Consider the following 113,121-nt stretch of genomic DNA (forward strand, 5'->3'; position numbering starts at 1 on the left):
CGCGACCACGCCGCCGCCGAGGCGGCCACCGGCTGACCCGGCAGGGATGCCGGGTCGACTCGGCTGACCCGAACGACGGCGAGCTTCCGCCGTTCGGGGCCGGCCGCCCCGGCGTGGCCCTTCGACCCCGCACGCACCCGAGCGCGGGACACGGCCGTAGGTGTTCGCCGACGCGGTGCTACCGGCGTACGGTCTTGGGTATGACCAGCGCGATGCGGAAGCTGTCCATCTCCGTCCCACCCGACGTGGCGGAGCGCCTGGAGCACGAGTCCAACGCCAGCGCGTACATCACCCAGGCCGTCCGGGACCGGATGCGTCTGGACGCCCTGGACGCGGAGCTGGCCCACCAGGGCATCCAGATCACCGAGCAGGGTGTGGCCGAGGCGCGCGCCCGTCGTGCCGCCGTTGAGGCCGACTGGTCGCCGGAGCGCCGGAATGCGCTGCGTGAGCGGGCACGCCAACACCTGCTGGACACCACCGACCAGCCGGCCGCGTGAGCGCCGCGGACGACCGGCCGGTTCGGCTCGTGCTGGATCGGTCAGCGCTGCTGGCTTATCTGGCGGGGTCGGTGCATGTCGGGGAGCCGCTGCACGAGGTCATCCAGGACCGCAACAGGTTCGGTGTCACCGCCGTGACCGCGGCGGAGGCCCTGGCGATCGTCAGCGACCCGAAGGAACGGGCGACCCTGCACCGGCTGCTGACCCTGGACGCCTGTGCGGTGCTCTCCACCGAGGGGCGCTCCTGGCACGAGCTCAGCTACTGGCGGACGGTGACGGGTCGCGCCGATCTCGCCACCACGTGCTGGCCGTACTCGACCATGACGCCTCGATCCTGACCGGGGAGGACCGGTACGGCGACGGCGAGCTGCCGGTCATCCACATCCCGACCTGACGGTTTCCGCGGGCGCGGCTCAGGTCGGCAGGGCCAGGTCCAGGACCGCGCCGAGGCCGTTCTCCCGGCCCGGGTCGGCGGCCGGGAGCACCAGCGCCGCGCAGCCGGCGGCGACGGCGCCCGCGTCCGCCGGACTGTCGCCGACCATCAGCGTCTGCTCGGGGTCGACGCCGAGCATCCCGCACGCCCGCCAGAAGATCGCCGGGTCGGGCTTGCAGCGCCCCACCTCGTACGACAGCACGAACGCGTCGACGAGGTCGGTCAACCCCCAGGCGTCGAAGTGCGGCCGCAGGTCGAAGCCGATGTTGCTGACCACCGCCACCCGCACACCGGCGTCGCGCAGCGCGGCCAGCGTGGGAGCGGTGTCCGGGTACGGCAGCCAGCCCTCGGCGACGAGCAACCGCTCGTAGAGCGCGTCGGCGAAACCCTCGATGCCCGCGTCCACGGTTTCGGCAAGCCCCGTGTACGCACCCCGGTGCGCGTGCGCGTAGAGGTCCCGGTCGGCCCACAGCTCGGCCAGCCGGGGCGGCACCCGGGCCGGCAGGGGGCCGCCCGCGCGGCCGGCGGTGAGCAGCCGGTCGGCCAGCGAGGTGGCGCGAACCCGGTCCAGGGTGACCCCGCACGCGGCGGCGGCTTCGATGACCCACTGTCGGGGCTCCTCCACCTGGGCCAGGGTGCCGTGGAAGTCGAAGAGCACCGCCTTGACGGGCCGTCGGGACGCCCGGGGGGCGCTGGCGTCCGCGACGCTGTCCGGCGGACTGGTCTGGGGCGGTTCGGCATGGTCCGGCACGCCGTGCACCCTACCGACCCCCGCCGACGGCCCCTCGGGACGGCCTTGTGGGGTGCACTGTCCCGGCACGCACTAATCTTGGTGCCATGTCGAGCCCCGCCGAGCGGTACGCAGCGGCGCGCCGCCGGGCCGCGCAGACCGCGCAGTTCCCGGCACTGGACGAGTTCGCCCTGGACCTGGGGTTCGATCTCGACGACTTCCAGCGCGAGGCGTGTCAGTCGTTGGAGCGGGGCAGCGGCGTGCTGGTCTGTGCCCCCACCGGCGCGGGTAAGACCGTGGTCGGCGAGTTCGCCGTACACCTGGCGCTGCGCGGGCGGCCCGACGACCCGGCGGCGGCCGACGACGCCGCGACGCCACCGACCCGGCGCAAGTGCTTCTACACCACGCCGATCAAGGCGCTGTCCAACCAGAAGTACCACGATCTGGTCGCCCGGTACGGCGCCGAGCAGGTCGGCCTGCTCACCGGCGACAACGCGATCAACGGCGACGCGCCCGTGGTGGTGATGACCACCGAGGTGCTGCGCAACATGCTCTACGCGGGGTCCAGCACCCTGCAGGGGCTGGCGTACGTGGTGATGGACGAGGTGCACTACCTCGCCGACCGGTTCCGCGGCGGCGTGTGGGAAGAGGTGATCATCCACCTGCCCGCCTCGGTCACCCTGGTCTCGCTGTCGGCGACCGTGTCCAACGCCGAGGAGTTCGCCGACTGGTTGGTCACCGTGCGCGGCGAGACCGCCGTGGTGGTCAGCGAGCACCGGCCGGTGCCGCTGTGGCAGCACATGCTGGTCGGCAAGCGGATGTTCGACCTGTTCCACGACGCCGACGCCGCCCGCAAGCACGACGTGCACCCGGAGTTGCTGCGCTACACACGCGACCAGATGCGCCGCCTGGAGCTGGGGGAGGGGCGCAGCGCCGGGCCGGGCGCCGGTCGGCGCGGCCCCCGCTGGCGGGGGCCGATGCGCCCGGACATCGTCGACCGGCTGGACCGCGAAGGGCTGCTGCCGGCGATCCTGTTCATCTTCAGCCGGGCCGGCTGCGCCGCCGCCGTGCAGCAGTGCCTGGCCGCCGGGCTGCGGCTCACCTCGCCCGAGGAGCGGGCCGAGATCCGCCGGCTGGTCGAGTCCCGGGTCACCGCCATCCCCGGCGAGGACCTGACGGTGCTGGGCTACTGGGAGTGGCTCGACGGGTTGGAGCGTGGCCTCGCGGCCCACCACGCCGGCATGCTGCCGGTGTTCAAGGAGATCGTCGAGGAGCTGTTCGTCCGGGGTCTGGTCAAGGCGGTCTTCGCCACCGAGACCCTGGCGTTGGGCATCAACATGCCGGCCCGCTGCGTGGTCCTGGAACGGCTGGTCAAGTACAACGGCGAGGCGCACGTCGACCTGACCCCGGGGGAGTACACCCAGCTCACCGGCCGTGCCGGTCGGCGTGGCATCGACGTCGAGGGGCACGCCGTCGTGGTGTGGTCCCCGGAGACCGACCCACGGCACGTGGCCGGGCTCGCCTCCACCCGCACCTATCCGCTGCGCTCCAGCTTCCGGCCCTCGTACAACATGGCGGTGAACCTGGTCGGCACGGTCGGCGCGGAGCCCGCCCGGGCGCTGCTGGAGTCCTCGTTCGCCCAGTTCCAGGCCGACCGGTCGGTGGTCGGCCTGGCTCGGCAGGTGCAGCGCAACACCGAGACCATCGAGGCGTACGGCGTGGAGGCCGCCTGCCATCACGGCGACTTCGACGAGTACTTCGCGCTGCGGGTGGCGATCGCCGACCGGGAGAAGGCCATCGCCCGGCAGGGGCAGACTCAGCGCAAGGCCGCCGCCGTGGCGTCGCTGGAGCGCCTGCGGGTCGGCGACGTGATCCGCGTGCCGTCGGGCCGGCGGGCCGGCCTGGCCGTCGTGCTGGACCCGGCGACCGGTGGTTTCGGCGAGCCTCGTCCGCTGGTGCTCACCCAGGACCGCTGGGCGGGGCGGGTCAGCCCCGGCGACTTCACCACTCCGGCCGAGGTGCTGGCCCGCATCCGGGTGCCCAAGCACTTCAACCACCGCTCGCCGGGTGCCCGGCGGGACCTGGCCGCCGAGGTCAGCGGCACCGGCCTGGACCGGCACGGCGGTCGCCGCGGTGGCCGCTCCCGGCAGGCGCCCGGCGAGGACCACCGGCTCACCCAACTCCGCACCGAGCTGCGTAACCATCCCTGCCACGCCTGCCCGGAGCGCGAGGAGCACGCCCGCTGGGCGGAGCGGCGCCGTCGGCTGGAGCGGGACACCGAGGAGCTGCGCGAGCGGGTGTCCGGGCGCACCGGGTCCCTCGCGCGGACCTTCGACCGGATCGTCGCGCTGCTGACCGACCGTGGTTACCTCGCCCGCGACGGCGTGGTCACCGACGCCGGTCGGATGCTCGGGCGGATCTGGACGGAAGCGGATCTGCTGGTCGCCGAGTGTCTGCGCCGACGGGTGTGGGACGGGCTCTCCCCGGCCGAGCTGGCCGCCGCGGTGTCCGTGGTGGTCTTCGAGGCGCGTCGCGACGTCGACGAGCGGGCGTCGCTGCCGCGCGGCCCGGTGGCCGACGCCGTCGACGAGACGCTGAAGCTGTGGGGTGAGATCGAAGCCGACGAGGCGGCGCGCGGTCTGGCCGCGACCCGGGAGCCGGACCTCGGCTTCGCCTGGCCGGTCTACCGGTGGGCGCGGGGCGAGGCGCTGGCCAAGGTGCTCGGCAGCGGGCACGAGATTGACGGGGAGATGCCGGCCGGTGACTTCGTCCGGTGGGCCCGGCAGGTGGTCGACCTGCTCGGTCAACTTGCCGACTCCGGCGGCGCCTCGCCGGAGCTGCGCTCCACCGCCCGACAGGCGATAGCGGCCATCAACCGGGGCGTGCTGGCGTACCACACCTCCGCCTGATCATCATTTTCGGTCAGCGTCGCCCGCGAACCGACGCATCGGACGGTCACCGCGACGGCACCCCCCGAACAGCCCGGGGGGCGCTGTTGCGCCTGGTCGGGGCACCCCTGATCATTGCCCGAGCGCCGTACTTACGCGCCGGTAACGAATGGGGGAGAGGACCGCCGTGGCGGACATCAATCACTTTGAGTACGGGTGGATCACACCCGCGCTGAGCTACGCGCTGTCCGTGCTCGGCTCGATCCTCGGGCTCGTCTGCGCCGGTCGCATCCGTACCGCCCGTACCGCCGGTCAGCGCGCCTGGTGGGGTCTGCTGGCCGCCTGGGCGCTCGGCGGCACCGCCATCTGGGCGATGCACTTCATGGCCATGCTCGGCTTCGCCGTCGGCGGCACCCGCATCCGGTACGACGTGCCCCTCACCGCCGCCAGCACCGCCATCGCGGTGGTCGCGGTCGGTATCGGCCTGGCCATCGTCGGCACCGGCCGGCTGAATCCGGTACGCCTCGTCGCCGGTGGCGTCTTCACCGGCGTCGGCGTCGCCGCCATGCACTACACCGGCATGGCGGCGATGCGCCTCAACGGCAGCCTCGGCTACGACAGCACCCGCGTCATCCTCTCGGTGGTCGTCGCGGTCGTCGCCGCCACCGTCGCGCTGTGGCTCGCGATGACCGTCCGTCGCCCACTGGCGATCTTCGCGTCCGCGCTGGTCATGGGCGTCGCCGTGAACGGCATGCACTTCACCGGCATGAGCGCGCTCTCGGTGCACCTGCACGAACGTGCGGACGGGGTGACCGGCACCAGGGTGAGCGCGTTGCTGGTGCCGATCATCGTGGCGGTGATCTTCGGGGTGGTCGGGCTGCTCTACGCCCTGCTCGCCGCGCCCACCGACGACGACCGGGCCGCCGCCGCGTACCTCGACGCGCGCCGGGGACCGGAGCCGGCCCCGGCTGCGCCGGTGGCCGCTCCGGACCCGGTCGGGCTGCGTGCGCGCTCCACCCTGGGGCACCCCGGCACCCCGTTCCCGTCGCGCCGGGACACCCCGCCGCGCTGACGTTCAGCACCCGGGGAGGGAGTGATCAGGCCACCGGGACCCGGTCCAGGAAGCCGAGCACCTGGCTGAGCTGCCCGTTGCCGTCCAGCACGGCGACGTCGAAGCCCACGACCGGCGCCTCGACCCCGTCGGGCCCCAACTCCCAGGTGAACCGGACCTGGTCGTGGTGGCCGTCGACCGGGCCGGCCAGCCGGAACGTCATGCCGGGAAACTGGCCCTGCACCGCCGCGATCGTCGCGTCGATCGCCTCCCGGCCCTCGGCGACGGTGAGCGGGTCGACGTAGCGGGCGTCGGGGGCCCACACGTCAGCGATCTGCGTGCGGCGACGGGCCAGGTCGGTCTCGTTCCAGATCGCGATGTACCGCTCGGCCAGCGCGTCGAAGCTCGTAGCCATGGCTCTCTCCTCATCGTCGGGTGACGAGCGGCGGTGGGCGCCGCTCTCGGGAGAGATGGTTGCGGCCCGCCCGGGGCGCTGTCGATTACGTCGGAGGTAATGGTCCGTGCGCCGGCGCGATCACTAGGGTCGGTCGCGTGACGACGACCAGGCCGGTACGACGGGTCGGCGAGCTGCTGCGCGACTGGCGCCAGAGCCGCCGGATGAGCCAACTCGACCTGTCGATCGAGACGGGGATCTCCGCTCGCCATCTGAGCTTCGTGGAGACCGGGCGGTCCCGGCCGAGCCCCGAGCTGATCCTGCGGCTCGCCGAGCAGCTCGACGTACCGCTGGCGGACCGCAACACCATCCTGCTCGCCGGCGGGTACGCGCCCGCCTACCCCCGCCACGAGCTGGACGACCCGGAGCTGGCCCCGGTGCGTGCCGCCGTACGGCGGATCCTCGACGGCCACGGCCCGTACCCGGCGGCGCTCATCGACCGGCACTGGCAACTCGTCGAGGCCAACCCCGCCGTGGCGTTGTTCACCGACGGCGCGGCGCCGCACCTGCTCGTCCCTCCGGTCAACGTCCTGCGGCTCAGCCTGCACCCCGACGGCATGGCCCCGCGGATCGGCAACCTGCCCGAGTGGCGTACGCACCTGCTCACCCGGCTGCGCCAGACGGCCGCCGCCACCGGCGACGCGGCCCTGCACGACCTGTACGAGGAGCTGCGCGGCTATCCCGGCGGCAACGGCCATTCGCAGGCTTTGGACGACCCGGTCTCGCGGGTCGCCGTCGGACTCCGGTACCGCCACCACGGCCGGGAACTGTCCTTCCTCAGCACCACCACCGTGTTCGGCACCCCGCTGGATGTCACCGTCGCCGGGCTGGCCGTCGAGTCGTTCTTCCCCGCCGACGCGGCGACGCTGCGCGCCCTCGGCGTACGGGCCGGCGACGAGGTCCCACCGAGCTGACCGAGGTGCTCCCGCTGTGCCGGTCGCGGGGCGTGTCGGTGTTGAATGCGGGGGTGTCCGCCACCCGCCGGTCAGCCCGGACACAGAGGAGAGTGAGATGAACTTCCAGCGCCTCGGCCCGAGCGGCCAGGAGATCCCGGTCGTCCAACGCGACGGTACGACCTTCGACCTGCGGCCGCTCACCGCAGACCTGGACGGGGCGTTCTGGGCGTCGGACGGGATCGCGCGGACGCGGGTCGCGCTCGACAGTGGCGAGCTGGCCGAGCTGCCCGACGCGGACAGCCTGCGGGTGGGTGCTCCCATCGCCCGACCTCACAAGATCGTCTGCATCGGACTCAACTACCGCGATCACGCGGCGGAGACGGGTGCGGCGCTGCCGGCCGAGCCGGTGGTCTTCATGAAGGACCCGATGACGATCGTCGGGCCGTACGACGACGTTCTCGTTCCGCGCGGCTCGACGAAGACCGACTGGGAGGTCGAACTCGCGGTCGTCGTCGGCACGACCATCCGCTACGCCGACTCCCCGCAGGAGGCCATGCGGCACATCGCGGGGTACGCGGCGTCGCACGACGTCTCCGAGCGGGCGTTCCAGTTGGAGCGCGGGGGCCAGTGGGACAAGGGCAAGAGCTGCGAGACCTTCAACCCGCTGGGGCCGAGCCTCGTGCCGGCCGACGAGGTCGATGACCCGCAGTCGCTGGCGCTGCGGTTGTGGGTCAACGGGGTTCTCCGCCAGGACGGGTCCACCAAGGACATGATCTTCCCGGTCGCGCACGTCGTCTGGTACCTCAGCCAGTTCATGGTCCTGTACCCCGGCGACGTCATCAACACGGGCACGCCCGCCGGGGTGGCGCTGGGCCTTCCGGACCACCCGTACCTGCGCGCCGGCGACGTGGTGGAGCTGGAGGTCGCCGGCCTGGGGCGGGCACGCCAGACGTTGGTGGCGGCATGAGCGCGGAGTTCGCCGGGCTGGCCGCGCTGGTCACGGGAGGCGCCTCCGGCATCGGCCGCGCCACCGCCGTGGAGCTGCGCGAGCGGGGGGCCCGGGTGGCCGTCCTCGACCTCGACCCGAGCGGCCTGCCGGAGGGCATCGCCGGCATCGCCGCCGACGTGTCGAGCCGCCCGTCGGTGCAACAGGCTGTCGCCGCGGCCGCCGACGCGCTCGGCGGCATCGACGTGGTGGTCAACAACGCCGGGATCGGCGCGACCGGGACCGTCGCCGACCAGACCGACGACGAGTGGCACCGCGTGCTCGACGTCAACGTGGTCGGCATGGCGCGCGTCGTCAGCGCGGCCCTGCCCTGGCTGCGCCGCTCGGAGCACGCGTCGGTCGTCAACCTCTCGTCCATCGCCGCGCTCAACGGACTGCCCGGCCGGGCGCTCTACTCGGCCAGCAAGGGCGCCGTGCTGTCGCTGACCCTCGCCATGGCCACCGACCACGTCCGCGAGGGCATCCGGTTCAACTGCGTCTGCCCCGGCACGGCCGACACGCCCTGGGTGGGACGACTGCTGGCGCAGGCGGACGACCCGGCCGCCGAGCGCCTGGCGTTGCAGGCCCGCCAGCCCATCGGACGACTGGTCACGCCGCAGGAGGTCGCGAACGCGATCGTCTACCTCGCGTCGCCGCTCTCGGCGTCGACCACGGGTACGGTGTTGGACGTCGACGGTGGCCTCACCCATCTGCGGGTCCGGCCGTGACGACGGGCGGGGGTGTGCGGTGCGGATCGCGCTGTTCGTGACCTGCCTGGCCGACACCATGTTCCCGCAGGCGGCCACCGCGACGGTGCGGCTGCTGGAGCGGCTCGGCCACGAGGTGGTCTTCCCGCCGGAGCAGACCTGCTGCGGGCAGATGCACGTCAACACCGGCTACCAGCGCGAGGCCGTTCCCCTGGTACGCCGGCACGTGCGGGTCTTCGACCCGTACGACGTGATCGTCGCGCCGTCGGGTTCCTGCGTCGGGTCGGTGCGCCACCAGCACACGATGGTGGCCCGGCGGGCCGGCGACGTACGGCTGGCCAGCCGGGCCGAGTCGGTGGCCGAGCGGACGTACGAGCTGTCGGAGCTGCTCGTCGACGTGCTCGGGGTGACCGACGTGGGCGCGTACTACCCGCACCGGGTCACCTACCATCCGACCTGCCACTCGCTGCGGATGCTGCGGGTGGGTGACCGGCCGCGACAGTTGCTGCGCGCGGTGCGCGGCCTCGACCTGGTCGAGTTGCCGGCGGCGGAGCAGTGCTGCGGGTTCGGCGGCACGTTCGCGGTGAAGAACCCGGAGACGTCCACGGCGATGCTGGCGGACAAGATGCGCCACGTGCTCGCCACCGGCGCCGACGTGTGCGCCGCCGGGGACGTCTCGTGTCTCATGCACATCGGCGGCGGCCTGTCGCGACTGCGGACCGGGGTGCGCACCGTGCACCTCGCCGAGATCCTGGCCTCGACCGAGCAGAGCGGCACGGTCAGCGCCCGGTCGGCGGTCCGGTCGTGACCCGCCGGACGTTCCTCGGCATGCCGGCGACCACCCCACCGGTGACCGCGCCGGCGGGCGTGGGGCACCTGCGCGGCGACGAGTCGTTCCCGAGCGCCGCGCGGCGCAGCCTGGCCGACCCGCAACTGCGGCGCAACCTCCGCCACGCCACGTCGACGATCCGGGCCAAGTCCGCGGGTGTGATCGCCGAGCAGGCGGACTGGGAGCAGTTGCGCGCGGCGGGCGCGGCCATCAAGGCCGACACCCTGCACCGCCTGCCCGACCTGCTGGAACAGCTCGAAGAGAAGGTCACCGAGGCCGGCGGCGTGGTGCACTGGGCGGCGGACGCGGTTGAGGCCAACCGGATCGTCACCGACCTCGTCCGCGCGGCCGGCGCGGACCGGGTCATCAAGGTCAAGTCCATGGCGACCCAGGAGATCGGCCTCAACGAGGCCCTCGAAGCGGCCGGGATCACCCCAATCGAGACGGACCTGGCGGAGCTGATCGTGCAGCTCGGCGACGACCGGCCGAGCCACATCCTGGTGCCCGCGATCCACCGCAACCGGGCCGAGATCCGGGAGATCTTCCTGCGGGAGATGCCCGGCGTCGACCCGGCGCTCACCGACGACCCGGCGGCCCTCGCGGCCGCCGCGCGCCGGTTCCTGCGCGAGACGTTCCTGAGTACGCCGGTGGCGGTGTCCGGCGCGAACTTCGCCGTCGCCGAGACGGGCACCCTGGCCGTGGTCGAGTCCGAGGGCAACGGGCGGATGTGCCTGACCCTGCCGGAAACCCTCATCACCGTCATGGGCGTGGAGAAGGTGGTGCCGACCTGGCGGGACCTGGAGGTCTTCCTCCAGCTGCTGCCGCGGGCGTCGACGGGGGAGCGGATGAACCCGTACACCTCGATGTGGACGGGCGTGACCCCGGGCGACGGGCCGCAGGCGTTCCACCTGGTCCTGCTCGACAACGGGCGTAGCGCGGTGCTCGCCGACGAGGTCGGCCGGCAGGCGCTGCGGTGCATCCGCTGCTCGGCGTGCCTCAACGTGTGCCCGGTCTACGAGCGTGCCGGCGGCCACGCCTACGGGTCGGTGTACCCGGGGCCCATCGGGGCGGTGCTGTCGCCCCAGCTCACCGGCATCGAGGACAACGCCTCCCTGCCGTACGCGTCGACGCTCTGCGGCGCCTGCTACGACGCCTGCCCCGTCAAAATCAACATCCCGGAGCTGCTGGTGCACCTGCGTGCCGAGGCCGTCGAGTCGCGACCGCGGCCCACCGCCGAGTCGATCGCGATGGCCGCCGCCGCGTACACGATGGACCGACCCCGGCTGTACGCGGCCGGGCAGCGCGCCGCGCGGCTGAGCCGGCTCGCCGGTCGGCGTGGCCGAGGGCTGCCCCCACCGCTGAACGGCTGGACCGCCAGCCGGGACCTGCCGGACCCGCCGGCCCAGACGTTCCGCGAATGGTGGGCCGGGCGGTGACCTCCCGGGACCTCGTCCTCGGCCGGCTGCGGGCCGCGCTCGCCACCGGCAGCCCCGCGCCGCCGCCGGCGCCCCGCGACTACCGGCAGGCCGACGCCGTCGACCTCGACCAGTTGGCGCAGCGGCTGACCGACTACCGGGCGCACGTGCACCGGGTCGCCGAGGCCGCCGTCGCCGACACGATCGCCGACCTCCTGCCGGCGGGGGGCACCGTCGTCGTACCGCCGGGTCTGCCGCCCGCCTGGCTGCCGCCGACGGTGACCACGCTGACCGACGACGGCCTCGACCACGCGCGGATCGGCGCCGCGGACGCCGTCGTCACCGCCGCCGCCGTCGCCATCGCCCAGACCGGAACGATCGTCCTCGACGGCTCGCCCGACCAGGGCCGCCGGGTGCTCAGCCTCCTACCGGACCGGCACGTGTGCGTCCTCCGCGCCGACCAGGTGGTGGCCACCGTGCCCGAGGCCCTGGCCCGACTGACGCCGCACCGCCCGCTGACCTGGATCAGTGGGCCGTCGGCCACCAGCGACATCGAGTTGATCCGGGTGGAGGGGGTGCACGGCCCGCGCCGTCTGCACGTCGTCCTGCTGCCCTGACCCCGGCCGGCCTGAGCTCATCCCTCGGCTACGTAGACACCTTTACCGGGATGTCCCTCGACCAACCTCGGTCGGCGTCAGCCGATCTCCGTGGGTCGCAGTTGGCTCAGCACGGTGGGGTCGGTGATCCGGTCGTCGGCGGCGAGCATGATCGCCTTGGACAGGATCGTGGACAGCATGGGGTCGTCGTCGAACGGCAGGTGCAGACGCCCGGTCTGTGCGCGCGCGGCGACGATGCACAGGTACGCGTCGTCGGGCTCCATCATGACGTTGCCCGACCCGAGGTGGATCCGGTACGCGCGCAGGGTCCCCCGGACCCGCAGATACCGGTCCGTGAGGTCCACCCGGTCGGCGATGGCCATCCGGGGCAGCAGCCGCGCGAGCGCGTCCCGGCGTACCTGCGCCGACGGGGTCAGCTCCGCGACCACCGTGCGCTGCCAGTAGGCGGAGAACCGTTCGTCGCCGCGATCGGCCCACTGCGGGTCGGTGGCGATCGAGGTGACGCCGACGAAGAGGTCCACGTCGCGCATGGCCTCGCTGAACACCAGCGGTGGCACGTCGATGACCGGGGCGGGCAGCCAGGTCGTCCCGTCGTGTCGGGCGAAGCGCACCTGGTCGGTGGAGCAGTACTCGACGTCGTAGTGGTGTGGATCCGGGTTGTCGACCAGCGCGTGGTGGAAGGACGCCCGCCACGCCCCGCCGCCGAAGGCCTTCGTGGCCTCGCTGTCGTACCCGCCGTCCCAGGTGCCGAGGTAGCCGGCCTGCCAGCCACGGGCGCGCAGCAGGGCGTTGGCCTGCCGGTAGCGCAGGATGTGCCCGGCGAACCGGTTGGAGTAGGTGTGCGTCTTCTCCTCGGCCGGCGTGCGCGGGTAGACCTCCCGGAAGACCTGCTTGAACGGCTGCGTCAGGCTGGCGGCGACCAGGTGCCCACGCCACGCCAGCACCTCGGCAGTGCTCGCGCGGACGGGATGCCACAGCCGGACCGACCCGTGCGTGAGGGACCGGCCGTCCCGGTCGACGATCGTCCACCCGTCGCCGTCCCGTCGGGGCAGGCCGGCCGTCCAGCGCTGGCCGTCGGTGCTGGTCTCCCACAGCAGGCGCCGCCCGTAGGTCGCCGTGACCGGGTGGTCGAGGAAGCGCGACGACCAGTCCGGGTACGACCAGGTGCGCTCCTCCGACAGCAGCCCCTCCACCCGCTGGCGCTCGCTGACCAGGGTCGCGCCGATCCGCTTGACGACGTCCCGCAGGTGCGTGAGCTCGTCGCCGTGCGCCTGCTTGACCTGGGCCGGGACGCCCTTGAGCGCGACGCCGTCGCGGGCGAAGACCAGGCGTGCCCGGTCGCCCACGATCTCGACCGTCGCCTCGTACGGGCCGACCGGTGTGCGCAGGCACCCGTCGGGCCCGAGCCCGTGGTCGTCGACGGTCAGCTCCATGACCTCGCTGAGCGTCCACCCGCGTCGCGCGCCGAGCTGGGTCAGCGCGGCCTGGACCCGGCTCCGCACGGCCTTGTTGCGCACCGTCACGGCCAGCCGGGCCAGCGTGCGCAGCGGCACGTCGCCGTCGCGGTCGGTCAGCAGTCGTACCGCCGCGATCGCCGTGCGCGGGGCGTACGGGAACCCGGCGGCCTGGCGCGGCGCTGCCGCCGCGCTGGCGGTGACCCGCGCCAGCAGGTCCGTCGCTCCTTCGTCGCGCTCGCGCGACAGCGCCCAGACCAGCCCGCGCAGGAGGCGGTCCGAGTCGTCGTGGACGGTCCGGCCGTGGGCGGTGAACGCGTCGAGCAGCCGGCGTACGACCTGCCGGCCGCCGTGCGCGGCCGCGAGTAGTTCGTCGAGGCGGCGCAGCCACTTCGCGGTCGCCGCCGGTTTGTCCAGCGCGGCGCAGTGCTCCAGCAATTCCGGCACCCCCGGCGCGACGAGGTCGGCGCCCAGGTCGGCGCGTACGGCTGGCCCGAAGGTGTCCCCGCCGTGCAACAGCGACGACGGCAGGCGACTGCCGGTGGCCCGGTCGATGGCCCGCCCGAGCAGCGTCACGGCACGTCGGCGGGGCCCCGCCGCGATGAAATAGTCGTCGACCAGCTCACTGACCAGGGCGGACAGCGCCGGCACCAGGTCGGCCAGCTCGGCGGCCGGCAGGCGCGGAGCGATCAGGGCGGGCAGCTCCAGGTCGGCGCCGTTGTCGAAGCCGGCGCCGCGAGCGAGGACGTCCAGGCACCACACCAGGTCCGCCCGCGTGAACGGGACGTCCTCGGCGGCGAGGCTGCGTACGACGTCGTTCAGCGCGGTGGGGATCGAGCCGCTCGCCGACTCCCGGTGCACGGCCAGGGCGGCGCGGCGACGCTCCTCGGCTGGCCACGACTCGACGGTGGCCCACTCCGGCACGCTTGTCACCGAGGAACCCCAGAAGTACGTGCTCGCGATCCTCAACACCGCCCGGATCCGTTCGTCGGCCTCGGCGACACCGGTCTCCACCTGTCGCCGGTCCGCATCGCTCAGGTGGGGCAGCAGCGCCGTCCAGTCGCCCATGTCAGCCACCCACCAACGCGACGAGCCGGACGAACGCCACGTCCGGGTCGGTACGCAGGTCGATCTCCTCGTCGAGGTCCTCGATCTGGCGGTCGCCGACCAACAGCAGGAAACCGTTACGGGCGAACGCGGCGCAGGCGCGATCCGCCTGCGCCACCCAGTCGAGTCGCCTGCCCGGGGTGACCCGGTAGCCGTTCAGCGTCGCCTCCGTGTCGGTCGGCTGGACCAGGCCCCGGAAGTGCCGCGGCTGCTGGGCGTTGAACCGCGCCACCTCCTCGCGCACCCGCAGCCGGACCAGTTCCCGCGCCGAGATGCGCTCCGGCAGGCCCGCCAACGGCCAGCTCTCGATGGCTCTGCCGGTCGCTGTCTCATCCCGAACGATCACCGTGACCATGCCCTGTGCTCCCTGCTCTGAGATGAGCCGCAGCATGGCACGACCCTCCGACGAGAAGCGCCGTAGGAACTGTTCTGCCGAGCGCACCCGCTGGCGGCTGTCGTCAGCGGCGGGTCGGCCGTGTGTCCTCGATGACGAGGGTGGCCAGCAGGGCGGGGTGGTCGGTCGCCCCGCCCATGCCCACCGACCGGGTGCAGCAGAGCACGATGTCGGTGCTCGCCAGGATGTGCTGCACCGCGCCGTCGCCGACGCGCAGGTAACCGGGCGGCGTGCAGGACCGTACGTCGGGGTCGTCGCCGAGGCGGAGGTTGAGGTCGCCGCTGAGCACGGTGGGCGCGTACCCGGTGCTCCGACGAATGGCGGGCAGGATCTCGTCGAGCAGGTGGCCGCACTGGGTGAGCGCGACGGCGCGGCTGGTCGCCGCCAGGTGGGTGGTGCAGGCGTTGAGGGCGCCGCCGACGTGGACGCAGAGCCAGGGTCGTTCCTCGGGGTCCGCGACGTCCTGTGTGGGGTGGATTCCACTGTGCACGGCGTACCGGCTGTCGGCCGCCGGCAGCCGGGTCAGCAACCCGATGCCGTACGCCTGGCCGTTGCGGCATCGGGTGTCGGCGCCGCTGGGGCGGTCGCCGGCGGCCTGGAAGGCGGACACGACCGCCGCGCCGCGGTGGGTGGCCGCGAACACCGCCTCCAGGGTGGGCACGTCGTCCCGGCAGATCTCGTTGAGGGTGACCAGGGCTGGTCGTTCGGCCCTGATCACCTCGGCGGCCCTGGTCAACGCCCGCCCGGTCCAGCAGCCGGCGCGACCGCTGTTGCAGAGGTTCATCTGCAGCACCCGGACCGTCGTGGGCGCGGGAGCCCCGGCCACCGGCGATTGGGCCGGCACCCCGGCGACGGCGATGAGGCAGCCGGCGGCGAGCGCTCGGCGGATCGCGCGATACGGGCCGGCGCCACGGCGGCCGAGGAGCGCGCCTCGGATTCGGGTGGTGTCGCCGGGCGGATCTGTCGACATGCGGGCTCCGGCAGGGCAGGCGACAGTCTTCGCCGAGGTGCCCGTGATCCTACTGCCGGCCGTCGCGCGGCAGGGCCCGGCGCGAGCCCTATGGTGGATCAATGATCACGTGCGTTGTGCACTACACCATCGACCCCGCGCAGATCGACGCGTTCGAACGGTTCGCCCGCGCATGGATGCGGCTCGTGGCCCGCCACGGCGGCGTGCACCACGGCTACTTCCTGCCCGCCGAGGGTGCCAGCGACCGGGCCGAGGCGTTGTTCAGCTTCGAGAGCCTGGCGGCGTACGAGCGGTACCGCGCACGGTTCGGCGACGACCCGGAGTTCGTCGCGGCCGACGCCATCCGCGACGAGTCGGGTTGTGTGGTGCGCTACGAGCGGACGTTCATGCGCCCGCTCCTGCCGGATGACGACCTGGCCGTGCCGCGCTGACACGGGCCGTGCGGGGAGGGTGGACCCCGCACGACCCGTGCCGGTTCAGCGGTGCGGCCTGGGCGCGATGCGCGGCAGGACGTACGGCGGGCCGGCGAAGATCAGGTCTGACTTCAGCTCCTGGTACGCCCGCTTGGGCTGGTAGTTCTCGTCGTAGATGGTGGCCAGACCCTCGGGCGGGTCGTTGAACCAGTCCGGCACCCACGAGTACTTGTCACTGAAACCCCAGACGGTGTACGACAGGCAGGTGCGTACGGCGAGGCACGCCTTCATCAGCACGCTGAAGTTGGCGGCCGACGCCTGCAACCGGGGGTTGATCTCGGCGGAGTTGCCGGCCCGGACCGCCTCGGTCATCTCGCTGCGGACGTCGACCTCGGTGAACGCGGTGGCCAGGCCGAGCGCGGCGAACCGCTTCAGGGCGGCGGTCACCTGCAGGGTGTCGTAGTTGCCGTACTGGGTGCCCAGGTGGCCCTGCGAGCCGACGCCGTCGATCGGGACGCCCTGCGCGCGCAGCCTCTTGGCCATGTCGTAGACGAACTGCGTCTTGTCGTCGGCGGGGTTGCCCGAGCCGAACGCCTCGATGTTGTAGTCGTTGTAGAACAGCAGCGCGTTGGGATCGGCGGCGCGGGCCCAGCGGAACGCGTCGGCGATGTAGTCGGGGCCGAGGTTCTGCGCCCAGAAGCCCTTGTAGTGCAACGTCGACGGGGTGTCCCAGGGGTCGCTGACCGCCTCGTTGACCACGTCCCACTGCCAGATCTTGCCCTTGTAGTGGTTGACGACCGTGGTGATGTGCTTGCGCAGCAGCTCACGCAGCTCCTGCTTGGAGATGCTGCCGTCGGCGACGCCGCTGGTCAGCCAGGCGGGCAGTTGGTTGTGCCAGACCAGCACGTGGCCGCGCACGGCCTGCCTGTTGCGCTTGGCGAACTCGACGAGCTGATCGGCGGCCGTCCAGTCGTAGGTGCCCCGGGTGGGCTCCAGGCTCTCCCACTTCATCGCGTTCTCGGCCGTGACCGAGGAGAACTCGGAGGCGGCCAGCCGGCGGTACTGCGGGTCGTTGGCGTCGTTGAGGGCTGTCGCGTTCACCGCGGTGCCGATCTTCAGGCCGTGACGTTGGCCGAGGGTCGCGAGGCTCTGCGTGGTCGGGTCGTACGGCCGGCTCGCGGTGGCCGGCATCGCGTTCAACGCCGCAGCGGTCGCGACGGCGACGAGGCCGGCGCTGATCCACCGTCTTGGCTTCATCTGCCTTCCTTTCGAGCATGATCGACAAACGTCGATCTTTGAAGGGAGGGTGCGGCCCGGGGATGAGTGGGCGGGGTGCGGTCTCGGGTTCGGTGGTGCTCTCCGAAGCACCGGAAACTCGTTCGAAACATTATGGCCGTCGATGGGGCTCGTCAACTCTGAAAACTTCCGGAAAAAACTCGGGTGAGCTGCGCGACTGTGGAGAGTCATCAGATGAAAGTTTCGACGGGTGCGCGGTGCGGCCGGCCTGCCAACGGCAGTGGGGACGGCACCGACCGGGATGGGTCGGCGCCGTCCCCACCATGCGGGATCGGCAGCTGATCAGCCGCGCAGACGCGCCTCGATGGCCTCGATGACGCGCGGACGCAGCTCGGCGGCGCGGATGACGGCGTCCACCGAGCCCACCTCGACGGCGCGTTGGATGTTGTGCACCCGGTCGAACTCCGTGGCCACCTCGCCGAGCTTCTCCGCCCGCACCGACGAGCGCAGCTCGTCGAGCTCGGCGGCCAGCGCGGCGCGCTCGGTGCCGGCCGCGGCGGCGACGCGGGCCTCCAGGGCTCGCACCCGCTCGTCGGCGGCCGTACGGGCGTTGACGTCGGCGGAGAACACCACCGCCGCGGCGGGAGCGCCGCCGAGCACCGAGGCGAACGACCCCTCCAGCGCGAGCACCGTCATGCTCGGGTTCAACGCCTTCGAGAACACCACGAACGCGCCGCCGTGGTAGCGCGAGATCACGCAGAAGACGATCGGGCCCTGGAAGTTCACGATCGCCCGGCCGATCTCGGCGCCGTACTCCAGTTGCAGCTTGCGCATCGACTCCGGCGAGCCGTCGAAGCCGGACAGGTTCGCCAGCACGACCAGGGGCCGGTTGCCGCTGGCGGCGTTGATGGCCCGCGCGGCCTTCTTCGACGAGCGGGGGAACAACGTGCCCGCCGTGTAGGTGTCCGGGCCGTCGGTGGGCGGGAACCCGCGCCGCGGCACCGACCGGGACTCGATGCCGAGCAGGCACACCGGGATGCCGCCGAGGTGGGCGTCCTGCACGACCGCGGTGTCGGCGTCGGCCATGCCCGCCCACCGCTCCAGCACCGGGTGGTCCTGGTCGGCGAGGGCCCGCAGCACCGTCCGGATGTCGAACGGCTTCTTGCGGTCCGGGTTGGCCTCGGCGGAGAAGATCTCACCGACCGTGCGGAAGGGGCTGCCCGCCACGTCGTGCGGGAACGTGGAGACGTCGCGGTCCACCGGGTCGGTGGTGCTCGCCCGCCGCGGCGCGTCCTCGCCGGGCGCGACGTACGTGTGCTCGTAGTGGGCCATCAGCACGTCCCGCGCGGCGGTCAGGTTCGGCGCCCAGTACTGCGCCTGCCCATTCGGCCCCATCACCCGGTCGTAGCCGCCGATGCCGAAGTTGTCCTCGGCGGACACCCCGCCGGAGAAGTCGAGCGACTGCTTGCCGGTGAGCACCATCGCCGAGTCCGGCGTCATCACCAGGACGCCCTTGGTGTGCATGAGCATCGTGGCCTCGGCGTTCCAGTACGGCTGCGCGCCGACGTTGATGCCCGCCACCACAATGTTGATCTCGCCACCGGCCTGGGTGAACTCGACGATCCGCTTGAGGGCGGCGGCCACCCAGTCCATGTTCTCCGTACCCGAGGTCATCGAGATCCGGGCGCCGGCGGACAGCGCCCACCACTCCAGCGGCACCCGCATCCGCTCCGCGAGGTCCAGCGCGGCGATCACCCGCCGGCACTCCGGCTCGGACAGGGCGCCCAACGACTTCGTCGGGTCGCCGAGCAGCACGACCCGGGTGACACCCTCCGGATGCAGCGTGGCCGGCGTGGTGACGACACCGGCGACGATCGCGGCGCGGTTGCGCCCCTTCGGCCGGTCCACCGGAATTAGCGCGTGCGCGTCGTCGAGGTCGTACTCGACGAAGTCACCGAGCCGGCTGGTCAACTCGTACGGGTACACCGTGTTGCGGCTGCTGGCCCGCAGCACCTTCAGCCGGTACTCATCGAGCGGCTCGACCGGCTCGACCGGGGGCGTGCCGACGGCCAGCTCCGCGCCGCCCGCGGCGTCGAACGAGATCCGTACCGCGATCTTGGTCAGCTCGCCGGTGCGACGGTCGCGCTGCCGCGCGATGAACAGGATCTCCTCCAGCCCGGCGCCCACTGTCGTCGGACGCACGCGCCCGGCGATCATCTCCATCTCCTCGCGGGTCAGCTCGCTCGGCGGCCAGACGTAGACGACGATCCGGTTGGTGGTGAAGCGCGTCTTCGACGGCCGCCGCGACTGGGCCCGGCGGATCGAGTCGAGGCAGGCCGCGATGGCGTCCTCGGTCGTCGGCAGCGCCACCAGCCGGCCGTCCTGCTCGCGCAGCTCGGTCAGGTCGCGCACCTGGGCGAACGCCACGAGACGCTCGTCCGCCGGGTTCTCCCGCGCCACGCACTGGAAGAGGTAGACCTCCTCGTCGGACGACGGCAGCCGGGTCAGGTCGAACTTGTGCAGCCGCTCCAGCTGCATCCGCTGCGCGATGTACGGGTGCAGACCGCGGATCAGCCGGTCCTCGACCATTCCGCCGTCCGACGGGCGGAAGGTGAAGTGGTGGTGCATGACCGCCCCGCCGCGACCCGCGACGGTGGCGGTGAGCCGGCGGACCTGCGCCGGAAGCGGATGTGCGGTGATCACCTGGAGCAGCGCGGCGGCCATCGCGTCGAAGTCCTCCGGCTGGTTCTCCCAGCCGAGGTAGATGTCGGCGTCGACGGAGTCCTCGTCGCCGGCCAGCTCGGCGAGCCCACGCAGCGCCCCGCCCAGCGCGTCGAAGCTTACCGCCGTGGAGACCACACTGGAGTCCGCGCGTTCGGCGACCACGAAGGCGCAGTCGGCGACCTCGCGGGTCCGCACCCGGGTGAGGGCCTTGTTGCCGTAGTAGCGGCGGGTGAGCACCTCCAGCATGATTGTGTTGTCCAGGTGGTCACGGACCAGGCGCTGGCCGAGCAGACGCACCAGCGGCTCGGTGCTGCGGACCATCTCGGCGATGCGCTCGGCGCGGTCGGGGGCGTCCGGGTGCGCGTCCAGGTGTCGCAGGTGCGCCCGGATCTGGGCGTAGACGCGGGCCCGGTTGCGGCGCAGCAGCGGCTGCGCGAACCAGGCGAACACCACGCCCCGGGCCAGGTCGGCGATGGCGGGGAAGCGGACCTGCGTCGCGGCGATCAGCCGCTCCAGCGCCAGACCGGCCGGCTCGCGCAGCGACTCGTCCGGCGGGGTCTCCCGCAGCCACTCGCGCAGCAGCGACGCCACGACTGTGGCGTCGGCGGACGCGCGCTGCTGGGCCAGGAAGATCCGGAACACGGCGGCTTCCAGGCCGGGGGAGCGCTCCAGGTCGGTGACGCCGTAGTGGCTCAGTGCCTTGGCGAGCCTGGCCTGGAAGGCGTCGGGCAGCCCGGCCCGCTCCACGTCGAGGCTCTGCAGGTAGGTGTGGAAGTACTCCCGGGCGCTGCGGACGTGGGCGCCGCCGTCCTCGCCGGTCGGCCGGTTCCGGCTCAGCTCGGCCAGGTCGGCGAACACGTCGACGAGGTCCACCTCGGCGGCCAGCGGTCGGTGCCCGTCCTCGGCGGCCAACCGTCGCACCACGAGGTAGTCGTCAAGCACCCTGCGGTCGTCGTGCGGGTCCACGTCGAAACCGAGCAGTAGGCCGCGCAGATCCTCCTGACCGCGCCGGCTGCGCTCGTACGCCCCCGCGTTGTCGTCGGCGGCGGGCAGGTCCAGCTCGACGCTGGCGACGCTCGGGCCGGCCGCGGTCTCGGTGGCCTCGTCGGCGAGCGGTTCCAGCCGCAGCAGCGGCGCGCCCGCCTCCACCTGGCTGCCCACCGAGACGGCGCACTCCTTGAGCCGGGCCTTGAACGGCGCGCGCAGCACCGTCTCCATCTTCATGGCCTCCAGCACCAGCACCGGCGCCCCCGCCTCGACCTCGGCGCCGACCTCCAGCGGAGTGGCGACGACAAGCGCGGGCATGGGGGAGCGCAGGACGCCGCCCTCGTCGCGGCTGACCCGGTGCGTCACACCGTCAACCTCGACGAGGTGGGTCGGCCCGTGCGTGCCGGTGAGCAGGCGGTACCGGATGCCGTTGACGACGATCTGGCCGGTGTGCCGGTCGAAGCGGTCCAGCTCGACGTCGGCGGTGCGCTCGGCGCCGCCCGCCTCGATGCCGACGCGGAACCGGTGCGCCCCGATCCGCGCCACCCGCATCCGGTAGGTGACCCCGCGCAGCTTGAGGTCCAGCGGCCGGCCGCTGGCGTGCTGCACCTGCGGGCGGCCACCGGCGGCGGTCGACAGCAGCCGCTGCCGCTCGGCGCGCTCCTCCTCCTCGTACGACTCGATGGCGGCGGCGGCCAGGGCGACCGCGGAGTGCCGGTGCGTCACGAGTCGGCCTTCGCCCCGGACCCGGTCGATCCAGCCGGTGTCGGCGCTGGCGTCGATGATCTCGGGCTGGTCGAGCAGGTCGAGCACGAAGCTCTTGTTAGTCGCGCCGCCCTCGATGATCACCGTGGTGTTGGCCATCGCCCGGCGCAGCTTGCCGAGCGCCTCGTCGCGGTCACGCCCGTACGCGATGATCTTCGCGATCATCGAGTCGAAGTCGGCCGGGATGGTGTCGCCCTCGCTCACGCCGGTGTCCACCCGGATACCCGGGCCGGCGGGCAGGTCCAGCCGCGCGATGCGCCCCGGTGACGGCGCGAAGTCCCGGTCGGGGTCCTCGGCGTTGAGCCGGGCCTCGATGGCGTGCCCCCGCTCGGCCGGCGGCTCGCCGACGAGCCGGCCGCCGGACGCGACGTGCAGCTGCGCCTTGACCAGGTCGAATCCGGTGGTCAGCTCGGTGATCGGGTGCTCGACCTGCAGGCGGGTGTTGACCTCCAGGAACGCGAACAGCCGGTCGCCGGGGTGGTAGAGGAACTCGACGGTCGCCGCGCCCCGGTAGCCGACCGCCACGGCGAGCCGCTCCGCCGAGGTCTTCAGCTCGGCCGCCTGGGACGCGTCGAGCACCGGCGAGGCCGACTCCTCGATGACCTTCTGGTTGCGCCGCTGCACCGAGCAGTCGCGCACGCCGAGCGCCCACGCGGTGCCCTGGCCGTCGGCGATCACCTGGACCTCGACGTGCCGGGCGCCGGTGACCAGACGCTCCAGGAACACGATGCCGCTGCCGAACGCCCGCGCCGCCTCCTGGCTGGTGCGCTCGTACGCGTCGGCGAGTTCGGTCTCGTTCGTGATCACGCGGATGCCGCGCCCGCCGCCGCCGGCCGTCGCCTTCAGCATGAGCGGGTAGCCGATCTCGGCCGCCGCCGCCCGGGCGGCGTCCAGGGTCTCGACGGCGCCGCGGCTCCACGGCGCGACCGGCACGCCGACCTCCTCGGCGAGCAGCTTCGCACCGATCTTGTCGCCGAGCTGGCGCATGGCCTCCGGGCTCGGCCCGACGAACGTGACCCCGATCTTCTCGCACAGCTCCGCGAACGCCGGATCCTCGGCAACGAAGCCCCAACCGACCCACGCGGCGTCGGCGCCGGTCTCGGTCAGGGCGCGCTCCAGCGTCGCCAGGTTCAGGTACGGGCGGGCGGACGCCGGACCAAGGTCGTACGCGATGTCCGCCTCGCGTACGAAGGTGGCCGTGCGGTCGACGTCGGTGTGGAGGGCGACCGTCTCGATCCGGCTGCCCGTCTCCGCGGCCAGCTCTCGGACCGCGTGGATGAGCCGCATGGCGGCTTCACCACGGTTGACGATGGCGACACGGTTGAACACCCGACTGACCCCTTTGGTAGACCATGATGTGCGTGCCGGACGTCGACGGCTCCCGGCAGTGGTCACTTTTCCGGCTCCGGACGGACAGCGCCATGGCGCAACCGCCGAACCAACCGTCGCTGTGTTGTAGGAACCCAACAAAACTTTTTGGCTGTCGAGCCGCGGGCGTCGATCTCCGCCCGATCCTCGGCGTGAATGCCCAGACGTCACCTTCGGGGTGTTTGCCACCTTTTCTCCATAGCCGCCGGGACGGCTCGGCTGGCCCGCATACGCCGTACCGCCCAGTCGTAGCGTGGAGGGGTGAGTCACCGGGATGACGTGCGAGAGTTCCTGCAGAGTCGTCGCGCACGGGCCGGCACGGAGCACATCGACCAGCGGGCGCGTGAGTCGCTCTCTGCCTAACCTCACCTGATCCGGACCGAGCCGAAGCGCTCAATTCGCGGCGACCCCGCCCTTACATGCCGGCCCCTCTGAACGAACGGATCATCATGCGCGTACTCGTCGTCGGTGGCAGCGGCCACATCGGTACCTTTCTCGTTCCCCGCCTCGTACGCGCCGGCCACGACGTGACCAGCATGAGCCGGGGAACCCGTAAGGCGTACTCCGACAGCCCCGAGTGGCAACAGGTCACGCAGGTCGTGGTCGACCGCGAGCAGCAGGACATCGATGGCACCTTCGGAGCCACCGTCCTGGCGCAGCACCCCGACGTCGTCATCGACCTGCTCAGCTTCACCATCGAGAGCACCACCGCCCTGGTCGAAACGATCCGCGGCCAGGTCGACCACCTCGTGCACTGCGGATCGCTGTGGCGGTACGGCCCCAGCATCAAGCTGCCCATCAGCGAAGGCGAAGGCACCCCCGCCATCGACGAGTACGGCACCCAGAAGGAAATGATCGCCCAGTACCTCAAACGGGAAACCGCGAGCGGCGGCCTGGTGACGACCTCCGTGCACCCGGGTCACATCGTCGGACCCGGATGGCACCCGACGGGTGTGCTCGGCAACACCAACCCCGAGACCTGGGCGGACATCTCCGCCGGTCGCACTCTGCGCATCCCCGGCAGCGGCGCCGAATCGATGCATCACGTGCACGCCGACGACGTCGCGCAGGTGTTCGAGCTCGCGGCCACCCACCGTGACGCCGCGGCAGGCGAAGACTTCCACGCCGTTGCCGCACACGCACTGAACGTGCGCGGTTACGCCACCATCGCGGCCGGCTGGTTCGGACAGCAGGCGACACTCGAATCAATCACCTGGGATGAGTTCCGCAGCATTACGACGCCCGAATTCGCCGAAGACAGCTGGGGCCACCTGCAGCGCAACCACGTGCTGTCCATCGAGAAATCCCGCACCCTCCTCGGCTACGCACCCGCCTGGGAACCGGAAGACGCGATCCTCGAGTCCGTGAGCTGGCTTATCGATCAGGGCGAACTGTCGGTGGAGAACCCGCTCACCGGCAAGCTGTAAAGACGTCATGAGTACCCGATCGCGCACCTGAACCCCGCCAACGACGCCGCAGATCTTTCCTAGGATGCTTTAGGGGGTGTGTGGCCCGCCACGCACACCGGCTGCGGGTCACACCGGTGACCTAACCGGCCCGACGGCCGCGCGTCGAGACGAAGTGGTACGACATGACGGCGAACGCGGGGTCGCGCGTCAGTCGACGGAAGGCGTTCAGCTGCTGGGGCGTCAGGCCGGCCGCCAGCAGGTCCGGCTCCAACTGACGGGAGTTCGTCTCGTAGAGCGACGTGCCGGTCGACCCGCCCGCCCAGCTCTGCGAGTGGGTGATGGTGTCGACGTCGGTGAGGCCGGCGAGCGTCATCTCGGTGTGCACGTCCTGCGCCCACCCCAGGTCGGCGCCGTGGTCCTGCAGCACACCCATCATGGTGTCCATCACCTGCGCGAACAGCTTCGCCGCGTCGTCGCTCGGCGCGTTCAGCACCCGCACCGGCGTGGTGCAGTCGAACTCCTCGACGACCAGCCAGCCGCCGGGCGTCAGCGCGCCGGCGAGGGTGCGCAGGACCCGTCGGCGCTCGGGCAGGTGCAGCAGCACCAGACGGGCGTGGATCAGGTCGAACGCGTCCCCGGGCGGGGCCTCGGTGCGCACGTCGTGCCGGCGTACGCTCAGGTTGCCCTCCGCCCGCAGGTGCGTGGGGTCGATGTCGGTGGCCAGCACGCGGCCGTCCGCGCCGACCGCGCGGGCGATCCGTCGGGCCATCGAGCCGCCACCGGCCCCGACCTCCCAGCAGGTCGACCCGAGGCGCAGGACCGGGCGGGCCAGGCGGCGCATCGTGATCGGGTCCAGGAAGGACTCCAGCGCCCGCATCTGCGGGACCGCGTCCGGTGCGCCGTTGTCGAAGGTGTACGCGGCATCGCCTGTGGGAGTCGCCATCGTCTTCTGCCTCTCCGAGAGGGATCGGGTGACCTACGGGGTGTCGGCCCAGAGCCGAGGGGTCGATCGGGTGGCCGGGGGCGGCCCGGTGGCGGCGATGCTGACCATCGCCTCCAGGGGGCCCGGGTCGCTGCGCGCCTCGGCGGTCGGCCGGTCGTAGACGACCCGGCCGTACTCCAGCACCGCGACCCGGTCGGCGATCTCCAGCGCGTGGCGGAGTTGCTGTTCGACGAGCAGCACGGTCAACCCGCCGGCGGCCAGGTGACCGATGAGGTCGCGGACCCGCGCGGCCAGGTCGGGGGCGAGCCCCTCACAGGGCTCGTCGAGCAGCAGCACCCGTGGTTGACCGAGCAGCGCGCGGGCGATGGCCAGCATCTGCTGCTCGCCGCCGGACAGTTCGCAGCCACGGTGGCGCAGCCGGACCGCCAGCCGGGGCAGCAGTTCGAGGATCCGGGGCACCGTCCAGCCCTCGCCGCCGGGTGTCGCGGCCCGCCACGGCGCCGCCGCCAGGACGAGGTGCTCGGCCACCGTCAACCGGGAGAAGACGCGCCGGCCCTGCGGGACGAGGCCGACGCCGGACTGGGCGACCCGGTGGGGTTGCCGCCCGGCCACGTGGACGCCGCCGATCTCGATGCGGCCGCTGGAGGCGCGCACCAGCCCGGCGATGGTGTGCACGAGGGTGCTCTTGCCGGCCCCGTTGCGGCCCACCACCGCCTGGATGCTGCCCGGCGGTACCCGCAGGGTCACCTCGTGCAGCACGATTCCCCCGGCGTAACCGGCGCAGAGCCGCTCCACGTACAGCATCAGGACACCCCGTCGGCGTAGGCCTGCCGCACCAGCGGCGAGGTACGGATCTCGTCCGGTGTGCCGGCGGCCAGTGTCCGGCCGTCGCGCAGCACGGTGACGGTGTCGCAGAGGGCGTACACCAGGTCGAGGTGGTGCTCGACCAGCAGCACGGCGACCTGCCGGGGCAGCGCCGCCAGCAGCTCGGCCAGCCGGCCGACCTCGGTGGCCGACAGCCCGGCCGCCGGTTCGTCGAGCAGCAGCAGGCGGGGACGGCCGGCGAGGGCCATCGCGATCTCCAACTGCCGACGTTGGCCGTGGGCGAGGTGACCGGCCGGCACCGTCGCGAGGTCGGACAGGCCCAGCTGGTCCAGCAACCCGGTGGCGCGCTGGCGGGCCGCGTCCCGAGTCCCACCGGGCCACCACCTGCGCCGCCGGATCGTTCGGGGCAGCGCGGCGACCTCGATGTTCTCGGTCGCGGTGAGCGTCGCGAAGACCGCGGGTCGTTGGTGGATCCGGTTGATGCCGCGGCGGGCCCGTGCCGCCGGCCCGAGCCGGCTGACGTCGCGGCCGGCGAAGCGCACCGTGCCGCGCTGTGGCCGCGTCGTGGCGCCGAGCACGTTGAGCAGGGTCGTCTTGCCGGCCCCGTTGGGCCCGATCAGGGCGTGTCGCTGACCGTCGTGCACGCACAGGTCGACGTCGGTGAGCGCGGCGAGTGAGCCGTACCGCACGCTGATCTTCTCGGCGCTGAGCAGGCAGTTCATACGCGCAGCTCCGACGTCGGGCCGCGGTCGGGGATGGGTGCCGCGTCCGGGTGGCCCGGCGCGGGGATCGGTCGTCGTGGGCTGCCGCGCGGTCGACGGACCCGGGTGACGCCGGTGGGCAGGAGGTAGACCGTCGCCACGAACAGGGCGCCCAGCACCAGCGGCGCGTGACCGGGCAGCACCCCGAACAACCAGTCGCGTACGGCGATGACGAGCGCCGCCCCGACCAGCGCGCCGCCGACCGAGGCGGTGCCGCCGATGACGACGCCGAGCAGGAGCAGCGCGGAGGTGTCGAAGCCGAAGTCGGCGGGGGAGATGTACTGCTGGGCGACGACGAGCAGGGAGCCCGCGGCGCCGGCGATCGCCCCGGCGGCGACGTGCGCGCCGGACAGGTACAGCCCCACGCGGTGCCCGCTGGCCCGCAGCCGCATCTCGTCGTCCCGGCCGGCGCGCAGCAGCAACCCGACCCGGGTCCGCAGCAGCAGGAGCACCGCGCCGACGAGCGCCGCCACGACGACCAGCGTGTAGAGATACCGGGCCTGGTCGGTGGCCAGGATCGGCAGGCCCCACAGTGGACGGATCGGATCGATGCCGGCCAGGCCGTCGGTGCCGCCGGTCACCGACCGCCAACGCCCGAGAACGGTCACGACGAGCTCACCGACGGCCAGGGTGATCATCAGCACGATGACGCCCCGGGCCGGGACGACAAGCGGCAGGGTCACGGCGGCCAGCGTCGCCCCGGCGAGCGCCGCCACGGCGACCTGCACGACGCCGACGTCGGAGACCTGGCTGCCGAGCACGGCGCTGGCGTACGCGCCTGCGGCGTACGGCGCGGTCTGGCCCAGGGTGGGCATGCCGGCGACACCGGTGAGCAGCGCCACGCTCACCCCGACCAGGCCCAGCGCCAGCGTCCGGGCGAGGATCGCCGCGGTGTAGTCGTCCACCACCCACGGCGCCACGACCAGGCCGGCCAGGACGACCGTCGCGACGGCGACGCGTACCCGGCGGATCACCTCGTCCCTCACGTCGCCGCCCACCGCAGGGCCAGGCCCCGTGCCCGCACGGCGAGTACGGCGGCCATGGCGGCGAACAGCAGGAACGGGGCGGCCGACGGCAGCAGCGCCACGCCCAGGGTCTGGATCTCCCCGATCGCCAGCGCCGCGAGCAGGGTGCCGACCATGGATCCGAGGCCGCCGAGGACGACGACCACCAGCGAGAGCAGCAGCACCGTGTCGGCGGTGTCCGCGCCGGGACCGATGATGGGGGCGCCCAGGACCCCGGCCGCGCCGGCCAGCGCGCCACCGGCGGCGAGCACACCCACCCTGATCCGCGCGGGGCTCACGCCCAGGCAGGCGACCATCTCCGCGTCGTCCACGGCGGCGCGGACCAGCATTCCGGCCCGGGTCCGCCGCACCGTCAGGTAGAGCCCGGCCGCGAGCGCCGCGGCCACCACGATGAACACCAGCCGGTACGCGGCGTAGCGGTGCCCGGCGACCGCCACCGACCCGTCGAGGGCGGCGGGCACCAGGACCTGCGGATCGTCGGGCCCGAAGCCGGCGACGAGCAGGCTGCCGCCGGCCAGCGCCACCCCGAAGGTCAGCAGCGCCTGGGTGAGGTGGTTGCCGGTGGCGACCGGTGTGAGCAGGCCGGCGAGCAGCACCCCCGTCGCGGCGGCGGCCAGCACGCCGACACCCAGCGCCAGGGCCAGACTCGCCCAGCCGCCGTCGAACAGCGCCGCGGCGGTGTAGCCGCCGATCGCGTAGAGCATGCCGTGCGCCAGGTTGAGGATGTTGGCGACGCCGAAACAGAAGACCAGGCCCGCCGCCGCCACGAAGACGAGCAGCCCGTAGGCGACACCGTCCAGCGCCGGGATGACGTACGGGTCGATCCGGTTCGGGCCGGCCGCCACCGTGATCACCGGCCGATGGTCGCGAGGTCACCCACGACGGTGTTGGACAGCGCCCGGCCGTCCTGGCGGACCTGACGCAGGTACCACTTCTGCACTGGCGAGTGCGTGACCGTGGAGAACTGCCAGGCGCCGCGCGGGCTGGCGACCTGCCCGAGTTTGCCGATCTGCGCGTTGATCGCCTCCGGGGTCGGGTCGCTCCCGGCGGCCCCGATGGCCCGGTCGAGCACCGCCGCCGCGTCGTACGACGCCAGGGCGTACGTCGTCGGCGACCCGTCGTGCTTGGCCTTCCACGCCGCGACGAAGCCACGGTTCTCGGCGTTGTCGAGGTCGGGGGAGTAGTTGAGCACCGAGAAGATGTCCCGGGCGGCTTCGCCCTGCGCGTTGAGCACGCCGCCCTCGGTGAGGAAACCCGCCGCGTACAGCGGAACGTCCTTGATCTCGGACTGCGCGTACTGCTTGACGAAGTCGACGGCGGCGCTGCCGGCGTAGAAGGTGTAGACCGCCTGCGCGCCGGAGGCCTTGATGCGGGCGAAGTACGGCGTGAAGTTGGTGGTGGCCGGGAACGGGGTGAAGGTGGTCTTGCCGTCGGGGTTGGCGAGCGTTCCGCCGGCCTTGGCGAACGCCTCGGTGAAGCCGCGCAGCTCGTCCCAGCCGCCCTGGTAGTCGGGGCCGATGGCGTACACCGAGCCCTTGACGTTGTCCCGGACGTGCTGGGCGATCGCGGCGCCCGGCTCGTCGGAGAGGTACGAGGTGTGCCAGACCCGGGTGACGTCCTTGATCTCCGGCCGGCCGTTGGAGCCGACGAGGGGGACCTTGGTCTCCTGCAGCAGCGGGTAGACGCCGGCGACCGAACCGCCGCCGACGATGCCGGTGAGCGCGGCCACGCGGTCCTGCTTGAGCAGCTTGGTCGCCGCCGGCACGGCGGTCGCGGCGCCGTTGCCCTCGTCGGCGACGACGAGGTCGACCTGCCGGCCGCCGAGCTTGCCGTCGTGCGTGTCCAGGTACAGCTCGAAGCCGTCGCGGATCTCCTTGCCGACGGACTGGTACGTCCCGGACAGCGAGGCGAGCAGACCGATCTTGATGGATCCGCCGCCGGTCGTGCCGGGCTCGTCGTCGGCGCAGGCTGTGCTGACGGTCAGCACGAGCGCGAGCAGCACGGCGGCGAGGGCACGGCTGCGCGCAGGGGTGGTGAGGGACATGTCGTCTCCAGGGGAAGGGGAGGGGTCTGTCGGTGGGGTCAGCGGCTGCGGGCGAGCGCCGCACGGGCCGCGGGGGTCAGCGCGTCGCCGATCCGGTTGGCCAGCTCCGTCATCTCGTAGGAGACCTTGCCCACGTCGCACTCGGGCGCGGCGAGCACCAGCAGCGACGCCCCGTCGTTGAAGGCCATCGAGAACATGAAGCCGCCTTCGAGCTGGGTGACGTTGGAGATCACCGCCCCGGCGTCGAAGAAGGCCGCCGCGCCGCGCAGCAGGCTGACCAGGCCGCTGCCCGTCGCGGCGAGCTGGTCGGCCCGGTCCGGGGGCAGGTCGCGGGTGGCGGCCACCATCAGGCCGTCACTGGAGATGGCGATCGCATGGCTGACCTCGGTCGCGCGCTCGGCGAAGCTGTCCAGCAGCCAGCCGAGGTCCTGGTGGTCGGTCACGTGCTCTCCCTGTCGGTCATGAGTTGCCGAGGTTGATCGGGGTGCGCCGGCGGGCCGCCACTCCGCGCGCGTACGCGGCCATCGCGCTGGCGACCTGGGCCGGGTCCCGGTATTCGGAGCGTTGCTGTTGCTGCCCCACGGTGACGCCGCCGGGCACCAGGTGCCGTTGCGGCTGTCGTTTGGGCAGGCCGGAGTTGGTGGTCGCGGCCACGTCGGGCGTGTGCGCCTGCGCGGCGGTACGCCAGGCGTCGTCGGCGGGGCTGGACCACTGCCGACCGTCGGAGGCGTCGACGACATCGGCGTGGAACCAGTGGTTGACCTGTTCGAAGATGAGCAGCTCCTCGGTCGGCGCGTCGCCGCGGTCCGCGCTGGGCGTCGGGCGGAACACGGGCGCCGCCGGCAGGGTCCGCGCCGCGGGGGCGTGCCCGGCGGTCGGCTCCGACCGCGGCCGGTACGGCGGGGGTGCGGAGGTGCGGGCTGCCCGCCGCGACAGCCGGCCCGGCGCGAGCAGGAACTCCTCCGGCGGCAACGACCGGATCATCGCCGCGGGCAGCGTCGCCTCGGCGAGGGTGCCGCGGCGGGGGCCGCGACGCAGTTGGACGCTGGCTCCCAGGCGGGCGGCGAGCTGACCCACGACGACCAGCCCCATGGCCCGCACGGCGGCGACGTCGATGGCGGGCGGTCGGGCCAGCAGCTCGTTGAGCTGCTGCAACCGCTGTGGGGGCAGGCCGACGCCCTCGTCGCTGATCTGGATGATGACCCGGTCGCCGAGGCTGCGGCCGCTCACCCAGGTCTCGCTGCCCGGCGGCGAGTAGGCGGTCGCGTTGTCCATGAGTTCGGCGAGCAGGTGCACGACCTCGTCGACGGACTTGGCGGCGACGGCGACGTCGCCGTCGACCATGCCGAGCCGGATGCGCGCGTAGTGCTCGATCTGGGACAGGGCCGCCTGGAGCACCTGTTGCAGCGGCACGTCGTGTTGGCGTACCCGGCCGACGCCGACGCCGCCGAGCACGAGCAGGCTGGCGTTGATGCGGCCCATCCGGGTCGCCAGGTTGTCCAGGGTGTAGAGCTGGTCCAGGCGGTCGGGGTCGGTCTCGTCCCGCTCGACCCGGTCGACCTGAGCCAGGACGGCGTCGACCAGCCGCTGTTCGCGCCGGCTCAGGTGGATGAAGATGTCGGCGGTGTTGGCGCGCATCACGGCCTGTTCGGCGGCGGTCCGCACGGCGGCCTGGTGCACCGCGCTGAACGCCTGACCCAGCTCGCCGATCTCGTCGTCGCTGGAGGGTTCGAGGGCCGCGGTGGACTGTTGACGGGCCAGCTCGTCGGGGTCGACGCTCGCGCTGTCGGGGCGTTGCAACCGGGCCACCACGGCGGGAAGTTGTTCGAACGCGACGGCGTTGGCCGCGTCGCGCAGCCGTCGCAGCCGGCGGGTGATCTGCCGGGCGACGGCCCAGGTCACGAGCGCGGTGAGCAGCAGCGCCAGCAGCACGCCGACCGCCTCGGCCACGGCCCTGCGACGCTGGTTGGCGTGGGCGGCCCGGACGTCGTCGAGCACCGCGACGTCGACGCGCCCCCGCAGGTCGGCGAGGCGGGCGGCGCGCTGCTGCGTCGTGGCCACCCAGTCGGCGGTCTCCAGGCGCAGTGGCGTGCCCGGCTGGGCGCGGGACACCTCGTCCTGCATCCGTTGCAGGGCGAGCGCCTCCTTGCCGGTGCCGGCCTGCTCCCACCAGATGCTCCACTCGGTCGGGGCGAGGGCCAGGAACGACAGGCTGGACTCGGTGTAGCTGGTGCGGGCGGCGGTGATGTCCTGCTGGGTGGCGGGGGTCAACTCGCCGGCCGCGACGGCGCGGAGCACGGCGACCTGCTGTTGGCCGATCGCCTCGGCGGTCTTCGACAGGGCGGCCGAGGCCCGGATCCCGTCGGCGAGCCCGGCGTTGACGACGCTGTGCGAGACGTTCTCCCGGAAGGTGATCAGGTCGGCGATCGCGATGCGGTAGCTGAAGGTCATCGCGGACACCGAGGCGTGCTCGGCCGTGCGGACCTGGGTGCGCAGCGGAGGCAGGCCGTCCAACGCCGCGTCGACGCGGCGCAGGAGCGCCGCGTTGGCGTCGGCGGGCACCTTGTCGCGCTGTCGGCGGTACCGCTCGACGGCGGCGTCGGTGGCGGCCAGCTCCACGCCGAAGGCGTCCTGCTGCTCCGCGTCGGGGTGGGTGAGCAGGTCGGCGGCGGCGGCCCGTTCGCGTTGCAGCCGGTACGCCAGGTCGCCGGCCTCGGCGCCGAGGCGTGCCACGACCTCCAGGTCGCTGGCGCGGGTCGTCTGGCGTGCGCTCTCGGTCAGCGCGAGGCCGGCGAACCCGATCACGGCCACCAGTGGCGCCGCCACGATGAGGCGCATCCGGCCGGCGATCTTCCAGGCGCGTCGTTTCCTCGGGTAGGGTCGGGCCGCGTGGGACCTCGTGCTCGACGCCAAGATTGACTCCCGCGACTCGTCGATGACGGTCTATCCGCACCTTGCCGAATGCAAGTCCCATTCCGCCGGAACCCGCGCTCGGAGGCCAGACCTGGCGGTGGTACAAACTGGCCGTACCAGCATCTGTACCCAGAGTCAGCGGCCGGTGGCGCACGGCGGTCGTTCGTGGGCGCCCGCGCTCAGCGCTGGTCGTCGAGGTGCTCGGGCGCGCGGCGCGGCCCGGGATCGTCCGCTTCCGGTTGGCTGCTGAGCACCTGGCCGATCAGCTCGCGCAGCTCGTCGATGGCGTCCACCACGGCGCCCGGGTCGCGCGCGTCGCGCCGACTCCGCTGGCGCGGTACGGGCGGATCGAGTCGCGCCTGCTCCGGGGATCGTGGGCCCCGTCGGCCGTCGGCCGCCAACTGCTCGGCCGCGACCTGCGGCCACAGGGACGCCAGCAGGCCGCCGGTGTCGAGCACGTCGTCGCAGCGCACCGCGAACTCGTGGCTGCCGAAGCGGCGGCCCGACTCCACCGCGGCGACCGTCTCCCGGCTGAACCGCACCAGGTCCGCCAGGGCCCGCTGGGTCAGTCCCCGTCGGACCCGGCAGCTGCGCAGCTCCCAGCGGAACTGTTGGCTGGCCGCGGAGTGAGCTGCGCTCGGCGGGGGCGTGTGCTCCATGCGCTCACCTTCGTGGCACCCGCGAATCAGCAGCAGGTGTCAGATCGAGATTGGCCGGCGGGCTGAACATTCATAGGGGGCAATTCTTAACCCTGAACGCGATGGGTGTGAAGACATGCGCCGAGATGGATCGCCGCGAAAAGCGCGCGAGGCCACGCGCCGCGCGGCCGGGGCGTGTCGTGTCGGTCCGATCCGGCCGCGTCGGTCGGCCCGCAGGTCACCGCCGCCGGTGTCCTCGTCGTCAGACGGCGTGTGCCTCGGTGGCGGTGGCCGGAGCTTCCGTCGGGTCGTCGGCAGGCGCCAGAATATCGATTGTCGCGACGAGTGTGTGGTGCGCGCGAAATGAAACATTGGGCTTGAACGACCGGCGGTGCTCGGGTGCCAGTCGGAGGCCGGGAATGGCAGCGGCGAGTCGGGTGAGAGTCACGCCGGCCTCCAGTCGCGCCAATGCGGCGCCGATGCAGAAATGCGGGCCGTGGCCGAACGACAGGTGGTCGGCGGCGTCGCGGCGGCGTGGGTCGAACCGGTCCGGGTGGGCGAAGACCGCGGGGTCCCGGTTCGCCGCCCCGATCATCAGCAGACAGCGCGCGCCCGCCGGAATGGTGACCCCGCCCAGGGTGACGTCGCGGCGCGTCACCCGCAGCCAACCGTCGATGGCGGGCGCGAACCGGAGGGTCTCGGTCAGGAAGTCGGGCACGGATCGCGGGTCGGCGACGAGCGCCTGCCATCGCTGCCGGTCGGACAGGGCCTCGTCGAGTGCGTGGGCGAGCAGGCCGGCGGTCGTCTCGTGCCCGGCGACCAGCAGGTTGAAGGCGAGGCTCGCCACCTCGGTCACCGTCAGCACCGCGTCGTCGTCGTCGCGGTAGGCCAGCGCCCGGCTGATGAAGTCGGCGCCGTCGTGTCCACTGTCGAGCCGCTGCCGGACCAGGTCCTGGCAGTAGTGCCAGAACTCCAGCAGACCCCGGGCCAGGCGTACCTGCTCCTGCGGGTCCGGCTGCCCCCAGATCAGGGCGAGCTGACCGTCCGCCCACCGCCGGATCTGGTCGACGTCGGCGTCCGGCACCCCGAGGATGTCCAGGATGACCAGCAGCGGAAGTTCGGTGGTGAACTCACCGACGAGATCCGCCCGCCGGCCCGCTCGGGCGACGAGCCGGGACACCAGGTCGTCGACGCGGCGACGGACGATCGCGCCGTACTCGGCCTCGGCCCGGTCCGCGGTGTTGGCGAAGGTGGCCCGCAGGGCGCGGCGGGTGCGGGGGTGCGTGGGCGGGTCGGCGGCGGCCGTCGTCGGTGGCGCGTCGATCTGCATGATGACGCTCATCGCCTCCGGGCAGACCTCGTAGATCGGGGCGAGGGTGAGGGCGTTGCCGAACGTCGCGGCGTCGGCGAGGGCGTGTCGGACGTCCGCGTGCCGGCTGATCAGCCACAGGTCCAGATCCTCGGCGTAGGGCACCCGGTCGGGATCGTCGAGAATGCGTCGCCAGGCGCTGGCGGGATCGGTGAGATAGACCCCGGAAAACGGATTCAACTGCATCGAACGCCTCCTGACGCGCCGCGCGAAACCAGCGGCGCTCGCATTCCGTACGTCGCCGAAGGCGGGCCGACAATGGTGCGCATCTGCCGCGCGCCCTTCACGGTGCGCCGGCTCGATGCACAAGTCAAGATTGGTCGCTATCTATTTGATGGCGTGACAATTGTTCCTCGCGGAACCGTTCCGGCCCTGGCCGGCTGCACCTTGCACCCCGGTGTTTGCCAGCTCCATCCTCGGCGGCAGGCCCGATCGCGTCTCGGCCGTCCACGGTGGTCGATGGGATTGCCGGATTGTGCAAATCCTCATTCCCGGCAACGATTCCGCCGGGACGAAGGTGACGCCCCGGCGACAGGCACAACCCGGGGAGGGCCCTCAGCCATCGGCGCGCTGAGCCGCCGGCTTGGTCAGGTGGGCCAGCCAACCGCCCAGGCGCCCCAGCGCGCCCGTCGATTCGAGCATCGAGATTCCGCCGCCCACCATCGCCACGCCCGCCGTGACGGCAATCATGCCGACCGGGTACTCCCGGGCGTGGAACGCCAGCAGGCCCAGCACGGTGACCGCCGCCCCGCTGAGCGCCAGCAGCGCCCCGGCGAGGGCGTCGCGCCGCTCGGCCAACACGAAGACGAGCGTCACGCCCAGCCAGCACAGGCCGGCCACCGCGACCAGGGCGGCGGTCACCAGGGATCCCTCGCGAGCCAGACTCACGCTGGCGGGAACGCTGAGCACGCCCAGCGCGCCGGCTCGGGACCACGACACGCGGGCCTCCCGCAGCACCGCGAGGCCGGGGCTGTCCGCGCCGAAGAGGTGCCGGCGGTCGTACAGGACGAGGAGGCCCAACACCACGGCGAAGGTCCCCAGGGTCACCCCGACGAACCGGGCGCCGGCCCGCTCGACGTGGACGGCGTCGGTGACGACGAACAGGCCCGCGGTGCAGACGCTGATCCCCGCCAGCGAGGTCAGGGCGGTCGCCCGGTCTCGGGCGACCAGCGCGGCGCAGGCGATCGCCACGACCGCCACCAGGGTGAGCGGCCCGGCCCACGACGACGGCGTCGTCACGGCCAGCGCGACACCGGCGACCGCGACGTAGAGCAGGATCCGGGGCAGCGCCTCGGCCAGCGGGGCGCGCTCGTCGAGTCGATTGTGGCCGTACACCACCGCCACCACCAGGATCACCGCGCCGACGGCGACCGGCGGGAGGACGGTGGCCAGCTGGTTCAGGGCCACGGCCGCACCCGCCGGGCCGAGCCACCCCACCAACCGCAGCCGCCACCGCGCGGTCCCGGCCCGCGGCGGGGAGGGCTGCGGTTCGCGTACGGACGACATGCCGCCAGCCTCGCACCCGGTCGCCAGTCGCCGCGAAGGCTCGCCGCCGGCCGAGGTGCGGCCGGCGGCGAGCGCGGGTGGACGGATCAGGAGTACGGAAGGCGCAGCACCGACTGGTTGCCGACGCCCAGCGAGGTGGGGTTGTTGCCGATGGCGGACCAGACCTCCACCCGTACCGTGCCGTTGCTCAACGTGCCCAACGTGCCGGTGGCCGAGGCCAGGCCGGCGTTCTGGGTGTAGTGCTCGTAGCCGGGGACCGGGTCGGTGGCGAAGTAGCGCCAGGTCTCCGTCCGGTCCCAGCTGCCGTTTCCGGTCAGGTCGTAGGAGACGCGCACCTGCACCCCGTTGCCGACGGCCGTGCCGGCGTCCAGGAACAGGTCGAACGTGGTCTGCGCCCCGGAGTAGGCGAGGTTGAGGCCGGTCGCCGTGAAGACCTGCGGGTTGGTCGGCGTACCGTCGTGGTTTCCGTTGGCGGCCGCGACCGTGGTCGTGCCCGCGCTGCCGGCGGCGCCCAGCCCGCCACCGGCGAGCAGGTACCGCGTGGGCGAGCCCGAGCTCGGTGGCGGCGTGGTCGGCGGCGCGGTGGTCGGCGGCGCGGTCGTCGGCGGCGCCGTGGTGGGCGGCGCGGTGGTCGGTGGGGTCGTGCTCGGCGGTACCCCGCCGGAGGCGTTGCCGCCGCTCCAGGTGTACGCCCCGGTGGTGGCCGTCCGACCGGCGGCCACGGTGAGCCGGGTGCCGGTGGAGAACGTGACGGTGATCGGGTTCGCCGTCGGGTTCGACGCCACGTAGGTGCGTGCCCCGTTGCGGGAGAAGACCGCGCTCAGCGGGTGGTTGGCGGTGACCGTCGTGTCGACGGTGCCCAGTGCCGCCAGGTTGCGGATCCAGTGGAAGGTGTGCGCCCGGCTCTCCCCCTCCTCGGGGGTGTAGCCCGGGTTGGCGCGCAGGTTCGCCAGGGCCGCGTCGGGGTCGCCGAGGGCCTGGAACTGCCAGAGGATGTCCTGCCACACCGTCGGCGGGCCGCCGTTGTTGCGGACCAGCTCGGCGTAGTTGGTGCGCACGTACGCCGGGTTGTTGCCGAGGTAGAGGTGCCCGCCGGTGACCGGCAGCAGGTTGATGCCCTGGATCATCTCCGGGTCGGCGCTGAACCAGGTGGCGTACGCGCCGCCGTCGCCCCAGACCATGCCGACCGTCGAGTGCCCGAAGGCGGCGGGGAAGTTCTGGTCGCTCGCGTCGAACCAGTACTCCTGGATGGCGGCGGCCTGCGTCGTGTAGAGGAAGATGCCGGCGTCACGCACGGCGGTGTCGCCGGTGACCTGACCCCACTGGATGAGGGCGTTGGCGAAGTTCATCCCTTCCGAGGACGACTCCTGGTTGTTGCCGGAGCCGAACGAGCCGTGCCCGGACGCCCAGTCGTGGCCGGCGTAGATGTCGAAGTCGCGCAGGTAGGGAAAACGGGTGTCGTCGCGGCGGTAGTTGTTGGCGTCGCGGATCAGCAGGTCCACCATGCCGCCGTAGCGGCTGGTCGCGGCCCAGGACGGGTCGAACTTGGCCAGTGTCGCGGCGGCGGCGATGAAGTAGCCGTAGTGGAAGTGGTGGTCGTTGAGTTCCTGGTCGGAGCCGTACGACGCCGGGTAGCCGATCAGGGTGCCCCAGTTGGCGTCGTAGTAGAAGAGCCGCTGGGTCTTGCCGCTGGACGCGGTGAACCAGTCGGTGAGGGTGCTGCGGATCGCGTTCAGCGCGCTGTCGCGGGTGGCCGTGTCGTTGACCAGGTCGGCGACCTCGGCGAGCCGGGCGGCCCGGCCGAGCCCCTTGCCGGTCCAGTACGTGTCGTTGCCCCGCTGGTCCATCGGGTTGCCGCGGGCGGCGGCCAGGTGGCCGGTGAGCGTGGTCAGGTCCGCGCCGCTGCCGTCGCCGACGGCCGGCAGTTCGGGCAGGACTCCCTGGAACGCCATGGCGGTCCGGAACTGGTTGACGCCGGTGAGGACCTTCATCCGGCCGCGCGCCGACGGGTAGGTCGGCGTGATCGGCGTCGAGCCGGCGAGCGACTTCCACTGGTGCGGGTAGAGGCTGACCACGGTCTGCGTGGCGGTGCCCTCCCGGGCGGTGGTGGTGAACGCGTACGTCGTGCTCAGGCCGTTGGTCGACGGGTCGTAGGCGTAGGAGACGCGGGTGCCGGTGACGTGGGCGTGCGCGTACCGGCCGTAGGTGGTGGCCAGGTCGGCGCGTTCGGTGGCGTTCGCCGTCGGGGGCAGCAGGGCCACCGAGAAGTAGCCGCGACCCGCGAGGGTGGAGGAGATGCGGCCACCGCTGACGGTCCAGGTCGCGCCGCTGGGGGCGTACGCCACGTAGTCGTGGCCGTTGACCCGGAAGCCGATGGTGGCGCCGTTGGCGGACCAGACGTCGGGGGTGCCGGACGTGCCGATCACCGCGTCGCCGCCGCTGGCCTGGAAGTACGCGAACGGAAGGCCGTGGCCGATGGTGGCGCGCAGGGTGCGGGTGCCGTCGCTCCAGTAGGGGCTGACCGTCCAGTCGGTCCAGCCGTCCACCTTCACCTGGGGCGCGGCGAGCCCGGCCACGCCGACGCGGATGTCCTGCACGTACGGGTAGTGGTACTCACCGACGCCGGTGGCCGTGCCGCTGATGGCGGGTGTGGAGTTGGCGGAGAAGCCGAGGCCGTCGGTGAACGTGTCGTAGGAGGTCGGGTGGGCGTGCAGGGGCTCGCTGAAGGCGCAGTCGGTGCGCTTCCACAGCAGCGAGGACCACCAGTCGTTGGTGGGTACGGCACCGGCGGGGGCGTTGGCGGTGGCGAACTGCCGGGGGTTGCTGGACATCGCGCCGCAGCCGGTGGGGAGCGCGCCGACGGGGGTGGTGGTGTAGCTGCCGGCGCCCACGGGCGCGGCCTCGGCGGCGCGGGTGACGGGAATCGTGAGGCCACCGACGACCAGGGCCAGGGCGGTGGCGGCTGCCAGGGCCCAGCGGCGGTGGGGGACGGGAGGTTTCATGGTGCCTCCATCGCGCGTCCCGGTACGGACCGTGCCGACCCGGGCGCGTAGCGTCTGAATTGTGGAAAACGTCGATCGAGAGAGCGCTCTCTCAGTCGGCACGGTAATCGACCCCGGAGATCCCCGTCAATGTGTCAGTCCGGTTGCGTGCTGATGTCGCAAACTGATCGCCCACCGCGCCGCGGTGGCTAACTCTCCGCTACGCCGAGCCCGTCCAGGTCGGCGTGCAGCGCGTCCGGCGCGCGCATCCGCCACGCGTCGGTCACGAGCTCGCTCAGGCGCTCGACGTCGACCGCCGCCAGGCGCAGCATCACCAGCGGCAGGCCGTCGTACCCGGACGTGGTGAAGAAGACCTCGGGCTCGCCGAGCAGGAGAGCCTGCTTCTCGGCCTCGTCCCCGACGAACAGCACCGCGATGTCGCGCCGGATCACCCGCGGCTTGCCCGGCCTGCGCTCGGGATAGGACCAGACGAAACCCTTGTCGGCCACCCGGAAGTCGAAGCCCTCGCTCTCGATCTCGACCGTGTGGGGCAGGGCCAGGGCCAGGCGGCGTACGTCGTCGGCGTCAGCCACCGAGACCCCGCACCGCGCATGCCATCCGCATGCGCCGAGATTACGCACCGGGACCGACAGGTGGCGGGCGGGCCGCCCACCGGCGGCGTCAGCCGGCCGCGGCGGACAGGTCGACGGCCGTGGCGCCGACGACCGCCCGGTCGCCCTCGCGCTGGACGTAGCCGATCACCGTGGACTGGCCGGGGTCGAGATCCGGCGGCGTGACCAGCTCCACCTGTCCCTGCTCGGCGTCCAGGGGCACCGACGCGAAGGCGCGCACCACGTTGTCCTGCCGCAGCGTCCGGCCGGCGTTCTCTCCGCGGGCGATCTCGCTGCGCAGGCCGCGTTGCACGAGCGCCACGTTCACCACGGCGGGCTGCGACAGCCGCTGCGCGCGGTAGCCCAGCACCATCCGCTGCCCGCCGTCGGCGACCTCCGGAACGGACAGGGTGAGGGGCGCGGCGGCGGGCGACATCAGGGCGGACGCGACGGCCCTCGCCGCCCGGCCACGGTCGGAGCCGACGAACTCCACGGTGCCGTTGACGATCATCTGTGGGGTGTAGAGACGCCCCGAGCCGAAGCCCCGGGCGTACGCCTCCTGCCGTGCCGTGTACGCCGCGTCCGCGAACTGGTCGGGCCAGCCCAGATCGTCCCAGTAGTCGACGTGGAAACCGAGGGCGAAGACGGGCTCGCGCCGCGCCCGGGAGTCGTGCTCGATCGCGGTCAGCAGCTCCTCGGCGGGAGGGCAGCTGTTGCAGCCCTGGGAGGTGAACAGTTCCACGACGGCGACGCCGCCGCCCTCCGTCGGCCGTTCCGGCTGACCGGCGGCGTCCGATCCGTGCGGCGATGGCGTGGTCATGGCGTCTCCTCCCAGAGCCTGCTGGCGGCTCTGCGATTCCCGTTACCGCACCGACAACGCCTGGTCAGCGAGGCCGCGAGGGGGGATGGGGGCGTCCAGTGCCCGTCCGTGCCTGTCCAACCCCGGATCCGCCGTTGCGCCCGGAGACGCCACTTCCGACCGGGACCAGCCGCGCGTCGGCATACCGGCCCGCTCATGACAATCGCGTGACAAATTGGCCGGCACGCCGATCACGGGTTTCGACGGTGCCCGAGCCGGGGCACCAGAGCGTCGCTGACGAAAAATTCTCCGGAAGGGACGGCCCCCGTGGAAATCCAGGGCTTCTTCACCGCAATCATCATCGGCCTGGTCATCGGCGCCCTCGGGCGGCTCGTGGTGCCCGGCAAGCAGAACATCTCGATCGTGCTCACCCTGGCGATCGGCGTGCTCGCCGCGATCCTCGGCACCCTCGTGGCCGGTGGGCTCGGCGTGGACGAGACCGCCGGCATCGACTGGATCGAACTGCTGCTGCAGGTCGTGTTCGCCGCGATCGGTGTGGCCGGCGCCGCCGCTGTGTTGGGCCGCCGACGCCCCTGACGCCCCGCTCCCTCGCCGGGCCCGCCGGCCCTCACGCGCCCGTGGCGACGACCTGTCGCCACGGGCGCTGTGCTTGGATGATTCGGTGGAGTTCACCGTGACAGACGTGCCCGCGCGGGAGCGGTTCGAGGCGCGCGACGAGACGGGCGCGGTCGCCGGGGTGGTCACCTACCAGCTGACCGGCGCCATCATCGCCTACACCCACACCGAGGTCGATCCGGCGTACGAGGGCCGGGGCGTCGGGTCGACCCTGGCCCGCGCGGTCATGGACGACGCGCGGGCCAGGGGGCGCACCGTGGTGCCGATCTGCCCGTTCCTCGCCGAGTGGCTGGTCAAGCACCCGGAGTACGAGGACATCGTGGTGCGGTCCACCCGGAAGGTGAAGTAGCGGCCGGGCTCAGTGCCAGTCGCTGATCTGGACGTCGTCCGGCGCCGGCCTGCCCCGCCCGGTCTCCACCAGCTCCTTGAGGCTCATCAGGAACGTCGCCCACTTGGTGCCGCAGTGGTGCATGAACTCGACCGGCTCGCGCCAGCCCTCGTGGCTGAACAGGACGACGGTGTAGTCGCCCCGCTGGTCGAGGCGCCAGTCGATCTCGGTGCCGACCCATTCCTCGGGGCCGTCGGTGACCCGCCAGCGGACGTGGCCGGTGGGGTCCAGCTCCAGGACCTCCATGTCGAAGCCCCCGGCGTCGCCGAACCGGAAGGCCAACTGCCCGCCGACCTCGCTCTTGCCGACCGTGTCGGCCGTCCACCAGGCGGCGAGGCCCTCCGGGGTGGCCACCGCGCGGTAGACGTCGTCGAGCGGGGCGACGACGCCGACCCGGTGCAGGATGTCGACCATCTCATTCTCCCTGGTTGTCGGTACGGTGACGTTCGATCGTCTCGGCGATCCGCTTGATCCGGCGGAGTCGGGCATCCCAGGTGGCGCCGACGGCGGTCAGTTGGGCGACCGCACGCGCGAGCTGCGCCTCGTCGACCTGGTAGTGACGCTCGCGACCGGCCGGCGCGGAGTGGATCAGGCCGACCCGGTCCAGGACGGCCAGGTGCTTCGAGACGGCCTGGCGGGTGACGGGCAGTCGCTCGCTCAGCGACGTGGCGGTGCCGGGCCCGCCGGCGAGCAACAGGTCGATCATGCTGCGCCGGATCGGGTCGCCGATCGCCGACCACAGGGCGTCGTCGACGACCGTGCTCATGACGTGGCGACCAGCCGTGCGACGTACGTGCCGAGCGCGGGGATGTAGTGGTTCCACCCGCTGACGTGGTCCTGGTACTGCTTCTCGAGCAGGGCGATCTCCCAGCCCATCTCGCGAAAACCGGTCTCCGTCATGCGGACGCGGGTCCCCGTCGCGATCGGGACGAGGTCGAAGGTGACCAGCAGCGACTGCCCGCCCCGGTCGGGCTCGGTGAAGGACCACCGGAAGGAGAACCGCTTCGGCGGGTCGACGTCCACGACGGCGAGGTCGACGGTCGTCGTCTCGCCGGTCTGCGCGTCGCGCCACACCAACTCGCCGGGAGCGCCCTCGACCGGTTCGAACCGGGCGTCGTCGGGCCACCACTCCCGCACGTGCTCGGGTTGGCTGATCACCTCGAAGACCACCTCCGGCGAGGCGTTGACGTCGATGTCGCGTTCGATGACTCCGTACTCCATGCGTACCACCCTTTCGCAACCTTTGGTTGCGTCAGGTTACAACGCTCGGGGCGCCTCGCGCAACCGATGGTTGCGTATTGGCCCCGGGCACGGCACGCCGCCTGGAACGGGCGATGACGGTACGGTCCATGGTGGGCAGTCGCCCTGCCCTCGCCATCGTCCCTCCACATCCCGTCGGGAGACCTGAACGATGACAGCCGCCACCTTCCGTGCCCTGCACCACGACCGCCCCGCCGGCGACCCGCTCGTCCTGCCGAATGCCTGGGACGCGGGCAGCGCCCGGGTCTTCGCCGACGCCGGCTTCGAAGCGCTCGCCACGCCGAGCGCCGGGGTCGCCGCCTCCCTCGGCTACGAGGACGGCGCCACCCCGCCCGCCGAGATGTTCGCCGCGGTGGCGAGGGTCGTCCGGGCCGTCTCCGTTCCGGTGTCCGCGGACGTGGAGGACGGCTACGGGCTCGCCCCCGCCGAGCTGGTCGAGCGGCTGCTGGAGGCGGGCGTCGTCGGCTGCAACCTGGAGGACTCCGAGGGGCACGCCACGCTCAAGGATCCGCAGCGGCACGCGGACTGGCTGGCCGAGGTGCGGGCGGCGGCAGGCGACGCGCTCGTCATCAACGCGCGCGTCGACACGTTCCTGTTCGGCTCGGGTGACCCGGCCGACGCCGTCGCCCGCGCGAAGCTGTACGTGGCGGCGGGCGTCGACTGCGTGTACCCGCTGCGGGCGCCGATTGAGGTCCTTGCGGTGCTGCGCGAGGGCATCACCGGCCCGATCAACATGGCCGCCGCGCCGAACCGGGAGTCCGTGACCGAGCTGGCCCGACACGGCGCCACGCGCATCACGTTCGGCCCGGGAATGCAGCGCTACGCGATGGCCGCGATCGGTGACCTGGCGGCCAACCTGCGCGCGTGAGGCACCGGCCGACCGGCGCGTCCTCAGCGGCGGCCGGTGCCGCGGGTGCGGGCGGCGCGCGACGGTGAAGGGCGCCGCCCGGTCAGGCGTCGGCGCGGGCGGCCAGGGCGTCCACGAGGCGGCGGGCGGAGCCGGCCAGGTTCCACCGGCCGGCCAGCTCGAGCAGCCGCTCCGGGTCGGCGGGGGCGGTCGGCAGCGCGGTGGGCAGCTCCGGCAGGGCCACGTCCAGGGCGACCCGGACCACCGTCGGCGCGACGGCCAGGTAGTCGCGGGCGGCGGCCAGCTTGGTGCGCAGGCCCGGCGCGAAGGAAGAGTCGGAGTCGTCCAGCGCGGCCAGGATGCCGTCGATGCTGCCGTACCGCTCGATCAGTCGCGCGGCGGTCTTCTCGCCGACGCCCGGCACCCCGGGCAGTCCGTCGCTGGGGTCGCCGCGCAGGGCGGCGAAGTCGGCGTACCGGTCGGCGGGCACCCCGTAGCGGGCGCGCACCGCCGCGTCGTCGCAGTCGTCGAGCTTGGCCACGCCGCGCCCGACGTAGAGCAGCCGCACGTCCCGGGAGTCGTCGATGAGCTGGAACAGGTCCCGGTCGCCGGAGACCACCTCGACCGGGCCCGGCTGGGTCACCGACAGCGTGCCGAGCACGTCGTCGGCCTCGTAACCGGTCACGCCGACGGCGGTGATGCCGACCGCGTCGAGGACCTCCAGGATCATCGGCACCTGCGGGGAGAGCGTGTCAGGCACGACCTCACCGCCCTGCGGGGCCACCCGGTGCGCCTTGTACGTCGGCAGCAGCTCGACCCGCCACGCCGGCCGCCAGTCGTAGTCCAGAGCGCACACCATCCGGTCGGCGCCCCGACCGCGGATGAGCGTGGCGAGCATGTCGAGGAAGCCGCGTACCGCGTTGACGGGCGTGCCGTCCTCGGCGCGCGCGGCGGACTCCGGGATGCCGAAGTAGGCCCGGAAGTAGAGGCTGGGTGCGTCGATCAGCAGGATCGGGGATCGGTGTGCCACGCCCGACAGCCTGGCACAGCCCTGCGACGATCAGCGGTACGCCCGGCCGCCCGGCGGCGTCAGCGCTGCTCGTCGTGCCGGTAGACGGTGTCGCGGCGGGCGAGGTGCTGCACGACGTAGCTGGTCACCAGCAGCAGGATCGCGACCAGCACCTCGACCCAGGCGGCGACGCCGTCGGCCACGGTGAACCCGATGACCAGCAGGACCAGGCCGACGAGCGCGAGGACCCCGGCCCACAGTTGCCAGCGACGGCGGGTCGCCGCCCGGTTCGCGTCGTTCGCTGCCACGTCGGCCCTCCCGGTCGGTGCCACCCATGCGGGCGTCCCGATCCCAGGCTATGGCCCCCGCCCCGGTCCTACCCGGAAAACCACAGTGCGGGCAGGCCCTGGAACGGCGCAGACTGCCGGGGTGGCGTTTCCGGCCGTTCCTGGTGCTGCGTGCCGAGCGCGTCGCCGCCGCACTACGCGCAGCGGTGACCGACCCGACGCTGCGCGACCGACCGCTGCTGGGCGCGGTCGACCAGTACGTGCACAGCGTCGATGTGCTCAGCGACGCGACCCGGGCTCGCCGCATGGCCGACGGCCTGTGGTCGGGTGCGGCGGTCACCGACCAATGGTGACGGCCGGACGCCGGCCCTGGTCGCGGTCGCGGTCGTGGTCGGTGAGGTCGCGCAGGCGCCGGACGGGGGAGAGCAGCAGCACCAGGGGCGCGCAGATCAGGGTCGCCGCGAAGACGAACAGGGTGGCGCGGGCGCCGAGCGGGCCGGCGAGCCCGCCGGCGACCAGCCCGCCGACCGGGATGGCGCCCCAGGAGACGAACCGCACGGTCGCCATCACCCGGGAGAGGAGTTCGGGTGGGCTGGCGATCTGCCGGTACGTCCGGGTGGTCACGCTGAGCACGACCGTGCCGAGAGAGAAGACGATGCTGCCGGCGGCGAAGGCGACGTAAGCCGGCCAACCGGTGCCACCGGGGATCAGGAACGCTCCGGCGACCGTCGTGAACCCGGCGGCGACCAGCGCGCGGGCGCTGCCGAGCCGGGTGGTGATCCACGTGGTGAGGGCAGCCCCGACCAGCGCGCCGACACCCTCGACGGCGAGCAGGACGCCGACCAGGCCGGCCGGCGCGTGCAGGTCGCGGACCAGGTAGAGCGGGTGCAGCGCGAACTGCGCGCCGCAGACGAAGTTCATGGCCGTCGCGGCCCACATGCACGGGCCCATGACCGGGTGGTACGCGACGTAGCGCCAGCCCTCGCGGATCAGCTCACCGACCGGCGGCCAGTGCTCGGGCGCGTCGACGCGGCGCGCGGGCAGGGTACGCAGCAGAGCCGCCGAGACGAGGTAGCTGGCCGAGTCGACGAGCAGGGTGGGCACCGCGCCGAGTGCCTGCACGGCGAGCCCACCGAGCGATGGGCCGCTGAGCAGGGTCGCGGCGTGGGTGGCCGAGGTGAGGCTGTTGCGCGACTGCAACTGCTCGCGCTCGACGATGCTGGGCAGGAACGTCGAGTTGGCCACGTCGAACACCACGTTGGCGAAGCTGACGACGAGCGCGGTGACCACCAGGTGGGTCACGGTGAGCTGCCCCCACCACCAGGCCAGCGGGATCGACGCGACGGCGACGGCGCGGGCCAGGTCGGCGCCGACCTGGGTGCCGCGCAGCGGCAGGCGTTGCACGATCACACCGGCGGGCAGGCCGATCACGATCCAGGCGACGTAGCTGGCCGCGGCGATCAGACCCATCTGCCACGCGGAGGCGTCCAGGACGGTGAGCGCGGTCAGCGGCAGGGCCACCGCGCCGACCGCCGACCCGACCAGACTGGTCGTGCCGGCGGTCCACCAGCGCCAGAACACTCCGGCCCGTTCGTCGACGTGCATGTCGTCGGCCCCCGTCCGTCGCGCCGATGCGTTCCCGGTGTCGGTGCGTGCCGTTGGCGCGTGCCCGTGATGGTCCGTTCCAATCTGGAACGGACTATAGTCGTGTCGGACGGAGGGAGGAAGCGGGTGCGACGAGAGGATCTCGCGGACGCGGACTGCGGCATCGCGCAGGCGCTCGGCGTGCTGGGGGACTGGTGGACGTTCCTCATCGTGCGCGACGTCGCCGGCGGCACGACCCGCTTCGACGCGCTCCAGCGTGAACTGGGTGTCAGTCGGCGGGCGCTTACCGAACGCCTCGCCGCCCTGGTCGAGCACGGCGTGCTGGAACGCCGCCCGTACTCGACGCACCCGCCCCGGCACGACTATCTGCTCACCACGAAGGGCGCGGGCCTGCTGCCGGTCCTGATCGCCCTCCAGGACTGGGGAACGAGGCACCTGATGGGTGACGGAGAGTTGACCGCGACCGCCGACGACGCCTCGGCCGAGGCCCGACGGGCGCACGCGCTGGTGGGCCGACGGCTGCCGGAGGTCGCTCTGCCCGGCGCCGACGGGCGGCCGGTCGCGGTGACCGCGCCGGACGTCTGGAGCGTCCTCTACCTCTTCCCCGGGGCGTACGCGCCGGGAACGCAGGGCTACCCGCCGGGCTGGGCGGAGATCCCCGGCGCCCGGGGCTGCACCCTCGAATCGACCACGTACGCCGACCGGCACCCGGCCTTCGAGGCGGCCGGGGTGCGGGTGCGCGGGATCAGCACCCAGCGACCGGACCAGCTCGCCGAGTTCGCCGCGTACGCGGGGCTGCCGTTTCCGTTGCTGTCCGATCAGGACGGTCGGCTCGCCGCGGGGCTGCTGCTGCCGGTCTTCTCCGCCGGCGGGGTGACCCGGTTCAAGCGACTGACGATGCTCATCGATCCGACGTCGGTGGTGCGGGCGGTGCAGTTCCCGGTCACCGATCCGGCCGGATCGGTCGACGAGATGCTGGCGCTGGCCCGCGACCACGCGACGATCCCCGGCTGACGCGGGGGCGTCGGCCGGGGATCGCAGCGTCAGGTTCAGGTTCAGGCCGGGAGGGTCCAGCGCTGGTTGGCGCCGGCGAAGCAGTCCCAGATCTGCAACCGGGCGCCGTCGGCGGAGCTGTTGTCGGTGACGTCCAGGCACTTGTTGGACTGCGGGTTGCGCAGCGTGCCGTTGGACTGCGCCTGCCAGACCTGCGCGCCGCTGCCGTTGCAGTCGTACAGCTGCACCTTGGCGCCGTTGGCGGTGGAGCCGCTGGTGATGTCGGCGCACTTGCCGAGGGCGCGCAGCGTGCCGTCGCTGGCGACGGTCCAGGTCTGCGCGTTGGTGCCGTTGCAGCCCCAGAGCTGGATGGCGGTGCCGTTGGCGGTGCTCGCGGAGGCCACGTCGACGCACTTGCCGCCGAGGCCGGTGATCTGGCCGGTACGACCGGACGGCGGCGGGGTGGTGCCGCCCATGATGGTGTCGTACATGGCGCTGACCAGCGAGGTGGAGCCGGTGGTGTCCTGCGACAGCTCCCAGTTCATGACGCCGCCGGCATTTGCGAGGGCCCACTGCGTCTTGCGCTTGACGGTCGGGACGCCGTTGTAGCACTGCTGCGCGCCGCCGGCTGTGGTGCAGTCCCGGTTGGCGTTGGCCGGGTCCAGGGCGACGAGCGCCGAGTACGTGTAGTAGCCGGGGCGGCTGTAGAACGGGATGCCGAGGACGGCCTTGCTGGCCGGCAGGCCGCGGGACTTCCACAGGTTGATGCTGTTGATCGACCAGTCGTAGTTGGAGTGTGGGCTGCCGCCGTCGTACGCCATGATGTTGAGCCAGTCGACCTGACCGAACACGGCCGTCGGCACGCCGTCGAGGTAGTAGCCCTCGGAGACGACGGCCGCGGTGAGCAGCTTGCCGCGGCTGTGCATGGCGCTGCCGAGCTGCGTCATGAGCTGGCTGTAGTTGTTCGCCGAGGCGCCCGGGTCCGGGTACTCCCAGTCGATGTCGACGCCGTCGAGGTTGTACTGGTTGACGAAGTTGACCAGGTTGTTGACGAAGGCGGTCCGGCTGCCGGAGTTGGCGGCGAGGGCCTCGAAGGCCGAGTCGTTGCCGTCGTTCCAGCCGCCGACGGCGATCGAGACCTTGACGTTGTTGGCGTGCGCCTGGGAGACCAGCGAGGAGAGCTTGCTCGGGTTCTCCACCGCGCGCAGGCTGCCGTCGTTGTTGGGCAGCACGAACGCGTAGTTGATGTGGGTGAGCTTGTTGTACTGGATGGTGTTGACGTTGCCAGCCCACGAGGGCATGTAGCCGACGCTCTTGAAGTTGTTCGGCAGCACCACGGCCTGCGCGGCGGTGGGGACGAGGGTGACGGTGGCGGCGGCGGTGGCCAGGGCGAGCAGGCCGGCGGTGCGGGCGCGGCGCAGTGGTGAGGACATCGGGGGCCTTCCCGTGGGCGGGGGACGACGCCCGCCCGCGCAGGGTTGTCGCGGGCGGGAAACGCGGTACGCAGGAACGGGTGGGCCTCGAGGCAGCCAAATCTTAAAGAGTGTTAACTGTCGGAGTCAATCAACGCCGGTGGATTTCCTCGCCCGGGCGGATGTGGGCTTCTGAGGATGCCCAAACGACCGTTAAGCTCACGGGGTGGGAACCGATGAGTTGTACCCGCCGGACCGGCTGATCGCCGCGCAGCGCGCCACCGCCGCCGCCGGCCTGGACGCGCTGCTGCTCACGCCCGGCTCCGATCTGCGCTACCTGACCGGGTACGACGCCCACGTGGGGGAGCGGCTGACCTGCCTGGTGCTGCCCGCCGAGGGGGTGCCCACGCTCATCGTGCCCAGGCTGGAGCGTCCGGCCGCGGAGGCGGCGCCGAACACCGGGGTTCGCATCGTCGACCATCCCGACGGCGTCGACCCGTACCCCCTGGTCGTCGCTGCCCTCGACGGCCCGCCGGCGGCCGTGGGGCTCGCCGACCGGATGTGGGCCGAGCAGGTCCTCGCCCTGCGCGCGGCGCTGCCCGGCGCCGCGCAGCGGCTCGCCGGCGAGGTGCTGCGCGAGCTGCGGATCCGCAAGACCCCGGCGGAGGTCGCGGCGCTGGCCGAGGCGGGCGCGGCCATCGACGAGGTGCACCTGCGCATGGGCCAGTGGCTGCGCCCGGGCCGCACCGAGGCCGAGGTGGCGGCCGACATCGCGGCGGCGATCCGCGACGCCGGGCACGTGACTGTCGACTTCGTCATCGTGGCCGCCGGCCCGAACGGGGCCAGCCCGCACCACGGCACCTCGGATCGGCCGATCGGCGCCGGGGAGCCGGTGGTGGTGGACATCGGCGGCACGATGCCGTCGGGCTACCGCTCGGACTGCACCCGCACCTACGTGGCGGGCGGGCCGGCGCCGGCCGACTTCGTGGACTACTACGCGGTGCTGCACGCCGCCCAGCGTGCGGCGGTCGCGGCGGTCCGTCCCGGGATCACCGGCGCGGCGGCCGACGCGGCGGCCCGGGAGCCGATCGCTGCCGCCGGTTACGGCGACGCATTCCTGCACCGCACCGGGCACGGCATCGGCCTGGACGGTCACGAGGAGCCCTACCTGGTGGCCGGCAACGACCGGCCCCTGGAGGCCGGCATGGCGTTCTCCATCGAACCGGGCATCTACCTCGCGGGCCGACACGGCGCCCGCATCGAGGACATCGTCGTCTGCACGACGGACGGCGTGCAGCGGCTCAACACCACCCCCACGGAGCTCATCGCGCTATGACTGTCGACCGGATCCTCCCCACCGACGAGGCCCACGACCTGCTGGACCTCGCCACCGAGCTGGCCGACCGCGAGCTCGCGCCGAAGGTCGCGGGCTTCGAGGAACGCGCCGAGTTCCCCCGCGAGGTGCTGCGCACCATCGGCCGCGCCGGCCTGCTCGGCCTGCCCTACGCCGAGGAACACGGCGGCGCGGCGCAGCCGTACGAGGTGTACCTGCAGGTGCTGGAGATCCTGGCCAGCCGGTGGCTGGCGGTCGCCGAGGCGGTAAGCGTGCACACCCTGAGCTGCTACCCGGTCGCCGCGTTCGGCAGCGCGGAGCAGCGCAAGCTCCTGCCGGACATGCTCGGCGGCGAGCTGCTCGGCGCGTACTGCCTCTCCGAGCCGCAGGGCGGCTCCGACGCGGCGGCGCTGAGCACCCGGGCGGTCCGCGACGGCGACGCGTACGTCGTCTCCGGCACCAAGGCGTGGATCACGCACGCCCAGGTGGCCGACTTCTACAACGTCTTCTGCCGCACCGGCGGGCCCGGCCCGAAGGGCATCTCCTGCCTGGTCGCCGACGCGGGCACCGCCGGCATCGCGCCGCAGGCCGCCGAGCGGACCATGGGGCTGCGGTCCTCGCCGGTGGCGCAGATCGCCTTCGAGGAGGCGCGGGTGCCGGCCGACCGGCTGGTCGGCGGCGAGGGGGCGGGCTTCACCATCGCGATGTCGGCGCTGGACTCGGGTCGACTGGGCATCGCCGCCTGCGCGGTCGGGCTGGCCCAGGCCGCGCTCGACTACGCCGTCGGCTACGCCCGGGAGCGACAGCAGTTCGGCCGGTCCATCATCGACTTCCAGGGCCTGGGCTTCCTGCTCGCCGACGCGGCCACCCAGATCTCCGCCGCCCGCGCGCTGACCCTGGCGGCGGCCCGGCTGCGCGACGCGGGGCGTCCGTACTCGATCGAGGCGGCGAAGGCGAAGCTCTTCGCCACCGACATGGCGATGCGGGTGACCACCGACGCCGTGCAGGTGCTCGGCGGCGCCGGCTACGTGGCCGACCACCCGGTCGAGCGGTACATGCGCGAGGCGAAGGTGCTGCAGATCGTGGAGGGCACCAACCAGATCCAGCGGTTGGTGATCTCCCGGGCGCTCGCCAAGAGCTGAGAAGGCGGGCCCGCGCGGCGTTCGTCGTCGCCGTCGCGCCGATTTCCCGGTAGGTTGCTCGCCGTGGAGGAGATCGACCGCGCCATCGTCGCCGCGCTGACCGCTGACGGCCGTCTGTCGTACACCGACCTGGCCGAGAAGGTGGGGCTGTCGGTGTCCGCCGTGCACCAGCGGGTGCGCCGGCTGGAGCAGCGCGGGGTGCTCAAGGGGTACGCCGCCCGGGTGTCGTTCGAGGCGCTGGACCTGCCGTTGACCGCGTTCGTGGCGATCCGGCCGTTCGACCCGTCGCAGCCGGACGACGCGCCGGAGCGGCTGGCCCACCTGCCGGAGATCGACTCGTGCTACTCGGTGGCGGGGGAGGACTTCTACCTGCTGCTGGTGCGGGTGGCCAGCCCGGCGGACCTGGAGCGGGTGCTGCAGGAGATCCGCACCTCGGCGAACGTGACGACCCGGACGACTGTGGTGCTGTCCACCCCGTACGAGAACCGCCCGCCGAAGATCAGTGCCGGGGCACCGAGTCGGTCGCGGTCCCGGGCGCCGGAGGAGCCGGCTGGTTCCACCGCAGGATGACCTGCCGGCCGTGCTCGTGACCCAGCGCGCTGACCGTGGCGGTGTCCAGGCGCAGCAGTCCGCCGGCGGACGGGGGCAGCCCGATCCAGCGGGCGCCGAGCACCCGCAGGCTGTGCGCGTGGCCCACCAACGCCACGGTGCCCCGGTCGAGCAGTGGGGTGACGCGGGCCAGTACCCGGTCGAGCCGGTCACCCACCTGCGCGGGTGACTCCCCGCCGGGGCAGCCGTCGGTCCAGATGTTCCAGTGCGGGTCGTCGTCGTGGATGTCGACTGTGGTGCGGCCCTCGTACTCGCCGTAGTTCCACTCGCTGAGGTCCTCGTCGACCGCGTCGACGGTGAGCCCGGCCAGCTGCGCGGTGCGCAGCGCCCGGGAGCGGGGACTGGCCAGGACGGTGACGAAGCGCCGGCCGGCCAGGAACGCGGCGAGGGTGCGGGCCTGTCGCTCGCCGTCGGGGGTCAGCTCCAGATCGGTGTACGAGGTGTGCCGCAGGCTGGCGCTCCAGGTGGTCTCGCCGTGCCGGATCAGCAGGAGCTCTCCCATGCGGCCAGTTAACCATCGCGCCGGGGCAGCCAGTGCCGCCCTCTCTCAACCTATCTTCCTAGGATGCCTTACGGGGTGTGCCGACCGGCACCACCGGTTTCGGCACCGGGAAACCGGGCAACCGAGCCTCGACAACCGCCAGACCGAGGAGGCGCGATGAGCTTCACCGAGAAGGCAAAGAACAAGGTTGAGCAGATGGCCGGCGCCGCGAAGGAGCGCGTCGGCGATATGACCGACAACGAGTCGATGCGTGGTGGGGGCGCGAGCCAGCAGGGTGATGCGCGCGCCAAGCAGAACATGAAGGATGCCGGCAGCAAGATTAAGGACGCTTTCAACAAGTGACCTGAGCGGTCGTCGGGTCCCCGGGCAGGTGCTGCCCGGGGACCCGACGCATGTGGGCCGTTAGGGTCGGCGGCGTGACAGTTCTCCGTTCCCTGGCGTTGTTCGTGCTGGCCGCCCTGGCCGAGATCGGCGGCGCCTGGCTGGTCTGGCAGGGGTGGCGGGAGCAGCGCGGCCTGTGGTGGATCGCCGCCGGCGTGGTCGCGTTGGGCTGTTACGGCTTCGTGGCCACGTTCCAGCCGGACGCCAACTTCGGCCGGATCCTGGCCGCGTACGGCGGGGTGTTCGTGGCGGGTTCGTTGGGCTGGGCGATGGTGGTGGACGGTTTCCGCCCGGACCGCTGGGACCTGACCGGCGCGGCCCTGTGCCTGCTCGGCGTCGCGGTCATCATGTACGCCCCGCGTGGTGGTTCCGCCTGACCCGCGCCCGGGTGACCTCGCAGGCGGTGTGTCACTGGTAGGCGATATACCTCAGAGTCATATTCATACCTCTGAGGTATATCGCTTACCGGAGCGGCACCGCCCAAGCGGGCCTGCGACGCGCGCCCACGAGCCCTCGTGGTGGCACGCGGGGGGCAGTGAGGCGCTTTCGCTTCTGCGATGATCTGCGGCGTGATCCGAGCTGGGCTTTGCCCGTTTCTTGGCGTAGTGGTCGTGGCGGCCATCCTCGGCAGTGCCGGGTGTGAAGCGTCCCGGGTGCCGCCCTCGGACCAGCCGCTCTTCGTCGGCTCGTCCGGCCCATCGACGCCGTCCGTCGCCTCGTCGGCCGGTGTCCCGTCGGCTGGTGTCCCGTCTGCGCCGGCGGTTGCCTCGGTGCCGGGCGCGACGCCGACCGGGACCAGGGCGCCGGTGGTGGACCACGGGCCGCGGACCGGTAACAAGGTCGCGTTGACCTTCGACGCGGACATGACCGACGCGATGTTGGGCAACCTGCGTGCCGGTCGGGTGAAGTCGTACGCCAACCTGCGCATCCTCGACCTGCTGGAACGGGAGCGGGTCCCGGCTACGTTCTTCCTGACCGGCAAGTGGGTGCAGCGGTATCCGGACGTGACGCGGCGGATCGCCGCTAATCCGCGCTTCGAGTTGGCCAACCACACGTACGGGCACGCGGCGTTCACCGGTCACTGCTACGACCTGCCCTCGAAGCCGGTGAACGAGTTGCGCGGCGACGTGGCGAAGACGTTCGAGGTGATCGAGCCGTACGGGGGTCGGCAGACCCGGTACTTCCGTTTTCCGGGGCTCTGTCACGACGCGGCGGCGTTGGACGCGCTGGCCCCGCTCGGTGTGACGGTCGTCGACGGGGACGTGGTCAGCGGCGATCCGTTCGCGACGGCGTGGAAGCCGTTGGTGCGGGCGGTGGTGGACCACGCCCGCCCGGGGTCGGTGGTGATCATGCATGTGACCGAGGCGAACGCGGCGATGACCGATGAGGCGTTGCCGCACATCCTTGCCGGGCTGGCCGAGCGGGGGCTGGTGCCGGCCCCGCTGTCCGAGGTGCTGGCCGCCGGGTGAGTCGGCGGCCAGCACCTGCGGTGGGTCAGTCGTCGCGGTGGTCGTTCCACCACTGCTGGCCGCCCTCGGGCAGGGTGTCGATCGGGTCGTAGTAGGCGTAGCGCTTGTTGAGCGCCTCCAGGTCGGCGGACTCGATCGAGGTGCGGTAGTTCTTGGTCCAGTAGGAGATGCCGCGCTCACGGTCGTAGTCGGTGAGCATGTGCACCCAGCGCTTGCCGACGAAGGGCACGTCGCAGACGATCCGTGGGGTGGCGTAGCCGGGCAGGTAGCCCATGATGTCGTGCTGGAGCTGCTGGGCGTGCCAGACCGGGACGCGCCAGTGTTCGGCGTTGGGGATCATGTCGCACATGTAGAAGTAGTACGGCAGGATCCCGGCTTCGCCCTGCAGCGCGAAGCAGAGGTCGAGCAGTTCCGGGGTGGTGGCGTTGACGCCGCGCATGAGGACGCCCTGGTTGCGGACGTCGCGGACGCCGACGTCGAGGGCGGTCTGGGCGGCCTTGGCGACCAGCGGGGTGAGCGACTGGGCGTGGTTGACGTGGGTGTGGATGGCGAGGTTGACGCCGCGGCGGGCGGCGGTGCGGGCGACGCGCTCGAGGCCCTCGACGACGTCGGGCTGCAGCCAGTGCTGGGGCAGGCCCATGAGGGCCTTGGTGGCGAGGCGGATGTCGCGGACCGTCTCCAGTTCCAGCAGGCGCATGAGGTACGACTCGAGCCCGCGCCACGGGACGTTGGCGACGTCGCCGCCGGAGACGACGACGTCACGTACACCGGGGTGGGCTTTGAGGTAGGCGATGTGGGCGTCGTAGCGGTCGACGGGCTTGAGGGTGAGTTTGAGCTTGTCGACGGCGGGGGTGGAGTTGCCGACCAGGTCCATGCGGGTGCAGTGGCCGCAGTACTGGGGGCAGGTGGAGAGCAGCTCGGCGAGGACCTTGGTGGGGTAGCGGTGGGTGAGACCTTCGGCGACCCACATGTCGTGCTCGTGCAGGCTGTCGCGGCTGGCGTAGGGGTGTGAGGGCCAGTCGGTGCGTCGGTCGGAGGCGACCGGGATCATGTAGCGGCGGATGGGGTCGGCGAGCAGCGCTTCGGTGGTCAGCGGCGCGAACGGCACCATCGTGTTGATCATTTGTGGCGGCACCAGCATGGACATGGTGGCCAGGGCCTTCTGGTCGGCCTCGAGGTCGGTGTAGAAGCTGTCGTCGACGAGGTCGCCTAAGACGGCGCGGAGCTGCTTGATGTTCTTGACGCAGTTGACGCGTTGCCACTGGGCGGATTCCCACTGGTCGCGGGTGACGGTGCGCCAGCCGGGGAAGCGGGTCCAGTCGGGTTCGACCAGGGGGCGGCGGTGGTATTCGTACGGCTGCCCGGCGGTCGGTACGGCGACCGGGGCGTGACGGGGTTGCGGGATGGTGTGGGTCACGGCCCCTCCTCGGTGGTGCGGTGGATCATCGAAATCCGAAGGCTACTGGAAAATATTCGGTACAGAAACTAGTCTGCCGTAAGTTTTCCCGCTACGCGAGCCTTGACCGGGGCTTCGGGCGGCCGGACAGGGGAGGTCGGCGTGACGTCACCGGTGGGACTGCACCGCGTCGTGGAACCGGCGGGGGTGCTGCCGCAGGCGGCCTGGCGGCTGGACGCGTCCGCGGCGATTGCGCCGAACGAGGTGCGGATCCGGGTGGAGCGGCTGAACCTGGACGCGGCGAGTTTTCGGCAGTTGTCGGAGAAGCACGGCGGTGACGGGGCTGCCGTGCGCGCCGAGGTGCTGGAGATCATTTCCACGCGGGGAAAGATGCAGAACCCGGTGACCGGCTCCGGCGGGATGCTGATCGGCACGGTCGAGGAGGCGGGTCGGCGGTCCCCGCTGGGGCTCAAGGCCGGTGAGCGGGTCGCCACGCTGGTGTCGTTGACGTTGACGCCCCTGGTGATCACCGACGGGCTGGCCCGCTGGGACGGACGCAGCGAGCAGGTGCCGTGTGACGGGTGGGCGATCCTGTTCGCGCGGTCCATCGCGGCGGTGCTGCCCGATGACGAGGATCCGCAGTTGTCCCTGGCCGTGCTGGACGTGTGCGGGGCGCCCGCGCTGACCGCCCGGGTGGTGTCGCGCTACGTGCAGGATCGTCGGCGTAGCGGTGATCCGACGCCGGTGCGAGTCGCGGTGATCGGTGGGGCCGGCAAGAGCGGGTCGCTGTCCCTGGCCGCGGCGCGACGGGCGGGCGCCGCGCGTACCGTCGGGGTGGTTCCGGTGGCGGTGGAGCGGGACGCGCTGACGGACGCCGGGCTGGCGTCGGTGGTGGCGTTGGCCGACGCGCGCGACCCGGTGGGGTTGTCCACGGCGGTGACCACCGCGTTGGGCGCGCCGGCGGACGTGACGGTGGTGTGCGTGGACGTGCCGGGCTGTGAGCACGGGGCGGTGCTGGCCACCGCGGACGGCGGCACGGTGATCTTCTTCTCGATGGCGACGAGCTTCTCCGCGGCCGCGTTGGGCGCGGAGGGGTTGGCGGCGGACGTGACGATGCTGGTGGGCAACGGGTACGTGCCGGGGCACGCGGAGTTGGCGTTGGGGCTGTTGCGCGCCGAGCCGGGGGTGCGTCGGCTGTTCGCGGCGCGGATCGCGGCAGACTGAGGTCATGACGAACCCCTCGACGTTGTACCGCGGCGGCGTGCTGCACTGCCCCGCCGACCCGAGCGCGACCGCGCTGATGGTGTCCGGTGGGCGGATTGCCTGGTTGGGCACCGACGGTGACGCGCCGCCGGCCGACCGGGTGGTGGACCTGGACGGCGCTCTGGTGACGCCGGCGTTCGTGGACGCGCACGTGCACGCCACCGACACCGGGTTGGCGTTGTCCGGGCTGGAGTTGTCCGGGGTGCGCTCGGCGGGGCAGTTGCTCGACGCGGTGGCCGGGTTCGCGGCGGGGTTGCCGGCGGACGCGGTGGTGCTGGGGCACGGCTGGGACGAGTCCGGCTGGTCGGACAAGACGTTGCCGGACGCGGCGGCGTTGGACCGGGCGGCCGGTGGGCGGCGGGTGTACCTGTCGCAGGCGTCGATCCATTCGGCGTTGGTGTCGTCGGCGTTGCTGGCGGCGTGTCCGCAGGCGGCGGAGGCGCTCGGGTACGACGCGTCGGGCTGGTTGCGGCGTGACGCCCACCATGTGGTGCGGGCGGCGGCGCAGGGGTCGGTGAGCCGGGCGCAGCGGGTCGCCGCGCAGCGGGTGGCGCTCGCGCACGCGGCGTCGTTGGGCATCGCGGCGGTGCACGAGTGCGGCGGTCCGGAGATCTCCGACGAGGAGGACTTCACCGGTCTGCTGGGCATCTCCGGGGCGGGGTTGCCGGAGGTGTACGGGTACTGGGGTGAGCTGGGTGGCGCGGCGCGGGCCCGGGAGTTGGGCGCGGTGGGCGCCGGCGGTGACCTGTTCGCGGACGGGGCGTTGGGGTCGCGCACGGCGCACGTGTCGCAGCCGTACGGCGACGGTGACGGCTGCGGGCACGGGTATCTCAGCGCCGAGCAGGTGCGTGATCACCTGTTGGACTGTGCGGCGCAGGGCCTGCAGGGCGGGTTCCACGCGATCGGGGACGCGGCGATCGGCACGGTGCTCGACGGGTTCGCGGCGGCGGCGGCGACGCTGGGTGTGGAGCGGCTGCGCGCGGCCCGGCACCGCATCGAGCACGCGGAGATCATGAACAAGCGGATGATCGCGCGGTTCGTGGAGTACGGGATCGTGGCGAGCATGCAGCCGGCGTTCGACCGGTTGTGGGGTGGCGCGGGCCGGATGTACGAGGCGCGGTTGGGGTTGGACCGGTCGTTGGAGTCGAACCCGATGGGTGCGATGCACTCGGTGGGGGTGGCGTTGGCGTTCGGGTCGGATTCGCCGGTGACGCCGCTGGACCCGTGGGGGTCGGTGCGGGCGGCGGCGGCGCACCACAACCCGGCGCAGCGGATGAGTGTGCGTTCGGCGTTCGCGGCGCACACCCGCGGTGGGTGGCGGGCGGTGCACCTGGACGTCGAGGGTGTCCTGGCGCTGGGTGCGCCGGCGACGTTCGCGGTGTGGTCGACGCCGGCGGGGGTGGAACGGGGTTTGCCGGTGCTGGTGGCCGAGGACCCGGAGGTGCGGGGTCCGGACGATCCGACGCCGCTGCCGGTGTGCCGGCGGCTGGTGCTGCGTGGTGAGGTCATCTATGAGGAAGGGTCGTCGTGACCGGGAAACTTGACCTTGATCCGGTGTTGGTGGCGCGGGCGCGGGAGTTGGCGCGGCGGGCCGGGCAGCCGGTGGTCGACCTGGCCCGCAGCCACACGACGGTGTCGGTGGAGCGGGCGGTGCTGCGGCTGGCCGGGGTGAGCGGCGCCGACCCGGACGGCATTCCGTGGGTGAACCGGCTCGTGGACGCGGTCGTCGCGGACGTGGGGTTGGGGCACGGGGTGGCGGTGCCGGTGTTCGACGCCCTCGCTCGCGAGGGGATCACGGATGTGACGTTGCTGGCGCAGAAGGCCGCCGCCGGGTCGGTGCGGTTCGCGCTGCCCAGCGGTCGGTCGGCGACGGCGGCCCGGTCGGCGGCCCGGTCGGCGGCCCGCAAGGCGGTCGGCGCGGGTATCCGGCGGATCGACAGGCGGCGCGCGGAGCGCGAGCGCCTCGTCAAGCGGCACGGGGACCCGAAGCAGCGGCCGTGGATCTACCTGATCGTGGCGACGGGCGACATCTACGAGGACATTCCGCAGGCGCAGGCGGCGGCGCGCGCCGGTGCGGACGTCATCGCGGTGATCCGCTCGACGGGGCAGTCGTTGCTGGACTACGTGCCCGAGGGCGCGACCCGGGAGGGTTTCGCCGGCACGTACGCCACGCAGGAGAATTTCCGGTTGATGCGCGCGGCGCTGGACGAGTCGTCGAAGGAGTTGGGCCGCTACGTGCGGCTGACGAACTACGCGTCGGGGTTGTGCATGCCGGAGATGGCGACCCTGGCCGGGTTGGAACGGCTCGACATGATGCTCAACGATTCGATGTACGGGATCCTGTTCCGCGACATCAACCCGGTCCGCACGTTCGTCGACCAGCGGTTCTCCCGGCAGGTGCACGCCCGCGCCGGGATCATCATCAACACCGGTGAGGACAACTACCTGACCACCGCCGACGCGGTTGACGAGGCGCACACGGTGACGGTGTCGCAGCTGCTCAACGAGTTCTTCGCGCACGAGGCGGGCCTGGCGGACTGGCAGTTGGGCCTGGGGCACGCGTTCGAGATCAACCCGGAGGTGCCGGAGTCGTTCCGGTTGGAGTTGGCGCACGCGCTGTTGGCGCGGGAGTTGTTCCCGGACGCGCCGTTGAAGTGGATGCCGCCGACCAAGCACATGACCGGTGACGTGTTCCGGGGCAACCTGCTCGACGGGTTCTTCAACCTGGCGGGCGCGCTGACCGGTCAGGGCATCCTGCTGGTGGGGATGATGACCGAGGCGGTGGTGACGCCGTGGCTGTCGGACCGGGACATCGCCCTGCAGAACGTGCGCTACGTGCTGGGCGCCGCCGGTGGGCTGCACGAGGACTTCGTGCCGGCGGCGGGCGGGTTCATCCGCCGGCGCGCCAACCAGGTCCTCGGTGAGGCTCTGGACCTGTTGGAGCGCATCGGGGAGCAGACGCTGCTCACCGCGATCGCGGAGGGCACGTTCGGCATCATGAAGCGGCCGGCGGACCGCGGCAAGGGTCTGGACGGGGTCGCCGCGCACGAGGCCGACTACTGCAACCCGGCCACCGACATCCTGGAGGCGGCGGCGTCGTGAGCGAGCGCAGCGAGAGAACCGGCCAGCACAGCAGCCACGCGCTCGCGCCGTCGCGAAGCGACGGCGTGAGTAAGCAGATCGTGCGTCCGTACGGGGACACCACCGGCGACGGGATGGTGCAGGTGTCGTTCACCCTGCCGGTGGCCCACGACAAGCGGGCCGAGGGCGCGGCGGTGCAGCTGGCCAACAAGATGGGCATCGACCCGGCGATGGTGGTGCACGCCAAGCCGATGGGTGACGGATTCACGTTCTTCGTCGTGTACGGGCGGGTCAACCACCTCGTCGACGTCGACGCGGTGCAGGTGGTGGAACGGGACTTCCCGCTGCTGTCGGCCAAGGAGGTCAACACCGTCGTCAAGCAGCGGCTGCGCCGCAAGCTGTCGGTGGTCGGGGCGTGCATCGGCACCGACGCGCACACCGTGGGCATCGACGCGATCCTCAACGTCAAGGGCATCGCGGGCGAGAAGGGCCTGGAGTACTACCGGGAGTTGAAGGTCACCAACATGGGCGCGCAGGTCAGCGTGCCGGAGCTGGTGGAGGCCGCCCGGGTGGAGAAGGCCGACGCGGTGCTCGTGTCGCAGGTCGTCACCCAACGCGACGCGCACCTGCACAACACGCGGGAGATGTCGGCGGCGTTCCGGGAGGCCATGCCGGCGGGTAAGCGGCCCCTGTTGATCGTCGGCGGCCCCCGGTTCGACGAGTCGATGACCGACGAGTTGGGCGTGGACCGGATCTTCGGTCGGGGGACCACGCCCGGCGAGGTGGCCAGCTACCTCGTGCACGCCCTGATCACGCAGCGGAAGGCGATGGCATGACCGACACCAGGCTCGGGTTGACGGTGACGCACCGGCGGTACGTGCCGTACGCGCACGCCCACTACGCCGGCAACCTCGTCGACGGGGCGTACGCCCTCGGGTTGTTCGGCGACGTCGCCACGGAGGTGTGTATCCGCACGGACGGCGACGAGGGCCTGTTCGCCGGGTACTCCGACGTGCGGTTCACCGCGCCGATCCGCGCCGGTGACGTGGTGGAGGTGACCGCCCAGGTGTCCCGGGTGGGCAGTCGCAGCCGCACCCTGGAGTTGAGCTGCACGGTGGTGTGTCGGGGTCGCCCGGACCGCTCGGCGTCCGCCGCCGAGGTTCTGGACCCGCCGATCGTCGCGGTCACGGCGACCGGCACCGTGGTCGTACCCGCCGCATCAGTGAGTCGCGAGGAGTGAGCCGGGGTTGCGAGCCCCGCAGTCGCGAACAGGGAAACTCGTGACCCTGGCGGTCTGCGCGGACGTCGGCTCGACGTACACCAAGGCGGCCGTGGTGGACCTGGCCGCGGGTGTCCTCGTCGGCGCGGCGGCCGCGCCCACCACGGTGGGCAGCGACGTGCTGCACGGCCTGGACGCCGCCGTCGCGGCGGCCACCGCCGGGCTCGGGGTGCGGGACGTGCCGTGGTACGTCTGCTCGTCGGCCGGTGGTGGGTTGCGGCTGGCCGTGCTCGGCTACGAGGCGTTGGTGACCGCGCAGGCGGGCCGGCGGGTCGGGTTGTCGGCCGGCGCGCACGTGGTGCACGTGGCGGCCGGTCGGCTCGGCGCCGCCGACCTGACGGCGTTGCGGGCGGCCCGGCCGGACGTGGTGCTGCTCGTGGGCGGCACCGACGGCGGCGACGGCGACACGATCACCCACAACGCCACCCGCCTGGCCCGGGCCCGCTGGCGGGTGCCGGTCGTCCTGGCCGGCAACAGCGACGTCCGTGCGGAGTTGACCGGGCTGTTGGAGGCCGCCGGGGTGCCGGTGACCGGTGCGGACAACGTGCTGCCGCGCATCGGGGTGCTCGCCCCGGCGTCGGCGCGCGCGGCGATCCGCGCGGTGTTCCTGCGCCACGTCATCGGCGGCAAACGACTGTCCAGGGGCACGCGGTTCGCGCGGCTGGTGCGGGCGGCCACGCCCGACGCGGTCCTCACCGGCGTGGAGGTGCTCGCCGACACCATCGGTGGGGACCTCGCCGTCGTCGACGTGGGTGGGGCCACCACCGACGTGTACTCGGTCCTCACGCCCGACGAGCGGGCCACCGGGCCGGGCCGGGAGGTCGCGGGCAGTCTGTGGCGGGCCCGCACCGTCGAGGGCGATCTGGGCATGCGGTGGAGCGCCCCCGGCGTGGTGCGCGCCGCCGCCGAGGAGCGGCTGCTCGCCGCCGACGAGACCGACGGCCTGGCCGCCGCCGCCGACCGCCGGGCCGCCGACCCGGCCTTCCTGGCCGCCGACGACGTCGAGCGGGCCGTGGACGCCCGGATCGCCACCCTGGCGGCGACGGTGGCGTTGCGCCGGCACGCCCGGGGCGCCGCCACCGGCGAGCGGGCCGGGCGGGACCTGCGCGACGTGCGGCTGCTGGTGGGCTCCGGTGGGGTGCTGCGGCACGCGCCCGCCGACGCGTCCGGGCAGGTCCTGGCGGCAGTCCTGGCCGATCACGCGGGCGGGTGGGCGCTGCCGCGCGCCGCCCGCGCGGTCGTCGACGTCGACTACGTGCTGGCCGCCGGTGGGTTGCTCGCCGAGGAGCACCGGACGGCCGCCGGGGCGCTGCTGCGCCACCATCTGAGCACGCAGTGAGACACGCCGACCCGACACGCCGTGGCGCAACACACGACAGGCCGGGGGTGGGTTGACAGGAGGCGGGGTGCAGCACGTACCGTCTTTGAGTCCTACCACGGGAAGCGGCTGTTGTTCGCTTCGTCCCTTCGTCCGCTGGCCGAGCGACTATTTCAGCGTCATCGTCGCGGCGGCCAGGTCCAGCGGGCGGGGGTCGGCGGGGCGGCGCGAACCGGTCGCGGTTACCGGTGTACGGGCAGGGTGAGGTGCACGGCCAGTAGACAACGGCCCGGCGGGGGCAGCCAGTCAACCGCCTGGTCGGTCCGAAGGTCGGCGTGCCCCATCCTCGCCGCACCGGCCGGGGAGGGCCTGGGAGCATCGGGGCGCGGCGCAAGCCGCGCCCCGATTTCATACCCCCACCCCACTCGCGCGCCGATCTGGCAGGTTCGGTCGCCGACATGAGCGGGAACGCCCTTGCGTCGACGACCGACAGTGCAAGATCGCGGAGCAGGGGTCGGGCGGGCCCCTCATCGTGGGCCGATGCGGCCGGTGGGGGCGGCGGCCGGGTAGCCTTCGCCGGGTGATCGAGGTGAAGCAGCGGTGACGACCCTGGACCGCGACGAGAGCCACGCCCCCACGGTGATCAGCGCGCCGGTCGCCGTGGGTCGGCCGCTGCCGCTGCGCGTCGCCGCGCCGATGGCGGTCGCCGCCGGGCTGGCCCTGCTGCTGGCGTTCCCGCCGTACGGGGTGTGGCCCCTCGCGCCGGTCGGCGTGGCGCTGCTGGCCGCCGCCGCCCACCGACGGCGGTTGCGCGCCGGCGCCGGCGTGGGCTTCCTCACCGGAGTGGCGCTGTTCGCGCCGCTGCTGGCCTGGACGAACCTGCACACTGGCTACCTGCCGTGGGTGCTGCTGTCGCTGCTGCAGGCCGGCTACCTGGCGCTGCTCGGGGCCGCCACCGCCTGGGTGTCACCACTGGGCGACCGGAGCCGCTGGGCGTTGCCGGCGCTGACCGGGCTGCTGTGGGTGGGGCAGGAGGCGCTGCGCGACCGTACGCCGTTCGGCGGGTTCCCGTGGGGCCGGCTCGCGTTCACCCAGGACGACTCGCCGCTGCTGCGCCTGGCCGCCCTCGGCGGCGCGCCGCTGGTCACCTTCGCGGTGGCGGTCGTCGGCGGGCTGCTGGTCACCGCCGGCTGGCACGCCTGGGCCATTCTGCGCCCCACCAGTCGCACCGACCCCGACACGACCGGTGGCCTCGGCGACACCGACGCGACCAGCCGCCCCCGCGACACCAGCGACATCGAACCGGCCACCCGGCCCAGCGGCGCCGGGTCGGCGCGGCGGTGGACGCCGGTGGCCGTGCCGGCCGTCGCCGCGGTCGCGCTGGCCGGGGCGGGTCTGCTGGTGCCGCTGGCCGCCGCCGGGTCGGGCGAGCCCGTCACCGTGGCCATCGTGCAGGGCAACGTGCCGCGCCTCGGGCTGGACTTCAACGCCCAACGCCAGGCGGTGCTCAACAACCACGTCGACGCCACCCTGGAACTGGCCGCGCGGGTCGCGGCCGGCGCGGAGCGGCAACCCGACCTGGTGGTGTGGCCGGAGAACTCCAGCGACATCGACCCGCTGCGCAACCCCGCCGCCGGGGCCCGCATCTCCCAGGCCGCCGACACGATCCGCGCGCCCATCCTGGTCGGCGCGGTGCTGCTCGGCCCCGGCCCGGGGCAGGTCCGCAACGCGGGCATCCTGTGGCGGCCCGACACCGGCGCGGACATGGGGCAGCTCTACACCAAACGCCACCCGGTGCCGTTCGCCGAGTACGTGCCGCTGCGCGACATCGCCCGCATGGTCAGCGACAAGGTCGACCTGATCCGCAGCGACTTCGTGCCCGGCAGCACCCCGGGCGTGGTACGCGCCGGCCCGGCCGTGCTCGGCGACGTCATCTGCTTCGAGGTCGCCTACGACGAGGTGGTCCGCGACACCGTCACCGGCGGCGCGCAGCTGCTGGTGGTGCAGACCAACAACGCCACCTTCGACGAGGCGGAGGCCCGCCAGCAGCTGGCCATGGTGCGGCTGCGGGCGGTGGAGCACGGCCGGCCGGCGTTGATGGCCTCCACGGTCGGGGTGTCCGGGTTCGTCGCCCCCGATGGGCGGGTAAGCGACGCCACCGGGTTCAACACCCGGGAGGTCGTGGTGCGGCAGCTACGGCTCGACAGCGGGCGTACCCTCGCCACCCGCCTCGGCTGGTGGCCGGAGCTGGCCCTCGCTGGGCTGGCCGTGGCCGCCCTGGCCGGAGCGGGCGTGCTGCGCCGACGGCAGCGGGTCGTGCCCGGATAGCAACAGCCGGTACGCCGGCGGGAGCGGAGGAACCGTGATCCAGGCGACCGATACGATCCGGCGTCCGGACGAGGTGCCCGGCCTGGGGCGGGTGCTCGTGGTGATCCCCACCTACAACGAGGCCGACAACGTCGCGGCGATCGTGGGGCGGGTCCGCCGTGCCGCCCCCGCCGTGCAGATCCTCGTCGCCGACGACAACAGTCCCGACGGCACCGGCGCGATCGCCGACGCGCTCGCCGACGGCGACCCGCACGTGCAGGTGCTGCACCGCGAGGGCAAGCAGGGCCTCGGCGCCGCGTACCTGGCCGGGTTCGGGTGGGCGCGCGAGCGCGGCTACCAGGCCGTGGTGGAGATGGACGCCGACGGCTCACACGCCCCCGAGGACCTGCCGGCGCTGCTGGACGCCGCCCGCGACGCCGACGTGGTGATCGGGTCACGGTGGACCAGCGGCGCGCAGGTCGTGAACTGGCCGCTGCGGCGGCTGCTGCTGTCGCGCTGCGGCAACCTGTACGCGCGCCTGGCGCTGGGCATGCCCGTGTCGGACGCCACCGGCGGATACCGGGTGTACCGGATCAGCGCCCTGGACGCCATCGACCTGGAGTCGGTGTGCTCGCAGGGCTACTCGTTCCAGGTGGAGCTGTCGCGACTCGCCCACCGGGCCGGGGTGCGGATCGTGGAGGTGCCGATCACGTTCGCCGAGCGGGAACGCGGCGACAGCAAGATGAGCCCGCGCATCGTCGCCGAGGCGCTGTGGCGGATCACCCGCTGGGGTGTGCAGGACCGGCGGCAGGCCGTACGCCGCGGCCTGCACGGCACCCCCACGGGTCAGGTGCGGTGGCCGTGAGCGCGGCCGTGTCATGCTGGATGTGCGGTACGTGTCGGTGTGCCGCGGATTGGCGATGAGGTGAGATGCGCCGAGGACTGAGGTTCGTGCCGATCGCCCTGCTGCTGGCGGTGGTGCTGGAGTTGGCGGTGTTCGTCCTGGTGGGGCGGGCGGTGGGGTTCGGCGCGGCGGTGCTGCTGGTGTTCGCCGCGTCGCTGCTGGGGCTGGTGCTGCTGCGCCGGGAGGGAATGCGCGCCTGGCGCGGGTTCCGCACCGCCGCGCAGGCCGGGCAGCGACCGGGGCGGCAGGTGACCGACGGGCTCGTCGGGTTGGCCGGCGCGCTGCTGCTGGCGGCGCCGGGTCTTCTCAGCGGTCTGGTCGGGTTGTTGCTGATGGTGCCGCCGGTGCGTCGCCTGGCCCGCTCCGGGGTGCAACGCACCGCCGAGCGGCGGGTGTCGTCGATGGTCGCCGGTGACCTGTTCGGGCCGCGTACGGTGCGGGTGCGCCAGGGCGCGCCGCAGCCGACGCCGCGTCCGGAGCCGGAGCAGCCGGTGGTCGTCGACGGTGGCCGGGCCATCGAGGGTGAGATCGTCGAGCCAGGCCGTAACTGAGCGCACACATGACGGCGCCCCCGGGGAATCCCCGGGGGCGCCGTGTCGTGCGGGTGCGGCTCAGGCGCGGCCGCGGCGGGTCCGAACCTCCTGGAGGCGTTCGGCGAGGATGTCCTCGAGCTCAGCGATCGAGCGCCGCTCCAGCAGCATGTCCCAGTGGGTACGCGGCGGCTTGGCCTTCTTCTGCTCCGGCTCGCTGCCGTCGACGAGTCGGGCGACGCTGCCGTCGAACTTGCATTCCCAGGTCGTCGGGACCTCGGCGTCGACGGCGAACGGCACCTCGAACTGGTGGCCCTTGGCACAGAGGTACTCGCGGGTCTGACGCGGCGCGAGCTCCGTGTTGCGGTCGGATTCGTAGCTGACCGCGCCCAGGCGGCTTCCGCGCAGCATACGCTCGCCCATGATCGACTTCCCCTCGTTCGTGGTGCTGGTCTTCTGGGTGTAACGGTGCTTTCCCGTCGCCCCATTCCCGCCCGAGGGCGTGAGGCGTCCACGGGTGAGCCGGACCCAAGGGTAGCCGGCTGAGACGGTGACGCCACGGCGGTGGCGTGTCGCGACTGCCACCGGGGATGTTAACCGCCCGAGCGCGGTCAAGGTTGCGCCGGCTGCGCACCCCGATCGGAAGCGCCCGCACCGCCGGGTGCGGCGGCGCCCAGGCGAGCCAGCGCCAACGCCAGGTCGCTGACCTGGTCGCCGAGCTGCGCCACCCGCCGCTGCGCCACGTCACGGTCGGCCTCGGCGGCGTCGAGCCGTACCGTCAGGGCGGTCAGCCGGCCCTCGGCGGTGGCGGCGGCCTGCCGCGCGGCGGTCAGGTCGGCGGTGAGGGCGTCGCGCTGCGCGGCCGTGGCGGTCAGCTCCGCGCGCAGCCGGGCGGCCAGCTCGGCGGCCTCCTGCCGGGCGTCGTCGGCTTCGGCGGCGGCGACCTGGGCGCGGTCGCGGGCCCGGTCGGCCTGTTCCCGGGCCCGGGCCGCGTCGGCGGCCTCGGCGCGGGTCCGCGCGGCGTCGGCGCGGGCCTGGTCGATCTGGCGGCGTACGTCCTGCACCTCGGCCTGCCATCGTCCGGCCCGCTCGGTCGCCTCGGCGGCGGCCCGGCTGGCCCGCTCGGCGTCAGCCCGCGCCGCGTCCCGCTCGACGGTCAGGTCGGCCGCGCGCTGCCGCTCGGTGTCGCGCTGCGCCCGCAGGTCACGCACCTCGTTGCGGGCCTGGTCCCGGTCCCGTTCGGCCTGGGCGCGCAGGGCCTCGGCGGCGCTGACGTCGTGCCGCGCCTGATCGCGGGCGGCCTCGGCGTGCTGCGCCCGTTCGTCGGCCGCGGTGGCCTGGCGCGCCGCCTGCTCGGCGCGCTGGCGGGCGTCGTCGGCCTCGGCGCGGGCCGCGCGGGCCTGCTCGCGGGCGCGCGCCGCGTCGGCCGCCGCCGTCTCGGCGTCGTCGCGGGCCTCGTCGCGTTCGGTCTGCGCCGCCGCGATCTCGGTGGCGGCCTCCGCGCGGGCCTGCGCGAGTTGCCGCTGCACGCCCCCGGGGGACAGCTCGGCGTGCAACGCCTCGGTCAACGTCTCGACGATCTGGTCGAGGCGGTCCACCGCCTCCCAGGTGCGGGCCACCTGACCGGGCAGGCCGGGCGCGTTGCGGTGACGCATCCGGCTGTTGCGCGAGGCGCGCTGGCAGGCGCCGTCGTTGTCGCGGCAGTAGCGAAACGGCCGGCCCGCGCCGACACGCTGCGGCACCGGTCGTCCACAGTGGGCGCACGGGCGAGTTTCGGTGGGGGTGAGCGGGGCGTCCATCGAGGGCGAAGTCTAGTGCCGGCCGCTCAGCTCGCGGCCCGGGCGGTCGTGTCCAGGGTGTAGCGGCGTTGCAGCAGCAGCGCGGCGAGCATCGCCGCCGCGGGCAGCAGCCCGAAGCCGTAGCGGACCGCCGCGAGCGCCGCGTCCGGCTGCACCGGCGACTCGCCCGCCGTCGACGCCACGAAACCACCCACGGCCAGGCACAGCGCGTACGTGTAGGGGCCGAGGGCCGCGCCGGTGGCCTCGGTGGCCGTCCACACCCCGGTGTAGGTCCCCGCGCCCGTCGCAGCACCGGCGCCGGTGTCAGCCGCGGCCGCGCGGATCACGTCGGGCAGCATCGAGAACGGCAGCAGCTGCATGCCGGCGAACGCCACCCCGAGCACCGCCACCGCCGCCACCAGCACCGGCAGGCCCGCCGGGCGACCCACCGCCAGCACCAGCGACCCGGCCGCGAACGCGCCCTGCGCGCCGAGCAGCGCTCGCTGCTTGCCGACACGGCGGGCCAGCAGCAGCCAACCGGGAGTGACCAGCAGCGCCGGCGCGACGAACGCGGCCACCAGCACCGTGGTCAGGCCGGGAGCGCGCAGCTCGTACTCGGCGTAGTAGGGCACCCCGGCCAGGACCAGGTGGGTGGTCGTGGACATGGCCAGGTAGGCGGCGACCAGCCAGCGGAACTGCGCGTCGCGCAGGGCGGTGCGCAGCGCCCGCCACCCGCCGTGGCCTGCCGTCGTGGTGCTCGCCGCGGCGCCGCGCAGCCGGGCGATGCCGGCCACGCCGACGAGCATGGCGGCGAGCATCCCGACGGCCAGGACCACGCCCATGCGCTGGTAGCCGGCGCGGGTCGCGGCGTCGCCGCCGGTCACCAGTGGGGCCAGCAGCCCGGAGGCCAGGATGCCGAGGGTCAGCACGACCATCCGGAACGCCATCAGCCGGGTGCGTTCGTCGTAGCCGATGCGCAGGTCGGCCGGGGTAGCCAGGTAGGGGACCTGGTAGGCGGCGAAGAGCAGGTTGCCGGCGACGAAGAACACGGCCACCCACGCGGCGGCCGGCACGCCGGTCAGGCCGCCGGGCACGGCGAAGAGCGCGGCGAACGCGACCGGCAGGGCGCAGCCGAGCAGCAGCAGCCGCCGCCGGTCGCCCCGGCGGGCCTGCGCGACGTCGGCGCGGTGCCCGATCCAGGGGTGCAGCAGCACGTCGGCGATCTTCGGCAGCAGCAGCGCGAGGCCGGCCAGCCACGGCCCGACGGCCAGCACGTCGGTGAGGAAGTAGAGCAGCAGCAGGCCGGGCACGGTCACCCAGACGCCCATGCCGAGCGAGCCGGCCGCGAAGCCGGCCAGCGGGCCGCGGGGCAGTGTCGCGTCGGTGGCGGCCGCGGGCCGCCGGTCGAGCCCGGTCATCGCCGCATCCTCTCCGCAATCCAACAGTTGCTGGATTCTAGGGGCAGAATGGCGGCCATGACCATGCCCCGACGCCGTCCGGGTCGGCCCCGGCGCGACGAGACCCGACCGACCCGCGAGGTGGTGCTCACCGCAGCCACCGCGCTGTTCGCCGAACGCGGCTTCGACGCCGTCGGGCTGCGGGAGGTCGCCGCCGCCGCCGGGGTGGACGTCGCCACGGTCGCTCACCACACGGGTACGAAGGCGGCCCTGTACGAGGCGTGCTTCGCGCGGGTGTTCGCCGTCGAGCGGGAGGTCCTCACCGAGGCCGCCGCGCGGGCCCGCGCGGCCCTCGAATCCGGGCCGGACGCGGCGCGGCGGGCGCTGCACGACCTGGTGGACGCGTTCGTGGACTTCCTCCAGGGCCATCCGGAAACCACCGCGCTGTGGCTGCGGCGCTGGTTGGAGCCGCAGCGGCACGCCGAGCTGGACCAGCGCTACTCCGAGCCGCTCTACCGGCTGGTGGCGGAGCTGCTGACCGCCGCGGCGTCCGCCGGCGCGCTGGCCGAGCCGACCCCGCACATCACCGTGCGCAGCCTGGTCTGGGCGACGCACGGGCACGTCGTGGCGCTGGCCGCGGGCGCGCCGGGCGCTCGGGAACGGCGCGAGTTCCGGGCGTTCGTGCACCGCCTCCTGGACGGGCTCTACGGACCCCCGAGGCCTTGACGGGCCGCCGCCACCCGACGATTATCCATCGGACGTTGGATTAATTGGGGGCAGCGATGCAGGCACCACCCAGGGTTGCGGTGATCGGCGCCGGCGCGGCCGGGCTCGCCGCCGTCAAGGCACTGCGCGACGCGGCCGTCGCGGTGGTCTGCTTCGAGGCCACCGACCAGGTCGGCGGCCTCTGGGTGTACGGGGCGCCCGACTCGCCCGCGTACCGCACGCTGCACCTGAACACCAGCCGCGGCCGCACCGAGTTCGCCGACCACCCGATGCCCGCCGACTGGCCCGACTACCCGGACCACACGCGGGTCGCCGGCTACCTGGCCGACTACGCCGACCGGTTCGGGCTGCACGACGCCATCCGCCTGCGGCACACCGTCGAGCGGGTCACCCGGCGACCCGACGGCACGTGGACGGTCGCCGCCAGCGGGCCGGACGGGCCGGTCGAGGTCACCGTCGAGGCCGTGGTCGTCGCCAACGGACACAACCGGGCGCCCCGGCTGCCCGACCCGGCGTACCCCGGCGCCAGCACCGCCGAGCAGCTGCACAGCCACGACTACCGGGGCCCCGAGCAGCTGACCGGGAAACGCGTCCTGGTCGTCGGGGGTGGCAACTCGGCGATGGACATCGCGGTGGACGCCTCGTACGCCGCCGAGCGGACCCTGCTGTCGCTGCGCCGGGGCGTCTGGGTGGTGCCCAAGTACCTGCTGGGCCGCCCGTCGGACACCCTCAACGGCGCGCTGGCCCGCCGGCTGCCGTGGCGGCTGCGCCAGCGCATCAGCCAGACGATGCTCACCGCCACCGTCGGCAGCCCCGCCCGCTACGGCCTCCCCGCGCCCACGCACGGCTTCCTGCAGGACCATCCGACACTCTCCGACGGGCTGCTGTCCCGGCTGACCCACGGCGACGTCGAGGCCCGCCCCGGCGTCGCCGCCCTCGACGGCGATCGGGTCGAGTTCACCGACGGCCGCGTCGACGAGGTCGACCTGATCGTCTGGTGCACCGGGTACCGGGTGGAGATCGGGTTTCTCGACCCCGAGCTGCTCGGTGGCGGCGCCGACACCCTGCCGCTGTACCGGCACGTGTTCCACCCCGAGGCCCCCGGCCTGATGTTCGTCGGGCTGATGCAGTCCACCGGCTCCGCGTTCCCCCTGGTCGAGGCGCAGGCCAAGCTGATCGCCGCGCAGCTCGCCGGCCGGTACTCGCTGCCCGACCCGGCCCGGCAGCGGGCCTCCTGCCGGGCCGAGCTGCGGGCGGCGACGGCCCGCTGGGGGCAACGCCGCCCGGCGATGCGGGTGGACTTCGACGCCTACCTGGCTGAGCTGACCCGGGAACTGGCCTCGGGCGCCCGCCGCGCCCGCCCGGCCGGAGCGCGCCGGTGACGGGCCTGACCGGCCGGCGGGTCCTCGTCACCGGCGCGAGCGGCACCTTCGGCCGGCACCTCGGCGCCGCGCTGCACGCCGCCGGCGCCCGGGTGGTCGGGCTCGACCTGCGCGCGGGAGGCGACGACGACCTGCCGGTGCTCGGCTGCGACCTGACCGACCCGGCCGCCGTCCCCGCCGCGGTGCACGCCGCCGTCGAACGCCTCGGCGGGCTCGACCTGCTGATCAACAACGCCGGGGTCGGTGGCCCCGCCCCTGCCGAGCTGCCACCCGACGAGGTGGTCCGCCAGCAGTTGGAGGTCAACCTGCTCGCCGCGTGGCGCACCACCGCCGCCGCGCTGCCCCCGCTGCTCGCCGCGCGCGGCCGGGTGATCTTCGTGGCCAGCCGGATGGCGGTGCTGCCGCTGCCGCTCGCCGCCGCGTACGGGGTCAGCAAGCGGGCCCTCGTCGCGTACGCCGACGCGCTGCGCCACGAGGTGGGCACCCACGTCGGGGTGAGCGTCGTCTACCCGAGCATGGTGGCCTCACCGATCCACGACAGCACCGCCGAGGCCGGGCTGTCCCTGCGGGGAGTGTCCCGCCCGGAGCCCGTCGAGGGTGTCGTCGCGGCGATCCTGCGCGCCGCCACCGCCCGACGGGCGCCCCGGGACGTGGCGACCACCCGACGCGGCCGGCTGGAGATGGCCGTCGGCCGGCACGCGCCCGCGCTGGCCGACCGGCTGGTGCGCCGTACCCTCGCCGCCCGGCTCGCCGCCGGTGACCTGGACGCCGCGCCGCTGGCCGCCGGGATGCTGCGCCGCCACCGGGGGCGGTGACCGCCAGGTCAGGGCGTGGCGACCGCGGCGCGGGACCGGTCGGCGGCGATGCGCACGGCCAGCGCCGCGAGGGCCGTGCCGGTCACCCAGCGCTGCACCCGCAGCCACACCGGCCGGCGGGCGAAGAAACCGGCCAGCGCGCCGGCGCTGAGCACGATCAGCGCGTTGACGCTCAGCGCGACGGTGATCTGGGTCAGGCCCAGCAGCAGGCTCTGCGCCGCCACGTGCCCCCGCGCCGGGTCGATGAACTGGGGCAGCAGCGACACGTACAGGATGGCGATCTTCGGGTTGAGCAGGTTGGTGACCAGGCCCATGGTGAACAGCCGCCGCGGCGGGTCCGGTGGCAGCGGCGCGGGCGTGAACGGCGACCCGCCGCCCGGGCGCAGCGTGCGCCACGCCAGCCACAGCAGGTAGCCCGCGCCGGCCAGCTTCACCACCGCGTACAGCGTGGGGACCAGGACGAACACGGCGGCCAGGCCGGCGACCGCGGTGGCCAGGTAGACGCCGAACCCGGCGGCCACCCCGAGCAGCGAGATCAGCCCGGCGCGGCGGCCCTGCGCCACCGAGCGGGAGACCAGGTAGACCACGTTCGGGCCGGGCGTGAGCACCAGTCCCAGCGCCACCAGCGCGATCCCCAGCAGCGCACCCGTGCCGATCATGACGTTGCCCCCGTTCGCCGCCGCCTGGAGGAGAACCTAGACCGACCGGCGGCCCCGGCCCAGGACCACCTCACCGATGGTGGCCTGCGAATCGGTCGCGCGGGCGCAAACCACCTCGCGGGAATGGTCACCCGCCTGGACGCGCTGACCTGTGGCACGTGTGTCGCCGCGAGCCGGAGGCGGCGCGTTACGGTGGCCAGGGGAGGTGCCGCAGGGTGACCGAGGCGTGGGACGCGGCCGTGGAGGCGCAGATCCGGGGAGCCGTGCAACGCGGCGAGTTCGACAACCTGCCCGGCATGGGCAAGCCGATCCCCGGGCGCGGAATGCCGTACGACGAGTCGTGGTGGATCAAGAGTTTCCTGGAGCGCGAGAAGCTACCCAGCGACCTGCTGCTGCCCACCCCGCTGCAACTGCGCCGGCGCATCGAGCAGGTCCCCGACGAGGTCCGTGGCCTGCCCACCGAGCAGTCCGTGCGGGACTTCGTGGGACAGCTCAACACGCAGATCGTCGCCTGGCTGCGCAACCCCGAGGGGCCTCGGGTGGCCGTGCGGCCGGTGAACGCCGACGAGGTCGTCCGTCGCTGGCGTGCCGAGCGCGCCGGACCCGAGGTCACGGTCACGGCCACCGACCCGGCGACCGTCACCGACCCGGCCGTCGCGCCGGCCCGCCGAGCCCGCCGGCGCTGGTGGCTGCGCTGGCGCCGCCGGGGCTGAGAACGGATCAGTCCACCGCCGCGCGCCACGTCCAGGACGTGCGCCGTGCCCGACCGGGCAGCTCGCCGCGACCGGTCATCCACAGCAGCACGTCGGGCGCGGCGCCGGCCGGGGCGTCCGGGAAGAGGCGCCGCAGCACCAGCGCGCTCAGTCGGGGCGACGGCCGCCACGGCACACCGAGGCCGAGGGTGATGTCGTGGGTGTGCAGCAACGTCTCGGCCACCCCCATCGCGGCGAAGCCGGCCGGGTCGCAGGGGCCGAAGTGCCAGGCCCGCGCGTCCGGTGCGGCGGCGTCGACGGCGACGGCGAGCAGCCCGGCGCAGGCGCGCGCCACGTCGAGCACCCGCGCCGGGTCCGCGGTGGGGGAGACCCGCAGGTCGTACGGCAGGTAGCCGTCCTGTGCGAGGCCGGTGACCTGGCCGGCGTACGCGAGCAGGTCGTGCGCGATGTGCGCCGCGGTGGTCCAGCAGCTCCACGTCAGCGTGCCGGCGGGCACCGACCAGTCGCGTTCGCGGTGCGGCGTCAGCGCCCGCGTCATCTCGTCGGACGCCTCCCGCAGGTCGGCGCCGGTCACCGTGGACACCCGTGGCCCCGGTGGCCAGCACCGTGAAAGGTCGATCCGTGCAAGAATCCATCCTCGCAATCGGGGGAGGCGAACAGGATGTTGCCCAGCCTGGTGGTGGACACGACGGTACTGCCGCCGCCGGAGCGGTTCGATTTCTGGTACGCCCTGGTCGCCCAGGAGGCTGCGCCCGCGCACATCACCAGCGCACGGCTGGACAACTTCGTCGCGTACGCCCAGGCCATCGACCTCGGCCGGATCCGGTTGACCTCACTGCGGTACCCCTCGCTGCACGCCACCCGGCCCGCCGGGCTGATCCGCCGAGCCGAGGCGGACATCTACCAGCTCGCGCTGCCACTGACGGGTCGCAGCACCCTGGTCCAGGACCGCACCGAGACCACGCTCGTCGCCGCCAGCCATTTCACCCTGCTGGACACCGCGCGCCCGTACATCGCCCGGCACCGCGCGGACGGCCCCGGTCTCGCCGCGACGATCACCGTGCAGATACCCCGCGCGGCGCTGCCGTTGGCACCGGACCGGCTGCGCCACCTGCTGGCCACGCCGCTGCCCGCACGCCTCGGCGTCGGCGGGCTGTTGACCCACCACCTGCGCAGCATCGCGGCCCACCCGGAGCAGTACGAGGCGGCGCAGGCCGAGGTCCTGGGCACCGTGACGCTGGACCTGCTCGCCGCCACGCTCGCTCAGCACCTCGACATCGAGGACACCCTCTCACCGGAGGCCCGGCACACCGCCCTGCGCGCCCGCGTCGTCGACTTCATCGACCGCCACCTCGACAGCGCCGAGCTCAGCCCGCGTAGCGTCGCCGCCGCCCACCACATCTCGCTGCGGTCGCTGCATCGCCTGTTCGAAGGGGAGGCGACGACGGCTGCCGAGCTCATCCGCGCCAAGCGCCTGGAGCGGTGCCGGCGTGATCTCAGCAACCCGCTGCACCTGCGCCAGCCGGTCCATGTCATCGCCGCACGCTGGGGGTTTGCGGACAAGGCTCACTTCAGCCGCCTCTTCCGTGCTCGCTACGGACGTTCACCGCAGGCGTACCGGATGGCCATCGCGCACCGAGAACGGTGACTGATTCCCCAGCCGCCCGTTCTTCCCTGCACCGTGGCGAGGCGGCCGGGTGTGCGGAACCGCTAGCGCCGCCGGCGATCGGTCGGGTCGTCCGCCACGAAGTCACGGACAGCGGCCCGGATGGTCTCGCCGTACGGGTCGTCCGGTAGCTGCGCCAGGTGTTCGCGGGCTCGGGCGAGGTACTCCCGGGCCGGGCCGGTGTTGGCCAGCCGCCGGTGGCAGTCGGCAAGGTTCAGGTACAGCGACGGCAGGAACGCCTGCACCTGGAGCGAGGGCAGGTAACGCTGGGCGCGTTCGGCGGTCAGTTCGGACACAGCGGCCAGGGCCCGTTCGTCCCAAGCCAGCTCCGCCTCGGTGGTGTCCTGCAGGTCGGCGAGGTGGTGGGCCAGGGTGCAACGGTGCAGGGCGTCACCGGCGGGGCCGATCTCGTCCCACAGCGTGGTGAGCAGCTCACGGGCCTGGGCGGGTGCGCCGGTCTGGCCGAGCTGCACCGCCTCGATGATGCGGGTCATGGTCGGATCGGGTGCCGGCTGGTCGTTCACGTCGCCGATGCTCGGGCCTCGACCGGGTCGAGGGTCAAGCGGATGGCGGCGCCGGTTCAAAGAACTGGACGCGATCATGTACGGGCTTGTAGTTTGCAGGGGACCGCGACACCGCCCGAGGAGGTGAGACCCATGAACGCTGGTTCGATGTGGGTGCTCCCCCTGCCGTCACGGTTTGGGCGACTGACGTAGGTGTCGCCGGGAGCGCCTCTCACAACAAGGCACTCCCGAAAGGCCACTCCTGTGCCCTCCGCGCACGTCACCGCCGAACCCCCGTCGACCGACACGGGCCGGCGCGACCCCATCGTGAACGACGCCTCCGAACTTTCATCGCCGAGCCCCATCTTCGATGTGATCATCGCCGGCTGTGGGCCGACGGGTGCGATGCTCGCCGCCGAGCTGCACCTGCACGACGGGCGGGTCCTCGTCCTGGAGAAGGAGACCGAGCCGACCTCGGCCGTCCGGATCGTCGGCCTGCACATCCGCAGCCTCGAGTTGATGGCGATGCGCGGACTGCTGACCCGGTTGCTCGAGCATGGACGAAAGCGTCCGGCCGCCGGCTTCTTCGCCGCCATCAACAAGCCCGCGCCCACCGGGCTGGACTCCGCGTACGCCTATCTGCTGGGCATACCGCAGCCGGTCATCGAACGTCTGCTCGAACAGCACGCGATCGATCTGGGCGCGCAGGTCCGGCGCGGCCAGGCGGTCACCGGTCTCGCGCAGGACGACGAGGGTGTGACCGTCGAGCTGTCCGACGGGCAACAGCTGCGCACGCGCTACCTCGTCGGCTGTGACGGCGCGCGCAGCACGGTGCGCAAACTCCTGGGCGTCGGTTTCCCCGGCGAGCCCGCGCGCACCGAGACGCTGATGGGCGAGATGGAGGTGGGTGTGCCGCCGGAGGAGGTCGCCGCCACGGTGGCCACGTTCCGCGAGACCCATAAGCGATTGTGGCTCCGTCCCGCAGGCGTCGGCGTCTACAGTGTCGTGGTCCCAGCGGCGGACGTCAGCGACCGCGCGCGACGGCCCACGCTTGAGGACTTCAGACAACGACTGCGGGCCGTGGCCGGAACCGATTTCGGCGTGCACTCCCCGCGCTGGATGTCCCGCTTCGGCGACGCCACCCGGCTGGCCGAGCGGTATCGGGTCGGGCGGGTGCTGCTGGCCGGCGACGCCGCCCACATCCATCCGCCCATCGGCGGGCAGGGCCTCAACCTGGGTGTCCAGGACGCGGTCAACCTCGGCTGGAAACTGGCCGCGCAGGTCCGTGGCTGGGCGCCGGAAACGCTGCTGGACACCTATCAGGCCGAACGTCATCCGGTCGCCGCGGACGTGCTGGACAACACCCGCGCCCAGACGGAACTGCTGTCCAGCGAACCGGGCGCGCAGGCCGTACGCCGGCTGCTCACCGAACTGATGGATTTCGACGAGGTGAACCGCCATCTCCTGGAGAAGATCACCGGGGTCGGGATCCGGTACGACGTCGGCGAGGGCCCCGACCTGCTCGGCCGCCGCCTGCGCGACGTCGACCTGCGGCACGGCAACCTCTACGCTCTGCTGCACCGCGGCCGCGGCCTGCTGCTGGACCGCACCGAACGCCTCAGCGTCGGCGGCTGGTCAGACCGGGTCGACCACCTCGCGGACCCGACCGCGGACCTGGACGTTCCGGGTGTGCTGATGCGCCCAGACGGTCACGTCGCCTGGATCGGCGACGACCAGCAGGACCTGGACGATCACCTGTCGCGCTGGTTCGGCGAGCCCGCCGACCAGGGTCGCCGACTCTGACGGAAGACCGGTGTTGCGCCACGCGGCGGGCGGCCGAGCGTCGGCGTCAGTCGAGGACTGGCGTCGATCGCCCCTCGTCCACGGTGTACGCGCCCGTGGAGATCACGCCGAGGGTCGTGGGCGTCAGAACAGGCGTTTCCCGGTTCCGACGACGACCGGGTACTGCGGTGTGTCACTGGAAGGGGATATACCTCAGAGTCATATTCATACCTCTGAGGTATATCGCTTACCGGCGCGGCAGCGCCCAGGCGGGCCTGAGACGCGCTTTCGCGCCTGCGATGATCTGCCTGGTGTAGCGCCTGCACGAGCCTCCAACTGCCGTGGACCTGGAGCTCTCGGCCGGGAAGCTCCTTGAGCCGGCGCGCGGCGTCGACGATGCCGGTGCGGCAGGCGGAGGCTAGCTGCCCGGCCGCGGGCCGGTCTTGTACGGGACGACATCGTCGGGTCGTCGCCCGCCCGTAGCCCTCGCGCGGTGCGCCCGACGTAGCGCCGCAGCGCATGTGCCAGGTGAGCCTGGTCGAAGTACCCCAGCGCCTCGACAACCGCGCACCAGTCGAGACCGTCGCGCAGCATCGTGGCCGCGGCGTTCGCACGGTCGCTCTGGGTCGCGGCAATCCGCGACAGGCCGGTGATCGCGCGGTGCTGCCGCTGGAGGGTCCGCGTTGACCGCGTCCGCATCGGTGTCGCGATGCGTGAATCGCAAGCCCAAGGCCCCTTCATAGCGTTCTGGCGTCGTCGGCTCCTGAGCGTAGAGGAGCGAGCAGCGGGCCAGTCGGCGCTCATTTTCGGTTTACCAGTAACGATAATCCGATAATCCACTCCCACAAAAGGGGCATACCGTGCGCACATCATAATGACAGTTATTGTGCGTAAGGGGTCAGGATGGTGTACGCGCGAGATCGCGGCTGCTGTCCAGCCTCGCGGAGCGCGGACAGCTGGCGTCACGGGTGCCCATCGGGCCTGACGAGGCTCTACCGCAGGAGGCCGCGGCATTAGTGTTCGACCGTGGACTGCTACGTCTGTGACCAGAATCGGCGGATCGACACCCTGCCGGCCCGTGAGCTCGTCGCCGCTGACGAGCACTGGCGGGTCGCCCACGCGTTCGACTCGACCTTGCCCGGGTGGCTGGTGCTCGTTCCGCGCCGGCACGTGACGTCGATCGCTGAGCTGTCCGACGCCGAGGCGGCCAGCCTCGGCACGTGGCAGGTCCGGCTGTCGCGCGCCCTGCACGCCGTGACGGGGTGCGCGAAGACCTACGTCATCCAGCTCGCCGAGAAGGAAGGTTTCGCCCACGTGCACTTCCACGTGGTGCCACGGATGCCAGATCTCCCGGCTGATCGCCGCGGCCCTGCGGTCTTCGGCTACCTGAACGCCGCCGAGGGTGACCGCCTTGACGAGGCGCAGCAGGATGACATCGCCGCCGCGCTCCGCGCACAGCTCGAACCGGCGCGATGAGGAGCTGGTGACGAAGCCCTATCCCGGGACGTACGCCGAGCGCGCCTGAGCCACCTCGGCTGCCTGGCGTTCGCGCCAGCGGCGCTGGCTGTCCCGGTTGCAGGCGCGGCACGTGCGGCGGTACCGGCCCGTCGACTCGTCGAGTTCGCGCTCGTGCCCGTTGCGGCAGGTCGGCGTCTGCGTTCTCGTGCGGCAGTTGTCCGCGTGGCTGACCTGCCGCAGGTGGGTGGGCTCGACGCAGTCCTTTGCGGGGCAGAGGTGGTCGACCTCCAGGTCGGGGTCGTACCCGCCGACGAAGACGGCGTAGGCCGCGATGTGCGCCCAGGCTCTGCCGGCGACCTTCTGGTAGACGCCGCGCTGTGAGCCGTAGCCGCGGATGATCAGGCAGCCGTCGGCCTGCCGGACCGAACGCTGCAGCAGATACTCACGCAGACTGTCCTCGGTGAAGTGTCGGGACAGGCCGTTGACCCCGCTGAGCACGCCGTCACCCTATCCGGGGAGGCGGGCCGCCTGCTCGGGCAGGTCCACGTCGGTGCCGTCGGCGACGTCGGCGCAGGGGACCAGCCGTACCTCGTCGCCCCGGGCCCGCAGGTAGTCCCGCGCGCCCCGGTCTCCGGTGGCCGCCTCGGCCGCGTCGGCCCAGTGCTGTCGGCCGAGCAGCACCGGATGCCCGCGTCGACCGTCCGCATAGGTGGCCACGGCGAGGGAGTCGGCGGTGGCGTCGCGGGCAATGCGGCGTACCGCCTCGGGGGTGAGGCCGGGCATGTCGACCAGGGTGACCACGACGGCCACGGCCGGACTGGCCGTCAGGGCGGACAGCCCGGCCCGCAGGGACGAGCCCATGCCTGTCGCCCAGTCGTCGTTGAGCACCACGCCCGGCAGTCGCGTCCGGGAGCGGACCTGGTCGGCCTGCGCGCCGAGCACCACCACGACCGGTTGGCAGCCGGCGGCCGTGAGGATCGCCGCCGCGTGGTCCACCAGGAGTCGCCCCCGGTAGGGCAGGAGGGCCTTCGGCATGCCGAGTCGACGCCCGGCGCCGGCCGCGAGGAGCAGTCCCGCCGTCACCATGGGCCGAGCGTAGTCAGCCGCGCGCCCCTCGGCGTCGGATCGGGATGGGCTTCCGGGGGTGAACCGGTCGGCCGGGACCGCTAGCATGCATCTCGTATCTGCTGTCACGTATTTACGGTGAGGTGCCGGATGACACCGGACGAGACGTCGGCGTGGCAACGACTCTGCCCCCTGCCGATGGCCCAGGTCGACCCGCTGCCGGCGATCGCCCGTCACCTGGGTCACCCCGACACCGCCCGCCGGCTCGCGGCGGCCGACGCGGGGCGCACACCACCGGACGACGTCCTGGCCGAGCTGCGGGAGATCGGCGTCGCCGCCGTGTACTACCCCGACAGCGCCACCGCCGTGCACGTCAACGCCCTCAACGCGCAGGCCGCGCGGCACAGCGGGAGCCTCGCCATCACGCTCGGGGTCAACGCGCTGGCCCTGCTGCCGCTCTGCATCGCCGGCACGCCGGAGCAGCGCGATCGGGCGGGCGCGGTGCTGCGCGACGGTGGCGCCGCCGCCATGCTGCTCACCGAGCTGGCGCACGGCAGCAACCTGGCCCGCACCGGCACCCGCGCCGACCCGGTCGACGGCGGGTACCGGCTGACCGGGGAGAAGCAACTGATCAACGGCGGCACCCGGCACGACCTGCTGGTCACCCTGGCCCGGCTTGCCGACACCGACCGCTTCGGCCTGTTTCTCGCCGAACGCGACGACACGGTGACGGCCCTGCCCCGGTGGCGGACGCTGCCCGCCGTTGCCGCCGACATCTCCGGCGTACGGTTCGCCGGCACTCCGGCCCAGCCGATCGGCGCGCCCGGCGACGGGCTGACCATCCTGCAGCTGACCCTGGCGCTGTCGCGGGGTGGCATCGGCTCACTCGCCTCCGGCGCCGCCAGCGGCGCGCTCGCCCAGGCCGTGCGGTACGCCCGCGAGCGCGACGTCTACGGCGAACCGATCGTGCACCTCGGCGCGATCGCCGAACACCTCGTCCGGGCGGCGGCCCTCGACGTGCTGGTCGCGGCGACCGCCGTGAAGGCCACGTTCCTCATCAACGCGCTCGGGCCGGCCGCCGCGTACGCCGCCGCCGTGGCCAAGTACGCCTGCTGCGAGCTGGCCGAGCAGGCAGTCACCGAGGGCCGCGCGGTGCTGGGATCGCGGGCCCTCGTCGAGGAGTTCGGGTACGCGGCGCGGGTCCGTGACGTGCTGCTCTACGGCGTGTTCGACGGCACCCGCCACATCCTGCTCGACCAGTTGCAGTGGCGGTTGGAACGCTTCGCCGCCGGCTCGGACCGCTCCGGTGACGGCTATCGGCTGCTGGCCGAGGCGTACTCCCGGACACCGCAACCGCTGGTGCGGGCCGCGCGGCTGCGGCTGCGCCCGTACGCCCCGGGCCCGGCCGCCCGCGCCGCGACGCTCGCCGCCCGGACCGGTCGTCCGGCGGTGGCCGCGCTCGGCGCGCTTCTCACCCGCCTGGTCGACCTGGTCGGGGAGGCCCGCCGCGACGGGCGGTGGGCCGCCGACCAGGCCTGGCGGTTCGCCGCCGCCGGCGTCCTCGCCGAGGCCGAGGCGCTGCTCGCCGCCGTCGAGCTGATCGACCCCGAGTGCCGTGCCGTCGCCGGCCTGCCCGGGCGGGCCGCCGCCCGGGACGAGGCGGCGCTGGGTTACGCACTGGGCTGGCGCGGCGCCGACCTCGCCACCCGGGTCCAGGTGCTCGCCGCCGACCTGCGCGCCGACCGCCCGGCCGACACGGCACCCGGTCACCCGGACCTGGTCGGCGCGTTCGCCTGCGAGCTGGCGCCGGCCCGTGCCGCGCTGCGCCACTGGCTGACATCGCCACCCGCCGAGCGGGCGGCGACGGACGCGCTCGCAGGACCACCGACGCCGGACGGACCCGACGGCGACGGCATGACCGGCAGATCCGCGACGGCAGACCGGCTCAGCGCCGGGATGCGGTGATGGCGCGTCAGGGCGCGTCACCGGACCGGCGGCTGCGGGTGGCGGGACAGGAAGCATCGCCGGAGCGGCGGCTGCGGGTGGCGGTCGACGTCGCCGGCGCGGATCTCGGGCCGGAGCCCGTCGTCGCCGGCGCGCTGGCCGCGGCCGCCACGGTGGACATCGCGCTGGTCGGCCCGCAGGCGCTCATCCGACCGCTGCTGCCCGGCGGTGTCGCGCCGGCGGGCGTACGAGTGGTGCACGCCCCGGACGTGGTCGGCATGGGTGAGGATCCGGTGGCCGCGACATACGCCAAGCGGCGCTCCTCGCTCCTGGTCGCCGCCGGGGAGGTGGCGGCGGGTCGGGCGGATGCCATGGTGACGCCGGGCAACACCGGCGCGGCGGTGCTCGCGGCCGCCGTCCGGCTGGGTCGGGTGCCGGGGGTGAGCAACCCGGCCCTGGCGACGGTGCTGCCGGTGCCGGGCGCCGGTCCGACCGTGCTGCTGGACATCGGCGCGACGGCGGCGGCCGTACCGGAGTGGCTGGTCGAGTTCGCAGTGCTGGGCGCGGAGTACGCGCGCGGGAGGCTGGGGCTGGCGCGGCCGCGGATCGGCCTGCTGTCCAACGGACACGAGGCGGTCAAGGGCGGGCCGGTCCGCCGCGACGCGCACCTCCTGCTGGCCACGATGCCCGGTTACAGCGGTCAGATCGAGGCGTACGACGTGCTCGGAGGCCGGGTCGACGTGGCGGTGACCGACGGGTTCACCGGCGACGTGGCGTTGAAGATGTACGAGCGGACGTTGGACGCCACAGTCGGCCTGGCGCTGGACGCGGTGCGGGCGTTCTCACCCATCGGGGCGCTGGCGCGTGAGCGGCGGCGGCGGGTGACCCGGGCGGTGCGCGACGGGCTCGCGGCCGAGCCGGGGGGAGCGCTGCTCGGCGTACGCGGTGTGTGCGTGATCTGCCACGGAACGGCCACCGCGGTCGACGTCGAGGCGAGCGTGCGTATCGCCGGGGAGTGCGTCCGCTCGGGTGTGGTCGAGCGGATCGCCGCCGCCTTCGCGGCCTCGTCGCGCCAGCGACTACGTAGCCGGCGCAGCCCTGTCGACGGATGAGTTATCCGTTCTCGTATCTGGCTTTACCCAGACAAGCGTTGATATGGTTCCGGGATTCCTGGCATGAGGGTGGTGCGATGTCACAACAGTTGATCCAGGTCAGCGATCTGCGCCGGTCGTTCGGCGCGACGACGGCGGTCGACGGGGTGAGCTTCGAGGTGGCCGCGGGCGAGGTGGTCGGCCTGCTCGGGCCCAACGGCGCGGGAAAGACCACCACGATCCACTGTCTCACCACGCTGCTGAAGCCGGACTCCGGCACCGCCCGCGTCGCCGGCTTCGACGTCGTCGCCCAGGGCGCCGAGGTGCGCCGCAGCATCGCGGTCACCGGCCAGTTCGCGGCCCTCGACGAGCTGCTGACCGGCCGGGAGAACCTGGTGCTGTTCGGCCGGCTGCTCGGGCTGGGCCGGCAGGCGGCTGCCGCCCGCGCGGACGAGCTGGTCGACCGCTTCGACCTGGACGAGGTGGCGGGCAAGGCGGTGCGCACCTACTCCGGTGGCCTGCGCCGCCGCCTCGACCTGGCCGCGAGCCTGGTGGTCGACCGGCCCGTGCTGATCCTCGACGAGCCGACCACCGGCCTCGACCCGCGCAGCCGGCGGGCCCTGTGGGAGGTCGTCCGGGAGTTGCGCGACGGCGGCACGGCCGTGCTGCTCACCACGCAGTACCTGGAGGAGGCCGACCAGTTGGCCGGGCGGGTCCTGCTCATCGACCACGGTCGGGTCGCTGCCGAGGGCACCCCCGACGAGCTCAAGCGTCAGCTCGGCGGCGCGGTCTGCGAGGTGCGCATCGAGGACCCGCGCGCCCGGGCGGTCGCGGCCGGGCAGCTACGGGCGGCGTTCGAGGGGCTGACCGAGGACGAGGACGTGCTGCGGCTGGCCGCCGGCTCCGGCACGCTGACCGAGGTGGTGCGGCGGCTGGAGTCGGCGGGTGTGGAGGCCGACGACGTCACCGTGCGGCGGCCCACCCTGGACGAGGTGTTCCTCTCCCTGACCGGGCCCGTCGACACCGAGAAGGCGGTCGGGGCGGACGCGGCGGGAGCCGGCCGGTGAGCACCACGACGGCGGTGGCGGCCAGCGGGCCGCGGCAGTTCGCCGTCCTGGCCGCCCGCAACCTGCGGCAGGCTCGCGCGGGCCGGTCGGTCGGCCTGACCGTCGTGTTTCCGCTGACGTTCTTCGCCGGTTTCATGGTGGTCTTCCAGCGGCTGATGTCCGACTACGGGATCGCCTACGAGCAGTTCCTTCCGCCCGCGATCGTCGTGCAGACCACCGCCCTGGTCGCCATGTCGGCCTGCTACCTGATCGCCGGCGACGCGCGCAGCGGGCTGATCGCCCGGTACCGGACGCTGCCGATGAGCGCGGTCGTGGTGCCGCTGGCCCGGCTCGTGGTGGACGCGGCCCGCGCCGCCGTCGCGGTGGCGGTGATCCTCGTCGCCGCGGTGCTCGTCGGTTTCCGGTTCACCGCCGGGGCGGCCCGCGCCGCGGGCTTCGTCGCGCTGGCGGTCGGCTTCGCGGTGGTGCTCGCGGCGGGCTGCGCGGCCCTGGGGCTGGGCGCCCGCGACCCCGAGCAGGTGTACTCGGCGCTGACCCTGCCGTACCTGGTGCTCACCACGGTCTCCACCGCCTTCGTCCCGGTCGACGCGTTTCCGGGCTGGCTGCAGCCGGTGGTCGAGGTGTCACCGTTCTCCGCCCAGGTCGACGCGTTGCGCGCGCTGTCCACCGAGGGCGCCGACGAGAGGGTGTGGCCGGCGCTCGTCTGGCTGCTGGTCCTGGGGCTGCTGTTCGGCGCGGCCGCGGCACGTTCGTTTCGGAGGAGCCGATGAGTACCGTCACGCAGGCCTCGCTGTTCGCCGGGCGTAACCTTCGCCGGTTCTTCCGGGCGCCGCCCGCGCTGGTCTACGCGTTCGCGTTCCCGGTGCTGCTCCTGCTCACCCAGTACGCGGTCTTCGGCCGGATCGTCGGTGACGGCGACCGGCAGCACTACCTGGAGCGGTTGGCCCCGCTGGTGGTGCTGTCCACCGCCGCGTTCGGGTCGCCGTCGAGCGCCGTCGGTTTCCTGCGCGACCTGCGCGGCGGGCTGGTCGACCGGCTGCGCACCATGCCGGTGGCGCCGGGGGCGCTGCTGGCCGGTCGGGTCGTCGGTGACGTGCTGCGCATCGTCGGAATCGGAGCGCTCACCACGGGCGTGGCGATGCTGCTGGGCTTCCGGTTCCGGGAGGGGCCGCTGGCCGTCGTCGGCTTCTTCGCGGTGATCGCGCTGTTCGGCCTGCTGTGGGCGGCGATCGCGTTGTGGCGGGGCTCCGGTCCCGGTGACGAGGAGTCGCTGCCGCCGTCGCTGACCGGCCCGGCGACCCTTCTGTTCATCTTCTCCTCGGGGTTCGTGCCGGTGTCGGCGTTCCCCTCGGTGGTGCAGCCGGTGGTGCGGGCCAACCCGTTCTCGGTCGCCACCGAGGCGCTGGTCGGCCTGTCCAGTGGCGGGCCGGTGCTGTGGCCGGTGCTGCAGACCCTCGCGTGGGTGCTCGGGTTGGGCACGGTCTGCCTGCTGGTGGCGGTGCGCCGGTTCGGCCGCCGCGCCGACGGCTGAGCCCTCGTCAGACGGGGCTGGCCATCCGGTAGAGCATCTGCTGCCCGCCGGTGGCCAGCAACAGCCCGCTGTCGGACCAGACGCGGGCGCGGGCGCCGAGCACTCCACCGGTGGCGGCGGCGGCCTCGCCCTCCACCAGCAGCCAGCCCGTGCCGTCGTCGCCGCCCTGGAAGCCCACGTACAGGTCCATGCTCGGGGCCATGAACGTGGTCCGCTCGAACGCCTGCACCACCGCCGGGAACTGCACCACGTCGACGGCGAAGACCAGGCGGGCCGCCGCCAGCCAGGGGTCCGCGTCGGCTGGCAACTCCTCGTGCAGCCGTAGCCAGCCCCGGATGGTGGGCACGCCGTCGCGTTGCGGCTGCCAGCCGCCGGCCGGCCAGCCGGCCAGGCGTACCTCGTAGCACCGCTCCCAGATCGGCAGCACCGGCAGGCCGTCGCGGCGCATCAGCTCGACCAGGGTGGGCAGCTCGTCGGGTTTGGGCAGGTCCGGTGGTGGCATCCAGCGCCGTTCGGGGCCGAGCAGGCCGGCGGCGATGGTCCAGACGTACGCGGCGAGCAGGATCCGGCCGCGCTGGCGCAGGGTGACGTGCAGGGCGGCGGCGCGTCGGGTGCCGTGCACGCGGGTGACCTCGACGTCGACCTCGCCGTAGCGCGGCGGCGCGAGAAACTGGCAGCTCAGGCTCACCGGCAGCATGGCGCCGGCCTCCTCGCCCGCCGCGCGCAGCGCGATCGCGGCCAGGTAACCGCCGTTGGGCCCCCAGACCGACCAGTCCTCCGACAGGTGGGCCTGGTAGTGACCGGGCGCGGTCTGCCGTACCGCGGCGTCGTCCGCGAGACTGGCCATCGAGGACCCCTTCCGGCGTCGGGACGCGTGAAAACAAGATACTGCAGATCAAAACCAGATACGAGTACGATGCGGCGCATGGATCTGCGTGACAGCGCCGAGGAGGCCGAGTTCCGGGCGGGCCTGCGTGCCTGGTTGGCGGGCGTGGTGCCGGTGACCGTCGGCCCGGACGGGGCGCCGCCGCAGGGGCGGTGGGGCGACATCGAGGCGGTGCGGTCGTTCACCCGCGCGCTGCACGCCGCCGGGTACGCGGGCCTGACCTGGCCGGCCGAGCACGGCGGGCGCGGGTTGTCCCCGGCCTACCAGGCGATCTACCTGGAGGAGACAGCCCGGGCCGAGGCCGCCGAGCACATCGGAGTCATCGGCCTGGGCATGGTCGGGCCGACCATCATCGCCTGCGGGTCGCCCGAGCAGCGCGCCTGGTATCTACCGCGCATCCTCACCGGGGACATCATCTTCTGTCAGGGCTTCTCCGAGCCGGAGGCCGGCAGCGACCTGTCCGCCGTGCGGACGCTCGCGCGCCGCGACGGCGACGAGCTGGTGGTGACCGGGCGCAAGGTGTGGTCGTCGTACGCGCACCTCGCCGACCACTGCCTGCTGCTGGCGCGCACCGACCCCGAGCAGCGCCGCCACCGCGGGCTGACCTGCCTGCTGGTGGACCTGCGCTCGGCCGGCGTCACGGTGCGCCCGATCCGCCAGATGACCGGCGAGGCCGAGTTCGCCGAGATCGAGTTCGACGAGGTGCGGGTGCCGCTCGACGCGGTGGTCGGTGCGCTCGACGACGGGTGGCGGGTCGCGATGACCACCCTCGCCCACGAGCGGGGCACCTTCGGGTTCACCCTGACCGCTCGGCTGGACGTGGCGTTCCGCCGGCTGGTCGCGACCGCGAAGGCCCGCGGCCGCGACACCGACCCGGTCGTACGCGACCAGCTCGCCGCCCGCTACGTCGAGTTGGAGGGTCTGCGTTGGACCAACCGGCGGGGGTTGGCCGCGCTGGCGCGTACCGGGGTGCCCGGCCCGGAGACGTCGGTGATCAAGCTGCGCTGGTCGCAGGCGCACCAACGGCTCACCACCCTCGCCGTGCAGCTGCTCGGCGACGACGCCGAACCGGACGGCTGGGACCCCTATTGGCGGCACCAGATGTTGCGCAGCCGCGCCAACACCATCGAGGGCGGCACCTCCGAGGTGCTGCGCAACCTGGTCGCCGAGCGCGTACTGGGCCTGCCCCGGTCGTACTGACCGCCGACTCGCCCACGACGAGGGGAGACCTCATGGACTTCGCACTGACCGGTGAGCAGGAGGCGCTGCGGGACACCGCGGCGAAGTACCTCGCCGACGACCGGGCCGCCGACGACGGCCAGGCGTGGGCCGAGGTCACCGACCTGGGCTGGCTCGACGCGGAGCTGGGCACCGTCGAGTTGGCGCTGCTCGCCGAACGGATGGGCTGGGCGCGCAGCCCATCACCCTGGTGGGCCACCGTGGGCCTGGCCGGCCCGGCGCTGCGGGCGGCGGGCCGGCCGATCGCCGCTGCAGCGACGCTGGCCTGGGCGTGGGCGATCGGCCCCGGCACCCTCGCCGAGGCGGTTGCCGCCGCCCGCCGACCAACAGGCGCACGCTCGTCGACGGACGCCCCGGGTGTTGGCTGCGCCGTCGCGGCCGACGGCACGCTGACCGGCCGCGCGGTCCGCGTGCCACACGCGCTCGACGCGGTGGACCTGGTGGTGGCCGCGACCGGGGCGTCCGGCGTGGAGCTGCGCCTGGTCGACGCGTCGGCGGTGCAGGCGACGCCGGCCGGTGCCGGCGGGCAGGCGCTCGATGAGAGCCGCACCGTCTCGACGGTGGAGCTGACCTGCGTACCCTCGACGCTCCTCGTGGCCGCGGACGCCGCCGCCGACGTGCTCGCGCTGACCCGGCGGCGGGCCCTGGCGCTGCTCGCCGCCGAGGCCGTCGGCGTGGCGGCGAGGGCGCTGACCTGGGCCAGCGGGTACGCCGCCACCCGCACCCAGTTCGGAGCGCCGATCGGCGCCAACCAGGCGGTCGCGCACCCCCTCGCCGAGTGCTACGGCCAGGTCGAGACGGCCCGGTCGCTGGCCTACCGGGCCGCGTGGGCGGTCGACGCCGAGCCGGGCCGGGTCGCCGACCAGGCCGTGCTCACGGCCAGCGTGGCCGCCCGGGAGGCCGCGATGACCGCCTGCGAGGTGGCCATCCAGACCTACGGCGGCAGCGGCTTCACGTGGGAGCAGCCGCTGCACCACTGGTACCGCCGGGCGTGGTGGCTGGCGACCTTCGACGGCACGGTCGCCGACACCCGGGCCGAACTGGCCGGCCTGTTGCTGGACGACTGACCCGGCCGCAGGCGCGCGGGTCCGGCCCACGCCGCCCGCGCGTCGGGGATCAGCCGTCGGTGGTCAGGACGAGCCGGGTCGGTAGGAGCCGAAGCTCCACAGGTTGCCCTCGGCGTCGCGGACCGAATAGCCCTGGCCGCCGTAGTCCTCGTCGCGGAGCTTCTGCACGACCTCGGCGCCGGCGGCGACGACCCGTTCATAGTGCGCCGCCACGTCGTCGAGCACCACGTAGGTCGCGGCGGGCCCGGTGTCCAGAACGAGCCGGCCGTCACTGCCGTCCGTCTGCGAACCGAGCATGACCATGCCGTTGCCCCAGGTCAGTTGCGCGTGACTGATGGAGTCGTCCGGGCCGGGGACGACCAGCTCCGCGCGGAAACCGACGACGTCGACCAGCCACCGGATGGCGGCCGGCGCGTCTCGGTAGCGCAGGGTGGGGATGACTTCCGGGCCTCTGCTCATACCCGAGAGTCTAATGAAGAATCGCGGATAGCACATGTGATGCGTCCTGGCATGTCGTGTGTTCGGCTACGCTGAGCCCATGCTTCGCTACGATTTCGTGGTCGTCGGCGCGGGCGCGGCCGGCGCGGTGCTCGCGGCCCGCCTGAGCGAGGACCCGGGCCGCTCGGTGTTGCTGCTGGAGGCCGGCCCCGACCTCGTCGGGGCCGCGGTGCCCGAGGCGTTGCGGACCGGCTCGGTGGAGGCCGAGGACGGCTTCGACTGGCCCCTGCGGGCGACGGTCGTCGCCGGGCGGGAGGCGCCGCTGCGGCGCGGCCGGGTGGTCGGCGGCTCGACGCAGATCAACGACCGGGGCGCGATGCGGGCCCCGGCCGCCGACTTCGTCTCCTGGGGCGCCCGCGGCCTGCCGGAGTGGGACTGGCCGGCGGTGCTCCCGGCGTTTCGCCGGTTGGAGGCCGACCAGCAGTTCGGCGACCGTGACCACCACGGCGCCGACGGGCCCGTACCGATCACCCGGTGGCCGCGCGGTGAGCTGACGCCGGCGATGGACGGCTTCCTGCAGGCCACGCTCGGCCTGGGCCACGACTACCAGGAGGACATGAACGCCCCCGACGCCGTGGGCATCGGGATGTACCCGCAGAACCGGCGCGACCGGCTGCGGATGTCCACCGCCCTCACCCACCTCGACCCGGCCCGGTCGCGGTCCAATCTGGTCGTTCGCGGCGACGCCGAGGTCGAGCGGGTGCTGCTCGACGACGGGCGGGCGGTGGGTGTGCAGGTCGCGGGGGAGCGGATCGACGCCGGGGAGGTCATCCTCTGCGCCGGCTCGCCGTACACTCCGGCTCTGCTGCTGCGCTCGGGGATCGGCCCCGCCGACGAGCTGCGCGCCGCCGGCGTCACGCCGTTCGTCGACCTGCCCGGCGTGGGCGCGGACGTGATCGATCAGCCCGGCGCGATCATCCTGGTGGTCCCCGAGCCGGAGACGATCGGCGGCGACTGGCCGCGTACGCAGCTCATCGCGCGGCTCGCCGGCATCCCGGGCCACGCGGCCGACCAGGCGTTCTACCTGAGCCTGTTCACTGGCATGAGCACGTCGCGGGGCGCCGGCGCGGGTCTGGACCGGATCATCGGCGTCGACCAGGTCAACACCGTGATGATCGGCGACATGGCGATGGCCTCGCGCGGACGCATCTCGGTGCGCGACGCCGACGGGGCGAGCCCACCCGTGGTCGACCTCGGGTTCTACACCGCCGAGGGTGACCTGGCCCGGATGCGCGACGCGTACCGGCACGCGTGGGAGATCGCCAACCAGGCCGCCTTCACCAAGACCGTCGCCCGGTTCGCGCTCGTCGACGACGCGGTGGTGGGCGACGACGAGCAGCTCAACCATCTGCTGCGCGCCACCACGTACAGCCGGTTGAACCTGGTCGGCGGCGCGCGGATGGGCGCGGCGGACGACCCGGGCGCGGTCGTCGACGGGCGGTGCCGGGTACGCGGCGTGGCCAACCTGCGGGTCATCGACGCCAGCATCGTTCCGGTGCCGCTGCGCGCGCCGGCCGCGTTGACCAGCATCATGATCGGCGAACGCGGGGCCGAGCTGATCGCGGGCTAGCGTCGCAGCAGCGCCGACAGCGCGACGGCGGGGTTGCCCACCACCGCCCGCGCCACGGCGACGTAGCCGTCGAGCAGGCGTACGGCGTCGGCCGGGGCCAGCCGTGGCGTGTGGAACAGCACCACCCGCAGGCCGTCGCCGCGCGGGGCGAGCGCCAGCTCGGTGCCGAAGCGGCTTCCGATCGCCTCGGGGACGAGCAACTCGAACTCGGTGTCACCGACGCGTACGCGGTGTGACAGCTCGGCCATCATCTGGAACACCACGTCGTCGACCCGGCCGCCCAGGTTGGCGCTGCCGGTGGCGACGGCCTGGTAGGGCTGCTCCTGGTTGGCGAACGCGGCGGCGGTCGTCGCGTGAGTCGCCTGGAGCAGGGCCGCGAAGGTGGCGAACGGCGGCAGCCGGGTGCGCAGCACCACCATGTTGGCGCAGAACCCGACGGTGCGTTGGCTCTCCGGCCGGGCACGGTTGGCGAACAGCGAGGCGACGGCGAGGTCACCCTGCCCGGTGACCCGGTGCAGGACGGCGTAGTAGACGGCCAGGGCCACGGTGAACAGCGTCGTGCGGTGTCGCCGGGCCAGGGCGCGCAGCCCGTCGGCGACGTCGGCGTCGAGGTCCCGGGCCAGCACGCCCGGGGTGGCGTCCGGGGGCGGCTCGCGGTACGGCAGGCGCGGCAACCGCAGCCCGGTCAGCTGACCGCGCCAGAACTCGCGTTGCCGGTCCAGCTCCGTACCGGCCAGCCGATCCTCCTGCCAGGCCACGAACTGCGGGTACTGCCAGCGCACCGGGGGCAGCGCGGCCTGCGCGTCGGCGTAGAGGGTGCGCAGCTCCTCGAAGAGCAGCCCGCACGACCACGCGTCGGTGACCAGATGGTGCATGGTGAAGCACACGGTCACCTCGCGGTCGCTGACCCGCCAGGCGGTGGCCCGGGTCGGCCACTGTGTGACGTCCACCCGGGTGGCCAGCTCGGTGGTGACGGCGTCGTCGGCGGCGGTGTGCGGATCCGGCTCGCCGCGCAGGTCGACCACCCGCAGCTCGACGGGTCGCGGATCGTGCACGAGCTGGGACAGCCGTGGTCCGCGTCCCACGACTGTGGTCCGCAGCGCCTCGTGCCGCGCGGTCAACGCGGTGAGCGCCCGTTCCAGCGCGGTCAGGTCGACCGCGCCGCCGCTGAGGCGGCACAGCAGCGGGCAGTTCAACGCCCCGTGGTCCGCCCGGTAGTGCTCGATGATGCCGAGCAGCCGCTGTCCCACGGAGGCCGGTACGGGTCGGGGGGCCACGCCACGACGGTACCGCTCGTCGTTGTATCTGTCATCAAGGGTCTGGCATCTTGTGTTGTCTCTCGGTACCTTGGGCGCATGTCTGGTCTGTCGGTGACCACCCCCGTGCGTGCGCAGCTGACGTGGCACTACGAGTCCGAGATGCCCCGGGTCCTCTCCCTGTACGAACGGGCCAAGAGCGCACAGTGGAACGCCAGCACGGATGTCGACTGGTCGATCGAGGTGCCGTTCGGTGAGCCGCTGCCCGACGACTCCGCGTTCGCCATGGCGTCGTTCGAGGCGTCCCCGCTGGCGCGGCGCGGCCGTGGAATGTGGGACACGTTCCGCTGGGAGCTCCAGTCGTGGATGGTGAGCCAGTTCCTGCACGGTGAGCAGGGCGCGCTGGTGGTCGCCGCGCGCCTGGTCGAGGTGGTGCCCGACCTCGACAGCAAGTACTACGCCGCGAGTCAGGCCGCCGACGAGGCCCGGCACGTCGAGGCGTTCTCCCGCTACCTGCGCGAGAAGGTGCCGCATCCGTACCCGATCAACCCGGCGCTGTCCGAGCTGATCGAGGACCTGCTCTCCGACTCCCGGTGGGATATCACCGCGCTGGGCATGCAGATCGTGGTCGAGGCCCTGGCGATGGCCGCGTTCCGGCTCGCCAACAGCACCTTCCACGACCGCCTCATCTGCGACATCACCCGCCTCGTAGCCCGCGACGAGGCCCGGCACGTGTCGTTCGGGGTGCTGTCGCTGGAGGGCATCTACCGCGAGATGACCAGCGCCGAACTGGCCGACCGCGAGGAGATGGTGCTCGACTCGGCGAGTCTCATGCGCCGCCGGTTCCTGCTCGAGGACGTCTGGGACCGCATCGAGGTCGACCGCGGCGAGGGCGTCGACTTCGCCGCGCACAACGAGCTGATGATCAAGTATCGGCAGGCCATCTTCGCCCGCGTGGTCACCGCGCTGGCCAACATCGGCCTGCTGACTCCCCGGGTCCGCGACGGCCTGGAGCGGCTGGACCTCATCGGGTTCGCCGACCGCTCGATCCGCGTTCCCCGCGCCTGAGGAGTCGGGAGGAGACATGCCAGTGCCGACCACGCTGACCCTCGACGGCATGTGCGACGACGTCGCGTCGCTGCTCGACGAGCCGGTGTCACCCGACGAGGATCTGCTGGAGCGCGGCCTCGACTCGATCGGGCTGATGCGGCTCGCCGCCCGCTGGGCCGGCGCGGGTCTCACCTTCGCCCAACTCATCGAGCTGCGCACCGTCCGACAGTGGCACGCGCTGGCCCACCCGGCGTCGCCCGTCGACGAGCCGGCCGCCGTCGCCGACGACGAGGTGACGGTCGACCCGGACGAGCCGTTCGCCCTGGCGACCATGCAGCACGCGTACTGGGTCGGGCGGGCCGGTGAGCAGGCCCTCGGCGGTGTGGGGGCGCACTTCTACAACGAGTTCGACGGCCGTCAGGTGGACCCGGACCGGCTGGACCGGGCCGTTCGAGCCCTGGTGCGCCGCCACGACATGCTGCGCGCCCGCTTCCTCGACGACGGCCGGCAGCAGATCACCCCGGACGGCGCGTGGCCCGGCCTGACCGTGCACGACCTGCGTGACCTGCCGGCGTACGAGCGGGACCGGCGGCTCGCCGACCTGCGCGCCACCCTCTCGCACCGCACCCTGCGGGTGGACCGGGGCGAGGTGTTCGACGTCCAGCTCTGCCTGCTGCCCGACGGGGCGAGCCGGGTGCACGTGGAGATCGAGATGCTGGTCGCCGACGCGCACAGCTTCCGGGTGCTCCTCGGCGACCTCGCCCATCTCTACCGCCGGCCCGACGAACCGCTGCCGCCCATCGGCTACAGCTATCCCCAGTATCTGGCCACCCACGAGCGGCGTCGGGCCGACGCCCGCGAGGCCGCGGCCGGCTACTGGCGCCAGCGGGTGCCCGACCTGCCCGGCGGGCCCGACCTGCCGGTGGCAGTGGCCCCGGAGCGGGTCAGCGGGCACCAGGTGGTCCGCCACCACCACTGGCTCTCCGGCGCCGACCGGGACCGGCTCGCCGCCCGCGCGCGCGAGCACGGCGTCACCCTGTCGATGGTGTTCCTGACGGCCTTCGCCGAGGCCCTGGCCGCCTGGAGCAGCCGGCAACGCTTCCTGCTCAACCTGCCGCTGTACGACCGGACGCCGTACCACGCGGACGTGCCGTTGCTCAGTGGGGACTTCACCAACCTGCTGCTGCTGGAGGTCGACGCCACCGACGAGGTGCCGTTCGTCGACAGGGCCCGCCGCCTGGGCGAGCAGTTCGCCCGGGACGTGGCGCACAGCGCGTACTCCGGAGTGGACGTGCTGCGCGACCTGGCCCGCGCCCGCTCCGACCGGGCCGTGCTCGCCCCGGTGGTGTTCACCAGCGCGCTCAGCCTCGGCGACCTCTTCGGCGCGGACGTGCGGGAGTGCTTCGGCGACCCGGTGTGGACGTCGTCGCAGACCCCGCAGGTGTGGCTGGACAACCAGGTCACCGAGCGTGAGGGGGGCCTGTACCTCAACTGGGACGTGGTGGCGGAGCTGTTCGGACCGGGTGTGTCGGAGGCGATGTTCGCCGCGTACGTCCGGCTGCTGGCCGGCCTGATCGACGGGGACTGGGCCGCGTCGCCGGGCGACCTGCTGCCGCAGGAGCAGCGGGAGGTCCGGCGGCTGGCGAACGACACCGCCGCGCCGATCACGCCCGGCCTGCTGCACGACGGGTTCTTCGACACCGCGGCCCGGGAGCCGGCTCGGGTGGCGCTGTGCGGTGACGGGGTGGCGGCGTCCTACGGGGAGCTGGCGGGAAGAGCGTTGACGCTGGCGGGGGCGCTGGCGCGGGCCGGGGTCGCGTCGGGTGACGCGGTGGGCGTGTGCCTGCCCAAGGGCGTCGACCAGATCGTCGCGGTGCTGGGAGTGCTCGCCGCCGGTGGCGTGTACGTGCCGGTCGGCATCGACCAACCCGCCGCCCGGCGCGGCCGGATCTGGCAGCGGGCCGGCGTCAGGGCGGTCGTCGGCGCGGACGGGCTCGACCCGGCCGGTGACGGCGGCCCGCCCCTGGACGGCTGCGTTCCCGGGGACGCGGCGTCGCTGGCGTACGTCATCTTCACCTCCGGCTCCACGGGCGAGCCCAAGGGCGTCGAGGTGCCGCACTCCGCCGCCGGCACCACCATCGAGGCCATCCGCCAGCGGTTCGACATCAGCGCTGACGACCGGGTCCTCGCCGTGTCGGCGCTGGACTTCGACCTGTCGGTGTTCGACATCTTCGCCCTGCTCGGCGTCGGCGGCGCGGTGGTGCTGATCGGCGAGGAGCAGCGACGCGACGCGAACGCCTGGCGTCGGCTCGTCGACACGCACCGGGTCACCGTCTGGCAGTCGGTCCCCGCGCTGCTGGACATGCTGCTGACCGCCGCCGAGGCCGACGGCGGGCTGGACCACCTCCGGCTCGCCCTGCTCGGCGGTGACTGGGTCGGCCTGGATCTGCGCGACCGCCTGGTGGCGCTGCGCCCGGACGCCCGGCTCGTCGCCCTGGGCGGCACCACCGAGACCGCCATCCACTCGACAGTCTTCGAGGTCGGTGCGGTGCCGGCGCACTGGCGGTCCATCCCGTACGGGGTTCCGCTGCCCAACCAGCGCTGTCGCGTGGTGGACGGGCGGGGGCGCGACTGCCCGGACTGGGTGGTGGGGGAGTTGTGGATCGGTGGCGCGGGGGTGGCGGCCGGCTACCGGGGAGATCCGGAGCGCACCGCGCAGCGGTTCGTGACGTATGACGGGGTGCGCTGGTATCGCACGGGTGACCTGGGCCGGTACTGGCCGGACGGGACCCTGGAATTCCTGGGCCGGGCGGACTTCCAGGTCAAGATCCGGGGTCATCGCATCGAGTTGGGTGAGGTCGAGGCCGCGCTGACCGACTGCCCCGGCGTCCGGGAGGCAGTCGTGGTGGCCGTGGGCACCAGCACCCGCCGGCTCGCCGCAGCCGTCGTACCCGAGGCGTCCGACGTGGACCCGGAGGCCGTACGGGCGTTCGTCGTGGACCGGCTGCCCGCGTACATGGTGCCCGAGCACGTCGCCGTGCTCGACGCGCTGCCCCTGAGCGGCAACGGCAAGATCGACCGCCCGGCGTTGGCACGACGGCTCGCCGAGGGCGCCGGCAGGTCCACAGCGGTCGAGCCACCCGTCGGACCGGTCGAGACGGCGCTGGCCACCCTCTGGGCCGACCTGCTCGGCGTACCGACCGTCGGCCGCGCCGACAGCTTCTTCACCCTCGGCGGGGACAGCCTGCTCGCCACCCGCCTGCTCGGGCGGATGCGCTCGGCCGGGCTGGCCGGCGGACAACTGCGCCGCCTCTTCGCCGAGCCGACCCTCGCCGGGTTCGCCGCCGGGGTACGCCTCGACACGGGCGCCACGCTGACCGGGACCTTCGTGGCCGACCCGGCGCACCGCCACGAGCCGTTCCCGCCAACCGACGTGCAGCGGGCGTACTGGATGGGTCGCAGCGGCGACTTCGCCCTCGGTGAGGTCGGCTCCCACTGGTACTGGGAGTTCGACGGCGAGGACGTCGACCTCGACCGGCTCACCGCGGCCTGGAACCGCCTCGTTCGCCGGCACGAGATGCTGCGGGCCGTCTTCGACCCCGACGGACGCCAACGCGTCCAGCCCGAGGTGCCCGAGGTGAGCATCGAAGTCGGCGAGGGCGAGGCCGCGCTCGCCGACCTGCGCGAGCGGCTGTCACACCGGGTCGCCGACCCGACCCGCTGGCCGCTGGTGGCCATCGAGGCCGTCCGGTACGGCGAGCGCCGCGTCCGGCTGGCGTTCAGCTTCGACTACATCGTGCTCGACGCGCTCAGCATCGTGACCGTCTTCGCCGAGCTGTCCGCCCTCTACGTCGACCTCGACGCGCCGCTGCGCCCGATCGGCGTGTCGTTTCGCGACTACGTCCTCACCGCCCGGCCCGACGAGGCGACAGTCGAGGCCGACAAGCGCTACTGGTCGGCGCAGGCCGCGGAGCTGCCCCCCGCGCCGCGGCTGCCGCTCGCCGTCGACCCGGACCGGGTGCGCGCCCCCCGCTTCGTCCGCCACGCGGCGCGGCTCGGCCCCGCCGATTGGACCGCCCTGGTCGGCGCCGCCCGCGCCCACGGGGTGAGCCCGGCCGCCGTGCTCGCCACCGCGTACGCCGAGGTGCTGTCGGCCTTCAGCGCGCGGCCGGACCTCACCCTCAACCTGACCCTCTTCGACCGCCGCGAGGTGCACCCCGACATCGACCACGTGCTCGGCGACTTCACCTCGCTGCTGCTCGTCCCGCACCGCCCCGGCGCGGCCGACGACTTCCTGACCGTGGTACGCCGCCTGCAGGAGCGCATGTGGGACGGCCTGGAGCACAACGCCGTCTCCGCCATCTGGGTGCTGCGGGAGATCGCGCGGCGCACCGGCGCCCCCGCCGCCATGCCTGTCGTCTTCACCAGCGCGCTGGGCATCAGCGACGAACTGGTGAGCATGTCCCTGCCGTTCGGCGAGCAGATCTGGGGCGCCTCGCAGACCCCGCAGGTGTGGCTGGACAACCAGGTCATGGAACGCGACGGTGGCCTGAGCATCAACTGGGACGTGGTGGCGGAGCTGTTCCCGCCCGACGTGGTGGAGACGATGTTCGCCGCGTACGTCGAGCTGCTGACCGCCCTCGCGGCCGGGAACTGGGCGCGGCCCGTGCCGGTTGGGCTCCCCGCCGGGCAGCGGGCGGTGCGTGAGCGGGTGAACGCGACGGCCGCGCCGATCATGCCCGGTCTGCTGCATGACGGGTTCTTCGACACCGCGGCCCGGGAGTCGGCTCGGGTGGCGTTGCGCGGTGACGGGGTGGCGGTGTCCTACGGGGACCTGGCCGCGCGGGCGTTGACGCTGGCCGGGGCGTTGGCGCGGGCCGGGGTCGCGCCCGGTGACGCGGTGGGCGTGTGCCTGCCCAAGGGCGTCGACCAGATCGTCGCGGTGCTGGCTGTGCTCGCCGCCGGTGGCGTGTACGTGCCGGTCGGCGTCGACCAGCCGGTGGTCCGGCGGGAGCGGATCCTCACCCGCGCCGACGTGAAGACGGTCGTCGGCGCGGACGGGCTCGACCCGGCCGGCGACGGCGGCCCCGCCCTCGACGGCTGCGTCCCGGTGGAGCCGGCGTCGCTGGCGTACGTCATCTTCACCTCCGGCTCGACCGGCGAGCCCAAGGGCGTCGAGGTGTCCCACGCGGCGGCCGGGAACACCATCGCGGCGGTCAACGAACGGCTGCGCCTCGGCCCGGACGACCGGGTCCTCGCCGTGTCAGCGCTGGACTTCGACCTCTCGGTGTACGACATCTTCGCCCTGCTCGGCGTCGGCGGCGCGGTGGTGCTCGTCGAGGAGGGGCAGCGACGCGACGCCCGCGCCTGGCTGCGGCTCGTCCGCGAGCACGACGTCACCATCTGGAACACCGTGCCCGCCCTGCTCGACATGCTGCTCACCGCGGCCGGCGACGAACCGCTCGACGCGTTGCGGCACGCCCTGGTCTCCGGCGACTGGGTCGGCCTGGACCTGCGCGACCGGCTGGTCGCCCGCCGACCGGACGCCCGGCTGACCGCCCTCGGCGGCGCCACCGAGGCGGGCATCTGGTCCAACGCCTTCGAGGTCGGCGAGGTGCCGGCGCACTGGCGGTCCATCCCGTACGGCTTCCCACTGCCCAACCAGCGCTACCGGGTCGTGGACGGGCGGGGGCGCGACTGCCCCGACTGGGTGGTGGGGGAGTTGTGGATCGGTGGGGCCGGGGTGGCGGCCGGCTACCGGGGCGATCCGGAGCGCACCGCGCAGCGGTTCGTGAGCCATGACGGGATGCGTTGGTATCGCACGGGTGACCTGGGCCGGTACTGGCCGGACGGGACCCTGGAGTTCCTGGGGCGGGCGGATTTCCAGGTCAAGATCCGGGGTCATCGCATCGAGTTGGGTGAGGTCGAGGCCGCGCTGACCGACTGCCCCGGCGTGCGCGAGGCAGTCGTGGTGGCCGTGGGCACCAACACCCGCCGGCTCGCCGCAGCCGTCGTGCCCGAGCCGGGCGTCACCCTCGACCCGGACGCCACCGGGGCGTTCGTCGTCGACCGGCTGCCCGCGTACATGGTGCCCGAGCACGTCGCCGTGCTCGACGCGCTGCCGCTGAGCGGCAACGGCAAGATCGACCGAGCGGCGGTGGTCACCCTGCTCGCCAGTGGAGACAGCGGACCGGCCGACGAGCCACCCCACGCCGGCCTGGAGAGCGACCTCGGCGCGCTCTGGGCGGAGCTGCTGAACTGCCCCGTTCCCGGCCGCACCCGCAACTTCTTCAGCCTCGGCGGGGACAGCCTGCTCGCCACCCGCCTGCTGGCGGAGCTGCGGGAACGCTACGGCGTCGACCTGCCGATGCGCGGGCTGCTCGACCGACCAACCATCGCGGACCTGGCCACCGCCGTGCAGCACGCCGCCGGCACGTACGAGGAAGGCGCGATTTAACGCTTCCCCAAGGATGAATCCAGGGGATTCCCGGCTCAGACCGCATTCGACCCCGTACCTCGAAAGGAGGTGATCGCATGTCTGACGTCGTCAGCACCGGCACGGTCGCGCTCTACCGTGGCGAGGATCGTCCTCGCGGCGTTCGCGTCGCGGCAAGCGGTGAAACCGCAGGCCGCGCACTCGAAGACTCTGACGTTCAACCCGATGCGCTGCTTGGCTCTCGCCGCGCACGAGGAGCACGTCATGGTCGTGTAGGCGGGCGGAACGAGCACCACCTTCCGGCCCGCCCGCGTGCCCTGCTGGATCAGTTCCCGCTTTGCCGCGCCGATCGCGGCGTCAGCGGCCTTACGTGCCATCGTGGACCTGGCCAGGAACGTCGGTTTGAAATCCTCCACGGCGATCACCTGATGGTGGTCGACGACCCGTTTCGCCCACTGCCGGGAGTCGTGGCTGTTCTGCCGGGCGGCCTTCTTGTGCAGCTTCGCCGCCGCGCGCTTGGCCCTGCGGTAGCCGTTGGACTGTCCGTGCCCACCGGATCGACGGCGACGGGACATCTTCCGCTGCGCTTTGGCCAGTTCGGCGGCGCACCGCCTGCGATGCCCGAGGTGCGGCAGGTCGAATCGCGCGTCGGTGGTTGTGGCGGTGGTCTTCACGCCCCAGTCAACCCCGATTACCCCGGACGCCTCGGGCGCGGCGGCGGCCTCGCGGCGGACGACGAACGACGCGTACCAGTGCCCCAGGCTGTCTTGGTAGACGCGCACGCTGGTCGGCGGAGACGGCAGATCCCGCGACCAAACGACTGGCACGGTGACACCACGGGCAAGGCGCAACCGCCCGTCGGCGATGGTGAAGCCGCGCAGGGTGTATTCCATGCTGGGCAACGACCGTTTGCGGGTCTTCACCGTCGGCAGCCCACGCCCTTTGACACTGAACGACTGGCGCAACGAGGCCGCGTAGGTACGAAGGGTCTGTTGCTGGGCGACCTGCGAGCCGTCGCGCAGCCACGCGTTTCGCGCGCGGGCCTCAGTGAGCATCTTGGACAGGCCGCCGAAGGTGGGCTTCGCGCCGATCTTCTGCTGGTGCACTGCCTCGTTCCACAGGAATCGGCAGCGACCCCATTCGGCGAGGAGCGCGGCCGTCGCGGTCGCGCCGGGACGCAGCCGGTAAGTGTAACGCACTACCTCCAGCACGGAATTCACTCTAGAACACGACGTCGCCTGGTGCCGGTGTGGATGAGGTCAGATCCAGCGACAATGCCATCCACCTGCGGGTTGTCCACGACGCGCAGTACGGCATCGATTGACTCGTCAAGCATGTCGAGGTCAAGTCATCGCGACTTCTGCGGCAGGAATCTTCGCATTTCAAAGTCAGGCTTCCAGATTTCTGGATCAAGGGCTACTTCATCGCCACAAACGGTGCCGCGACCTCGGAGGTGGTCAAGCGCTATGAGGGAAACCAACATAACGCCGAAAGTGATCCCTAACCTCACCACCGCCCACGCCGGGAGCTACTCGGGGTCGGCCATATGAACGGGCAGGACCTCATCGCCGAGCTGGCGCAGTTCGGTGTGCAGCTCTGGGAGGAAGACGGCCAGCTCCGCTTCCGGGCCCCCACCGGCGTTCTCACCGACCAGCGCCGCGCCGCGTTACGCGAGCACCGGGAGCAGGTGCTGGCCGTGCTGCGCGACGCCGCCGCGCCCACCGCCGTGCCGCACCCCGAGCAGCGGTACGAGCCGTTCCCGCTCACCGACGTGCAGAGCGCGTACCTGCTCGGGCGGGGCGACTCGTTCGCCTACGGCGGGGTCGGCTGCCACGGCTACGGCGAACTGACGTTTCCCGAGCTGGACGTGGACCGGCTGGAACGCGCCTGGCACGAGGTAGTCGCCCGGCACGACATGCTGCGGGCCGTCGTCAACCGCGACGGCTCCCAGCAGGTACGACCCGACGTGCCGGCGTACCGCATCGAGGTGCGCGACGCCGACGCGGCCGGCTTCGCCGACGCGGTGGCCGCCACCCGGGCGGAGCTGGACCACCGCCGCTACGACCCGCAGCAGTGGCCGCTGTTCGCGTTGCGGGTGACCCGCGGCCCGCACCGCAGCGTCCTGCACTTCTCGATCGATTTCCTGATCTGCGACTTCGTCAGCATCAACATCCTGCTCGACGAGCTGGGCCGCCGCTACGCCGGTGAGCCGCCCACCGACGAGCTGACGCTGACGTTCCGCGATCACCTGCTGGCCACCGAACCGCTGCGCGGCGGCCCCCGCCACGACGCCGACCGGGACTGGTGGCTGGCCCGGCTCGACGACCTGCCTGCGGCGCCGGAGCTGCCGCTGCGCGGTGACGCCACGGCCGCGCCGCCCCGCTTCCGTCGCCTCGACCTGCGGCTCGACCCGATCGAGTGGGCCGGGTTGCGCCAGCGCGCCGGGCAGCACGGCGTCAGCCCGTCGGGCGCGGTGCTCGCCGCGTACGTCGAGGTGATCGCCGCGTGGAGCGTGCACCCGCGCTTCACCGTCGACGTCACCCTGCTCAACCGGACGCCGACGCACCCGCAGGTGGACCGGATCGTCGGCGACTTCACCTCGGTCAGCCTGCTCGCCGTGGAGCAGAGCCCGGACGCGCCGGTGCAGGAGCGGGCCAAGCGCATCCAGGCGCAGCTCTGGTCCGACCTGGACCACCGCCGGTTCTCCGGCGTCGACGTCGTCCGCGAGCTGGCCCGCCGTCGGGGCGCCGACGCCGCGCTGATGCCCATCGTCTTCACCAGCGCCATCGGGCTGGGCGGCGACACCGGCGTGGAGGGCTTCGGCGAGCTGGGGTACGGCATCAGCCAGACCCCGCAGGTCTGGATCGACTGCCAGAACATCGAACGCTCGGGTGGGCTGGCCACCAACTGGGACGTCCGCGAGGGCGTCTTCCCCGACGGTGTGGTCGACGAGATGTTCGCCGCGTACACCGCGTTGCTGCGCCGGCTGGCAGCCACCGACGAGGCGTGGGAGGAGCTGGCCCCGGTGGCGCTGCCCGAGGCGAGCGCCCGTCGCCGCGCCGAGGTCAACGACACCGCCGCGCCGCTGCCCGACGGGCTGCTGCACGAGGGGGTGCTCGCCCAGGCGCTGCGAACCCCGGACCGGGTGGCCGTGGTGGCCGCCGACGGCACCCTCACCTACCGGCAGCTCACCGGCCGTGCCACGGCGGTGGCCGCACGGCTGGCCGAGGCCGGCTGCCGGCCCGGTGACCTGGTCGCGGTGGTCGCCGACAAGGGCTGGCGGCAGGTGGTCGCGGTGTTCGGCGTCCTGCTGGCCGGTGGGGCGTACGTGCCGGTCGACACGAACCAGCCGCCCGTGCGCCGCGACCTGATCCTCGACGGCGCGGGTATCCGGCACGTCCTCACCGAGGCCGACCGGGTGGAGGGCCACTGGCCGGCGCGGGTGACGCCGATCGCGGTGGACGACCTCGACGGGCCGGCGCCGACGGCAGTGCCGGCCCGCGCGGTCGGCCCGGACGACCGCGCGTACGTCATCCACACCTCCGGGTCGACCGGCACCCCGAAGGGCGTGGTGATCACCCACCGGGCGGCCCTGAACACCGTGGCGGACATCAACACCCGGTTCGACGTGTCACCGGACGACCGCGTCCTCGGCCTGGCCAGTCTGGGCTTCGACCTGTCCGTCTACGACCTGTTCGGCCCGCCGGCGGTCGGCGCGGCGCTGGTGCTGCCCGCGCCGCAGCGCCGGGGCGACCCGACCCACTGGGCGGAGCTGGTCGCCGAGAACGAGGTCACCATCTGGAACTCGGTGCCGGCGCAGGTGCAGATGCTCGCCGACTATCTCGCGGCCGCGCCGATGGTCCGGATCCCGTCCTTGCGGCTGGCCCTGCTCAGCGGCGACTGGATCCCGGTCACCCTGCCGGACCAGATCCGCGACCTCGTCCCCGGTCTGGCGGTGGTCAGCCTCGGCGGCGCGACCGAGGCCGCCATCTGGTCGATCATCCACCCGATCGGCCGGGTCGACCCATCCTGGCGCAGCATCCCGTACGGGGTGCCGCTGACCAACCAGACCTGGCACGTCCGGGACGCGGCGCTGCGGCCTCGCCCGGACTGGGTCGCCGGGGAGCTGTACATCGGCGGGGCCGGGCTGGCGCTGGGCTACCTCGGCGACGAGGCGCGCACCGCCGAGCGGTTCGTCACCGACCCGTCCAGCGGCGAGCGGTTGTACCGCACCGGTGACCTGGGCCGCTATCTGCCCGACGGCACGATCGAGTTCCTCGGCCGGGAGGACTTCCAGGTCAAGATCCGCGGCCACCGGATCGAGCTGGCCGAGGTCGAGTCGGCGTTGCTGGCGCACCCGGGCGTGGGCGGGGCGATCGCGGTGGTCGACGGCGACCGTCCACTGGAGCGGCGGCTCGCCGCCGTCGTGCAGCCTGCCGCCGTCGAGCCCGGCCCCGGGCAGCCGGTCGACCCGGCCGGACCCACCGCGGCCGGGTCGGCGCTCGTCGCCGGGACCGACCTGGGCGCGTACGAGGCGTACCTGCACGAGCTGGACCAGCTCGGCCTCGCCGCCATGCTGGACACGCTGCGCGCCGCGGGTCTCGCGCTCGACGACCGCCCGCACCGCCTGACCGAGGTGTACGCGGCCACCCGCGTCGCACCCCGGCACCGCCGGCTGCTGCGCCGCTGGCTGCGGGCGCTCACCGACAGCGGGGTGCTGCGGCACGACGACGACGGTTACCGGCTGGCCAGCGGGCCACCGCCGGCCGCGCGGGCCTGGGACGCGGTGGCCGAGCGGGCGGCGGCGGTCGGGGAGTCCCCCGAGCTGGTCCGCTACTTCCAGGCCAGCGCCGCGGCGCTGCCGGCGCTGCTGCGCGGCGACGAGGACCCCCTCGCGCTGCTCTTCCCCGGTGGTGAGCTGGAGGTGTCGGACAACCTCTACGCCGACGCCCTGTTCAACAGGTGGGCCAACGCGGTCGCGGCGGCGACCGTCCGGTCACTGGCCGAGCGGCTGGACGGGCCCGTGCGAATCGTCGAGGTCGGCGCCGGGTCCGGCGGTACGACCGCTGCGGTGCTCGACGCACTGGACGGTCTCGACGTCGACTACCTCTACACCGACCTGTCGGCGTTCTTCCTCGGCGCCGGCCGGCAACGCTTCGCCGACCGGCCGGGGCTGCGTTTCGCGCAGCTCGACCTCGACGCCGACCTGGCCGGGCAGGGGATGGCGCCGAACAGCGCCGACATCGTGATCGCCGGCGACGTCCTGCACGCCACCCGGGACGTACCGGCCACCCTGGCCCGGCTGCGCGGACTGCTCGCCCCCGGCGGGCACCTGGTGCTGCTGGAGATGACCCGGGAGCACTACCAGATCATGACGTCGCTGGAGCTGCTGGTGCGGCTCGACGACGACCTGGGCGACTTCGCCGACCTGCGCCACGGCACCGACCGCACGTTCCTCACCGGCGACGAGTGGCGTGGTTTGCTCGCCGCCGCCGGGGCGTCGCCCGTACTCGACCTGCCGCCGGCCGCCGACCCGATGGCCGGGCTCGGCATGCGCATCATCGCCGCGCGGGTGAAGGCCGACCGGCGGCGGGTGGTGCCCGACGAGCTGCGGGCACACCTGACCGACCGGCTGCCCGACTACATGATCCCGAGCGTGCTGCAGGTGGTCGACGAGCTGCCCCGCACGGCCAACGGCAAGCTCGACCGCACGGCCGTACGCCGGCTGGTGGCGGCCACGACGGCCGGTCCCGAGGCGACCGCCGCGGCCCCGCTCACCGAGTTGGAGGAGCAGATCGCGGCCGTCTGGGCCGACGTGCTGCGGGTGGAACGGGTCGGGCGGGACGCGGACTTCTTCGCCCTCGGCGGTGACTCGCTGCTCGCCGCGAAACTCGCCGGTCAGCTCGCCGAGCGGGTGCCGGCCGCCGCCGACGTGTTCTTCGACGAGTTGCTGCGCCGAATCCTGGAGCACCCGACCGTCGCCGACCTGGCCGATCACCTGGCCGCCGTCGGCGGCGGCCGGCCCGACGAGGAGCCGGCCGTCAGCGACACCGGCGAGGTGGTGACGCTGGCCGGCGAGGGCCCACCCCGCTACGTGCTGGTGCACGACGGCAGCGGCGGCCTCGACGGGTACGCCGGGCTGGCCGAGCGGCTGGCCGCCACCGGGGCCGTGTGCGGGATCGTCGACGGTGGCCTGCACCGCTACGCGGGTCTCGACCCGGCGCCGCTGGTGCAACGCCTCGCCGCCGACTACACGACCGCGCTGGCCGGGCAGGTGTCGGCCGGGGAGCTGGTGCTGGTGGGGCGGGGTGCGGCCGGGGTCCTGGCGTTGGAGCTGGCCCGGCAGCTCACCGAGTCCGGGGTGGACGTCGCCACCCTGGTGATCGCCGACCCGGTCGACGGCGACGGCTACGGCAGTTCCCCGTACGCGGGTGACGTCACGGTGCTGTGCGCGGCCGAGCCGGACCCGACGAGCGTCAACTGGTGGCGCGACGTGTGCCTGGGCGAGCTGACCGTGCGACGGGTGCCGGACGATCCGGGCGAGTGGGCCGGTCCGATCGCCGGGGACGGCTGACGTGGCCGCGACGGTCGCCCTGGTGGGCGCCACCGGCGGGGTGGGCCGGCACGCCCTGGCTCACCTGCTGGCCTGGGGCGTGGACGTCGTACGCGCCGGCGCCCGCGAGCCGGGCCGACTCGACTGCGACAACCCGCGGGTCCAGCTGCGGGCGGTGGACGTCACCGACCCGGCGAGCCTGGACGCGTTCTGCGCCGGCTGCCACACAGTCGTCAACTGCGCCGGGCCGGCGGCCTCGATCGGCGACACGGTGGCCCGCGCGGCGGCCCGCTGCGGCGCCGGCTACGTCGACGCGGCCGGCGACGACCCGCTGCACGCGGCGGTGTCCGCCCTGCCCGGGGCTGCCGACCGGGTCGCGGTGCTCTCCGCCGGTCTGATGCCCGGCCTGTCCGGGTTGCTCCCCGCCTACCTCGCCGCGCAGATCCCGGGGGCGCGGCGGATGACCGGGTACGTCGGGGGCCGCGACGGCTTCACGCCCGGCGCCGCCCTGGACTTCCTCGCCGCCGGCACCGCCGAGTACGGCGAGCCGTCGGCCGCGTGGCGCGACGGCGCGCGACGCAGCCGCGCCCTCGCCGCCCGGACGGATGTGCCGGTGCCGTTCTTCGACGAGCCGGTGCTGTTGCAGCCGTACCTCAGCACCGAGACCGAGCGGGTCGCCCGCCGGCTCGGCCTGACCGACGTCGACTGGTGGTCGGCGTTCGCCGGCAGCCGGCTGCCGGCGGCGCTCGCCGCGGGCGCCCGCCGAGCGCGCGACGGCGCGACGGCGGCGCAGCTCGCCGACGCGGCCGCCGAGCTGTGCCGGGCGGCCGAGCTGGACACCTTCGGGCGGCCGCGCTACCAGCTGCTGGTCGTCGAGCTGACCGGCCCGGCGGGCGCCCGCGTGCTGGCCTGCCGGGGAACCGGCGCGAACGCGCTCACCGGCGCGGCGGTCGCCCTCAGCGCCCTGGCGGTCGCCGCCGGCGACGTGCCACCGGGCGTGCACCACCTGGCCGAGGCGGTGGACCCGGCCTGGGCGGTGGACGTGCTGCGCACGAGTCCGGCGGTCACGTCACTGCGCGTCGAGGACGGCCCGCCGGGGTCGTACGACCTGATCGAGGAGGGGGTGGCGTGAAACCGAGAGTGCTGGTCGCCGGCACCAAGTTCGGCCAGGTGTACCTGCAGGCGTTCCGGCAGCCGGACTTCCCGTTCGAGCTGGCCGGGATCCTCGCCGGGGGCAGTGCGCGGTCGGTGGCCTGTGCCCGGCACTACGAGGTGCCGCTGTGGACCGACGTCGCCCAGGTCCCCGAGGACGTGACGCTGGCCTGCGTGGTCATCCGTGGTGGCCTGCTGGGCGGGCCGGGCGGCGAGGTGGCCCGGGCGCTGATGCGGCGCGGCCTGCACGTGCTGCAGGAGCATCCGTTGCACCACGACGAGCTGGTCGAGTGCCTGCGCACCGCCGGCCGGGCCGGGGTCGTCTACCACCTGAACTCGTTCTACGTGCACACCGCGCCGGTGCGCCGGTTCCTCGCCGCCGCCCGGGCGCTGCTGGCCCGGCAACCGGCCCGCTACGTCGACGCGGCCTGCGGCTTCCAGGTCGCGTACGCGCTGCTGGACATCCTCGGTCAGGCCCTCGGCGGCGTCCGACCGTGGGGCCTCGGCCCGGCGGTCGACCTGCCCGAGCAGGTACGCCGGCTGTCCCGGGTGGACGTGCCGTTCCGCAGCCTCGACGGGGTGCTCGCCGGTGTGCCGCTGACCCTGCGGGTGCAGAACCAGATGGACCCGGCGGACCCGGACAACTACGCGCACCTGCTGCACCGGGTGACCATCGGCACCGAGGCCGGCAACCTGACCTTGGTCGGCACGCACGGGCCCACGGTGTGGAGCCCTCGGCCGGACTTCCCGCAGCAGGTGCAGGACCGGGGTGTGGGCCGACCGCACTTCGCCGACGGCGACGGCGACGAGCCGGACCACCTGGACGTGCCGAGCGCGCAGCCGCTGGCCGACGCGGTCGCGCCCAGCTATCGCAGGGTTTTCGAGGAGGTCTGGCCGGCCGGTGTCGGGTACGCGTTGGGCAACCTGCACGCCGCGGCGCTGGGCGGGAGGAAGCTGGCCCGCCACGGCCAGTACCACCTGAGCCTGTGCCAGCTGTGGCAGGACGTCACGGCCCGGCTGGGGCCACCCGAGCTGGTGCACTCCGTACCGCCGCGGATGTTCGTGGCGTCCGACGTGGCCGAGCTGGCCGACGCCGCGGCCGGGGCGGTCGACTCGCCGGTCGGCGCGGAACCGCAGCCGATCGGAGCGCGTCCGTGACCCCCGTCGCGCGGACGTGGCTGCGCTGCTTCCGGCCGCTGCGCTGGCCCGGGCTGCGTCTCGTCTGCTTCCCGCACGCCGGCGGCAACGCCGCGTTCTACCGGTCGTGGTCGGCGCAGGTGCCCGACGACGTCGAGGTGCACGGCGTGCAGTATCCGGGCCGGATGGACCGGTCGGCGGAGCCGTTCGCGGCCGACCTGCCGAGCCTGGCCGAGGGTGTCGCGCAGGCGGTGCGGGCGCTGCCGGCCGACGCGCCTGTCGTCCTGTTCGGGCACAGCCTCGGCGCGTCGGTGGCGTACGAGACGGCACGCCGGTTGGACGGGCCCGGCAGCGTGCTGCGGGCGCTGGTCGTCTCGGGTCGCCCCGGGCCGGGCCGGCTGCGCGCCACAAGCGTGCACCTGGCCGACGACGACACGCTGTGGGCGGAGACCGGCCGCCTCGGCGGCACCGGCCGCGAGGCTCTCGACCACGAGGGCGTACGCGCCATCGCGCTGCCGGTGCTGCGCGCCGACTACCGGATCGCCGAGACGTACCGTCCGCAGCCACCCGTGCCGCTGCGAGCGCCGGTGCTGGCCTGCGTCGGCGCGGACGACCCCGAGGTCACCGCCGACGAGGCCGGCGACTGGGCGACGCGCACCCGGGGCGGGTTCACCCTGCACACCTTCCCCGGCGGGCACTTCTACCTGCTGGCACGCCGCAACCAGCTCATCGACACCATCCTGCGGGCCACGCACCGCAGCCCGGTGCCCACCTGGTCGGCGGCCGGCCCGTGATCCCGGCGAGCGTGCACTACCACCGGGCCCGGGACCTCACCGAGGCGCTGGAGCTGCGCCAGGCGTACGGCGACCAGCTGCGGCCGCTGGCCGGCGGGCAGTCGCTGCTGCCGGCGCTCAAGCTGCGCCGTGACCGCGTCGACACCCTGCTGGACCTCGGCCGGGTCACCGAACTGTCGTACGTGGCGCACCGCGATGACCACCTGGCCGTCGGCGCGCTGACCCGCTACCACCGGCTGCTCGACGACCCGCTCGTCGACCGGCACGTTCCGCTGCTGGCGGCCGCGGCCGCGGCGGTCGGTGATCCGCAGGTGCGACACCTGGGCACCGTGGGTGGGGCGCTCGCGCAGGCCGACCCGGCCGCGGACGTGCCGCTGGCCCTGGTCGCGCTGGACGCCGTGGTGGTGCTGCGCAGCGCTACCGGCGTACGACAGGTGCCCGTCGCCGAGCTGGCCGTCGCGCCGGGTGTGACGGTCTGCCGGCCCGACGAACTCGTCACCGAGGTCCGGGTGCCGCTGCCCGGCCCGGCGCGGTGGCGCTACCGGACGTTCGCCCGGCCGGCGTTGGAGTGGTCCCTGGTGGCCGTCGCCGTCGCCGACTCCCGGGTGGCGCTGGCCGGGATGGGCCCGACCATCCGGCGGGCGTACGGGGTCGAGTCGGCCCTCGCGCAGGGCGCCGGTGTCACGGTCGCGGCGGCGCGGGCCGACGAGGGGTGCGACCCGCCCGACGACGGGCGGGCCTCGGTCGCGTACCGGCGGCACCTCAGCCGGGTGCTGGTGGCCCGTGCCCTGACCGATTCCGGCGCCACTGTGGAGGAACCACGATGAGCATCGACGCCCGGCCCGGTACGACGACCGTCGCCGTCACCGCCACCGTCAACGGCCGCCCGGAGAGCCGCCGGGTGCCGGCGCGCACCCTGCTGGTCCACCTGCTGCGCGAGGAGTTGGGGCTGACCGCCGCGACGGTGGGCTGCGACACCTCCTCCTGCGGTGCCTGCACCGTGCTGTTCGACGGTCGGTCGGTCAAGTCGTGCACCCTGCTGGCGGCGCAGGCCGACGGCGCCGACATCCGCACCGCCGAGGGGCTCGCCGACGGCGACCGGCTGCACCCGGTGCAGGAGGCGTTCCGGGAGCACCACGCCCTGCAGTGCGGCTTCTGCACCCCGGGAATGGTCCTCGCGGTGGTGAGCCTGCTGAAGGAGAACCCGGGACCGCTCACCGAGCACGACGTGCGGCACGCCCTCAAGGGCAACCTGTGCCGCTGCACCGGCTACCACAACATCGTCCGCGCCGTGCTCGCCCTCGACGAGGCCCGACAGGCCGGATGACCGCCAGAGATCGGAAGGGAGGCCGACCATGTCGGCGCGTTACGTACTCGGGGTGAACATCGGCTTCCACGACTCCAGCGCCGCGCTGGTCCGCGACGGCGCGCTCTGCGCCCTGGTCGAGCAGGAGCGGGTCAGCCGCCGCAAGCACGCGGTGGGCCAGCCGCCCGCCGAGGCGGTCGCCGCGTGCCTGGCGATGGCGGGCATCGCCCCGCAGGAGGTGGACACCGTCGCCATCGGCTGGGACTTCCGGGACATCCCGCTGGGCCGCAACCGGCGATTCACCACCGAGGGGCTGCGGGCGATGCTCTTCCCCGACGACGAGGACCTGAGCATGCCGGCGGTCCGCTGGGTGCCGCACCACGTCGCGCACGCGGCCAGCGCGGCGTACAGCTGCGACTGCGACGAGGCCGCGGTCCTGGTCCTCGACGGCGCCGGCGAGACGCAGTCGACCTCGTTCGGCAGGTACGCCGACGGCGAGATCGAGATCCTGCGGGAGTGGCCCGTGGAGCAGTCGCTGGGCTTCTACTACAACGCCGCCGCCGAGTGGGCCGGGCTGGGCTACTGGGGCACCGGCAAGCTGATGGGCCTCGCCGCCTACGGCAGACCCGGTCCCGGAGCGCCGGTGCGAGGAGTTCCCGGCGGGTACGAGCTGGTCTGCGGCACGCCCACCGCCGAGGTCCCCACCCGACGCGCCGCGACGCTCGGCCCGCTGATGGCCTACTACCCGGCGGTCGCCGAGTCGCTCAAACCCGAGTTCGGCAAGCTGTTCCCGTACGCGCCGCGCACCGGCGAGGAACCCATCGCGTACGCGGACTTCGCCGCGACGATCCAGCAGGGGCTGGAGGAGACGGTGCTGTCCCTGGCCGCCGATCTGCGTCGGCGGGTGGACACCCCGGTGCTGGCGCTCGCCGGCGGGGTGGCGATGAACTGCACGATGATCGGGGTGCTGGTCCGCAGTGGACTCTTCGACCGCGTCTACGTCCCGCCGGTGCCCACCGACGCGGGGGTGTCCCTGGGGGCGGCGCTGGTCGCGGCGCGGGAGTGCGGGGAGTTCACGCCCACCCGCCTCGACCACGCGTACTGGGGTCAGCCGATCACCACGGAGGCCGGCGAGGCGGCGGCCGCGCGCGCCGGCATGGTGCACCGCCGCCTCGGCGACGACGAGTTGGCCCGCTGCGTCGCGGGTGAACTCGCCCGGGGTCGGATCGTGGGCTGGGCGCGCGGGCGGGGTGAGATCGGGCAGCGGGCGCTCGGCGCGCGCAGCCTGCTGGCCGATCCGCGATCCCGGCGCAACCTGGAACGGCTCAACGTGCTCAAGGGCCGGGAGATGTGGCGTCCGGTGGCGCCCAGCATCCTCGCCGAGCATGTGTCGGAGCTGATCGAGGGGCCGGTCGGCGAACCGTCGAGGTTCATGCTGGCCGCCGCGTCGCTGCGCCCGGACGCCCGGCTGCGGGTTCCGGCGGTGACCCACGTGGACGGCTCCGCCCGCCCGCAGACCGTGCACCGCGACACCAACCCCGGCTACTGGGCGCTGATCGAGCAGTTCCGGCAGCTCACCGGAGTGCCGGCGGTGGTCAACACGTCGTTCAACCTGGCCGGTGACCCGATCGTGAACTCGGCCGCCGACGCGGTCGACACCTTCGTACGGGCCAAGGAGATCGACCTGTTGGTGCTCGGGGACGCGGTGGTGGCCCGCAGCGAGGCCGACCTCCCGGCCTGACCTGCGAGGGGGCCGCCCGGTCGGGCGGCCCCCTCGCGTCGAGCGCCTCAGACGCGGGTCGTTCGGCGGTCGCGCCGCCACACCTGGCGGAGCCGGTCGACGAAGAAGTCCCGGTTCACCCAGTAGAACTCCAGCCAGATGTTGTCCGGGTCGCGAAGCCAGAT

The 113,121-nt window shown here is 73.2% G+C and carries 98 protein-coding genes and 2 pseudogenes (1 of these 100 only partly in view); 57 read left to right on the top strand and 43 right to left on the bottom strand.

Annotated features, from left to right (window positions below):
* Positions 1-200: 200 nt before the first annotated feature.
* Together ACFYPR_RS17995 and ACFYPR_RS18000 are read left to right on the top strand one after the other, a co-directional pair.
* Positions 201-497, top strand: coding sequence for a hypothetical protein (locus ACFYPR_RS17995; protein WP_354861940.1), 297 nt, complete (start codon positions 201-203; stop codon positions 495-497).
* Positions 494-891 (top strand): annotated as a pseudogene (locus ACFYPR_RS18000) (hypothetical protein). The gene ACFYPR_RS17995 and the pseudogene ACFYPR_RS18000 overlap by 4 nt, the downstream one beginning before the upstream one ends.
* Positions 892-910: 19 nt before the next feature.
* Here ACFYPR_RS18000 and ACFYPR_RS18005 read toward each other — a convergent pair.
* Positions 911-1,681: an HAD family hydrolase gene (locus ACFYPR_RS18005; RefSeq protein ID WP_387260935.1), complete on the bottom strand. Its 771-nt coding sequence runs from the start codon at positions 1,679-1,681 to the stop codon at positions 911-913.
* Positions 1,682-1,767: 86 nt separating this feature from the next.
* Between ACFYPR_RS18005 and ACFYPR_RS18010 the strand changes: the two genes are divergently transcribed.
* The gene (locus tag ACFYPR_RS18010) at positions 1,768-4,569 is read left to right on the top strand and encodes a DEAD/DEAH box helicase (protein WP_387260937.1); all 2,802 of its coding nucleotides are present in this window, start codon (positions 1,768-1,770) and stop codon (positions 4,567-4,569) included.
* Positions 4,570-4,735: 166 nt separating this feature from the next.
* On the top strand, positions 4,736-5,620 hold the full coding sequence (locus ACFYPR_RS18015) for an MHYT domain-containing protein (protein ID WP_387184530.1): 885 nt from the start codon (positions 4,736-4,738) through the stop codon (positions 5,618-5,620).
* 25 nt (positions 5,621-5,645) lie between these two features.
* Here ACFYPR_RS18015 and ACFYPR_RS18020 read toward each other — a convergent pair whose 3' ends face one another.
* Positions 5,646-6,014, bottom strand: a complete 369-nt coding sequence (locus tag ACFYPR_RS18020) for a nuclear transport factor 2 family protein (protein WP_387184533.1) — start codon at positions 6,012-6,014, stop codon at positions 5,646-5,648.
* 137 nt (positions 6,015-6,151) lie between these two features.
* Between ACFYPR_RS18020 and ACFYPR_RS18025 the strand changes: the two genes are divergently transcribed.
* The 6 genes from ACFYPR_RS18025 to ACFYPR_RS18050 all read left to right on the top strand — a co-directional run bounded on the left by ACFYPR_RS18025 (position 6,152) and on the right by ACFYPR_RS18050 (position 11,502).
* Positions 6,152-6,967: a helix-turn-helix domain-containing protein gene (locus ACFYPR_RS18025; RefSeq protein WP_387260940.1), complete on the top strand. Its 816-nt coding sequence runs from the start codon at positions 6,152-6,154 to the stop codon at positions 6,965-6,967.
* 97 nt (positions 6,968-7,064) lie between these two features.
* Positions 7,065-7,916 carry a fumarylacetoacetate hydrolase family protein gene (locus ACFYPR_RS18030; RefSeq protein ID WP_387260943.1) on the top strand — a complete coding sequence of 284 codons (852 nt, stop codon included), beginning with the start codon at positions 7,065-7,067 and terminating at the stop codon, positions 7,914-7,916.
* On the top strand, positions 7,913-8,662 hold the full coding sequence (locus tag ACFYPR_RS18035; RefSeq protein WP_354861928.1) for an SDR family oxidoreductase: 750 nt from the start codon (positions 7,913-7,915) through the stop codon (positions 8,660-8,662). Before ACFYPR_RS18030 ends, ACFYPR_RS18035 begins: the two co-directional genes overlap by 4 nt.
* Positions 8,663-8,681: 19 nt before the next feature.
* A complete protein-coding gene (locus tag ACFYPR_RS18040; protein ID WP_387260946.1) occupies positions 8,682-9,449 on the top strand; it encodes a (Fe-S)-binding protein in 768 nt (255 codons plus the stop codon).
* 20 nt (positions 9,450-9,469) lie between these two features.
* Positions 9,470-10,906, top strand: coding sequence for a LutB/LldF family L-lactate oxidation iron-sulfur protein (locus ACFYPR_RS18045; protein WP_354861942.1), 1,437 nt, complete (start codon positions 9,470-9,472; stop codon positions 10,904-10,906).
* Positions 10,888-11,502: a lactate utilization protein C gene (locus ACFYPR_RS18050; protein ID WP_387260949.1), complete on the top strand. Its 615-nt coding sequence runs from the start codon at positions 10,888-10,890 to the stop codon at positions 11,500-11,502. The genes ACFYPR_RS18045 and ACFYPR_RS18050 overlap by 19 nt, the downstream gene beginning before the upstream one ends.
* A 77-nt stretch (positions 11,503-11,579) precedes the next feature.
* Here the strand turns inward: ACFYPR_RS18050 and ACFYPR_RS18055 are convergent, their stop codons facing one another.
* The 3 genes from ACFYPR_RS18055 to ACFYPR_RS18065 form a co-directional block, all read right to left on the bottom strand.
* Positions 11,580-14,024: a DUF4132 domain-containing protein gene (locus ACFYPR_RS18055; RefSeq protein ID WP_387261246.1), complete on the bottom strand. Its 2,445-nt coding sequence runs from the start codon at positions 14,022-14,024 to the stop codon at positions 11,580-11,582.
* 1 nt (position 14,025) lies between these two features.
* Positions 14,026-14,418 (bottom strand): hypothetical protein, encoded by a 393-nt coding sequence (locus ACFYPR_RS18060; RefSeq protein WP_354861919.1) that lies wholly within the window; start codon positions 14,416-14,418, stop codon positions 14,026-14,028.
* Between the two features lie 103 nt (positions 14,419-14,521).
* The gene (locus ACFYPR_RS18065) at positions 14,522-15,427 is read right to left on the bottom strand and encodes an endonuclease/exonuclease/phosphatase family protein (RefSeq protein WP_387260952.1); all 906 of its coding nucleotides are present in this window, start codon (positions 15,425-15,427) and stop codon (positions 14,522-14,524) included.
* A 101-nt stretch (positions 15,428-15,528) separates the two neighbouring features.
* Here ACFYPR_RS18065 and ACFYPR_RS18070 point away from each other — a divergent pair, with 101 nt between their 5' ends.
* The gene (locus ACFYPR_RS18070; protein ID WP_387260954.1) at positions 15,529-15,858 is read left to right on the top strand and encodes an NIPSNAP family protein; all 330 of its coding nucleotides are present in this window, start codon (positions 15,529-15,531) and stop codon (positions 15,856-15,858) included.
* A gap of 45 nt (positions 15,859-15,903) precedes the next feature.
* Here ACFYPR_RS18070 and ACFYPR_RS18075 read toward each other — a convergent pair whose 3' ends face one another.
* Both ACFYPR_RS18075 and ACFYPR_RS18080 read right to left on the bottom strand, forming a co-directional pair.
* Positions 15,904-17,097, bottom strand: coding sequence for an endo-1,4-beta-xylanase (locus ACFYPR_RS18075; protein WP_387260957.1), 1,194 nt, complete (start codon positions 17,095-17,097; stop codon positions 15,904-15,906).
* A 321-nt stretch (positions 17,098-17,418) separates the two neighbouring features.
* Entirely contained in the window at positions 17,419-22,881 is a 5,463-nt protein-coding gene (locus ACFYPR_RS18080) for a carboxyl transferase domain-containing protein (RefSeq protein ID WP_355068628.1), read from the bottom strand.
* Positions 22,882-23,369: 488 nt separating this feature from the next.
* Between ACFYPR_RS18080 and ACFYPR_RS18085 the strand changes: the two genes are divergently transcribed.
* Positions 23,370-24,347 carry an NAD(P)-dependent oxidoreductase gene (locus ACFYPR_RS18085; RefSeq protein ID WP_354862137.1) on the top strand — a complete coding sequence of 326 codons (978 nt, stop codon included), beginning with the start codon at positions 23,370-23,372 and terminating at the stop codon, positions 24,345-24,347.
* A 121-nt stretch (positions 24,348-24,468) separates the two neighbouring features.
* Here ACFYPR_RS18085 and ACFYPR_RS18090 read toward each other — a convergent pair whose 3' ends face one another.
* From ACFYPR_RS18090 to ACFYPR_RS18155, 14 genes are all read right to left on the bottom strand, one after another.
* Positions 24,469-25,272: a methyltransferase gene (locus tag ACFYPR_RS18090; protein ID WP_354862135.1), complete on the bottom strand. Its 804-nt coding sequence runs from the start codon at positions 25,270-25,272 to the stop codon at positions 24,469-24,471.
* Positions 25,273-25,305: 33 nt separating this feature from the next.
* The gene (locus ACFYPR_RS18095) at positions 25,306-26,076 is read right to left on the bottom strand and encodes an ABC transporter ATP-binding protein (RefSeq protein WP_354862134.1); all 771 of its coding nucleotides are present in this window, start codon (positions 26,074-26,076) and stop codon (positions 25,306-25,308) included.
* Positions 26,076-26,819, bottom strand: coding sequence for an ABC transporter ATP-binding protein (locus tag ACFYPR_RS18100; protein ID WP_354862132.1), 744 nt, complete (start codon positions 26,817-26,819; stop codon positions 26,076-26,078). The genes ACFYPR_RS18095 and ACFYPR_RS18100 overlap by 1 nt, the downstream gene beginning before the upstream one ends.
* A complete protein-coding gene (locus ACFYPR_RS18105; protein WP_354862130.1) occupies positions 26,816-27,844 on the bottom strand; it encodes a branched-chain amino acid ABC transporter permease in 1,029 nt (342 codons plus the stop codon). Before ACFYPR_RS18105 ends, ACFYPR_RS18100 begins: the two co-directional genes overlap by 4 nt.
* Complete coding sequence (locus ACFYPR_RS18110; RefSeq protein WP_354862129.1) at positions 27,841-28,737, bottom strand: branched-chain amino acid ABC transporter permease; 897 nt, start codon at positions 28,735-28,737, stop codon at positions 27,841-27,843. The genes ACFYPR_RS18105 and ACFYPR_RS18110 overlap by 4 nt, the downstream gene beginning before the upstream one ends.
* The gene (locus tag ACFYPR_RS18115; protein ID WP_354862127.1) at positions 28,734-29,927 is read right to left on the bottom strand and encodes an ABC transporter substrate-binding protein; all 1,194 of its coding nucleotides are present in this window, start codon (positions 29,925-29,927) and stop codon (positions 28,734-28,736) included. The genes ACFYPR_RS18110 and ACFYPR_RS18115 overlap by 4 nt, the downstream gene beginning before the upstream one ends.
* Before the next feature lie 38 nt (positions 29,928-29,965).
* Positions 29,966-30,370 (bottom strand): roadblock/LC7 domain-containing protein, encoded by a 405-nt coding sequence (locus tag ACFYPR_RS18120; RefSeq protein WP_007460021.1) that lies wholly within the window; start codon positions 30,368-30,370, stop codon positions 29,966-29,968.
* Positions 30,371-30,386: 16 nt separating this feature from the next.
* On the bottom strand, positions 30,387-32,765 hold the full coding sequence (locus ACFYPR_RS18125; protein WP_387260962.1) for a nitrate- and nitrite sensing domain-containing protein: 2,379 nt from the start codon (positions 32,763-32,765) through the stop codon (positions 30,387-30,389).
* A gap of 254 nt (positions 32,766-33,019) precedes the next feature.
* A complete protein-coding gene (locus ACFYPR_RS18130; RefSeq protein WP_354862059.1) occupies positions 33,020-33,499 on the bottom strand; it encodes a helix-turn-helix transcriptional regulator in 480 nt (159 codons plus the stop codon).
* 241 nt (positions 33,500-33,740) lie between these two features.
* The gene (locus ACFYPR_RS18135) at positions 33,741-35,033 is read right to left on the bottom strand and encodes a cytochrome P450 (RefSeq protein WP_354862061.1); all 1,293 of its coding nucleotides are present in this window, start codon (positions 35,031-35,033) and stop codon (positions 33,741-33,743) included.
* Positions 35,034-35,402: 369 nt separating this feature from the next.
* Positions 35,403-36,353: a hypothetical protein gene (locus ACFYPR_RS18140; RefSeq protein WP_354862063.1), complete on the bottom strand. Its 951-nt coding sequence runs from the start codon at positions 36,351-36,353 to the stop codon at positions 35,403-35,405.
* Between the two features lie 86 nt (positions 36,354-36,439).
* Positions 36,440-39,355 (bottom strand): glycosyl hydrolase, encoded by a 2,916-nt coding sequence (locus ACFYPR_RS18145; protein ID WP_387260966.1) that lies wholly within the window; start codon positions 39,353-39,355, stop codon positions 36,440-36,442.
* A gap of 188 nt (positions 39,356-39,543) precedes the next feature.
* The gene (locus ACFYPR_RS18150; protein WP_354862066.1) at positions 39,544-39,927 is read right to left on the bottom strand and encodes a hypothetical protein; all 384 of its coding nucleotides are present in this window, start codon (positions 39,925-39,927) and stop codon (positions 39,544-39,546) included.
* An 88-nt stretch (positions 39,928-40,015) separates the two neighbouring features.
* On the bottom strand, positions 40,016-40,765 hold the full coding sequence (locus ACFYPR_RS18155; protein WP_354862068.1) for a DUF1223 domain-containing protein: 750 nt from the start codon (positions 40,763-40,765) through the stop codon (positions 40,016-40,018).
* Between the two features lie 306 nt (positions 40,766-41,071).
* Between ACFYPR_RS18155 and ACFYPR_RS18160 the strand changes: the two genes are divergently transcribed.
* Positions 41,072-41,341, top strand: a complete 270-nt coding sequence (locus ACFYPR_RS18160) for a GlsB/YeaQ/YmgE family stress response membrane protein (protein ID WP_354862070.1) — start codon at positions 41,072-41,074, stop codon at positions 41,339-41,341.
* Positions 41,342-41,438: 97 nt separating this feature from the next.
* Entirely contained in the window at positions 41,439-41,729 is a 291-nt protein-coding gene (locus ACFYPR_RS18165) for a GNAT family N-acetyltransferase (protein ID WP_354862072.1), read from the top strand.
* A 9-nt stretch (positions 41,730-41,738) separates the two neighbouring features.
* On the opposite strand, the gene ACFYPR_RS18170 is transcribed toward ACFYPR_RS18165, so the two are convergent.
* Genes ACFYPR_RS18170 through ACFYPR_RS18180 form a run of 3 tightly spaced genes read right to left on the bottom strand, consistent with a single transcriptional unit; the run spans position 41,739 to position 42,989 of the window.
* Complete coding sequence (locus ACFYPR_RS18170; protein WP_354862074.1) at positions 41,739-42,182, bottom strand: SRPBCC domain-containing protein; 444 nt, start codon at positions 42,180-42,182, stop codon at positions 41,739-41,741.
* Position 42,183: 1 nt separating this feature from the next.
* The gene (locus tag ACFYPR_RS18175) at positions 42,184-42,534 is read right to left on the bottom strand and encodes a metalloregulator ArsR/SmtB family transcription factor (protein ID WP_354862075.1); all 351 of its coding nucleotides are present in this window, start codon (positions 42,532-42,534) and stop codon (positions 42,184-42,186) included.
* Positions 42,531-42,989 (bottom strand): SRPBCC domain-containing protein, encoded by a 459-nt coding sequence (locus ACFYPR_RS18180; protein ID WP_354862077.1) that lies wholly within the window; start codon positions 42,987-42,989, stop codon positions 42,531-42,533. The genes ACFYPR_RS18175 and ACFYPR_RS18180 overlap by 4 nt, the downstream gene beginning before the upstream one ends.
* A gap of 190 nt (positions 42,990-43,179) precedes the next feature.
* Here ACFYPR_RS18180 and ACFYPR_RS18185 point away from each other — a divergent pair, with 190 nt between their 5' ends.
* Positions 43,180-43,896 carry an isocitrate lyase/phosphoenolpyruvate mutase family protein gene (locus ACFYPR_RS18185; RefSeq protein ID WP_354862079.1) on the top strand — a complete coding sequence of 239 codons (717 nt, stop codon included), beginning with the start codon at positions 43,180-43,182 and terminating at the stop codon, positions 43,894-43,896.
* An 82-nt stretch (positions 43,897-43,978) separates the two neighbouring features.
* On the opposite strand, the gene ACFYPR_RS18190 is transcribed toward ACFYPR_RS18185, so the two are convergent.
* Entirely contained in the window at positions 43,979-44,905 is a 927-nt protein-coding gene (locus ACFYPR_RS18190; RefSeq protein WP_387260970.1) for a 5'-3' exonuclease H3TH domain-containing protein, read from the bottom strand.
* Positions 44,906-44,964: 59 nt separating this feature from the next.
* On the bottom strand, positions 44,965-45,192 hold the full coding sequence (locus tag ACFYPR_RS18195; protein WP_354862082.1) for a hypothetical protein: 228 nt from the start codon (positions 45,190-45,192) through the stop codon (positions 44,965-44,967).
* A gap of 50 nt (positions 45,193-45,242) precedes the next feature.
* On the opposite strand from ACFYPR_RS18195, the gene ACFYPR_RS18200 reads away from it, so the two are divergent.
* Positions 45,243-45,524, top strand: coding sequence for a hypothetical protein (locus ACFYPR_RS18200; RefSeq protein WP_354862084.1), 282 nt, complete (start codon positions 45,243-45,245; stop codon positions 45,522-45,524).
* On the opposite strand, the gene ACFYPR_RS18205 is transcribed toward ACFYPR_RS18200, so the two are convergent.
* Positions 45,508-46,776 (bottom strand): MFS transporter, encoded by a 1,269-nt coding sequence (locus ACFYPR_RS18205; protein ID WP_387260974.1) that lies wholly within the window; start codon positions 46,774-46,776, stop codon positions 45,508-45,510. The genes ACFYPR_RS18200 and ACFYPR_RS18205 overlap by 17 nt on opposite strands.
* A gap of 126 nt (positions 46,777-46,902) precedes the next feature.
* On the opposite strand from ACFYPR_RS18205, the gene ACFYPR_RS18210 reads away from it, so the two are divergent.
* Entirely contained in the window at positions 46,903-47,790 is an 888-nt protein-coding gene (locus tag ACFYPR_RS18210) for a winged helix-turn-helix transcriptional regulator (RefSeq protein ID WP_387260977.1), read from the top strand.
* 41 nt (positions 47,791-47,831) lie between these two features.
* Here the strand turns inward: ACFYPR_RS18210 and ACFYPR_RS18215 are convergent, their stop codons facing one another.
* Complete coding sequence (locus ACFYPR_RS18215; protein ID WP_354863335.1) at positions 47,832-49,202, bottom strand: glycosyl hydrolase family 18 protein; 1,371 nt, start codon at positions 49,200-49,202, stop codon at positions 47,832-47,834.
* Between the two features lie 205 nt (positions 49,203-49,407).
* Here ACFYPR_RS18215 and ACFYPR_RS18220 point away from each other — a divergent pair, with 205 nt between their 5' ends.
* The 3 genes from ACFYPR_RS18220 (at position 49,408) to ACFYPR_RS18230 (ending at position 52,226) form a co-directional block, all read left to right on the top strand.
* On the top strand, positions 49,408-50,517 hold the full coding sequence (locus tag ACFYPR_RS18220) for a M24 family metallopeptidase (RefSeq protein ID WP_387260980.1): 1,110 nt from the start codon (positions 49,408-49,410) through the stop codon (positions 50,515-50,517).
* Positions 50,514-51,656: an acyl-CoA dehydrogenase family protein gene (locus ACFYPR_RS18225; RefSeq protein ID WP_387260983.1), complete on the top strand. Its 1,143-nt coding sequence runs from the start codon at positions 50,514-50,516 to the stop codon at positions 51,654-51,656. The genes ACFYPR_RS18220 and ACFYPR_RS18225 overlap by 4 nt, the downstream gene beginning before the upstream one ends.
* A gap of 63 nt (positions 51,657-51,719) precedes the next feature.
* Positions 51,720-52,226, top strand: coding sequence for an Lrp/AsnC family transcriptional regulator (locus ACFYPR_RS18230; RefSeq protein WP_007460055.1), 507 nt, complete (start codon positions 51,720-51,722; stop codon positions 52,224-52,226).
* On the opposite strand, the gene ACFYPR_RS18235 is transcribed toward ACFYPR_RS18230, so the two are convergent.
* A complete protein-coding gene (locus ACFYPR_RS18235) occupies positions 52,156-52,767 on the bottom strand; it encodes a histidine phosphatase family protein (protein WP_387260986.1) in 612 nt (203 codons plus the stop codon). The two genes, ACFYPR_RS18230 and ACFYPR_RS18235, sit on opposite strands and share 71 nt — an antisense overlap.
* Positions 52,768-52,923: 156 nt before the next feature.
* Between ACFYPR_RS18235 and ACFYPR_RS18240 the strand changes: the two genes are divergently transcribed.
* From ACFYPR_RS18240 to ACFYPR_RS18250, 3 genes are all read left to right on the top strand, one after another.
* Positions 52,924-53,109 (top strand): CsbD family protein, encoded by a 186-nt coding sequence (locus tag ACFYPR_RS18240; RefSeq protein ID WP_387260989.1) that lies wholly within the window; start codon positions 52,924-52,926, stop codon positions 53,107-53,109.
* Between the two features lie 74 nt (positions 53,110-53,183).
* A complete protein-coding gene (locus ACFYPR_RS18245) occupies positions 53,184-53,525 on the top strand; it encodes a YnfA family protein (RefSeq protein WP_387260992.1) in 342 nt (113 codons plus the stop codon).
* 432 nt (positions 53,526-53,957) lie between these two features.
* Positions 53,958-54,617 carry a polysaccharide deacetylase family protein gene (locus ACFYPR_RS18250; RefSeq protein WP_387260995.1) on the top strand — a complete coding sequence of 220 codons (660 nt, stop codon included), beginning with the start codon at positions 53,958-53,960 and terminating at the stop codon, positions 54,615-54,617.
* A 25-nt stretch (positions 54,618-54,642) separates the two neighbouring features.
* Here ACFYPR_RS18250 and ACFYPR_RS18255 read toward each other — a convergent pair whose 3' ends face one another.
* Positions 54,643-56,034: a KamA family radical SAM protein gene (locus ACFYPR_RS18255; protein WP_387260998.1), complete on the bottom strand. Its 1,392-nt coding sequence runs from the start codon at positions 56,032-56,034 to the stop codon at positions 54,643-54,645.
* 153 nt (positions 56,035-56,187) lie between these two features.
* Between ACFYPR_RS18255 and ACFYPR_RS18260 the strand changes: the two genes are divergently transcribed.
* The 9 genes from ACFYPR_RS18260 to ACFYPR_RS18300 all read left to right on the top strand — a co-directional run bounded on the left by ACFYPR_RS18260 (position 56,188) and on the right by ACFYPR_RS18300 (position 66,716).
* Positions 56,188-57,237, top strand: a complete 1,050-nt coding sequence (locus ACFYPR_RS18260) for a zinc-binding alcohol dehydrogenase (RefSeq protein ID WP_387261247.1) — start codon at positions 56,188-56,190, stop codon at positions 57,235-57,237.
* Positions 57,238-57,241: 4 nt separating this feature from the next.
* A complete protein-coding gene (locus ACFYPR_RS18265) occupies positions 57,242-58,807 on the top strand; it encodes an amidohydrolase (RefSeq protein ID WP_387261001.1) in 1,566 nt (521 codons plus the stop codon).
* On the top strand, positions 58,804-60,378 hold the full coding sequence (locus tag ACFYPR_RS18270) for a lysine 5,6-aminomutase subunit alpha (protein ID WP_387261003.1): 1,575 nt from the start codon (positions 58,804-58,806) through the stop codon (positions 60,376-60,378). The genes ACFYPR_RS18265 and ACFYPR_RS18270 overlap by 4 nt, the downstream gene beginning before the upstream one ends.
* Positions 60,379-60,443: 65 nt before the next feature.
* Positions 60,444-61,193, top strand: a complete 750-nt coding sequence (locus tag ACFYPR_RS18275; protein ID WP_355068852.1) for an OAM dimerization domain-containing protein — start codon at positions 60,444-60,446, stop codon at positions 61,191-61,193.
* Complete coding sequence (locus ACFYPR_RS18280) at positions 61,190-61,597, top strand: hotdog domain-containing protein (protein WP_355068854.1); 408 nt, start codon at positions 61,190-61,192, stop codon at positions 61,595-61,597. The genes ACFYPR_RS18275 and ACFYPR_RS18280 overlap by 4 nt, the downstream gene beginning before the upstream one ends.
* Positions 61,598-61,637: 40 nt before the next feature.
* Entirely contained in the window at positions 61,638-62,975 is a 1,338-nt protein-coding gene (locus tag ACFYPR_RS18285; protein WP_363938470.1) for a glutamate mutase L, read from the top strand.
* A gap of 579 nt (positions 62,976-63,554) precedes the next feature.
* A complete protein-coding gene (gene lnt / locus ACFYPR_RS18290) occupies positions 63,555-65,282 on the top strand; it encodes an apolipoprotein N-acyltransferase (RefSeq protein ID WP_387261006.1) in 1,728 nt (575 codons plus the stop codon).
* 34 nt (positions 65,283-65,316) lie between these two features.
* A complete protein-coding gene (locus tag ACFYPR_RS18295) occupies positions 65,317-66,126 on the top strand; it encodes a polyprenol monophosphomannose synthase (protein ID WP_355068858.1) in 810 nt (269 codons plus the stop codon).
* 65 nt (positions 66,127-66,191) lie between these two features.
* Entirely contained in the window at positions 66,192-66,716 is a 525-nt protein-coding gene (locus tag ACFYPR_RS18300) for an FxsA family protein (RefSeq protein WP_363938467.1), read from the top strand.
* Between the two features lie 60 nt (positions 66,717-66,776).
* On the opposite strand, the gene ACFYPR_RS18305 is transcribed toward ACFYPR_RS18300, so the two are convergent.
* The 3 genes from ACFYPR_RS18305 to ACFYPR_RS18315 all read right to left on the bottom strand — a co-directional run bounded on the left by ACFYPR_RS18305 (position 66,777) and on the right by ACFYPR_RS18315 (position 69,891).
* Positions 66,777-67,118, bottom strand: coding sequence for an RNA polymerase-binding protein RbpA (locus ACFYPR_RS18305; RefSeq protein ID WP_046564157.1), 342 nt, complete (start codon positions 67,116-67,118; stop codon positions 66,777-66,779).
* 188 nt (positions 67,119-67,306) lie between these two features.
* Positions 67,307-68,494, bottom strand: a complete 1,188-nt coding sequence (locus ACFYPR_RS18310) for a hypothetical protein (protein WP_363940611.1) — start codon at positions 68,492-68,494, stop codon at positions 67,307-67,309.
* 26 nt (positions 68,495-68,520) lie between these two features.
* Positions 68,521-69,891, bottom strand: a complete 1,371-nt coding sequence (locus ACFYPR_RS18315) for an MFS transporter (protein ID WP_363940610.1) — start codon at positions 69,889-69,891, stop codon at positions 68,521-68,523.
* Between the two features lie 57 nt (positions 69,892-69,948).
* Between ACFYPR_RS18315 and ACFYPR_RS18320 the strand changes: the two genes are divergently transcribed.
* Genes ACFYPR_RS18320 through ACFYPR_RS18330 form a run of 3 tightly spaced genes read left to right on the top strand, consistent with a single transcriptional unit; the run spans position 69,949 to position 72,793 of the window.
* Positions 69,949-70,596: a TetR/AcrR family transcriptional regulator gene (locus ACFYPR_RS18320; RefSeq protein WP_363940609.1), complete on the top strand. Its 648-nt coding sequence runs from the start codon at positions 69,949-69,951 to the stop codon at positions 70,594-70,596.
* A 56-nt stretch (positions 70,597-70,652) separates the two neighbouring features.
* Positions 70,653-71,978 (top strand): NAD(P)-binding domain-containing protein, encoded by a 1,326-nt coding sequence (locus ACFYPR_RS18325; protein ID WP_363940608.1) that lies wholly within the window; start codon positions 70,653-70,655, stop codon positions 71,976-71,978.
* A complete protein-coding gene (locus ACFYPR_RS18330; protein ID WP_363940607.1) occupies positions 71,975-72,793 on the top strand; it encodes an SDR family oxidoreductase in 819 nt (272 codons plus the stop codon). The genes ACFYPR_RS18325 and ACFYPR_RS18330 overlap by 4 nt, the downstream gene beginning before the upstream one ends.
* Positions 72,794-72,801: 8 nt before the next feature.
* On the opposite strand, the gene ACFYPR_RS18335 is transcribed toward ACFYPR_RS18330, so the two are convergent.
* On the bottom strand, positions 72,802-73,452 hold the full coding sequence (locus ACFYPR_RS18335) for a LysE family translocator (RefSeq protein WP_387261010.1): 651 nt from the start codon (positions 73,450-73,452) through the stop codon (positions 72,802-72,804).
* Positions 73,453-73,667: 215 nt separating this feature from the next.
* Between ACFYPR_RS18335 and ACFYPR_RS18340 the strand changes: the two genes are divergently transcribed.
* The gene (locus tag ACFYPR_RS18340; protein ID WP_354862820.1) at positions 73,668-74,165 is read left to right on the top strand and encodes a DUF1992 domain-containing protein; all 498 of its coding nucleotides are present in this window, start codon (positions 73,668-73,670) and stop codon (positions 74,163-74,165) included.
* 7 nt (positions 74,166-74,172) lie between these two features.
* On the opposite strand, the gene ACFYPR_RS18345 is transcribed toward ACFYPR_RS18340, so the two are convergent.
* Positions 74,173-74,748 carry a maleylpyruvate isomerase N-terminal domain-containing protein gene (locus ACFYPR_RS18345; RefSeq protein ID WP_387261012.1) on the bottom strand — a complete coding sequence of 192 codons (576 nt, stop codon included), beginning with the start codon at positions 74,746-74,748 and terminating at the stop codon, positions 74,173-74,175.
* 78 nt (positions 74,749-74,826) lie between these two features.
* On the opposite strand from ACFYPR_RS18345, the gene ACFYPR_RS18350 reads away from it, so the two are divergent.
* Positions 74,827-75,813, top strand: a complete 987-nt coding sequence (locus ACFYPR_RS18350) for a helix-turn-helix domain-containing protein (protein WP_354862822.1) — start codon at positions 74,827-74,829, stop codon at positions 75,811-75,813.
* Between the two features lie 62 nt (positions 75,814-75,875).
* On the opposite strand, the gene ACFYPR_RS18355 is transcribed toward ACFYPR_RS18350, so the two are convergent.
* A complete protein-coding gene (locus ACFYPR_RS18355; RefSeq protein ID WP_387261250.1) occupies positions 75,876-76,325 on the bottom strand; it encodes a hypothetical protein in 450 nt (149 codons plus the stop codon).
* A gap of 372 nt (positions 76,326-76,697) precedes the next feature.
* Between ACFYPR_RS18355 and rox the strand changes: the two genes are divergently transcribed.
* A complete protein-coding gene (gene rox, locus ACFYPR_RS18360; protein WP_387261252.1) occupies positions 76,698-78,137 on the top strand; it encodes a rifampin monooxygenase in 1,440 nt (479 codons plus the stop codon).
* Between the two features lie 1,005 nt (positions 78,138-79,142).
* The gene (locus ACFYPR_RS18365; protein ID WP_387184629.1) at positions 79,143-79,592 is read left to right on the top strand and encodes an HIT family protein; all 450 of its coding nucleotides are present in this window, start codon (positions 79,143-79,145) and stop codon (positions 79,590-79,592) included.
* A gap of 18 nt (positions 79,593-79,610) precedes the next feature.
* Here the strand turns inward: ACFYPR_RS18365 and ACFYPR_RS18370 are convergent, their stop codons facing one another.
* Positions 79,611-80,072, bottom strand: a complete 462-nt coding sequence (locus ACFYPR_RS18370) for an HNH endonuclease (protein WP_354862828.1) — start codon at positions 80,070-80,072, stop codon at positions 79,611-79,613.
* 9 nt (positions 80,073-80,081) lie between these two features.
* A complete protein-coding gene (locus tag ACFYPR_RS18375) occupies positions 80,082-80,660 on the bottom strand; it encodes a nucleotidyltransferase family protein (protein ID WP_354862830.1) in 579 nt (192 codons plus the stop codon).
* Between the two features lie 129 nt (positions 80,661-80,789).
* Between ACFYPR_RS18375 and ACFYPR_RS18380 the strand changes: the two genes are divergently transcribed.
* The 5 genes from ACFYPR_RS18380 to ACFYPR_RS18400 all read left to right on the top strand — a co-directional run bounded on the left by ACFYPR_RS18380 (position 80,790) and on the right by ACFYPR_RS18400 (position 86,272).
* Positions 80,790-82,604 carry an acyl-CoA dehydrogenase family protein gene (locus ACFYPR_RS18380; RefSeq protein ID WP_387261016.1) on the top strand — a complete coding sequence of 605 codons (1,815 nt, stop codon included), beginning with the start codon at positions 80,790-80,792 and terminating at the stop codon, positions 82,602-82,604.
* Positions 82,604-83,695: a phosphate acyltransferase PlsX gene (locus ACFYPR_RS18385; protein ID WP_363935496.1), complete on the top strand. Its 1,092-nt coding sequence runs from the start codon at positions 82,604-82,606 to the stop codon at positions 83,693-83,695. Before ACFYPR_RS18380 ends, ACFYPR_RS18385 begins: the two co-directional genes overlap by 1 nt.
* Before the next feature lie 77 nt (positions 83,696-83,772).
* Entirely contained in the window at positions 83,773-84,741 is a 969-nt protein-coding gene (locus tag ACFYPR_RS18390) for an ATP-binding cassette domain-containing protein (RefSeq protein ID WP_387261020.1), read from the top strand.
* The gene (locus ACFYPR_RS18395) at positions 84,738-85,511 is read left to right on the top strand and encodes an ABC transporter permease (RefSeq protein ID WP_363935492.1); all 774 of its coding nucleotides are present in this window, start codon (positions 84,738-84,740) and stop codon (positions 85,509-85,511) included. The genes ACFYPR_RS18390 and ACFYPR_RS18395 overlap by 4 nt, the downstream gene beginning before the upstream one ends.
* Positions 85,508-86,272: an ABC transporter permease gene (locus ACFYPR_RS18400; RefSeq protein ID WP_354860764.1), complete on the top strand. Its 765-nt coding sequence runs from the start codon at positions 85,508-85,510 to the stop codon at positions 86,270-86,272. The genes ACFYPR_RS18395 and ACFYPR_RS18400 overlap by 4 nt, the downstream gene beginning before the upstream one ends.
* 7 nt (positions 86,273-86,279) lie before the next feature.
* Here ACFYPR_RS18400 and ACFYPR_RS18405 read toward each other — a convergent pair whose 3' ends face one another.
* A complete protein-coding gene (locus tag ACFYPR_RS18405; RefSeq protein WP_355138930.1) occupies positions 86,280-87,119 on the bottom strand; it encodes a thioesterase family protein in 840 nt (279 codons plus the stop codon).
* Positions 87,120-87,197: 78 nt separating this feature from the next.
* On the opposite strand from ACFYPR_RS18405, the gene ACFYPR_RS18410 reads away from it, so the two are divergent.
* Positions 87,198-88,358 (top strand): acyl-CoA dehydrogenase family protein, encoded by a 1,161-nt coding sequence (locus tag ACFYPR_RS18410; RefSeq protein WP_387261024.1) that lies wholly within the window; start codon positions 87,198-87,200, stop codon positions 88,356-88,358.
* Between the two features lie 32 nt (positions 88,359-88,390).
* Positions 88,391-89,464, top strand: coding sequence for an acyl-CoA dehydrogenase family protein (locus tag ACFYPR_RS18415; RefSeq protein WP_387261027.1), 1,074 nt, complete (start codon positions 88,391-88,393; stop codon positions 89,462-89,464).
* Positions 89,465-89,527: 63 nt separating this feature from the next.
* Here the strand turns inward: ACFYPR_RS18415 and ACFYPR_RS18420 are convergent, their stop codons facing one another.
* Complete coding sequence (locus tag ACFYPR_RS18420; protein WP_354860756.1) at positions 89,528-89,923, bottom strand: VOC family protein; 396 nt, start codon at positions 89,921-89,923, stop codon at positions 89,528-89,530.
* Between the two features lie 79 nt (positions 89,924-90,002).
* Here ACFYPR_RS18420 and ACFYPR_RS18425 point away from each other — a divergent pair, with 79 nt between their 5' ends.
* Positions 90,003-91,532 (top strand): GMC family oxidoreductase, encoded by a 1,530-nt coding sequence (locus ACFYPR_RS18425; RefSeq protein WP_387261029.1) that lies wholly within the window; start codon positions 90,003-90,005, stop codon positions 91,530-91,532.
* On the opposite strand, the gene ACFYPR_RS18430 is transcribed toward ACFYPR_RS18425, so the two are convergent.
* On the bottom strand, positions 91,529-92,809 hold the full coding sequence (locus ACFYPR_RS18430; protein WP_387261032.1) for a condensation domain-containing protein: 1,281 nt from the start codon (positions 92,807-92,809) through the stop codon (positions 91,529-91,531). The genes ACFYPR_RS18425 and ACFYPR_RS18430 overlap by 4 nt on opposite strands.
* Before the next feature lie 78 nt (positions 92,810-92,887).
* On the opposite strand from ACFYPR_RS18430, the gene ACFYPR_RS18435 reads away from it, so the two are divergent.
* Both ACFYPR_RS18435 and ACFYPR_RS18440 read left to right on the top strand, forming a co-directional pair.
* Positions 92,888-93,856: a ferritin-like domain-containing protein gene (locus tag ACFYPR_RS18435; RefSeq protein ID WP_354860751.1), complete on the top strand. Its 969-nt coding sequence runs from the start codon at positions 92,888-92,890 to the stop codon at positions 93,854-93,856.
* 16 nt (positions 93,857-93,872) lie between these two features.
* Positions 93,873-100,295, top strand: coding sequence for an amino acid adenylation domain-containing protein (locus ACFYPR_RS18440; protein WP_387261035.1), 6,423 nt, complete (start codon positions 93,873-93,875; stop codon positions 100,293-100,295).
* 35 nt (positions 100,296-100,330) lie between these two features.
* On the opposite strand, the gene ACFYPR_RS18445 is transcribed toward ACFYPR_RS18440, so the two are convergent.
* Complete coding sequence (locus ACFYPR_RS18445; protein WP_354860748.1) at positions 100,331-101,485, bottom strand: transposase; 1,155 nt, start codon at positions 101,483-101,485, stop codon at positions 100,331-100,333.
* Positions 101,486-101,610: 125 nt separating this feature from the next.
* On the opposite strand from ACFYPR_RS18445, the pseudogene ACFYPR_RS18450 reads away from it, so the two are divergent.
* From ACFYPR_RS18450 to ACFYPR_RS18485, 8 genes and pseudogenes are all read left to right on the top strand, one after another.
* A pseudogene (locus ACFYPR_RS18450) lies at positions 101,611-101,778 on the top strand (transposase); the annotation flags it as partial.
* A 42-nt stretch (positions 101,779-101,820) separates the two neighbouring features.
* Complete coding sequence (locus ACFYPR_RS18455; RefSeq protein ID WP_387261039.1) at positions 101,821-106,848, top strand: amino acid adenylation domain-containing protein; 5,028 nt, start codon at positions 101,821-101,823, stop codon at positions 106,846-106,848.
* A gap of 1 nt (position 106,849) precedes the next feature.
* Positions 106,850-107,959: an NAD(P)H-binding protein gene (locus ACFYPR_RS18460; RefSeq protein ID WP_387261042.1), complete on the top strand. Its 1,110-nt coding sequence runs from the start codon at positions 106,850-106,852 to the stop codon at positions 107,957-107,959.
* Positions 107,956-109,137: a Gfo/Idh/MocA family oxidoreductase gene (locus ACFYPR_RS18465; protein WP_387261045.1), complete on the top strand. Its 1,182-nt coding sequence runs from the start codon at positions 107,956-107,958 to the stop codon at positions 109,135-109,137. Before ACFYPR_RS18460 ends, ACFYPR_RS18465 begins: the two co-directional genes overlap by 4 nt.
* A complete protein-coding gene (locus tag ACFYPR_RS18470; protein ID WP_363941027.1) occupies positions 109,134-109,910 on the top strand; it encodes an alpha/beta fold hydrolase in 777 nt (258 codons plus the stop codon). Before ACFYPR_RS18465 ends, ACFYPR_RS18470 begins: the two co-directional genes overlap by 4 nt.
* Positions 109,907-110,737, top strand: coding sequence for an FAD binding domain-containing protein (locus tag ACFYPR_RS18475; protein ID WP_387261048.1), 831 nt, complete (start codon positions 109,907-109,909; stop codon positions 110,735-110,737). Before ACFYPR_RS18470 ends, ACFYPR_RS18475 begins: the two co-directional genes overlap by 4 nt.
* Complete coding sequence (locus tag ACFYPR_RS18480; protein ID WP_387261051.1) at positions 110,734-111,237, top strand: (2Fe-2S)-binding protein; 504 nt, start codon at positions 110,734-110,736, stop codon at positions 111,235-111,237. The genes ACFYPR_RS18475 and ACFYPR_RS18480 overlap by 4 nt, the downstream gene beginning before the upstream one ends.
* Before the next feature lie 28 nt (positions 111,238-111,265).
* Positions 111,266-112,957: a carbamoyltransferase gene (locus ACFYPR_RS18485; RefSeq protein ID WP_387261053.1), complete on the top strand. Its 1,692-nt coding sequence runs from the start codon at positions 111,266-111,268 to the stop codon at positions 112,955-112,957.
* A 47-nt stretch (positions 112,958-113,004) separates the two neighbouring features.
* Here the strand turns inward: ACFYPR_RS18485 and ACFYPR_RS18490 are convergent, their stop codons facing one another.
* Positions 113,005-113,121, bottom strand: partial view of a VOC family protein gene (locus ACFYPR_RS18490; protein WP_355067516.1) — the end only. It continues 366 nt past the right edge of the window; 117 of the gene's 483 nt are visible here — the last part of the coding sequence; its start codon lies beyond the right edge, outside the window; the stop codon is at positions 113,005-113,007.

This window comes from Micromonospora sp. NPDC005254 (genome assembly GCF_042872525.1).
Taxonomy (GTDB): domain Bacteria; phylum Actinomycetota; class Actinomycetes; order Mycobacteriales; family Micromonosporaceae; genus Micromonospora.

Excerpts from the sequence above, each read along its gene's own strand:
- ACFYPR_RS18425 (WP_387261029.1), top strand. The coding sequence starts at position 90,003 with ATGCTTCGCTACGATTTCGTGGTCGTCGGCGCGGGCGCGGCCGGCGCG.
- ACFYPR_RS18010 (WP_387260937.1), top strand. The coding sequence starts at position 1,768 with ATGTCGAGCCCCGCCGAGCGGTACGCAGCGGCGCGCCGCCGGGCCGCG.
- ACFYPR_RS18060 (WP_354861919.1), bottom strand. The coding sequence starts at position 14,418 with ATGGTCACGGTGATCGTTCGGGATGAGACAGCGACCGGCAGAGCCATC.
- ACFYPR_RS18420 (WP_354860756.1), bottom strand. The coding sequence starts at position 89,923 with ATGAGCAGAGGCCCGGAAGTCATCCCCACCCTGCGCTACCGAGACGCG.
- ACFYPR_RS18440 (WP_387261035.1), top strand. The coding sequence starts at position 93,873 with ATGCCAGTGCCGACCACGCTGACCCTCGACGGCATGTGCGACGACGTC.
- ACFYPR_RS18045 (WP_354861942.1), top strand. The coding sequence starts at position 9,470 with ATGCCGGCGACCACCCCACCGGTGACCGCGCCGGCGGGCGTGGGGCAC.
- ACFYPR_RS18100 (WP_354862132.1), bottom strand. The coding sequence starts at position 26,819 with ATGAACTGCCTGCTCAGCGCCGAGAAGATCAGCGTGCGGTACGGCTCA.
- ACFYPR_RS18215 (WP_354863335.1), bottom strand. The coding sequence starts at position 49,202 with ATGTCCTCACCACTGCGCCGCGCCCGCACCGCCGGCCTGCTCGCCCTG.
- ACFYPR_RS18125 (WP_387260962.1), bottom strand. The coding sequence starts at position 32,765 with ATGCGCCTCATCGTGGCGGCGCCACTGGTGGCCGTGATCGGGTTCGCC.
- ACFYPR_RS18335 (WP_387261010.1), bottom strand. The coding sequence starts at position 73,452 with ATGATCGGCACGGGTGCGCTGCTGGGGATCGCGCTGGTGGCGCTGGGA.
- ACFYPR_RS18235 (WP_387260986.1), bottom strand. The coding sequence starts at position 52,767 with ATGGGAGAGCTCCTGCTGATCCGGCACGGCGAGACCACCTGGAGCGCC.
- ACFYPR_RS18375 (WP_354862830.1), bottom strand. The coding sequence starts at position 80,660 with ATGGTGACGGCGGGACTGCTCCTCGCGGCCGGCGCCGGGCGTCGACTC.
- ACFYPR_RS18265 (WP_387261001.1), top strand. The coding sequence starts at position 57,242 with ATGACGAACCCCTCGACGTTGTACCGCGGCGGCGTGCTGCACTGCCCC.
- ACFYPR_RS18480 (WP_387261051.1), top strand. The coding sequence starts at position 110,734 with ATGAGCATCGACGCCCGGCCCGGTACGACGACCGTCGCCGTCACCGCC.
- ACFYPR_RS18355 (WP_387261250.1), bottom strand. The coding sequence starts at position 76,325 with ATGACCCGCATCATCGAGGCGGTGCAGCTCGGCCAGACCGGCGCACCC.
- ACFYPR_RS18485 (WP_387261053.1), top strand. The coding sequence starts at position 111,266 with ATGTCGGCGCGTTACGTACTCGGGGTGAACATCGGCTTCCACGACTCC.
- ACFYPR_RS18175 (WP_354862075.1), bottom strand. The coding sequence starts at position 42,534 with ATGAGCACGGTCGTCGACGACGCCCTGTGGTCGGCGATCGGCGACCCG.
- ACFYPR_RS18325 (WP_363940608.1), top strand. The coding sequence starts at position 70,653 with ATGCAGGCACCACCCAGGGTTGCGGTGATCGGCGCCGGCGCGGCCGGG.
- ACFYPR_RS18410 (WP_387261024.1), top strand. The coding sequence starts at position 87,198 with ATGGATCTGCGTGACAGCGCCGAGGAGGCCGAGTTCCGGGCGGGCCTG.
- ACFYPR_RS18405 (WP_355138930.1), bottom strand. The coding sequence starts at position 87,119 with ATGGCCAGTCTCGCGGACGACGCCGCGGTACGGCAGACCGCGCCCGGT.
- ACFYPR_RS18310 (WP_363940611.1), bottom strand. The coding sequence starts at position 68,494 with ATGGACGCCCCGCTCACCCCCACCGAAACTCGCCCGTGCGCCCACTGT.
- ACFYPR_RS18035 (WP_354861928.1), top strand. The coding sequence starts at position 7,913 with ATGAGCGCGGAGTTCGCCGGGCTGGCCGCGCTGGTCACGGGAGGCGCC.
- ACFYPR_RS18435 (WP_354860751.1), top strand. The coding sequence starts at position 92,888 with ATGTCTGGTCTGTCGGTGACCACCCCCGTGCGTGCGCAGCTGACGTGG.
- ACFYPR_RS18240 (WP_387260989.1), top strand. The coding sequence starts at position 52,924 with ATGAGCTTCACCGAGAAGGCAAAGAACAAGGTTGAGCAGATGGCCGGC.
- ACFYPR_RS18455 (WP_387261039.1), top strand. The coding sequence starts at position 101,821 with ATGAACGGGCAGGACCTCATCGCCGAGCTGGCGCAGTTCGGTGTGCAG.
- ACFYPR_RS18075 (WP_387260957.1), bottom strand. The coding sequence starts at position 17,097 with ATGAAGCCAAGACGGTGGATCAGCGCCGGCCTCGTCGCCGTCGCGACC.
- ACFYPR_RS18135 (WP_354862061.1), bottom strand. The coding sequence starts at position 35,033 with ATGCAGTTGAATCCGTTTTCCGGGGTCTATCTCACCGATCCCGCCAGC.
- ACFYPR_RS18065 (WP_387260952.1), bottom strand. The coding sequence starts at position 15,427 with ATGTCGACAGATCCGCCCGGCGACACCACCCGAATCCGAGGCGCGCTC.
- ACFYPR_RS18155 (WP_354862068.1), bottom strand. The coding sequence starts at position 40,765 with ATGACCACGCCATCGCCGCACGGATCGGACGCCGCCGGTCAGCCGGAA.
- ACFYPR_RS18115 (WP_354862127.1), bottom strand. The coding sequence starts at position 29,927 with ATGTCCCTCACCACCCCTGCGCGCAGCCGTGCCCTCGCCGCCGTGCTG.
- ACFYPR_RS18200 (WP_354862084.1), top strand. The coding sequence starts at position 45,243 with ATGGCCCCCGCCCCGGTCCTACCCGGAAAACCACAGTGCGGGCAGGCC.
- ACFYPR_RS18400 (WP_354860764.1), top strand. The coding sequence starts at position 85,508 with ATGAGTACCGTCACGCAGGCCTCGCTGTTCGCCGGGCGTAACCTTCGC.
- ACFYPR_RS18380 (WP_387261016.1), top strand. The coding sequence starts at position 80,790 with ATGACACCGGACGAGACGTCGGCGTGGCAACGACTCTGCCCCCTGCCG.
- ACFYPR_RS18350 (WP_354862822.1), top strand. The coding sequence starts at position 74,827 with ATGTTGCCCAGCCTGGTGGTGGACACGACGGTACTGCCGCCGCCGGAG.
- ACFYPR_RS18085 (WP_354862137.1), top strand. The coding sequence starts at position 23,370 with ATGCGCGTACTCGTCGTCGGTGGCAGCGGCCACATCGGTACCTTTCTC.
- ACFYPR_RS17995 (WP_354861940.1), top strand. The coding sequence starts at position 201 with ATGACCAGCGCGATGCGGAAGCTGTCCATCTCCGTCCCACCCGACGTG.
- ACFYPR_RS18140 (WP_354862063.1), bottom strand. The coding sequence starts at position 36,353 with ATGTCGTCCGTACGCGAACCGCAGCCCTCCCCGCCGCGGGCCGGGACC.
- ACFYPR_RS18225 (WP_387260983.1), top strand. The coding sequence starts at position 50,514 with ATGACTGTCGACCGGATCCTCCCCACCGACGAGGCCCACGACCTGCTG.
- ACFYPR_RS18050 (WP_387260949.1), top strand. The coding sequence starts at position 10,888 with ATGGTGGGCCGGGCGGTGACCTCCCGGGACCTCGTCCTCGGCCGGCTG.
- ACFYPR_RS18130 (WP_354862059.1), bottom strand. The coding sequence starts at position 33,499 with ATGGAGCACACGCCCCCGCCGAGCGCAGCTCACTCCGCGGCCAGCCAA.
- ACFYPR_RS18030 (WP_387260943.1), top strand. The coding sequence starts at position 7,065 with ATGAACTTCCAGCGCCTCGGCCCGAGCGGCCAGGAGATCCCGGTCGTC.
- ACFYPR_RS18390 (WP_387261020.1), top strand. The coding sequence starts at position 83,773 with ATGTCACAACAGTTGATCCAGGTCAGCGATCTGCGCCGGTCGTTCGGC.
- ACFYPR_RS18280 (WP_355068854.1), top strand. The coding sequence starts at position 61,190 with ATGACCGACACCAGGCTCGGGTTGACGGTGACGCACCGGCGGTACGTG.
- ACFYPR_RS18185 (WP_354862079.1), top strand. The coding sequence starts at position 43,180 with ATGACAGCCGCCACCTTCCGTGCCCTGCACCACGACCGCCCCGCCGGC.
- ACFYPR_RS18020 (WP_387184533.1), bottom strand. The coding sequence starts at position 6,014 with ATGGCTACGAGCTTCGACGCGCTGGCCGAGCGGTACATCGCGATCTGG.
- ACFYPR_RS18205 (WP_387260974.1), bottom strand. The coding sequence starts at position 46,776 with ATGCACGTCGACGAACGGGCCGGAGTGTTCTGGCGCTGGTGGACCGCC.
- ACFYPR_RS18385 (WP_363935496.1), top strand. The coding sequence starts at position 82,604 with ATGGCGCGTCAGGGCGCGTCACCGGACCGGCGGCTGCGGGTGGCGGGA.
- ACFYPR_RS18095 (WP_354862134.1), bottom strand. The coding sequence starts at position 26,076 with ATGCTGTACGTGGAGCGGCTCTGCGCCGGTTACGCCGGGGGAATCGTG.
- ACFYPR_RS18300 (WP_363938467.1), top strand. The coding sequence starts at position 66,192 with ATGCGCCGAGGACTGAGGTTCGTGCCGATCGCCCTGCTGCTGGCGGTG.
- ACFYPR_RS18090 (WP_354862135.1), bottom strand. The coding sequence starts at position 25,272 with ATGGCGACTCCCACAGGCGATGCCGCGTACACCTTCGACAACGGCGCA.
- ACFYPR_RS18305 (WP_046564157.1), bottom strand. The coding sequence starts at position 67,118 with ATGGGCGAGCGTATGCTGCGCGGAAGCCGCCTGGGCGCGGTCAGCTAC.
- ACFYPR_RS18070 (WP_387260954.1), top strand. The coding sequence starts at position 15,529 with ATGATCACGTGCGTTGTGCACTACACCATCGACCCCGCGCAGATCGAC.
- ACFYPR_RS18415 (WP_387261027.1), top strand. The coding sequence starts at position 88,391 with ATGGACTTCGCACTGACCGGTGAGCAGGAGGCGCTGCGGGACACCGCG.
- ACFYPR_RS18145 (WP_387260966.1), bottom strand. The coding sequence starts at position 39,355 with ATGAAACCTCCCGTCCCCCACCGCCGCTGGGCCCTGGCAGCCGCCACC.
- ACFYPR_RS18170 (WP_354862074.1), bottom strand. The coding sequence starts at position 42,182 with ATGGTCGACATCCTGCACCGGGTCGGCGTCGTCGCCCCGCTCGACGAC.
- ACFYPR_RS18320 (WP_363940609.1), top strand. The coding sequence starts at position 69,949 with ATGACCATGCCCCGACGCCGTCCGGGTCGGCCCCGGCGCGACGAGACC.
- ACFYPR_RS18315 (WP_363940610.1), bottom strand. The coding sequence starts at position 69,891 with ATGACCGGGCTCGACCGGCGGCCCGCGGCCGCCACCGACGCGACACTG.
- ACFYPR_RS18180 (WP_354862077.1), bottom strand. The coding sequence starts at position 42,989 with ATGGAGTACGGAGTCATCGAACGCGACATCGACGTCAACGCCTCGCCG.
- ACFYPR_RS18055 (WP_387261246.1), bottom strand. The coding sequence starts at position 14,024 with ATGGGCGACTGGACGGCGCTGCTGCCCCACCTGAGCGATGCGGACCGG.